The organism is Streptomyces tanashiensis, from assembly GCF_014648895.1.
GTDB lineage: Bacteria > Actinomycetota > Actinomycetes > Streptomycetales > Streptomycetaceae > Streptomyces > Streptomyces tanashiensis.
This window is the reverse complement of sequence record NZ_BMRZ01000004.1, coordinates 168586-283928: the sequence shown is the minus strand read 5'-3', so window position 1 is coordinate 283928 and position 115343 is coordinate 168586. Positions and strand designations below refer to the sequence as shown.

94 protein-coding genes and 2 pseudogenes (1 of these 96 running past the window's edge) are annotated in these 115343 nt (G+C 73.4%); 58 read left to right on the top strand and 38 right to left on the bottom strand.

From position 1 onward, the window contains the following. On the bottom strand, window positions 1-78 hold the beginning of the coding sequence (locus IE237_RS17000) for a BCCT family transporter (RefSeq protein ID WP_370468194.1). The gene continues 1659 nt to the left of window position 1, outside the view; only the first 78 of its 1737 coding nucleotides appear in the window; the start codon lies at window positions 76-78; the stop codon falls past the left edge of the window. A 156-nt stretch (window positions 79-234) separates the two neighbouring features. Continuing rightward, a complete protein-coding gene (locus IE237_RS16995) occupies window positions 235-1242 on the bottom strand; it encodes an aminoglycoside phosphotransferase family protein (RefSeq protein WP_189802802.1) in 1008 nt (335 codons plus the stop codon). 233 nt (window positions 1243-1475) lie between these two features. On the opposite strand from IE237_RS16995, the gene IE237_RS16990 reads away from it, so the two are divergent. Then, window positions 1476-2825, top strand: a complete 1350-nt coding sequence (locus tag IE237_RS16990; RefSeq protein ID WP_189802801.1) for an amidohydrolase family protein — start codon at window positions 1476-1478, stop codon at window positions 2823-2825. A gap of 137 nt (window positions 2826-2962) precedes the next feature. Here IE237_RS16990 and IE237_RS16985 read toward each other — a convergent pair whose 3' ends face one another. The 5 genes from IE237_RS16985 to IE237_RS16965 all read right to left on the bottom strand — a co-directional run bounded on the left by IE237_RS16985 (window position 2963) and on the right by IE237_RS16965 (window position 7932). After that, a complete protein-coding gene (locus tag IE237_RS16985; protein WP_189802800.1) occupies window positions 2963-3340 on the bottom strand; it encodes a VOC family protein in 378 nt (125 codons plus the stop codon). Between the two features lie 269 nt (window positions 3341-3609). Beyond that, complete coding sequence (locus IE237_RS16980; RefSeq protein ID WP_189802799.1) at window positions 3610-4287, bottom strand: hypothetical protein; 678 nt, start codon at window positions 4285-4287, stop codon at window positions 3610-3612. A gap of 88 nt (window positions 4288-4375) precedes the next feature. Then, entirely contained in the window at window positions 4376-5137 is a 762-nt protein-coding gene (locus IE237_RS16975; protein ID WP_189802798.1) for a TetR/AcrR family transcriptional regulator, read from the bottom strand. An 84-nt stretch (window positions 5138-5221) separates the two neighbouring features. Continuing rightward, on the bottom strand, window positions 5222-6811 hold the full coding sequence (locus IE237_RS16970; RefSeq protein WP_189802797.1) for an FAD-dependent oxidoreductase: 1590 nt from the start codon (window positions 6809-6811) through the stop codon (window positions 5222-5224). A gap of 80 nt (window positions 6812-6891) precedes the next feature. After that, window positions 6892-7932, bottom strand: coding sequence for an NAD(P)-dependent alcohol dehydrogenase (locus IE237_RS16965; protein WP_189802796.1), 1041 nt, complete (start codon window positions 7930-7932; stop codon window positions 6892-6894). A gap of 236 nt (window positions 7933-8168) precedes the next feature. Here IE237_RS16965 and IE237_RS16960 point away from each other — a divergent pair, with 236 nt between their 5' ends. Continuing rightward, window positions 8169-8888, top strand: a complete 720-nt coding sequence (locus tag IE237_RS16960) for a LamG domain-containing protein (RefSeq protein ID WP_370468193.1) — start codon at window positions 8169-8171, stop codon at window positions 8886-8888. Between the two features lie 14 nt (window positions 8889-8902). Here the strand turns inward: IE237_RS16960 and IE237_RS16955 are convergent, their stop codons facing one another. Together IE237_RS16955 and IE237_RS16950 are read right to left on the bottom strand one after the other, a co-directional pair. Further along, complete coding sequence (locus IE237_RS16955; protein ID WP_189802795.1) at window positions 8903-10063, bottom strand: aminotransferase class V-fold PLP-dependent enzyme; 1161 nt, start codon at window positions 10061-10063, stop codon at window positions 8903-8905. After that, entirely contained in the window at window positions 10060-12027 is a 1968-nt protein-coding gene (locus tag IE237_RS16950) for a carbohydrate-binding protein (RefSeq protein WP_189802794.1), read from the bottom strand. The genes IE237_RS16955 and IE237_RS16950 overlap by 4 nt, the downstream gene beginning before the upstream one ends. A gap of 185 nt (window positions 12028-12212) precedes the next feature. On the opposite strand from IE237_RS16950, the gene IE237_RS16945 reads away from it, so the two are divergent. The 9 genes from IE237_RS16945 to IE237_RS16905 all read left to right on the top strand — a co-directional run bounded on the left by IE237_RS16945 (window position 12213) and on the right by IE237_RS16905 (window position 22378). Continuing rightward, complete coding sequence (locus IE237_RS16945) at window positions 12213-13568, top strand: ABC transporter substrate-binding protein (RefSeq protein ID WP_189802793.1); 1356 nt, start codon at window positions 12213-12215, stop codon at window positions 13566-13568. After that, a complete protein-coding gene (locus tag IE237_RS16940; protein WP_189802792.1) occupies window positions 13565-14497 on the top strand; it encodes a carbohydrate ABC transporter permease in 933 nt (310 codons plus the stop codon). The genes IE237_RS16945 and IE237_RS16940 overlap by 4 nt, the downstream gene beginning before the upstream one ends. Then, window positions 14494-15321: a carbohydrate ABC transporter permease gene (locus IE237_RS16935; protein WP_229842722.1), complete on the top strand. Its 828-nt coding sequence runs from the start codon at window positions 14494-14496 to the stop codon at window positions 15319-15321. The genes IE237_RS16940 and IE237_RS16935 overlap by 4 nt, the downstream gene beginning before the upstream one ends. A gap of 8 nt (window positions 15322-15329) precedes the next feature. Continuing rightward, a complete protein-coding gene (locus IE237_RS16930; protein WP_229842721.1) occupies window positions 15330-17186 on the top strand; it encodes a glycoside hydrolase family 36 protein in 1857 nt (618 codons plus the stop codon). Continuing rightward, window positions 17183-18178: a LacI family DNA-binding transcriptional regulator gene (locus tag IE237_RS16925; protein WP_189802791.1), complete on the top strand. Its 996-nt coding sequence runs from the start codon at window positions 17183-17185 to the stop codon at window positions 18176-18178. The genes IE237_RS16930 and IE237_RS16925 overlap by 4 nt, the downstream gene beginning before the upstream one ends. Window positions 18179-18285: 107 nt before the next feature. Beyond that, window positions 18286-19017: a hypothetical protein gene (locus tag IE237_RS16920; RefSeq protein ID WP_189802790.1), complete on the top strand. Its 732-nt coding sequence runs from the start codon at window positions 18286-18288 to the stop codon at window positions 19015-19017. A 173-nt stretch (window positions 19018-19190) separates the two neighbouring features. After that, complete coding sequence (locus tag IE237_RS16915; RefSeq protein ID WP_189802789.1) at window positions 19191-20243, top strand: iron-siderophore ABC transporter substrate-binding protein; 1053 nt, start codon at window positions 19191-19193, stop codon at window positions 20241-20243. Between the two features lie 15 nt (window positions 20244-20258). Then, window positions 20259-21293 (top strand): FecCD family ABC transporter permease, encoded by a 1035-nt coding sequence (locus IE237_RS16910; protein WP_189802788.1) that lies wholly within the window; start codon window positions 20259-20261, stop codon window positions 21291-21293. Then, on the top strand, window positions 21290-22378 hold the full coding sequence (locus IE237_RS16905) for a FecCD family ABC transporter permease (protein ID WP_189802787.1): 1089 nt from the start codon (window positions 21290-21292) through the stop codon (window positions 22376-22378). The genes IE237_RS16910 and IE237_RS16905 overlap by 4 nt, the downstream gene beginning before the upstream one ends. A 78-nt stretch (window positions 22379-22456) precedes the next feature. Here the strand turns inward: IE237_RS16905 and IE237_RS16900 are convergent, their stop codons facing one another. Beyond that, window positions 22457-23029, bottom strand: coding sequence for a histidine phosphatase family protein (locus tag IE237_RS16900; RefSeq protein ID WP_189802786.1), 573 nt, complete (start codon window positions 23027-23029; stop codon window positions 22457-22459). Window positions 23030-23378: 349 nt separating this feature from the next. Here IE237_RS16900 and IE237_RS16895 point away from each other — a divergent pair, with 349 nt between their 5' ends. After that, a complete protein-coding gene (locus IE237_RS16895) occupies window positions 23379-23606 on the top strand; it encodes a CbtB domain-containing protein (RefSeq protein ID WP_189802785.1) in 228 nt (75 codons plus the stop codon). Between the two features lie 14 nt (window positions 23607-23620). Beyond that, entirely contained in the window at window positions 23621-24442 is an 822-nt protein-coding gene (locus IE237_RS16890) for a CbtA family protein (protein WP_189802784.1), read from the top strand. A gap of 113 nt (window positions 24443-24555) precedes the next feature. Here IE237_RS16890 and IE237_RS40780 read toward each other — a convergent pair whose 3' ends face one another. Further along, entirely contained in the window at window positions 24556-25440 is an 885-nt protein-coding gene (locus IE237_RS40780; RefSeq protein ID WP_229842720.1) for a hypothetical protein, read from the bottom strand. Window positions 25441-26732: 1292 nt separating this feature from the next. On the opposite strand from IE237_RS40780, the gene IE237_RS40775 reads away from it, so the two are divergent. The 3 genes from IE237_RS40775 (at window position 26733) to IE237_RS16880 (ending at window position 30536) form a co-directional block, all read left to right on the top strand. Next, entirely contained in the window at window positions 26733-27083 is a 351-nt protein-coding gene (locus IE237_RS40775; protein ID WP_229842719.1) for a hypothetical protein, read from the top strand. A 1365-nt stretch (window positions 27084-28448) separates the two neighbouring features. Further along, window positions 28449-29015, top strand: coding sequence for a hypothetical protein (locus tag IE237_RS40770; RefSeq protein WP_229842718.1), 567 nt, complete (start codon window positions 28449-28451; stop codon window positions 29013-29015). 495 nt (window positions 29016-29510) lie between these two features. After that, window positions 29511-30536: a LacI family DNA-binding transcriptional regulator gene (locus IE237_RS16880; RefSeq protein ID WP_189802783.1), complete on the top strand. Its 1026-nt coding sequence runs from the start codon at window positions 29511-29513 to the stop codon at window positions 30534-30536. Window positions 30537-30614: 78 nt separating this feature from the next. Here the strand turns inward: IE237_RS16880 and IE237_RS16875 are convergent, their stop codons facing one another. Next, window positions 30615-33386, bottom strand: coding sequence for a glycosyl hydrolase (locus IE237_RS16875; RefSeq protein WP_189802782.1), 2772 nt, complete (start codon window positions 33384-33386; stop codon window positions 30615-30617). A gap of 288 nt (window positions 33387-33674) precedes the next feature. Between IE237_RS16875 and IE237_RS16870 the strand changes: the two genes are divergently transcribed. The 5 genes from IE237_RS16870 (at window position 33675) to IE237_RS16850 (ending at window position 39175) form a co-directional block, all read left to right on the top strand. Continuing rightward, window positions 33675-34979, top strand: coding sequence for an ABC transporter substrate-binding protein (locus IE237_RS16870; RefSeq protein ID WP_189802781.1), 1305 nt, complete (start codon window positions 33675-33677; stop codon window positions 34977-34979). A 118-nt stretch (window positions 34980-35097) separates the two neighbouring features. Beyond that, a complete protein-coding gene (locus IE237_RS16865) occupies window positions 35098-36060 on the top strand; it encodes a carbohydrate ABC transporter permease (protein ID WP_189802780.1) in 963 nt (320 codons plus the stop codon). Next, window positions 36057-36923, top strand: a complete 867-nt coding sequence (locus IE237_RS16860; RefSeq protein ID WP_189802779.1) for a carbohydrate ABC transporter permease — start codon at window positions 36057-36059, stop codon at window positions 36921-36923. Before IE237_RS16865 ends, IE237_RS16860 begins: the two co-directional genes overlap by 4 nt. A 55-nt stretch (window positions 36924-36978) precedes the next feature. Continuing rightward, window positions 36979-38382, top strand: a complete 1404-nt coding sequence (locus tag IE237_RS16855) for a GH1 family beta-glucosidase (protein WP_189802778.1) — start codon at window positions 36979-36981, stop codon at window positions 38380-38382. 127 nt (window positions 38383-38509) lie between these two features. After that, the gene (locus IE237_RS16850) at window positions 38510-39175 is read left to right on the top strand and encodes a GOLPH3/VPS74 family protein (RefSeq protein WP_189802777.1); all 666 of its coding nucleotides are present in this window, start codon (window positions 38510-38512) and stop codon (window positions 39173-39175) included. A gap of 34 nt (window positions 39176-39209) precedes the next feature. Here the strand turns inward: IE237_RS16850 and IE237_RS16845 are convergent, their stop codons facing one another. After that, complete coding sequence (locus IE237_RS16845) at window positions 39210-40628, bottom strand: polysaccharide lyase 6 family protein (protein ID WP_189802776.1); 1419 nt, start codon at window positions 40626-40628, stop codon at window positions 39210-39212. Window positions 40629-41171: 543 nt separating this feature from the next. On the opposite strand from IE237_RS16845, the gene IE237_RS16840 reads away from it, so the two are divergent. Both IE237_RS16840 and IE237_RS16835 read left to right on the top strand, forming a co-directional pair. After that, window positions 41172-44933: an Ig-like domain-containing protein gene (locus IE237_RS16840; protein WP_189802775.1), complete on the top strand. Its 3762-nt coding sequence runs from the start codon at window positions 41172-41174 to the stop codon at window positions 44931-44933. 55 nt (window positions 44934-44988) lie between these two features. After that, entirely contained in the window at window positions 44989-46332 is a 1344-nt protein-coding gene (locus IE237_RS16835; RefSeq protein WP_189802774.1) for a hypothetical protein, read from the top strand. Between the two features lie 78 nt (window positions 46333-46410). Here the strand turns inward: IE237_RS16835 and IE237_RS16830 are convergent, their stop codons facing one another. Continuing rightward, window positions 46411-47349 carry a DUF4232 domain-containing protein gene (locus tag IE237_RS16830; protein WP_189802773.1) on the bottom strand — a complete coding sequence of 313 codons (939 nt, stop codon included), beginning with the start codon at window positions 47347-47349 and terminating at the stop codon, window positions 46411-46413. A 107-nt stretch (window positions 47350-47456) separates the two neighbouring features. Here IE237_RS16830 and IE237_RS16825 point away from each other — a divergent pair, with 107 nt between their 5' ends. After that, window positions 47457-47810: a VOC family protein gene (locus IE237_RS16825; RefSeq protein ID WP_189802772.1), complete on the top strand. Its 354-nt coding sequence runs from the start codon at window positions 47457-47459 to the stop codon at window positions 47808-47810. A 55-nt stretch (window positions 47811-47865) separates the two neighbouring features. On the opposite strand, the gene IE237_RS16820 is transcribed toward IE237_RS16825, so the two are convergent. Then, on the bottom strand, window positions 47866-49257 hold the full coding sequence (locus IE237_RS16820; protein WP_189802771.1) for an NAD(P)/FAD-dependent oxidoreductase: 1392 nt from the start codon (window positions 49255-49257) through the stop codon (window positions 47866-47868). A 149-nt stretch (window positions 49258-49406) separates the two neighbouring features. Further along, window positions 49407-50264 (bottom strand): PaaX family transcriptional regulator, encoded by an 858-nt coding sequence (locus IE237_RS16815; protein WP_189802770.1) that lies wholly within the window; start codon window positions 50262-50264, stop codon window positions 49407-49409. 156 nt (window positions 50265-50420) lie between these two features. Between IE237_RS16815 and IE237_RS16810 the strand changes: the two genes are divergently transcribed. The 4 genes from IE237_RS16810 to IE237_RS16795 are packed head-to-tail and all read left to right on the top strand — an operon-like array spanning window position 50421 to window position 54252. Further along, window positions 50421-51332 (top strand): SDR family NAD(P)-dependent oxidoreductase, encoded by a 912-nt coding sequence (locus IE237_RS16810; RefSeq protein ID WP_189802769.1) that lies wholly within the window; start codon window positions 50421-50423, stop codon window positions 51330-51332. 53 nt (window positions 51333-51385) lie between these two features. Next, a complete protein-coding gene (locus IE237_RS16805) occupies window positions 51386-52225 on the top strand; it encodes an amidohydrolase family protein (protein WP_189802977.1) in 840 nt (279 codons plus the stop codon). Between the two features lie 10 nt (window positions 52226-52235). Further along, entirely contained in the window at window positions 52236-53753 is a 1518-nt protein-coding gene (locus IE237_RS16800) for an acyl-CoA synthetase (RefSeq protein WP_189802768.1), read from the top strand. 43 nt (window positions 53754-53796) lie between these two features. Then, the gene (locus tag IE237_RS16795; protein WP_189802767.1) at window positions 53797-54252 is read left to right on the top strand and encodes a MaoC family dehydratase; all 456 of its coding nucleotides are present in this window, start codon (window positions 53797-53799) and stop codon (window positions 54250-54252) included. Window positions 54253-54320: 68 nt separating this feature from the next. On the opposite strand, the gene IE237_RS16790 is transcribed toward IE237_RS16795, so the two are convergent. The 7 genes from IE237_RS16790 to IE237_RS16760 form a co-directional block, all read right to left on the bottom strand. Beyond that, window positions 54321-55502 carry a 4-hydroxybenzoate 3-monooxygenase gene (locus IE237_RS16790; RefSeq protein WP_189802766.1) on the bottom strand — a complete coding sequence of 394 codons (1182 nt, stop codon included), beginning with the start codon at window positions 55500-55502 and terminating at the stop codon, window positions 54321-54323. A gap of 27 nt (window positions 55503-55529) precedes the next feature. Continuing rightward, on the bottom strand, window positions 55530-56720 hold the full coding sequence (gene pcaDC / locus IE237_RS16785; RefSeq protein WP_229842737.1) for a bifunctional 3-oxoadipate enol-lactonase/4-carboxymuconolactone decarboxylase PcaDC: 1191 nt from the start codon (window positions 56718-56720) through the stop codon (window positions 55530-55532). 374 nt (window positions 56721-57094) lie between these two features. Next, window positions 57095-58438 (bottom strand): 3-carboxy-cis,cis-muconate cycloisomerase, encoded by a 1344-nt coding sequence (gene pcaB / locus IE237_RS16780; protein WP_268253704.1) that lies wholly within the window; start codon window positions 58436-58438, stop codon window positions 57095-57097. Window positions 58439-58532: 94 nt separating this feature from the next. After that, complete coding sequence (pcaG, locus tag IE237_RS16775) at window positions 58533-59108, bottom strand: protocatechuate 3,4-dioxygenase subunit alpha (protein WP_189802764.1); 576 nt, start codon at window positions 59106-59108, stop codon at window positions 58533-58535. After that, entirely contained in the window at window positions 59105-59857 is a 753-nt protein-coding gene (pcaH, locus tag IE237_RS16770; RefSeq protein ID WP_189802763.1) for a protocatechuate 3,4-dioxygenase subunit beta, read from the bottom strand. The genes pcaG and pcaH overlap by 4 nt, the downstream gene beginning before the upstream one ends. After that, window positions 59854-60495 carry a CoA transferase subunit B gene (locus tag IE237_RS16765; protein WP_189802762.1) on the bottom strand — a complete coding sequence of 214 codons (642 nt, stop codon included), beginning with the start codon at window positions 60493-60495 and terminating at the stop codon, window positions 59854-59856. Before IE237_RS16765 ends, pcaH begins: the two co-directional genes overlap by 4 nt. Then, on the bottom strand, window positions 60492-61250 hold the full coding sequence (locus IE237_RS16760; protein ID WP_189802761.1) for a CoA transferase subunit A: 759 nt from the start codon (window positions 61248-61250) through the stop codon (window positions 60492-60494). Before IE237_RS16760 ends, IE237_RS16765 begins: the two co-directional genes overlap by 4 nt. A gap of 180 nt (window positions 61251-61430) precedes the next feature. Here IE237_RS16760 and IE237_RS16755 point away from each other — a divergent pair, with 180 nt between their 5' ends. Continuing rightward, window positions 61431-63101, top strand: coding sequence for an IclR family transcriptional regulator domain-containing protein (locus IE237_RS16755; protein ID WP_189802760.1), 1671 nt, complete (start codon window positions 61431-61433; stop codon window positions 63099-63101). A gap of 119 nt (window positions 63102-63220) precedes the next feature. On the opposite strand, the gene IE237_RS16750 is transcribed toward IE237_RS16755, so the two are convergent. Continuing rightward, a complete protein-coding gene (locus tag IE237_RS16750) occupies window positions 63221-63562 on the bottom strand; it encodes an SCO4225 family membrane protein (protein WP_189802759.1) in 342 nt (113 codons plus the stop codon). Window positions 63563-63739: 177 nt separating this feature from the next. Then, entirely contained in the window at window positions 63740-64450 is a 711-nt protein-coding gene (locus IE237_RS16745) for a TetR/AcrR family transcriptional regulator (protein WP_189802758.1), read from the bottom strand. Between the two features lie 92 nt (window positions 64451-64542). Here IE237_RS16745 and IE237_RS16740 point away from each other — a divergent pair, with 92 nt between their 5' ends. Then, window positions 64543-66177 carry an amidohydrolase gene (locus IE237_RS16740; RefSeq protein WP_189802757.1) on the top strand — a complete coding sequence of 545 codons (1635 nt, stop codon included), beginning with the start codon at window positions 64543-64545 and terminating at the stop codon, window positions 66175-66177. A gap of 6 nt (window positions 66178-66183) precedes the next feature. Here the strand turns inward: IE237_RS16740 and IE237_RS16735 are convergent, their stop codons facing one another. Beyond that, window positions 66184-67245 carry a LacI family DNA-binding transcriptional regulator gene (locus tag IE237_RS16735; RefSeq protein WP_189802756.1) on the bottom strand — a complete coding sequence of 354 codons (1062 nt, stop codon included), beginning with the start codon at window positions 67243-67245 and terminating at the stop codon, window positions 66184-66186. Between the two features lie 129 nt (window positions 67246-67374). Here IE237_RS16735 and IE237_RS16730 point away from each other — a divergent pair, with 129 nt between their 5' ends. The 5 genes from IE237_RS16730 to IE237_RS16710 are packed head-to-tail and all read left to right on the top strand — an operon-like array spanning window position 67375 to window position 72623. Next, complete coding sequence (locus IE237_RS16730) at window positions 67375-69012, top strand: ABC transporter substrate-binding protein (RefSeq protein ID WP_189802755.1); 1638 nt, start codon at window positions 67375-67377, stop codon at window positions 69010-69012. Beyond that, window positions 69009-69962: an ABC transporter permease gene (locus IE237_RS16725; protein ID WP_189802754.1), complete on the top strand. Its 954-nt coding sequence runs from the start codon at window positions 69009-69011 to the stop codon at window positions 69960-69962. The genes IE237_RS16730 and IE237_RS16725 overlap by 4 nt, the downstream gene beginning before the upstream one ends. Beyond that, window positions 69959-70828, top strand: a complete 870-nt coding sequence (locus IE237_RS16720) for an ABC transporter permease (RefSeq protein ID WP_189802753.1) — start codon at window positions 69959-69961, stop codon at window positions 70826-70828. Before IE237_RS16725 ends, IE237_RS16720 begins: the two co-directional genes overlap by 4 nt. Window positions 70829-70833: 5 nt before the next feature. After that, a complete protein-coding gene (locus IE237_RS16715; RefSeq protein WP_189802752.1) occupies window positions 70834-71835 on the top strand; it encodes an ABC transporter ATP-binding protein in 1002 nt (333 codons plus the stop codon). Then, window positions 71832-72623 (top strand): ABC transporter ATP-binding protein, encoded by a 792-nt coding sequence (locus IE237_RS16710; protein WP_229842715.1) that lies wholly within the window; start codon window positions 71832-71834, stop codon window positions 72621-72623. The genes IE237_RS16715 and IE237_RS16710 overlap by 4 nt, the downstream gene beginning before the upstream one ends. Before the next feature lie 290 nt (window positions 72624-72913). Here IE237_RS16710 and IE237_RS16705 read toward each other — a convergent pair whose 3' ends face one another. Continuing rightward, the gene (locus IE237_RS16705) at window positions 72914-74413 is read right to left on the bottom strand and encodes an alpha/beta hydrolase (protein ID WP_189802751.1); all 1500 of its coding nucleotides are present in this window, start codon (window positions 74411-74413) and stop codon (window positions 72914-72916) included. 167 nt (window positions 74414-74580) lie between these two features. Between IE237_RS16705 and IE237_RS16700 the strand changes: the two genes are divergently transcribed. The 7 genes from IE237_RS16700 (at window position 74581) to IE237_RS16670 (ending at window position 82454) form a co-directional block, all read left to right on the top strand. Then, on the top strand, window positions 74581-75513 hold the full coding sequence (locus IE237_RS16700) for a MerR family transcriptional regulator (RefSeq protein ID WP_189802750.1): 933 nt from the start codon (window positions 74581-74583) through the stop codon (window positions 75511-75513). A gap of 167 nt (window positions 75514-75680) precedes the next feature. Beyond that, window positions 75681-76448, top strand: coding sequence for a GntR family transcriptional regulator (locus IE237_RS16695; RefSeq protein WP_189802749.1), 768 nt, complete (start codon window positions 75681-75683; stop codon window positions 76446-76448). 42 nt (window positions 76449-76490) lie between these two features. Next, window positions 76491-76718, top strand: a complete 228-nt coding sequence (locus tag IE237_RS16690) for a 4Fe-4S dicluster domain-containing protein (RefSeq protein ID WP_041132702.1) — start codon at window positions 76491-76493, stop codon at window positions 76716-76718. A 14-nt stretch (window positions 76719-76732) separates the two neighbouring features. Beyond that, entirely contained in the window at window positions 76733-78076 is a 1344-nt protein-coding gene (locus IE237_RS16685; RefSeq protein ID WP_189802748.1) for an ABC transporter substrate-binding protein, read from the top strand. Beyond that, entirely contained in the window at window positions 78073-78945 is an 873-nt protein-coding gene (locus IE237_RS16680) for an ABC transporter permease (protein WP_189802747.1), read from the top strand. The genes IE237_RS16685 and IE237_RS16680 overlap by 4 nt, the downstream gene beginning before the upstream one ends. Beyond that, window positions 78942-79700, top strand: coding sequence for an ABC transporter ATP-binding protein (locus tag IE237_RS16675; RefSeq protein ID WP_189802746.1), 759 nt, complete (start codon window positions 78942-78944; stop codon window positions 79698-79700). Before IE237_RS16680 ends, IE237_RS16675 begins: the two co-directional genes overlap by 4 nt. A 21-nt stretch (window positions 79701-79721) precedes the next feature. Next, window positions 79722-82454, top strand: a complete 2733-nt coding sequence (locus tag IE237_RS16670) for a fumarate reductase/succinate dehydrogenase flavoprotein subunit (protein WP_370468191.1) — start codon at window positions 79722-79724, stop codon at window positions 82452-82454. Here IE237_RS16670 and IE237_RS16665 read toward each other — a convergent pair. Further along, window positions 82430-83047 (bottom strand): GNAT family N-acetyltransferase, encoded by a 618-nt coding sequence (locus IE237_RS16665; RefSeq protein ID WP_189802745.1) that lies wholly within the window; start codon window positions 83045-83047, stop codon window positions 82430-82432. The two genes, IE237_RS16670 and IE237_RS16665, sit on opposite strands and share 25 nt — an antisense overlap. A 135-nt stretch (window positions 83048-83182) precedes the next feature. Here IE237_RS16665 and IE237_RS16660 point away from each other — a divergent pair, with 135 nt between their 5' ends. Continuing rightward, window positions 83183-84004: a VOC family protein gene (locus tag IE237_RS16660; RefSeq protein WP_370468190.1), complete on the top strand. Its 822-nt coding sequence runs from the start codon at window positions 83183-83185 to the stop codon at window positions 84002-84004. A 128-nt stretch (window positions 84005-84132) separates the two neighbouring features. Next, window positions 84133-85089 carry an SMP-30/gluconolactonase/LRE family protein gene (locus IE237_RS16655; protein ID WP_189802744.1) on the top strand — a complete coding sequence of 319 codons (957 nt, stop codon included), beginning with the start codon at window positions 84133-84135 and terminating at the stop codon, window positions 85087-85089. An 18-nt stretch (window positions 85090-85107) separates the two neighbouring features. Here the strand turns inward: IE237_RS16655 and IE237_RS16650 are convergent, their stop codons facing one another. Next, window positions 85108-86292, bottom strand: coding sequence for an amidohydrolase (locus IE237_RS16650; RefSeq protein WP_189802743.1), 1185 nt, complete (start codon window positions 86290-86292; stop codon window positions 85108-85110). Then, a complete protein-coding gene (locus tag IE237_RS16645) occupies window positions 86289-87734 on the bottom strand; it encodes an MFS transporter (protein WP_189802742.1) in 1446 nt (481 codons plus the stop codon). The genes IE237_RS16650 and IE237_RS16645 overlap by 4 nt, the downstream gene beginning before the upstream one ends. A 240-nt stretch (window positions 87735-87974) precedes the next feature. On the opposite strand from IE237_RS16645, the gene IE237_RS16640 reads away from it, so the two are divergent. Beyond that, window positions 87975-89114, top strand: coding sequence for an Lrp/AsnC family transcriptional regulator (locus IE237_RS16640; protein ID WP_189802741.1), 1140 nt, complete (start codon window positions 87975-87977; stop codon window positions 89112-89114). Window positions 89115-89399: 285 nt separating this feature from the next. Here IE237_RS16640 and IE237_RS16635 read toward each other — a convergent pair whose 3' ends face one another. Next, window positions 89400-90869, bottom strand: a complete 1470-nt coding sequence (locus tag IE237_RS16635) for an MFS transporter (RefSeq protein WP_189802740.1) — start codon at window positions 90867-90869, stop codon at window positions 89400-89402. 121 nt (window positions 90870-90990) lie between these two features. Between IE237_RS16635 and IE237_RS16630 the strand changes: the two genes are divergently transcribed. Then, window positions 90991-91446, top strand: coding sequence for a MarR family winged helix-turn-helix transcriptional regulator (locus tag IE237_RS16630; RefSeq protein WP_189802739.1), 456 nt, complete (start codon window positions 90991-90993; stop codon window positions 91444-91446). Between the two features lie 18 nt (window positions 91447-91464). Here IE237_RS16630 and IE237_RS16625 read toward each other — a convergent pair whose 3' ends face one another. After that, window positions 91465-91833: a YrdB family protein gene (locus IE237_RS16625; protein WP_189802738.1), complete on the bottom strand. Its 369-nt coding sequence runs from the start codon at window positions 91831-91833 to the stop codon at window positions 91465-91467. Window positions 91834-92045: 212 nt separating this feature from the next. Here IE237_RS16625 and IE237_RS16620 point away from each other — a divergent pair, with 212 nt between their 5' ends. The 4 genes from IE237_RS16620 to IE237_RS16605 all read left to right on the top strand — a co-directional run bounded on the left by IE237_RS16620 (window position 92046) and on the right by IE237_RS16605 (window position 99840). Continuing rightward, window positions 92046-95024 (top strand): carbohydrate binding domain-containing protein, encoded by a 2979-nt coding sequence (locus IE237_RS16620; protein WP_189802737.1) that lies wholly within the window; start codon window positions 92046-92048, stop codon window positions 95022-95024. A 236-nt stretch (window positions 95025-95260) separates the two neighbouring features. Continuing rightward, a complete protein-coding gene (locus IE237_RS16615) occupies window positions 95261-97027 on the top strand; it encodes a S8 family serine peptidase (RefSeq protein WP_189802736.1) in 1767 nt (588 codons plus the stop codon). A gap of 211 nt (window positions 97028-97238) precedes the next feature. Then, complete coding sequence (locus IE237_RS16610; RefSeq protein ID WP_189802735.1) at window positions 97239-98141, top strand: AurF N-oxygenase family protein; 903 nt, start codon at window positions 97239-97241, stop codon at window positions 98139-98141. A 37-nt stretch (window positions 98142-98178) separates the two neighbouring features. Beyond that, the gene (locus IE237_RS16605; RefSeq protein WP_189802734.1) at window positions 98179-99840 is read left to right on the top strand and encodes an FAD-dependent oxidoreductase; all 1662 of its coding nucleotides are present in this window, start codon (window positions 98179-98181) and stop codon (window positions 99838-99840) included. Window positions 99841-99936: 96 nt separating this feature from the next. Here IE237_RS16605 and IE237_RS16600 read toward each other — a convergent pair whose 3' ends face one another. Beyond that, window positions 99937-100515: a Type-2Aa cytolytic delta-endotoxin gene (locus tag IE237_RS16600; RefSeq protein ID WP_189802733.1), complete on the bottom strand. Its 579-nt coding sequence runs from the start codon at window positions 100513-100515 to the stop codon at window positions 99937-99939. A gap of 89 nt (window positions 100516-100604) precedes the next feature. Then, window positions 100605-101411 (bottom strand): LysR family substrate-binding domain-containing protein, encoded by an 807-nt coding sequence (locus tag IE237_RS16595; protein WP_189802732.1) that lies wholly within the window; start codon window positions 101409-101411, stop codon window positions 100605-100607. 64 nt (window positions 101412-101475) lie between these two features. Here IE237_RS16595 and IE237_RS16590 point away from each other — a divergent pair, with 64 nt between their 5' ends. The 4 genes from IE237_RS16590 (at window position 101476) to IE237_RS16575 (ending at window position 104594) form a co-directional block, all read left to right on the top strand. Beyond that, window positions 101476-101874, top strand: coding sequence for a DUF5997 family protein (locus IE237_RS16590; protein WP_189802731.1), 399 nt, complete (start codon window positions 101476-101478; stop codon window positions 101872-101874). A 107-nt stretch (window positions 101875-101981) separates the two neighbouring features. Further along, window positions 101982-102932 carry a universal stress protein gene (locus tag IE237_RS16585; RefSeq protein ID WP_189802730.1) on the top strand — a complete coding sequence of 317 codons (951 nt, stop codon included), beginning with the start codon at window positions 101982-101984 and terminating at the stop codon, window positions 102930-102932. Window positions 102933-103193: 261 nt separating this feature from the next. Beyond that, window positions 103194-103694: a nucleotide triphosphate diphosphatase NUDT15 gene (locus tag IE237_RS16580; RefSeq protein WP_189802729.1), complete on the top strand. Its 501-nt coding sequence runs from the start codon at window positions 103194-103196 to the stop codon at window positions 103692-103694. A 99-nt stretch (window positions 103695-103793) separates the two neighbouring features. After that, window positions 103794-104594, top strand: coding sequence for a VOC family protein (locus IE237_RS16575; RefSeq protein WP_189802728.1), 801 nt, complete (start codon window positions 103794-103796; stop codon window positions 104592-104594). Between the two features lie 46 nt (window positions 104595-104640). Here IE237_RS16575 and IE237_RS16570 read toward each other — a convergent pair. After that, window positions 104641-105732: pseudogene (locus tag IE237_RS16570) on the bottom strand (hypothetical protein); the annotation flags it as partial. Between IE237_RS16570 and IE237_RS16565 the strand changes: the two are divergent. Together IE237_RS16565 and IE237_RS16560 are read left to right on the top strand one after the other, a co-directional pair. After that, window positions 105725-105874: pseudogene (locus tag IE237_RS16565) on the top strand (CorA family divalent cation transporter); the annotation flags it as partial. The pseudogenes IE237_RS16570 and IE237_RS16565 sit on opposite strands and share 8 nt — an antisense overlap. Window positions 105875-106573: 699 nt before the next feature. Further along, window positions 106574-107410: a hypothetical protein gene (locus IE237_RS16560; RefSeq protein ID WP_189802725.1), complete on the top strand. Its 837-nt coding sequence runs from the start codon at window positions 106574-106576 to the stop codon at window positions 107408-107410. Window positions 107411-107991: 581 nt separating this feature from the next. On the opposite strand, the gene IE237_RS16555 is transcribed toward IE237_RS16560, so the two are convergent. Then, a complete protein-coding gene (locus IE237_RS16555) occupies window positions 107992-110163 on the bottom strand; it encodes a M4 family metallopeptidase (RefSeq protein ID WP_189802724.1) in 2172 nt (723 codons plus the stop codon). A gap of 196 nt (window positions 110164-110359) precedes the next feature. Between IE237_RS16555 and IE237_RS41515 the strand changes: the two genes are divergently transcribed. Beyond that, window positions 110360-113062: a helix-turn-helix transcriptional regulator gene (locus IE237_RS41515; protein WP_308433084.1), complete on the top strand. Its 2703-nt coding sequence runs from the start codon at window positions 110360-110362 to the stop codon at window positions 113060-113062. A gap of 321 nt (window positions 113063-113383) precedes the next feature. Here the strand turns inward: IE237_RS41515 and IE237_RS16545 are convergent, their stop codons facing one another. After that, window positions 113384-113695: an Lrp/AsnC family transcriptional regulator gene (locus tag IE237_RS16545; RefSeq protein WP_189802722.1), complete on the bottom strand. Its 312-nt coding sequence runs from the start codon at window positions 113693-113695 to the stop codon at window positions 113384-113386. A 459-nt stretch (window positions 113696-114154) separates the two neighbouring features. Here IE237_RS16545 and IE237_RS41615 point away from each other — a divergent pair, with 459 nt between their 5' ends. Next, window positions 114155-114754 carry an erythromycin esterase family protein gene (locus tag IE237_RS41615; RefSeq protein ID WP_370468189.1) on the top strand — a complete coding sequence of 200 codons (600 nt, stop codon included), beginning with the start codon at window positions 114155-114157 and terminating at the stop codon, window positions 114752-114754. A 9-nt stretch (window positions 114755-114763) separates the two neighbouring features. On the opposite strand, the gene IE237_RS16530 is transcribed toward IE237_RS41615, so the two are convergent. Then, entirely contained in the window at window positions 114764-115219 is a 456-nt protein-coding gene (locus tag IE237_RS16530; RefSeq protein WP_189802997.1) for a hypothetical protein, read from the bottom strand. Between the last annotated feature and the right edge of the window lie 124 nt (window positions 115220-115343).

The window sequence follows — 115343 nt, the reverse complement described above, 5'->3', positions numbered from 1 at the left end:
CGTCACCGGCAGGCCTTCCCGGCCCGCCCGCTCGGCGCCCGCTCGACGGCCTTCCGGCCTCTGATCTTCCTGCGACACAGGCGGCACCTTTCACGGCATTACGGGACAAACAACACGATGTCTCCGTAAGGCAGTACCACAGGCAGGACCGAACTCGGCGGAGCGACGGCCGAGTCCCGCGCCTTCTCCGCCGCGTCCGCCCGCGCGCGCCGGTCCGCCGGACCCCGGCCGGGGTCAGAACACCGGTGAACCGGCGAAGAGTTCGTTCACCCAGAGGGCACTGGCCTCGGCGCAGCCCGTGGTCGGCGTTCCGGGGAAGAGCCGGAACCAGGAGACCGCCCGCCCCAGGGCGGCGAGCCGGGTGGCGAGGGCCGCGGCACGGCGCAGGTCCGGGAGGGACGGACCGAGGTCGGTCCAGGGGTCCAGATAGGCGTCGCGCAGCCGTTGCACATGCTCGGGTCCGTGCCGCTCCCGCACGGCGCGGGCGGGGACCAGCAGGCTGGTGAAGGGGTGGGCGACATTGGCGTCGCCCCAGTCGAAGAAGGTGAAACGGCCGGCGGCGGGGGCGAGGAGCTGGGCGTCGTGCAGGTCGCAGTGGTCGAGCGAGTCCGGGATGCCGTACGCGTCGAGCTCACCGCACCAGTCGAGCAGCCTGGGGCGCTGCGCCCGGAGGGCCCGGCGGGCGTCCGGGTCCAGGGTGCCGTTGCCCTCGACGAGTCCGTCGAAGATCTCCGGCAGCTGACGGGTGCGACCGCCGGGCACGCCGAGGTCCGCCATCCGGTCCGTGTACGGGGTCAGGTCCCGCTGCATCCGCGCGTACTGGCCGAGCGCCTCCGCCCAGGCCTCCGGACCGGCACGCCCGGCGTCGAGGACGTGCCGGAACAGGGGCCCGCCGTCGGGGAGAAGCGACCATCCGCGCCCGGCGTCGACCGCGAGCGGCGTCACGACGTGACCGGGCACCCACTCGGCGAGCGCGCCACCGAGGGCGGCCTCGAAGGCGGCGTCGGGGGCGCTCGCCTTGAACCAGACCGCGTCCCGCTCCCCCGCACCGGTCCGGAAGCGCACGAGGATCGACCAGGGCCGGACCCGGACCTCACGGGGCCCGGTCTCCTCCAGGCCGTGGCGGGCGAGCTCCCGCTCCGACCAGCCGAGGGCGGCCGTCCGCCAGGCCTCCTGCTCCCAGGGGGTGACCGCGTCCTCGAACTGCCCGCGGTCGACGGTCATGGATATCGCTTGTCCCATCGGCCGATTCCACCATCGGGCCGTGCCGGGTGCACGCGAATATCCGCGGGGTCGTGGAGGAAGGAGGACAGCACCGGAGATATTCGTATACCAAAACTGGAACCGAGGAAACCTCCAGGTGGAGTATTGAGCTGCATGCCACTCGACCTCGAAGTGTGCACCCTTGTCGACCTCCCGTCATTTGGTATACAAAACGGGGACCCGCCGCCGGTCCACTCCCCCAAGGAGCTCCCATGCGCCCCTCCCCGTCCACCCCCTCCGCCCTCTCCCGCCGCACCATGCTCGCCGGCGCCGCCGCCCTCGCCGGTGCCACCGCCACGGCGGCCGCGACGGCCGCCCCCGCCCAGGCGGCGGTCGCCCCGGCGGCGGCCGCCGACACCTCCGCCCGGGCCGGGCGTCGCGCGAAGACCGTCGTGTTCCGCAACGTGCGTCCGTTCGGCGCGGCGACGCCCACCGACCTCGTGGTCGTCGACGGCCGGATCTCGGACGGCCCCGCGCCGCACGGCGCGAAGGTCGTCGACGGCGGCGGCCGGATCGCCCTGCCGTCCCTCGTCGACGCGCACATCCACCCCGACAAGACCACCTGGGGCGGCTCCTGGGTGTCCCGGCGCCCGGCCTCCGCCATCGCCGACTACGTGGCGCAGGACGTGGAGCTGTTCCGCAGTCAGCGCCGCCCGGTCGTCGAGCGGGCCTACGGCCTGATGAGCCACGCCGTCGCCCGCGGCACGCGCGGCATGCGCGCCCACGCCGACGTGGCCCCGGCGTACGGCCTGGCCGGTGTGGAGGGCGTGGCGGAGGCCCGCGAGCGGCTGCGCCACGCCCTCGACGTCCAGATCGTGGCCTTCCCGCAGCACGGTGTCATCCGTACTCCCGGCACGGCGGCGCTCCTGGAGAAGGCGGCGCGCGAGGGCGTCATCGACATGATCGGCGGCATCGACCCGATCGGCTTCGACCAGGCGCTCGACGAGCAGCTCGACGTCGTCTTCGGCATCGCGGACCGGCACGGCGTCGGCGTGGACATCCACCTCCACGACCGCGGCGAGAAGGGCATGCTGGCGATGCGCGGCATCGTCGAGCGCACCCGCGCCCTCTCTCTCGCGGGCAAGGTGACCGTCAGCCACGTCTTCTGCCTGCCGGGCCTGACGGACCGTGAACTCGGTTCCATCGCGACCGACTTGGGAGAGCAGGACATCGCCCTCACGACCGTCGCGCCGTCCGACTCCCTGGTGCTGCCGATCGCCCGGCTGCGTGAGCACGGCGTCCGGGTCGGGCTGGGCTCCGACGGTGTGCGGGACTCCTGGAGCCCGTTCGGCGACGCCGACATGATGCACCGCGCGCACATCCTCGGCTGGGTGACGGACGTGCGTCTCGACGACGAGCTCAACGAGTGCTACCGGGTCGCGACCCACGGCGGCGCGGACGTCATGGGCCTCGCCCACGCCGACTTCAGGCCGGGCGCCCCCGCGGACTTCGTCCTGGTGCGCGGCGAGTGCCTGCCGCAGGTCGTCGTCGACATGCCGCGCCGGGACATGGTGGTCCACGGCGGTGTGGTCGTGGCCCGTGACGGGGAGTTCCTCGCCTGACACGCCTGATACGCCTGACACGGCCGACACGACTGAAGCGGCCGTGAGGCCGTGTCGATGTGAACGGCCCCGCGGCCGTGCCTCCGACGCCCTCGGAGGCACGGCCCGGGTCAGTCGCCGCGGATCACGCGCCCTGCCTACAGGTACGGGCGGGTGATCAGCTCGATCGCGTGACCGGAGGGGTCCTTGAAGTAGACCCCGCGACCGCCGTGTTCGGTGTTGGTCTCACCGGGGCGCCGCATCTGCGGGTCGGCCCAGTGCTCGACGCCGTCCTCGCACAGGCGCTGGTACGCCCGGTCGAACAGCTCGTCGTCGACCAGGAACGCGTAGTGCTGCATCTGGATGCTGTCCACCGGGGGTTCGGCGAACTGGAGCAGGACGCCGTCGGCGAGCTGGATGTTGAGGAAGGGACCCCAGGACGGCGCCTCGGGGATCTCCAGCAGCTCGCGGAAGAAGCGCGCTGACGCGTCGCGGTTCTTGGACGCGATGATGGTGTGGTTGAACGTGACTGCCATGTGGATGACCTCGCTGTTGATTCGACACGTGGGAAGGGACTCACAGTGCTTCCGCACTGGGGAGGTCCGCGTGCCGAACCGTCGGGGTGCGTGTCGCGCACCCGCCGAGCGATCAGTCGTCCACCGGATGGCCCGTCTGTGCGTGGCGAATCGCCGGTCCGGTGTTCATGACGGGGGACGCTACTTGATCAGCCCGCGCCAGGACAAGGCGGGGCGCCCGCTTTCGGACCGGAAATGACCGGAATCGTATGCCACGGGTCCGAAGCGGTTCAGCTCACGAACTCCCGGTCGCCGTACCGCACCCGTGCCTGGTCCCAGTCCGCGCCCAGGGAGGTGGTGAACCTCCGGGCCAGCGGCAGGTCGTCGACCGGGGCGACGAGGACGAGCCGGCCGTCCAGAGCGACGGAGCCGCCGCCCAGCTTGTCGCGGGCCTCCGGGTCCGCGACGAGTGCGTCGCGCACGTCGCTCACACGGACACCGGGAACCTCGATCTCGACCGCGTCCGTCTCCGGCGAGATGCGCGGCAGGCAGCGGAAGGTGAGCACCGCTTCCTGGCGGTACTGCTTGGCGATGACACCGGCGATGTGGTGGAGCCCGTCGCGGCCGACCCGCTCGACGTCGAACTCGCGGGACCTCTCGTACGTCGCCTGCTTCAGCTCCTCGGACCAGAAGACGCCGTCGAGCAGCTCCGAGGGACCCGGCCGCGCTCCGTGAGCGCGGATGATCCGCCGTACCTCGTGGCGGAATCGGGTGAGGCGGGTGTCGAGTCGGGGGTCCTCGGGGTCGGTGATGACCGCGGTGTTGTCGGTCGCGAAGATCTGCGCGGCCGGACAGTCCTGCGCGTCGGGGCTCGCGTAGGTGCTCGGTGCCCCGACGGCGCCGAGCAGCAGGGCGGCCACGACCGAGGCGAGAAGGCGGGCGCGGCGCCGGGTGGTGACGTTCTTCATGGCGTGATCAACGAGCCGTGGTGGGGATCGGCACGGCGCCGGGGCCTCGGCGCTCCGAGGGGCCCCCTCGGGACCGCGCGTCCGATGATCACGCGGGCGTGACGCCCGTGCCCCGGGCGGGGGCCGGCCCCCTGCCGGCCACCCCGGGGAGCCGGTCGAGGCCCAGGACGAGAAGGGTGAGACCGAAGGCGAACTCCTCGTCCGGGGACACGGAGGTGAGGGTCGCCGCGGTGCGGGACAGGGCGGGGTACGAGGCGGGGTCGAGCCCCCGGTAGAAGGCGGCGAGCTCCGCGCCGTTCTCGGGGGCGGCGCCCGGGCCGTGCTGCTGGGCGGTGAAGCCGATGACGTAGTGCGTGACGGCGGTGAAGGCCCGGGCGGCCAGGTCCGCGGGCAGGTCGTGGGCCAGGAGGGCGGCCAGGACGCGCTCGCGCTGGGCGAGTCCGTGGGGGCCGACCGGCACCTGGGCGATGAGCAGCGGCAGGGTGTGCGGGTGGCGCCGCAGGGTGTCGTGGAGCCGGTGGGCGGTGACGGTGAGGACGTCCCTCCAGTCGGCGGCGGCGTCGCCGAGGCCGTCGAGGTCGGCCTCGCCCAGGACGCGGTCGACGACGTACGCCAGGATCTCGTCCTTGCCGTCGAAGTGACGGTAGAGCGTGGCCGTACCGGAGTGCAGCGCCTCGGCCAGCATCCGCAGGGAGAACGCCTGGACTCCGTGCTCGTCGACCAGGCGCAGTGCGGTGGCGACGATCAGCGCGGTGTCGAGCGAGGGCCGGCCGCGCCGGGGTCCGGCCTGGGGCGCGGGGCGTGCGGCCCACCAGGCCGGGCTGCCGGGGGGTGGCGGGGTGGCGGCCATGGGGTCGGGCTCTCTCTCGCTGTGGCGCCTTGCGGCGGGTCGGTGGACACCGTACCCGCCGCAGCTGCCTGTCCCCGGACGGCGTCAGGCCGGGAACAGAGCCGGGTGAGCGCCGGGGTCGACGTGGGTGCCGTGGCCGATGTGGCCGATGTGGCCGTCCGGGCGGATGAGCAGGAGCGTGTCCTCGGTGATTCCGTACGCGCTGAGCAGGGCCTCTTCGCCGGGTGTACGGGGTGTGGTGTGCGGCAGCGCGATGTGGCGGCGCAGCGGGGCGCCGGTGGCGGGCCGGGGAAGGCGGCGCGCGGCGGCGGCGGCGCGGGCCCCGAAGGCGAGGGCGGTGAAGTGCGGGCCCCGGTAGAGGTCGAAGAGCCTGGCCGCCGTGGTGGTGGGCCGGGGCAGCGGGGCGTCGGGGGCCCTGTCTCCGCAGCGCAGGGTCGTGGTGCGGGGCGCGTCGGTGGGGGCGAGCGGGCCGCCGGAGTAGGAGATGTCCAGCTGGTGTTCGCCGGGGCCCCTGGTGAGGCGGCGGGGGCGGGTGCGGCGCAGTCCTTCGTAGAGTTCGGTGGAGCGGCCGAGGACCTGGGCGGCGACCGGCCGCCGCTCCTGCTCGTAGCTGTCCAGGAGTGCGGTGTCGGCGCCTGCGAGGACCTGCTGGAGTTTCCAGCCGAGGTTGTACGCGTCCTGGACACCGGTGTTGAGGCCCTGTGCTCCGGCGGGGGTGTGGACGTGGGCGGCGTCGCCGCACAGCAGGAGACGGCCGTTGCGGTAGCGCTCGGCGAGGCGGATGTTGGGGCGGAAGACCGAGGTCCAGCTGATGTCGCGGAGGGTGAGGGAGCGGCCGGCCCGGCGGCGGAGGAGTCCGGCGAGGCGGGTCTCGGTGAGGGTTTCGGCTTCGACGGGGTCGCCGGGCCGCGTTCTGATCATGATCTGGAAGCGGCCGTCGTCGCCGGGCAGCGGGCATGCCGCGACGCCGCGTCCGCCGGTGCGGGGCCAGATGTGCCAGTGGTCGCGGGAGAGGCCGTCGACGGCGGCGTCGACGAGGATCATCCGGTCGGTCTCGTCGGTGGTGCCTTCGAAGGCGATGCCCGCCGCCTTGCGGACGGTGCCGGTGCCGCCGTCGGCGCCGACGACGTACCGGGCCGTCAGGAGGCGGCCGTCGTCGAGGCGTACGGCGCAGGTCTCCTCGTCCTGGGTGATCTCCTCGGCCCTGACGCCGAACTCGACGTGCGCGCCGAGGCGTTCGACGGCGTCGTGGAGGAGGGTGGCGGTGGCGTACTGCGGGAGGAGCAGGACGTCGGGGTAGCGGGTGCCGGCGCTGTCCGGGGCGGTGGCGTGCATCCGCCAGGACATGGTGAAGGGGCCGAGGTGCAGGCCCATCGGCGGGTAGGCGCCGCCGGCCGCGAGGGCCGCGTCGGCCAGGCCGAAGTCGTCGAGGACTTCCAGCGTGCGCGGCTGGATGCCTTTGGCGCGCGAGCCCTCGAACCGCCGTTCCTCCCGCTCCACCAGCCGGACCGTGAGACCCCGTCGGGCCAGGTCGAGCGTGAGGGCGAGCCCCACGGGGCCCGCGCCGATGACGATGACGTCGAGTACCGCCGTATCCGTGCCGTCCGTGTCTGCCGCTCCTCGTCGATCCCGGGGACTCCGGTCGGACCCATTTAACGGATACAGCGTATCCATAAAGAGCCGCCACCTGTCCACCCTCGGAGCTCGCGGGCCGCCCGGCGGCCGCCGGAGGCCGCCGGGCAGGGTCTCGGGGGTCAGCCGTTCGGGAGGATGACCGCGCGGCCTTCGACACGCCCCTCGTACAGCCGTTCGTACGCCTCGGGCGCCTCTTCCAGGCCGTAGGTCTCGACGTGCACGTCGACCGCGCCGGTGCGGGCCAGGTCGAGCACCTCGATCAGCTCGGCGCGGGTGCCCCAGTACGGGGAGGCGACGGAGACCTCGTACGGCAGGACACCGAAGCCGACGGGCAGGGCGCCGCCGCCGAGACCGACGATGGTGACGTCGCCCTCCACCGCGGCCATCGCCCCGGCGGCCGTCACCGCGGGCTGGGCGCCGACGAAGTCGAGCACCACCTCCGCGCCGCGGCCGCCGGTCAGCGCGCGGACCGCCGGAGCGGCCGCCGCGTCGGACAGGACCGCGTCGTGCGCGCCGACGGCGCGGGCGAGGGCGAGCTTCTCCTCGGTGACGTCCAGGGCGACGACCCGGGCCGCCGTCATGGCGCGCAGCAGCTGGACGGCGACGTGGCCGAGCCCGCCCGTGCCGATGACGACGGCGGTGCTGCCGGGGACGAGCTTCGACAGGGAGCGCTTGATGGCGTGGTACGGGGTGAGGCCGGCGTCCGTGAGCGGTACGGCCCGCACCGGGTCGAGGTCACCGAGCGGCACCAGGTGGCGCGGACTGTCGACGATCATGTACTCGGCGATGGCGCCGGGTGCGCCGAGTCCCGGCGGCCTGATGCCGAGCTCCGCGGCCCGCAGACAGTAGTTCTCCTTGCCCTGGGCGCACATGAAGCAGGCGCCGCAGCCCCAGGGGCCGTACACGGCGACGGAGTCGCCGACGGCGAAGCCCTCGGCGCCCGGCCCGAGGGCGGCGACGGTGCCGACGCCCTCGTGGCCGAGGGTCAGGGGCAGCGGGAAGGGCAGTTGCCCGGCGGGCCAACTCATCACGGCGATGTCGGAGTGGCAGACGCCGGCGGCGGTCACCCGGAGGAGCACCTGGCCGGGCCCGGGTTCGGGGTCGGGAACGGTGACGACCTCGGGCGGGGCGCCGACGGTGCGGTATTGAAGTGCCTTCATGACGTTGTCCTTTCCTCCTGACCGGTTCCGGCGAACAGGGGGGTCGGCGACCGGGTGACAGGGACGGTGGACGACCCGGGGTCGCCCCACGCCTATACATGTACCGTACACCTATCGGCCTGGACGGGCGTGCGGTGACGAGTTCTCGCCAAAAGGCGACTTCCCCGCGCCGGACGGTGCAAAGTGGGGCGGATCGCCCGTGGGCCGACGGAGGTCCGCGCGAAAGGAGTGGTGCCGTGCTGTTCGACTTCTTCGACCGGTTCCGGCGGGGCGGCGGGGCCGGGGGGCGCGGTCCGGCGCCGACCCCGGCGAACCTCGTCCTCGACGCCGACTTCTCCTCCGCCGAGCAGTGGGTGGCGGGCCGTTCCTGGGCCTATCCCGACGGCGGACCGACGAATCAGGGCGACAACAAGCTCGACCACCTGGTGGAGGACCCCTCGTACAGCCGGACCGGGAGGTTCAGGGCCACCCGCAGGGCCGACGGGCTCTGGGACGCCGGGCTGCTCACGACGGAGGGCAGCGCGGAGGGGTTCCTGGTGCGGACGGGCGACGTCCTGGAGGCCCGGGTGCACCTGCCCGTGGAGACGGGCGCCTGGCCGGCGATCTGGACCTGGCTCGACGGCGGTCAGGAGATCGACGTCTTCGAGTACCACCCCGACAACCCGGACCTCCTGGAGCTGTCGAACCGGGTGCGGGGCCGGTACCTCTACTTCCGGGACCCGGCCGTCCGGCCCGGGGCCTGGGTCGACCTCCGGGTCGAGTTCGGCGCGCGCTCCGTGGTGTGGTGGGTCAACGGAGCGCGCGTCTTCGACGACCGCCGGGGTGTGGGGCGTTCCTGGCGGGCCCACCTCATCGTGAACCTCTCGGTCTGCGCGGGCCGGTACCACCCGGCACCGGACCCGGGCGCGAAGGAGATGTCGTACGAGGTGGCGCGGTTGCGCGTGTACCGGAACTGAGGGGCCTCCTCCCGTCAGGTGGCCGCGAGCAGCGCGCGCAGGTCGACGGCCAGGCGCTCGTACTCCTCGGCCCGGTTGTAGATCTGCCCCGAGATCCGGATGCCGCCGCCACCGGGCCAGGGCCAGATCAGGACCCGGCAGCCCAGCCGGGCGGCGATCTCCTCGCGCAGCGCCGCGGCCTCCCGCTGCGTGCGGGCGAGGCCCTCGGGCAGGCGCAGCGACCGCATGGCGAGGCCCTCGGTGTGCGGCAGCGGGGTCAGCCCGGTGACGTCCGCCAGCAACTCGGCTCCTCTGCGTACGAGTTCACTGTTGTGGGCGCGGACGTGTGCGGCACCGAGCCCGGCGATCAGGTCGAGGCCTTCGGGGGCGGCGAGCCAGCCGGTGTAGTCGGCGGTGGCCCGGTACTCGACCGCGCGCGGGAAGCCCCGCTCGTCCTCCCACGAGGGCACGGGCGGGGACACCCGGGCCCGGTGGGCGGGGGCCACCGCCAGGACGGCGGTGCCCGGCGGGGCGTACGCCCATTTGTGCAGGTTGCCGAACCAGAAGTCGGGGCGGCCCGCGAGCGGTTCGGCGAGCATGCCGGGAGCGTGGGCGCCGTCGACCACGGTGGTGACCCCGCGCTCACGGAGCTCGGCGAGCAGCCGGGGTCCGGCGACGGTCCGGGCGGTGGGCGAGCTGATGTGGTCGAGGAGCGCCACCTTGGTGCGGGGGGTGAGCCCGGCGATCACCGCCTCCCGCACCGCGTCCTCGTCCGGCAGGTCGGGGTCGAGGGCGACGGTGACCGTCCGGGCACGGCGGGCGGCCGCCGCGACGACCGTGCCGTAGCCGTGGTCGGTGACCAGGATCTCGTCGCCGTCGTCCAGGCGCAGGGCGTCGAGGGCGAGTCCGGCGGCCTCGGTGGCGTTGGTGACGAAGGCGATCCCCTCGGGGTCGGCGCCCAGGTGGGCGGCGACGCGCCCGCGGGCCGCGGCGACGCGGTCGGGGACGCCGAGGAAGAAGGCGTCCGGGTCGGCCGCCGCCTCGGCCGCGAGATCCCGGTGGACGCGGGCGACCGGGGTCGGCACGGCACCGAAGGAGCCGTGGTTGAGGTGGGCGATCTCGGGGGTGAGCCGGAACAGCTCCGGCCCGCCGGGAAAGCCGCCCGGCGTGCCCGGCCCGCCTCCCCGCGCCCTCATCGGACCTCGACGGTGACGGTCCGGCCCGGGGCGACCCGGGTGCGGACGACCGTGTAGGTCACTCCGTCGACGACCTCGGTACGGGCCGGGCGGCGCACTCCGTCGACGGCGACGGCGGCGTGGGCGCCCGGGAAGCGCGCCTCCCAGGTGTAGGCGCGGGTGCCGGTGGTGTGGGTGAGGGTCGAGCGGCGGTCCGCGTCGTGCCGCAGGGTGAAGGCGGAGTCCCCGATGCGCAGGTCCTCGACGCTCAGCCAGTCCATGCCGGAGGGCAGGCGCGGCTGGGTGGTGAGGGCGCGGGCGGGAGCGTTCGGGGTGACGCCCATGAGCCCCTGGACGGTCTGGGCGACGAGGGTGAAGGAGACCTCGGGGTAGTCGCCGTTGGTGCCCTGGCGGGAGTTGACGTGCTGGACGTCCTTCTGGGCGTAGACGTGGCGCATCCACTTCCAGGCGGTGTCGGCCCGGTTGCCGGTGAGGAAGGTGTCCGGGAGGTAGGTCAGGGCCTCGATGTTGTCGGGGCGTCCGGCGCCTTCGGCCTGGGCGTCGATGTAGTCGAGGTACGCCTCGCGGCGGGTGCCGGGGTCGATGATCCCCTTCATCGGCATGAACCAGCTGTTCTCCTTGCCCCAGCCGGTCAGGGGGCGCCCGTCGGTGGTGTAGCCGCGGACCATGTCGGCGCCCGAACCGGTGCCGCTCCAGGTCGAGTTGTAGTACGTCCTGAGGTCGCGGGCGCGGCGCTCGAAGCGGGCGGCCGTGGCGTGCTCGCCCTTGGCGCGGGCGAGGGCGGCCATGGCGCGGTAGGCCTGGTACTGGGAGCCGATGGCGTCGCCCGCCTCGGCGAGCGGTTCGTCGCTCTGCTCGTTGTAGCTGGCGGTGCCCTGGAAGATGCCGTGGCCGGTGCCTTCGGCGACCTTCACGGGGCCGTTGTCCTTCTGCCCGTCGTGGAGGGTGACGAACTCGTCGGTGGTGTGCCGGTAGAACTCCCACAGGGCGGGGTCGTCGAGGTAGGCGGGGTCGCCGCTCCAGCGGTACGCCTCCTCCGCCTTCTGGACCAGCTCGAAGGGGGCGGGCACCTCGCGGACGAAGAGGCTCGGACTCCGGTAGTCGATGGAGAGGGGGGTGCGGTTGTCGAAGTTGAGGGCCCAGACCGGGTAGTAGGCGTGCTCGGCGGTGGCGGAGGCCGCGAAGGCGCGCAGCATCTCCCTGTTCTCGGTGTGCAGGCCGAGGACTCCGGCGCCGGCGAGCTGGTGGGCCATGTCGCGGGAGTAGGAGCCGCTGCGGTTGGCGTAGCCGGCCCAGTAGGAGGGGGCGTAGACGCCGGTGCCCGTGCCGCCGGTCTGGCGCTCGTCCGCGTTCAGGGGACCCTGGGTGCCGGGCAGGTGGACCCAGCTGTTGGCCTTGCCCTTGGCCCAGTCGAACATGGCGACGATCTCGGGATCGCTGGAGGAGATCCGGGGGTCGGCGGGGGCCGCCGGGGAGACCATGACGTCGTCGACGTTGATCCAGCCCTGGCCCGACGTGAACGCGAGCTCCAGACGGTCGCCCGGGGCGAGCGTGATCCTGCCGAGGGTGTGGCGGCGGTAGTTCGCGGCGGCGGGCAGGGCGCGTTCGGCGACGGCGGCGCCGTTGACGCGGAGGCTGTAGCGGCCGCCGGGGCCGCCGGTGGCGATCCAGGCGGAGACGAGATAGCTGCCGTGGCCGGTGGCCGTCACGGTCTGGGAGACCTTCATGCCGCTGCCGGCGTCGAGGTAGGCGAGCCGGCTCCCGGCGTGCGGGTTGTTGACCGCGACTCCCGTGCCGGCCGTGAACTCCCATCCCGTGCCGCCCTGTTCGAATCCGGGGTCGGTCACGGCGAGCGGCGCGGGGGCCGGGGCGGACGGCCTCACGGGGTCGGCGTGGGCCGTGGCGAGCGGAGCGAGGAACGCGAGGGCGGCGGCGAGCAGCAGCGTCGTACGAGTGCGCGTCATGGGTCTCTCCGGGTCAGGGGGATCGGTGCGGGGTCATCGGTTCGGGGTGATCGGTCGGCGCGCGGCACGCTAACAACCCGCCTGACGGCTTGCAAGAGATCCGGCAATCATCAACAGTCTGTCGAACTGAAAGTTTTCTGCGATGCATTGCAACTCGCATCGGTCCGCTTGTAACGTCCCGCCCCATGACAGACAGACAACCGGCACGGCGGCACATCCTCCGCATGGGAGGCGGCGCCCTCGGCGGCGCCCTGGCACTCGCCCTCACCGGCTGCTCCGGCAGCGGTGGCGGAACGGGCGGCGGCGCCGCCGGAGACCCGCGCAAGGGCAGCATCACGGTCTGGTCCTGGCAGGGCCCGGCCGCCGAACTCAAGGCCCTCATACCGGAGTTCAACAAGACCTATCCGGACATCCGGGTGACCGTCGAGGACATCGGCAACCCGGCGATCTGGGACAAGATCACGGCCGGTCTCGCCGCGGGCGGCCAGGGCCTCGCCGACGTCCTGCACATCGGCGTCGACTACCTGCCGGGGTACGTCGAGCACTTCCCCGGCGCCTTCGCCGACCTCGCCCCGCTCGGCGCGACCGCGCACAAGGACGCCTTCGCGCCCGGCCTCTGGGGCACCGTCTCTCCCGACGGCAAGAAGGTGAACGCGCTTCCCTGGGAAGCGAACTCGGCCGGCTTCTACTACCGGGCCGACCTCTTCGAGCGTGCCGGTGTCGACGTCGACGCCCTGCAGACCTGGGACGAGACCATCGAGGCGGGCAAGCGCCTCAAGGCGAAGACCGGCGTCCATCTCCTCGGCATCGACAAGCCGGCCTCCCAGCCCGACGCCGCCAACTTCTTCCAGATGCTGCTCCAGCTCCAGGGCGCCTTCTACTTCGACCTGGAGGGCCGCATCACCCTGGACTCCCCCGAGGCCGTCCGGGCCATGACGCTCATCAAGACGATGAACGACGCCGGCCTCGTCAGCGATCTCGCCGGCGGGTGGAACGCCCTGATGAGCTCCCTGAAGCGGGGCACCGCGGCCGTACTGCCCTGGCCGACCTGGTTCGGCGGGATCATCGAGGAGCAGGTGCCGGCCGAGGCCGGCAAGTGGAAGGTCCGGCTGCCCCCGGCCGTCCGCCGCGGCGGCCCCACCGCCGCCACGGTGAACTCCACCCACCTCGCCGTCGCGGGCAGCAGCAGGAACCAGGCCGCCGCCTGGTCCTTCGTCGAGTTCGCGCTCACCCGCCCCGCCTCCCAGGTGCGGATCTACCGGGGCAAGGGCATCGCGCCCGCCCTCCTCAAGGCGTACGAGGACCCCGTCTTCCACCAGCCGTCGGCCTTCTTCAGCGGGCAGCGCAAGGGCGAGGTCTTCCTCGACGCCCTCAAGGCCCCCAGCCCCGCCGTGAACTACACCTCCGACTACGCCCGCGCGCTGAAGCTCGTCACCGACGCCCAGTCCAAGGTGCTGCTGGGCGGCGCCGATCCGGCGAAGGTGCTGACCGAGGCGGCCCGGGAGCTGGCCCGCCAGACCGGCCGGAAGGCCGCCCGATGACGCAGGCCGCCGCCCCGGCGGCCGGCCGTTCCCTCCCGGCCGGCCCCGCACCCGCCGCCGGGCGCCCCCGGCGGCGGCGCGGCCGGGCCGCCCCGTACCTCTTCGTGCTGCCCGCGGTGCTGCTCTTCGCCGTGTTCAAGCTCTACCCCATCGGCTGGTCGTTCCTGCTCAGCCTGCACCGCACCGTCGGCGGCACCGAGACCTTCGTGGGCGCCGACAACTACGTCCGCCTGGCCGACGATCCGCTGTTCTGGACCGCGCTGCGCAACACCGGGGTGATCCTCGTCGTCCAGGTGCCGCTGATGCTGGCGCTCGCCACGGCGCTCGCGGTCGCGCTCGACTCCACGCTGCTGCGCGGCCGGCCGGTCTTCCGGCTCGGCTTCTTCCTGCCGATGGTCACCGGCCTCGTCGCGTACGGCATCGTCTTCTCCGTCCTGCTCAACAAGGACTACGGGCTCGTCAACTGGCTCCTCGGCCTGCTCGGCGCGGACCCGGTGCCCTGGCTGACCGACCCGCTGTGGGCGCGGATCTCCCTGGGCCTGGCGCTGACCTGGCACTACACCGGCTACAACGCCGTCATCCTGCTGGCCCGGCTGCAGACCGTGCCGCGCGAGCTCTACGACGCGGCCGCCGTCGACGGCGCCGGGGCCCTGGGCGCGTTCCGCCACGTCACCCTGCCGGGGCTGCGGCCCGCGCTGCTGCTCACCACCGTCCTGTCCACCATCGGCACGCTCCAGCTCTTCGACGAGCCGTTCGTCCTCACCGGCGGCGGCCCCGACAACGCGACCCTGACCATCGGCGTGTACCTCTACCAGAACGCCTTCAAGTACTTCGACTTCGGCTACGCCTCGGCCGTGGCGTACGCCCTCACCGTCCTCGTCGGACTGCTCGGCCTGATCCAGTTCCGCCTCCTCGGGGAGAAGACGTGACCACCCGCCACCCGGGCCGGAGCATCATGCTCACCTCCGGGCTCGCCCTCGCCCTGGCCGCCGTCGCGGTCCCCTTCTACTGGCTGGCCGTCGGCGCCACCCACAGCTCGCGGGAGCTCTTCGACAGTCCCCCGCCCCTGCTGCCCGGCGGGCACCTCGCGGAGAACCTCGCCACCCTCCAGGAGACGGCGGACTTCGGCCGGGTCGTCCTCAACTCCCTGGGCATCGCCCTCGTCTACACGCTCCTCGCCGGCACGGTGTGCACCCTCGCCGGATACGGCTTCGCCACCTACCGCTTCCGCGGCCGCGAGGCCCTGTTCGGGCTCCTCATGCTCGGCCTGGTCGTGCCCGCGCAGATCACCCTCGTGCCGCTCTTCAAGATGATGGCCGAGCTGCAGTGGCTCGACACCTACCAGGCGGTGATCGCCCCCAACCTGGCCCTGCCCTTCGGCATCTTCCTGATGCGCCAGTCGATGGCCGCGCTCCCCGCGGAACTCCTCGACTCGGGACGGATGGACGGCTGCGGCGAGTTCCGGCTCCTCTGGCGGGTCGCCCTGCCCCCGATGCGCCCGGCCCTCGCGGCGCTCGCCCTGTTCCTCTTCCTGTACCAGTGGAACGACTTCATCTGGCCGCTGATCGTGCTGCGCGACGACAGCACGTTCACCATCCCGGTGGCGCTGGCCTCCCTCCAGGGCCTGGACGAGACCGACTACGGCGCCATCCTCGCCGGCACCGCCGTCGCCGCCGTCCCCATGGCGGTGGTGTTCCTCGCCCTCCAGCGCCACTTCGTCTCCGGCCTCCTCGCGGGCGCGGTGAAGGAATGAACGACCCGATGAGTACACAGCAGACACAGCAGACACAGACCGCAGAGACGGCACAGACGGCACAGCAGATGCACCCGACACAGTCGACGGGCCACCCGTACCCGAACGACATCCCCGTGACCACCGCGCACGCCGCCCCGGCCCCCGCCGAGCCGCTCCTCGACGACGTGTCGATCGCCGTCCTGGCCCCGGGCCACCCCGGCGTGACCCCCCGGTGGGAACTGACCTCCCTCCCCGACGGGCTGCGGCAGCTCGCCGTCCACGCCGAGGGCGCCCCCGTCGAGATCCGGCTCTCGGTGCCGCTCGGCGACGCGGCGGGTTACTGGCACCCGCTGGGCGCCTGGCGGCGCACCCTGGTCGCCGACTGGGAGGGCCGCAGCCGTGTCAGCCTGGTCGACGGGGCGGCCGTCGGCTGTCTGTACGAGCACTCCGGCGCCACCCTCCTCACCTTCGCCGCCACCGACCCGGTCCCCGAGACCGACGTCCGCTTCGGGGTCTCGGAGGAGAACGACACCCACGTCGTCCATCTGAGCCTCCCCGCCTCCCCGGAGCCGCACCGGCTCCTGTTCGTGCCGCGCGCGCCGTCGGTCGCGGCCGCGCTCCGGCCGCTGCGCGCGTGGTTCGCCGCCGCCCGCCCCCCGATGCCCGTTCCGGACGCGGCCAGGCTGCCGGTGTACTCCACCTGGTACGCCTTCAACCAGGACGTCACCGCCGCCGCCGTCGAGGCGCAGGCGGGCCCCGCCGCCGAACTGGGCTGCGGCGCGCTGATCCTGGACGACGGCTGGCAGCGCCACGGCAACGGCCGGGGTTACGCCGGCTGCGGCGACTGGGAGCCGGACCCGGCCAAGTTCCCCGACCTGGCCGGGCACGTGGCACGGGTGCGTGAGCGGGGGCTGCGCTACCTGCTCTGGGTCGCGCCCCTCCTCCTCGGCCCGGAGGCCGACTGCCACGACCGCTGGGCCGCTTCGGCGCCGGCGCCGGCCACCGTGCCGGGCGCCCGGGTGCTCGACCCGCGCCTCCCCGAGGTCCGCCGGCACGTGATCGACCTGTGCGTCTCCCTGGTCCGCGACCACGGGCTCGACGGGCTCAAGCTGGACTTCCTCGACGAGGCCGCGGTGTACGCGGGCGACGGCGCGGGGGACGTGGGCCGGGCGATGACCGTGCTCCTCGCCGAGCTGCGCCGGGCCCTGGAGGCCGTGCGACCCGAGGTGCTGCTCGAACTGCGCCAGCCGTACACCGGTCCCGGCATGGCGCCCTTCGGGAACATGCTGCGCTCCTTCGACTGCCCGGCGGACGCGACCGCCAACCGGATCCAGACCCTCGACACCGCCCTGCTCGCCGTGGGCGGCGCCGTCCACTCCGACATGCTGATGTGGTCCCGCTCCGCACCGGTCGAGGCGGTGGCCCGGCAGCTGATCGGGGCGCTCCACGCGGTGCCGCAGCTCTCCGTACGCCTCGACGAGGCTCCGCCCGAGCACCTCGCGGCCGTACGGTTCTGGCTCGGCCGGTGGCTGCTCCACCGGGAGCTGCTCCTCGACGGGGCCGTGGAGCCGGGACGGCCGGACGAGCTGTACCCGGTGGTGGTCGCGGCCCGTGGCGACGAGTGCCTGATGAGTGTGCACGGCGACCGGGTCGCGGTGCTCGACTTCGCCGCGTTCCGCCGGTTCCACCTCGTCAACGGCTCCGGCCGGGACCGGCTGATGGTCGACGTGACCGGGGGCGGCGGGCGGGTGACCGCCCGGGTCCACGGGCCGGACGGCCGTATGATGGATGATCCGCCCGCGCACCTGCCGGAAGGGCCCCGCCCGCTGGCGGTGCCGCGCGGCGGCCTGGTTTCGCTCGTACTCACGGAAGGACCGCGATGAAGGTCGGCATCACCGACGTCGCAGCCCACGCACAGGTCAGCGAGGCCACCGTCAGCCGGGTGATCAACCGGCGGCAGGGGGTGTCGCGGAAGACCCGCGAGGCGGTCGAGCGGGCGATGGCCGAGCTCGGCTACGAGCGTCAGACGCAGGGCCAACTGGTCGCGGTCGTCACCGAGTTCGTGTCGAACCCCTTCTTCGCGGACGTCGCCGAGCGCATCGAGTCGGCGCTCGCCCCGCACGGCCTGAAGACGGTGCTGTGCCCCGTCTTCGCCGGCGGGGTGCAGGAGCTGGACTACCTCACCTCCCTCGTCGACAAGGGCATCGCGGCCGTCGTCTTCCTCTCCTCCTCCAACACCGTGGAGGGCGCGGACACCGACGGCTACGAGCTGCTGCGCCAGCGGCGTGTCCCGTACGTCGGGATCAACGGCGAGTTCGCCGACGGGGTGCCCGCCCCGGTCTTCTCCACCGACGACGCCCTCGCGGCCGAGCTGGCCGTGGACCACCTCCACCGGCTCGGGCACCGGCGCATCGGGATGGCCTCGGGCCCCTCGGGGAACCGGCCCGCCGACCGGCGGGTCCGCGGCTTCGTCGAGGCGATGGCCCGGCGCGGCATCGACGACGCGGAGGGCTGGGTGGTCCGCCAGTCGTACAGCGTGGAGGGCGGCCAGGCGGCGGCCGGGGCCCTGGTCGGGCTCGGCGCCACCGCGATCGTCGCGGCCAGCGACTTCATGGCGCTCGGCGCCGTCCGGGGCATCCGCCGGCAGGGCCTGTCGGTGCCGGACGACGTCTCGGTGGTCGGCTACGACGGCTCGTCCGTCACCGAGTTCACCGACCCGGCCCTCACCACGGTCCGTCAGCCCGCCGACCGGCTCGCGCTGGAGGTGGGCCGCAGCGTCCTGGCCCTGGTCGGCAACCGCGAGGTGCCCACGGGCGAGCTCCTGTTCGATCCGGAACTGGTCATCCGCGCCTCGACGGGCCCGGCCGCCCGGTAGGCGCGGCGGGTGTTGCGTAGGCTCGAACGGAGCGTTCCGCGTGGGGCCCGGTCCGGAGGACGGGCTCCCTCCCCGCACCGCGCCGTCCCTACGCCGAGGAGGACCCTGTGAGCACCGCCGGAGAAGGACGGCAGCAGCTGGACGAGACCAGCGTCCTCAACGCGAAGAGGACACTGCTGCAGCTGCTCGCCCGGGCGGGCGTCTGGTCCGGTGACGCCGAGGAGCTGATCGGTTTCGTCGAGGCGGGCGCGCTGGCCCTCGCGTACGAGGAGATCGGCGCGGCCGGGCGGAGCGCGCCCGGCGGGAAGGGCGAGCCGTACGCCTCCGGCTGGCTCGACGGGGCGCGGGCCGTCACCGACGAGCTGGGCGCCATCTCCGAGCGGGCGCTGAGGCACGCGGTCGCCTCGGACCCCTCGCTCGCCTCGCCGGACGAGCGTCCTCCTGTCGGGCGGACGGAGCTGGAGCGGACGAACGTGGCGGTCACCCCGCTCTACCTCTCCTTCACCGAGGTCTCCGATCTCGACCCCGAGGTCACCGAACAGGTACTCAGGGCCGTCCTCCGCACCATGAGCTCGCGTCAGCGGGCCGGGTACGCGGGGCGGCTCACGGCGTTCACCTCGGACCACCGGGCGCGGCTGGAGCGGCTGTACGCCGAGTACGGGCCGGGCAGCCCGATCGCCATCCATGGCCGGTATTCGCTCATCCACTCCCCCACCAGTGTCGCCGTCATGGAGCGGCTCGCCACGGCCCCGGCGGACCTGCACGAGGAGTGGGACGCCGCCGAACTGCCGCCGGCGTGGCTGGACGGCCTGACGACGGCGTGGGAGGCCTCGGGCTGAGCCCCGCTCGCCACATGGGGGCCGCCGGACGGCCCTGGTGCTCCAGGCCGGAAACGAATAGGTTAGGCTCACCTAACAAGCGCCTCGCAATGGCCGCTGCCTCGACATTCCCATGTCTGGAGGGGCGTCGGGCGGGGCGTCAGCACACCTCTGCCCGGAGACAAGGATCCGCCATGCCTTCTGTGTTCACCCCTCTTCGCCGCCGCGTCCTCGTGGCGGGTGCCGCCGCGGTCTCGCTCGGCCTCATGGTGACCGGGTGCGGATCGGACGACAAAAAGGACGACGCGAAGGACTCGGCGGCCAAGGCTCCGGCGGGGGCGTTCCCCGTCACCATCAAGAGCGCGCTCGGCGAGGCCGTCATCAAGGAGAAGCCGAAGCGCGTCGTCACCCTCGGCCAGGGTTCCGCCGAGACGGCCATCGCCCTCGGCAACGTCCCCGTCGGCATCGAGAGCTACCCCTGGGGCAGCGACAAGACCGGCTACCTGCCCTGGATCCACGACGCCGTGAAGAAGTCCGGCGCCACGCTGCCCAAGCAGTTCAACGGCGGCGAGGAGCTCGACATCGAGGCCATCACCGAGCTCGAGCCCGACGTCATCCTCGCCCCCTGGTCCGGCATCACGCAGAAGCAGTACGACCTCCTCAAGGAGATCGCGCCGACCGTCGCCTACCCGGACCAGGCGTGGAGCACCGACTGGGACCAGCAGATCGAGATCGTCTCCAAGGCGCTCGGCCGGCCGGAGAAGGCCAAGGAGCTCACCGCCAAGATCGACAAGCAGCTCGCCGACGCCGCCGCCACGCGCCCGAACTACAAGAACGTCACGTTCTCGTACATCTACAACACCGGCCCCGGCACCCTCGGCGTCTTCAAGCCCGAGGAGCAGCGCGTCGCGATGGTCTCCAAGCTGGGCCTCAAGGTCGACCCGGTCGTGAACACCTTCAAGGAGACCGAGGGCACCGACTCCGCCCTCATCGGCCTGGAGAACGCCAACAAGCTCTCCAAGAGCGACATCGCCTTCACCTTCTACATGGACGACAAGTCCCGCAAGGAGATCGAGGCGCAGCCGCTGTACGCGGCCATCCCCGCGGTCAAGAAGGGCGCGCTCGTCTACAGCAACGACCAGCCCTTCGTCACGGCCTCGTCGATGATCAACCCGCTGACGGTGCCGTACAGCATCGAGCGGTACCTCCCCATGATCGACAAGGCTGTCGCCAAGGCCGGGAAGTAGCAGCGGGTCCCGAGCGTGACCACTCTCTCCCGGATCGGGCAGGGCCCCGCCGTCGTACGGCGGGGCCCTGCCCGGCACTTCGCAGCCGCCGCCCTGTGCCTGATCCTGCTCGCCCTCGCGGTCCTCGCCAGCGTGATGTTCGGCAGCAAGCCGACGTCCGCGTCCGACGTCCTCCGGGTCGTCACCGGTGAAGCCGACGGCTACCTCCGCACCGTCGTCGAGAGCCGCTATCCACGCACCGCCCTCGGTCTGCTCGCGGGCCTGTGCCTCGGGGTCGCCGGCACGCTGATGCAGGGCATCACCCGCAATCCGCTCGCCGAGCCGGGACTTCTCGGCATCAACGCGGGCGCGTCCGCGGCCATCGTGGCCGCGACCGCGTTCCTCGGCGCCTCCGGACAGCGCGAGAACACCTGGTGGGCACTGGCCGGCGCCCTGGCGACCGGTGTGGTCGTCCACCTCATCGGCACGGCCGGCGGCGGCAGCGGACCGGTCCGGCTGGTGCTGGCCGGTGCGGTGCTCTCCGCCGTCCTCGCCGCGTTCATCCAGGCCGTCGCGCTGTCCCATCCTCAGGTCTTCGACACCTACCGCTACTGGGTGGTGGGCGCGCTCGGCGGGCGCGGCTTCGACGCCTTCTGGGCGGTCCTGCCCTTCGCCGCCGTCGGCTTCGTCCTCGCCGTGCTCCTCGCGCCGGGGCTCAACGCCATGGCCATGGGCGACGACAAGGCGGCCTCCCTCGGCATCAGTCCCGCGCGTGTGAAGGGCGCCGGCCTCCTCGCGGCGACGCTGCTCAGCGCCGCCGCGACGGCCGCCGTCGGCCCGATCGCCTTCGTCGGCCTCGCCGTCCCGCACCTCGTCCGGGCGCTGGTGGGCGCCGACTTCCGCCTGCAGATCCTCTTCACCTCGCTCGCGGGGCCCACGCTGCTGCTGTTCGCCGACGTCATCGGCCGCGTGCTGCTCCGCCCCCAGGAGCTCATGGTCGGCGTCGTCACCGCCTTCGTGGGCGCGCCCGCGCTGCTCTTCGCCGTCCGCCGCATGAGGGGAGCGTCATGACGACCGCCGAGCGGATCGACACCCCGGCCGTGACCGCGTCGCGGCCCCTCCGGCCCACGGGCCGGAGCCTCCTGCGGATCGGCCCCTGGGCCGCGATCCCCGTGCGGCGCCCGACCGTGGTCGCCGCCGCGGTGACGCTGCTGCTGCTCCTCGGGGCGGCCGTGGCGACCCTCTCCCTGGGCCGGCTCGGCATCCATCTGACGGACCTTCCGTCGGCGCTGATGGGCGAGGCCACCGGCAAGAACGCCTTCGTGCTGAACCGGCTGCGCGGCCCGCGGCTCGTCGTCGCCATCGGCACCGGCGCGGCCTTCGGCCTGTCCGGGGCCCTGTTCCAGGCGGTGACCCGCAACCCGCTGGGCAGTCCGGACGTGATCGGGCTCAGCGCGGGTTCCGGGGCGGGCGCGGCGGCCGCCGCGCTGTTCTTCCCGGACGTCGTCCCCGTACCCGTCGGCGCGCTGCTCGGCGGTGTGATCGCCATGGCGGTCGTCTACCTCTCGACGGGGACCGGGTTCCGCAATCCGGGACGTCTGGTCGTGTCCGGCATCGGCGTGACCGCGATGTCGACGGCCCTGACCCAGTACGTGGTCTACGCCGTCGAGCGGGACAAGGCGAGCGCGCTGACCGCGTACATCAACGGCAGCCTCTCCGCCCGCTCCTGGGACGACGCGACCACGATCTGGGTGGTGCTGCTCGTCTGTCTGCCGCTCGCCGCGCTCCTCGCGCGGCCCCTGAGCATCGGCGAGATGGGCGACGACCTGTCGACCGGCCTGGGCGCCCGCCCGGCCCGCACGGCGACCGCGGCGGTCACGCTGTCGATCGTGCTGTCCGCCGGCGCGGTCAGCGTCGCCGGGCCGATCGCCTTCGTCTCCCTGACGGCGCCGCAGATCGCCAAGCGCGTCACCCGCAGTGGCGGCCCGCACCTGGTCATGTCGACGTTCCTCGGCGCGCTGCTCCTGGTCCTCGCCGACCTGGCCGCCCAGCAGCTGCCGCTCTTCGACAACCTGCCGGTCGGCCTGTACACGATGGCCGTCGGAGGGGCGTACCTCGGCTACCTCCTGCTGCGGGAGTGGAAGCGACCGGCCTGATCCGTAGGTGTCGCTGGGTAGCGGGGACCGCTGTGCGGTCCCCCCTACCGCTGTCCGAGCGGCTGCCGCGCGGCCGCCTCACCCCTGTGCCAGCGGCTCTCCGCCTCGGAGGTTCCAGCGGCCGGCGCGACCGCTGAGGTGGACGGCGGTCAGCGGACGGACGTCCAGGCGCCAGGCCGTCGCGTCGGGCGCCCCGAGGGCGTGGACCATCGCGGCGCGGATCACGTCCGGTTCGGCGACGGCGGTGACGCGCCCGGAGTCGTCCCGGAGGCCGTCGAGCCAGACGCCGACGCGGACGCGCAGGTCGCGCAGGGACTCCCCGCCGTGCGGGGCCGCCGTCGGGTCGGACAGCCAGGCGGAGACCCCGTCCTGTTCGGCGGCGGCGACGGCCGCCAGGGTCTGTCCGCGCCAGCGGCCCATGGCGCAGCCGGAGAGTTCGTCCAGGGGCCGCGCCGCCAGGCCCAGGGCCTCCGCCGTGCGGCGACAGCGCCGGGAGGGCGAGGTGTACGCGTGCGGGGACGGGCCGACCGCGGACGCGACGGCCTCGGCGCGGGCGACGCCCGCCGGGTCGAGAGGACCGTCGTCGTCGAACCTCACCTCGCGCAGCGCCTCGTTCGGGGCGGGGGAGATCAGCGTCAACCGGACTGTCATCGGGGTCCTTTGCGGCGGCCGGACGGGAAGGTGATGTGCGCGGTGGGACACGGGCCCGGCGGGTGGGGCCGGGGGCGGCGTCGTGGCCGGAGCGACGGGCGGGACTCTACCCGGGGGCGTACGAAGGTGATCCAGGCCTCACGCCCTTGGCGGCCGTCCCCGCGCGCGGTACGGTCAGGCGACATTTGAAGAGCGTGACGACGGCGAGACGGAAGTCCGGTGAGAATCCGGCACGGTCGCGCCACTGTATGCCGAGGCGTCCCCCAGGGTGACGTCACGGCGAGTCAGACCCGTGGACCGTCGTCCTGCACCACCGTCTGGGACGCGAGTTCCCGCAGGAGGTTCCATCATGGCCGAGGCTGTCGTCTCCGCTGCCGCTTCCACCCCTTCCCTCGCCGTACCTGCCCCGCTGCCTGTGCGGGCCGTGCTGCCCTGGGCCTTCTTCGTCGGGCTCCTCGCGCTGATCGCGCTGTACTTCGTGGGCGCCGAGCAGGGCGCCACCTCCGTGTTCGCGGGCACCGACGTGCACGAGTGGGTGCACGACGGCCGCCACCTGCTCGGCTTCCCCTGCCACTGAGAGGCGACCCGCACATGCACGCCTCAACTGTCAGATCCCTGCTGGTCCGCGGCATGCTCGCGGGCCTGATCGCGGGGCTCTTCGCCTTCGCCGTGGCCTATGTGGTCGGTGAGCCGCCCGTGAACGGCTCGATCGCCGTGGAGGAGGCCCAGGCCGCCCAGGAGGCCCCGGCCGCCCACGCGGCGCACTCCGGCCACGGTGGCGACGCCGCCGCCGAACCCGCCGAGGAGGAGGGGATCAGCCGGTCCGCCCAGTCGACCTTCGGCCTCGCCACCGGCGTCCTCGTCTACGGGGTGGCGCTCGGCGGCATCGCGGCGCTGGCGTTCTCCTTCGCGCTGGGGCGCGTCGGCCGGTTCAGCCCCCGGGCGACGGCGGCGCTCACCGCCGCCGCGGCGTTCACCACGGTCTACCTGGTGCCGTTCCTCAAGTACCCGGCGACCCCGCCGGCCGTCGGCAACCCGGACACCATCGGGAAGCGCACCACCCTGTTCTTCCTGATGATCCTGCTCAGCGTGCTCCTCGGGGTCGCCGCCGTGATCGCCGGGCGCCGGCTCGCGCCGCGCCTGGGGAACTGGAACGCGACCCTGGCGGCCGGCGGCGGCTTCATCGTCGTGACGGCGATCGCCTTCGCCGTCCTGCCGGACAACACCGACGCCGTCGCGGCGGGCTTCCCCGCCGCGCTCCTCTGGGAGTTCAGGGTCGCCTCGCTGGCGGTCCAGGCGGTGATGTGGGCGGTGTTCGGGATCGTCTTCGGCGCCCTCGCGCAGAAGGCGCTGGCGGCCCGGACGGCCGCCACCGACACGAAGGTCCAGCTCGGCGCCCCCGCCGCCGGCTGACCGCCACACGTGCGACGACGGCGCCCCGCCCACCACCCGGTGGGCGGGGCGCCGTCTTCGGTGCCGCCGGAGAGGCCCCAAAGTCCTGTCCTTCGGATCAGACCGGACAGGCCCTAGCCGCGGCTCCGTTCCCAGGCCTCCTCGAACATCTCGTGGAGCGGTGCGGTCGGCAGCACCCGTACGAACGGGGAGCGGATCCACTTGTCCCACATGGGGCGAACCAGGTGGGTCGTCAGCTTCACGGTCTCCAGCGGCAGGTGCGGAGCCTTGAGTTCGGTCCAGCCGCCGGGCAGGAACAGGGTCCGGCCGGCCCGTGCCCGCTTGGCCTCCAGGACCGCGCCGGTGGCGAGGAGTTCCGCCCGGACCTCCGCGTGCCGCCTGGTCGACCAGCCGTTCCACCGCCGTACGTTCCGGTCGGTGGGCGCGGCGAGGGCCGCCAGCTGGAGGTACAGGGCCGCCGCGTCCCCGCCCACGCCGAGCGCCTCCGCCACCCGGGCGACGAGCTCCGGGCAGGACAGGCGCGGATCGGCCTCGTACCCGCCGGCCGGGACGGCTCCGGACAGGGCGCGGTTCATCATCCGCGCAAGCCCCCCGCCGGCGAGGAGCGGTGCCAGCCGGTCGAGGTCCTCGGCGAGGCCGGTCACCTCGCGGACCTCCCGCCACGTCCCGGGGTCGGTGACGGCCGCGGGGCGCAGGAAGGCGGTGCCGTAGGGGGCGCAGACCACGAGCGGTCCGGAGTCGTACGCGGTCACCGGATCGGCCGGGTTCTCCGGGTGCGGGGCCACCGGCAGCCGCCGGGGGCCGAACCGCTCGGCGATCCGCTCCGGCGTGTCGTCGACGCGGCTCTCGGAGAGTTCGAGCAGCAGCTCGGGGCGGTCCAGCTCGGCGCGCAGCCGCTCGTACAGGGTGGGCGCCCCGGCCAGGTCCGGATCGCCGACCGGCCGGTCCGTCCACGCCCACACGAGGGCGCTCGCGATGTCCGTCAGCGCGAGACCCACCGGGGTGCGGTGGTGCGGTTCGGGCCCGGCCGGCGGGACGGCCCTGACCGCCACTCCCCTGCCGGGCCGCCGCCAGCTCCCAGCCGGCGGCGGGCACCGTCGTGTCCTCGGCGGCGTCGTAGCCTCCGGCGAGGCGCCGGGCCCACACCTCGCCGAGGCCCAGGTCGGCCTCCAGGGCGTCGGCCGTCTCGTCGTCCACGGCGGGGAGTTCCCCGAGGAGCTCCCGCCACACTCCGGCCATCCGCTCCACGGCGGCGTCGACCCCGCCCGGCCGCCACAGCTCGGCGGGGTCGTCGGGCAGGGCGGCGGCCAGGACGGCCCTGCGGCCCGCGCCGCCGAGCCGGGTGCAGAGCTCCTCGTACGCCTCGGCCGTCAGCGGGGTCGCCTTGAAGGGGGCCTTGCGCACCAGGGCCCGGTGCTCCTCCCGGTCGGCCCGGCCGACGAGACCGGCGACGACCAGCCGGGCCACGGACCGTCGTACGCCCGTCAGTTCGGCGAAGCGGACGGCCGCCGACTCCGGCACCTGGACCGGCCCGTGGGCGTCGACGGCCGCCACGAGGGCGCGCAGCCGCCCGGCGTCGTCGCGCGCCACACGCACGTGCCGTACGTCGCGGGCCACGCCCGGGACCGGGTCGGCGTGCGGGTTCTCGGCGACGGGTGCCACGAACCAGCACTCCGCGCCGCCGTCCCGTACGCCGGCGGACGCGACGGACGGAACGTACGTACGCAGGAAGTCCACGAACCCGGGGCCGGACATCCGCCCCGCCCACCAGCGGCTGCCCGCGCGGGCGAACGGCTGGTCGGCCCAGGTGTCCAGGAGCGCGAGGAGAGCGGCCCGCTCCGGGTCCGGGGTCGGTGCCACCGCCGCCCGCCAGGCGACGGCGTCGATCGCGCCGAGGAGCTGGGACCAGTCGTGCGGCGGGGCGGGCGGCGAGAGCCGGCGCACCTCCTCGACGATCGTCCCGGCCAGGCAGGCGCCGTCGGCGGCCAGCGCGGTGAGCGTCGCCGGCAGGGCCACGTCGGGGGTCCGCCGCCACGGGTCGGCCTCACCGGTCTCGACGAGGCCGTGCAGTGCGGGAACGAGTGCGGTGTCCGGCGCGGACCGGCGGAGCCGCACGGGCGGCGCCTCGGCGAGGAGGGTGACGCGCCGGTGCAGGGCGCGGCGTCGCTCCTCGACCCGGGCGGCCCGCCCGGCCACCGCGACGACGGCCTCGGACAGGACGGGATCGGTGACGTCCGGCAGCTCCCGTGCCACGGCCGCCCGGAGTGCCGCCGTACCGTCGGACGCGGCCGTGAGGAGTGCGTCCGCCGTCTCCCGGCTGACGGCCCGCAGCGCCCGGGAGCCCGCCGCGTCCCGTGTCCGGAGCAGGTACCAGAAGGCCGGGGGCAGGGCCACGCCCGTGGACGGGGTGACGCTCCGGGCGCGCCGCACCCGGGCGTTCCGGGGGGTGCGGTATCCGTCCAGCTCCCACAGCAGGGTCCCGTCGGGGGTGTACGCGCGCACGCCCGTCCAGGTCTCGGCGTCGGCGAGGACCACGTCCTCCGCGGCGCCCTCCGGCGGCGCCCACAGCGCCCACGGCTTCTGCCCCGGCCGGTCGACGTCGAAGCGGGCCGTGCGGCCGTCGATGCTCCGGACGAGGTAGTGGCCGGGCGCGGGGTCGCGGTGCGGGGTGCGGAACAGCACCCGGGTCCCGACGAGACCGTCCCTGCTGCCGAGCGGGGAGTCGGTCAGGCCGGCGGGCAGCGGCGCGAGGTGGAGGGCCCCGGGGGCCAGGGCCATGCCCGCCTCGGACGGCTCCGCCGCCGGGTCGGTGCCCGCGGTGCGGCCCGGGAAGTCGGGCAGCCCGGCGCCGCCGATCGGCTCCCCGGTGACCGGGTCCGCCACCTCCCAAGGACGCCCGTCGTACACGCCGTTGGTCCAGATCCGGGAGCCGTCGCCGAGCTGGAGTTCGTACCCGTCGATGCCCTCCGTGCCGCCCGGCCGCAGGGCGCGCCTGCCGCCGTGCCGCCCTCCCCCGTCGGCGGTCTCGAACTGGAAACCGTAGGCCCCCTCCAGCACCCCGCCGAACGGCACGAGGCCGCCCTGCTCGTCCGGCGTGAACGACGCGTCGGGCCGGTCCGCCCAGAAGGCGGTGTCGCACAGGTGGGGGTTCTGCTTGACCGTCCAGCTGACGAGGAAGGAGCCGCCGACGTAGTGGACGGCGTGCATCGTCGTGTCCTCGGGCACGGTGAACCGGCAGGAGGCGCGGACCCCGTCGGGGTCGACGGCGACCGCCCGGTCGGTACCGAACACGGTCAGGACGGGCCAGGTGGAGGTCACGCCGACGACACCGGGCAGCCGGTCCACGGCACCGTCGCCGTCGTCCGGGTCGCCGTCCTCGTCGCCGTCGTCCTCGTCCGGGGCTCGGAGGTCGGCAGCGGCTGCCGCTGCGGCCGCCGCGAACTCCGCGTACACCGACTCCAGGGCGGGCCAGGCCAGTTCCTCCGGAAGGCCGGCGGCGAGCGAGCGGCGCAGTGCGCCCGCCGCGCTCGTCGCGCCGAGGGCGTCCGCGACCCCGCCGAGCGCGGTCACGGTCGGCCGGTCGAGAAGGGTCTCCAGCTCGGTGACGGACTCCTCGGCGCCCGCCATGCCGCCGCCCCCGACGGTGTCGACGAGCCTGCCGACCCGTCCGGCCACCTCCTGGGCGATGCCTTCGTTGCCCGGGAGCAGCGTCACCGCGGAGCCGGGCTGCCGCCCGCGCGCCATGGGCCAACTCGGCATCAGGTTCGCGTGCACGGTCCCCTCCAGACGGGGTCCGAACACGGGGTCGGCAGCCAGCGCGGCGAGATCACGCCGGGACTTCTCGCCCCAGAACCGCATCCGGATCTCGGGGCCCGGATCGGTGACCGCGGCCCCGGCCGCCAGGCAGGCGTCGAGGACGTCCGCGTCGAAGCCCTGGTAGTGGTGGCGGGTCGTGTGGAGCGTCACCGACGCGGACCCGGCCCGCAGGCGCGGACCCAGCCGGCCGATGAGAGCGAGGAATTCCTCCGGCAGCGGCTGGCGTCCCACGCCGCCGCCGGACTGCAGGGCGTACTGGTACATGCGGACGAAGGTGCCGAGCCACTGGTGCAGCCCGCCCTCCGGCACGACCCGTCCGTCCTCCATCGCGCCGGCCGCTCCGCAGCCGATCAGCATCCGCAGCCACGCGCCGCCGTCGGTGACCCCCTCGGGGAAGACCTCCAGGAGACCGGCCGCGACCGTGTCCGTCGGCGGATGGGCCGTCAGGATCGGCTCCGCCGCGCTCAGCAGGGCGTCCGGCACGGACTTCTTCCGGGTGACCGACAGGATCGCGCCGACGAGCCGGGCGACCTCCTCGTCCCCGAGACCGGCCTTCCTGGCGGATGCCCGTACCCGGCGCACCAGATCCGCCGGCAGGTCCGCGGGCGAGGCGGCCCAGGCGGTGAGGAAGGCCTCCAGGGCGGTGTGCGCCGCCCCGGGCTCCAGGGTCTCGGCGAGGAACCGCTGGTGTGCGCCGAACTCCTTGGCGGGCATCGCCCCGCCCTGGGCGAACAGCAGCCCGTTGGCCCGGCGGTAGGCGGGGTCCACCGGCAGCCCGTGCCGGTCCTCGGCCGCCCGCGCCGCCGCGTAGGCCCGCCCGCCCGGCCTGCTCCCGTACCCGATCAGCCGGTGCCCCACGGTGTCCCAGAACCAGGGCAGATGCTCCGGCGGCAGCTTCCGCGCCCGCCATGCCATGGCCTCGACGAACGCGCCGGGCTTCGTCCAGGACCGGCTGAGCTCGGGGCCCATGCTTTCGACCAGCGCCCGCGCGTCCTCGACCGCACCCGGGTCGTGGGCGGCGACCCAGTCGGCGTAGGTGGTCGACACGTGCGTACCGGCGGTGGGCAACAGGGCATCCAGCGAGACGATCATGACTGGGATCGTCGCACGCCCCACTGACAGACCCACTCCCTGGGAGCGCTCTCAGAGAGTGGGGGGTACAGATATCCTGGTCCGCGCAGGACCGCACACCACCCATCGGACACGCACACCGCACACCCCGTCCAGCCGACGCAGCCGAGGAGCGCCCGCCTTGCCCGAGCAGACCACGGGGCCCCGCCCCACGCTGGAAGCCGTCGCCGCCCGCGCCGGTGTCTCCCGCGCCACGGCCTCCCGGGTCGTCAACGGGGGTGCGGGCGTGCGCGCTCCGCTGGTGGAGAAGGTGCTCAGGGCCGTCGAGGAGCTCGGCTACGTGCCGAACCACGCCGCCCGCACCCTGGTCACCCGCCGCAACGGCGCGGTGGCCGTGATCATCGCGGAGCCCGAGTTCCGGATCTTCTCGGACCCGTTCTTCGAGCAGCAGGTGCGCGGGATCAGCCGGGAACTGACCGCCCACGACGCCCAGTTGGTCCTCCTGTGGGTGGAGGGGCCGGGGGACCACGAGCGGATCGCGCGCTATCTCGGCGGTGGACACGTCGACGGCGCGCTGGCGTTCTCGCTGCACAGTGACGACGCCCTGCCGACCGTGATCGAGCGGGCCCGGATACCGATGGTCTTCGGCGGGCGGCCCGCCCCCGGCACCGACCCGACCGTGCCCTTCGTCGACTGCGACAACCGCGGTGGCGCCCGGGAGGCGGTGCGGCATCTGGTCGGTCTCGGGCGGCGGAACATCGCGCACATCTCCGGGCCCGCCGACCAGACGTCCGCGATCGACCGGATCCACGGCTACCGGGACGTCCTGTTGGACGCCGATCCCGCGCTGCTCGGCCGGGGCGACTTCACGGAGGAGAGCGGGGCCCGTGCGATGGCGGAGCTCCTCGACCGGCGGCCGGACGTCGACGGCGTGTTCGTCGCCAACGACCTGATGGCGTCAGGGGCGTTGCGGACCCTGAGGGAGCGCGGGGTGCGGGTGCCGGAGGACGTGGCGGTCGTCGGTTTCGACGACATGGCCTCGGTGGTCGAGCGGACCGTCCCGGCCCTGACCACCGTGCACCAGGACATCGAGGGCATGGGCCGGCTGATGGTGAAGCTGCTCATGCGGCTCCTCGACGGGACCGGCGCCGAGATCCCGGCCTCCGTGATCACCCCGACCTCGCTGATCCGCCGCGCCTCGGCCTGACGGAGCGCGTCGCCGACGGGAAGCGGCGGGCCCGGGGTGACGCTCCCGGGCCCGCCGCCGTCTCGCGAGGGGGTCGGGTCAGCCGTACGGGATGACGAGGACGGAGCGGTCCGTGCCCGTCTGGAGCCGTGATTCGCCGTTCCCGATCGCGCTCCAGACCTCCAGCCGGACCGTACCGCCGCGCAGGTCGCCGAGCGTGCCGGTGGCGGACTTCAGCCCGCGCGCCTGGCTGTACTCCTCCCAGCCGGTGACCGGGTCCGTCGCGAAGTACTGGTAGGTCTCCGTCCGGTCGAAGGTGCCGTCACCGGTGAGGTCGTAGCTGACCCGGGCCTGCTGGCCGAGGCCGACCGCCGTGCCGGCGTCCACCTGGAGACGGAAGGCGGTCGAACCGCCGGGCCTGAGCGTGCCGTTGACGTTCCTGGCCTCGTAGACGAGCGGCCGGTTCGGGGTGCCGTCGTGGTTGGCGCCCTGCGCCGAGGCGACGGTGTCGCTGCCCGCCGTGGCTCCGGTGGCGGTGGTGAGGGTGCCGCCGGTGCGGAGCTGGAAGGTGTCGCCCGTGGACGGTTCGGGGTCCGGGTCGGTGCCGCCGCCCGTTCCGGTGCCGGTCGCGGTGGAACGGGCCGGGACCGTCAGGGACTTGCCGTCGGAGAAGGTGACCGTGCGGGCGGTCGCGCCGTGGTTGTGGGCCACGTACGTCCGGGTCGTCCCCTTGGTGAAGACGGCGGAGGTGGGGAGGGAGCCGGAGACCGTCGCGTCGGGCGCGCCGAGGGTGTCGAGCGCCGTGAGCCAGTGGTAGGTGTGGGCCTTCGACTCTCCGGCCTCCGGGGTGTAACCGGCGTTGCCCGCGTCCCACTTGGCCTTGGCGGTGCCCGGGTCGGCCAGGGACTGGAACTCCCACAGGATGTCGCGCCATTCGACGGCTGGACCGCCGTTCTCGCGTTCCATCTCGGCGATGTTGCGCCGGACGGCGTCCTTGTGTCCGCCGAGCTGGAGCGAACCGCCGGTCACGGGGAGGACGTTGATGCCGTGGATCTCCTCCGGGTTCGCGGTCCACCAGGTGGAGTAGGCGGCGCCGCTGCCCCACACCATGCCGGCGGTGTCGTGCTGGAAGGAGGCGGGGAAGACCTGCTGGTCGGCGTCGAACCAGTACTGGGCGATGGCCTCGCCCTCGGTCGTCAGCAGGTAGGTGCCGAGGTCGCGGAGCTGGGTGTCGCCGGTGGCCGAGCCCCAGAGGACGAGGGCGGCGCTGAGGTTGGTGGACTCGGAGGAGGATTCCTGGTTGTTGCCGGCGGCGAAGCCCTGGTGACCACTGGCCCAGCTGTGTCCGGCGTAGACGTCGAAACCGCGCAGGAAGGGGAAGGCGCCGTCGGTGCGGCTGGGGTTGGCGGTGTCCCTGACCAGGGTCTTGACCATGGAGCCCCACGCGGAGTCGGCCGCCCAGGCCGGGTCGTACTGGGCGACGATCGCGGCGGCGTAGACGTAGTAGCCGTAGTGGAAGTGGTGGTCGTTGAGTTCGGTGTCGCTGCCGTAGGAGGCGGGATAGCCGGTGAGGGTCTTCCAGGCCTGGTCGTACGAGAACTCGTTGGCGCCGCCCGCCGTGAACCAGTCCTGGAGACGGCCCTTGATCAGGCCGAGCAGCTTGTCGCGGGTCGCGCCCTCGCCGATCTGGTCCGCAAGCGGGACGAGCTGGGCGAGCTTGCCGAGGGCCTTGCCGGTCCAGTACGTGTCGACGGCGCCGGAGAAGGGGTCGGCGGAGTTCGCGACCTCGTTGAGGTGGCCGCGCAGCCGTGCGGGGTCCACACCGGCGCCCGGGAGGGCCGGCAGGGTGGCGGCGGCCCGCTGGGAGGTCGTGAAGGAGGCCGACTCGCGGACCTTCATGGTGCCGCGGGGCGAGACGTACGTGTACGGGGTGAGCGGGTCGGTGGTGTGCAGCCACTGGTGGCGGTAGAGGGCCTGGAGGGTGCCGCGTTCGGTGCCCTCCTTCGCCTCGGTGGTGAGGGTGTACGTGGCGCGGACGGTCCCCGCGTCGTAGCTCCAGTTCACGGTGGATCCGGTGACGAAGCTGTACGCGTACTTCCGGTAGGCCGCGAGGGCGCCGGTGTCGGGCAGGACGGCGACGGAGAAGTAGTCCTTGCCGGCGAGCCCGGCCGTGACGGTCGAGCCGGAGACGTTCCAGTCGGTGCCGGTGGGCGCGAAGAGGGCGTAGTGGTGGCCCGCGACGGTGATGCCGAGGACGTTGCCCTGGTCGGCGAAGACGGTGGGGGTCTCGGCGGTGGTGATCCGGGCGTCACCGCCGGTGCCCTTGGCGTACACGAAGGGCAGTCCGTGGCCGATGGTGGTGCGCAGGGTGCGGGCGCCGTCGGACCAGTAGGGGGTGACGGTCCAGTCGGACCAGGCGTCGGCCCTGGTGTCGGGCGAGTTCAGGCCGGTGAGTCCGAGGGTGAGGTCGCGCTTGTGGGCGAACTCGTACTGGCGCCCGTCGCCGACGACGGCGGGGCTGGTCGGGTAGCCGATCTCCAGTCCGCCGGCGACGGCCTGGTAGGTGAGCGGGTGGCCGTACATGGGGGTGGAGTACGGGTTGTCCCCGTACCGCTGGAAGGCGAGGGAGGACCACCAGTCGTTGGTGGGGACCGGCTTGCCCTGGGCGGCGGGGGTGACCTTGGGGGTGACGGGGGTGCCGGTGTTGGTGGTGGGGCCGGACGTACCGGCGGGGCGGGTGTCGGAGTAGCTTCCGGCGCCCACCGGCACGGTGGCCGCCGCCGCGGGGCCGGCGGCGGGGCCGACTCCCAGGGCGGTCAGGGCGGATACCAGGACCAGCACTGCGGCCGGCCTGCTGCGGGGGGTTGGCATGAACGAGCACCTCATGTCTTCGCGGCGGATGGGGGTGCACGGGACGGGGTTGCACGGGGATGAGGGGTGCACGGGGAGAGGCGGTGAGAGCGCTCTCAGACCGCCGGAAACGTAAAACCCATGCAACGACTGTGTCAATGCATTGAACACAAGAGGGAGTTGACCTCCACTCCCGCCCGATACGCCTTCGAGCCTTGACGGATACCCCTCTCCACGGGCACGCTCCCCCCGCAGGCTTGAGAGCGCTCTCAATCGCTCTCGCTCGTTCCGGAGCCAAGGAGGCTTCCCATGTCCATCGCCCGAGCCGCCAGGAGAACCGCCGCCCGCCTGGGGGCGGTCGTCCTCACCGGGGCACTGCTCGCCGCCTGCGGAAGTTCGACGGACGGCGCGTCCGAGGACGGCGCCGGGGGCGAGGTCACGATCACCGTGGACCTGTTCGGCTCCTTCGGATACAAGGAGGCCGGGCTCTACGCGGAGTACGAGAAGCTCCACCCCGGCGTCACCATCAAGCAGACGGACACCGAGGACGAGGCCGACTACTGGAAGTCCCTCCAGACGCGGCTCGCCGGCGGCGGGGGCCTCGCCGACGTGCAGGGCATCGAGGTCGGCCGGATCGCCTCCGTCACCCAGCAGCAGGCCGAACGGTTCGAGGACCTCAAGAAGTACGGGGCGGACAGCCTGGAGGACCAGTTCGCCCCGGCCAAGTGGGCCGCCGCCACCGGCAAGGGCGGCGAGGTCCTCGGCCTCGGCACGGACGTCGGCCCGGAGGCCCTGTGCTACCGCACGGACCTCTTCAAGCAGGCAGGACTGCCGACCGACCGCGAGGAACTCGCGAAGAAGTGGGCCACCTGGGACGGCTACCTGGAGCTCGGGAAGCAGTACAAGGCCAAGGCCCCCGGGAAGAGCGCGTGGATCGACAGCGTCGGCAGCCTCTACTCGATCATGATCGGGCAGGAGAAGGAGCGGTACTACGACGCCTCCGGGAAGCTGATCTGGGAGGACAACCCCGCCCTGCGCACCGCCTGGGACCACGCCGTCGAGGCCGCGCAGGGCGGCCTGAGCGCCAAGCTCGACCAGTGGTCCCCGCAGTGGAACCAGGCCTTCGCCGCCGGTTCCTTCGCCACGATCCCCTGCCCCGCGTGGATGCTCGGCTACATCAAGGGCCAGGCCGGTGAGGCCGGCAAGGGCAAGTGGGACGTCGCCACGCTCCCCGGCGGCGCCGGCAACTGGGGCGGCTCCTACCTCGCCGTGCCCCGCGCCGCGAAGCACAAGAAGGAGGCGTACGAGCTGATCAAGTGGCTCACCGCGCCCGAGCAGCAGACCCGGCTCTTCGAGAAGCAGGGCAACTTCCCCTCCGCCACGGGCGCGATCGAGAAGGTCGCCGGCGCGAAGGACGCGTTCTTCTCCGGCGCCCCGACCGGGAAGATCTTCGGCGACGCGGCGAAGGCGGCCCCGGTGCAGGTCCTCGGTGTGCACGACCAGAACATCGCCCAGCAGATCACCAACGCGCTGAGCGAGGTCGAACGCAAGGGCACCTCTCCCGAGAAGGCCTGGTCGAACGCCAGGAAGGGCGTCGAGAACACCATCGGCTGACGCGGGCCGCCGGGCGTCGCGCGCCCTCCCCCGCGCGATCGCCCGGCGCCGCCCCGACCGTCGTCCCGTCCCGTCCCGCCCCGTCTCCCGCCCCGATCCCTCACCGAAGGGCCGCACCGTGACCCTCACCGCACCCCAGGCACCGGCCCCGCCGCCCGCCGCCCCGCCGCCCCGGCCGGGCACCGCCCGGCGAGCCTGGCGGACGGTATCGCCGTACGCCTACCTCGCCCCGTTCTTCACCCTGTTCGCCGCCTTCGGCCTCTTCCCCCTGCTCTACACGGCCTTCGTCTCGCTGTACCGGGTGGAGCTCCAGAGCCCCGGCGACATGGAGTGGCGCGGCCTCGGCAACTACACCGCGCTCCTCGGTGACGAGTACTTCTGGGTCGCGCTGCGCAACACCTTCACCATCGGTGTCCTCTCCACCGTGCCGCAGCTGGTGATGGCCCTCGGGCTCGCGCACCTGCTGAACTACCGGATGCGCGGCCGCACCTTCCTCCGGACGGCGGTCCTGCTGCCGTACGCGACCTCGGTCGCCGCCGCCACCCTCGTCTTCGCCCAGCTCTTCGGCCGGGACTTCGGGCTGATCAACTACGGGCTCGGCCTCGTCGGCATCGACCCCGTCGACTGGCAGAACGACACCGTCGCCTCGCAGATCGCGGTCTCCACGGTCGTGATCTGGCGCTGGACCGGCTACAACGCGCTGATCTACCTGGCCGGCATGCAGTCCATCCCCGACGAGCTGTACGAGGCCGCCGCGATGGACGGCGCCTCGCGGTGGCGCCAGTTCTTCCACGTCACACTGCCGGGGCTGCGGCCCACCATCCTCTTCACCGTCATCGTCTCCACGATCGGCGCCACCCAGCTGTTCGGCGAGCCGCTGCTGCTCGAAGGGTCGATCTCGGGCGGCATCTCGCACCAGTACCAGACGCTCGGCCTCTACATGTACGAGCAGGGCTGGGGCTTCTTCCACCTGGGGCGGGCCGCGGCCATCGCCTGGGTGATGTTCCTGCTCATCGTGGTGCTCGTCGGGCTCAACGCCCTGATCGCGCGCCGTCGTTCCCGCAAGGAGGCCGGCCGATGACCGCGCTCGTCCGTCCGGCACGCCGCGGGCCCTCCCGGGCGGGGCGCACCCTGCACGCCGGGCCGCTCGCCTACGCGATCCTCGTCGTCGCCGTGCTGTTCTCCGCGTTCCCGTTCTACTGGACGGTCGTCGCCGCCAGCCGCTCCAACGCCGACCTCGCGAAGGTCCCGCCGGCCCTGCTGCCGGGCCCGCACCTGATGCGCAACTTCGAGGCCGTCCTCGAAGAGGCCGACATCGGCAAGGCGTTGCTGAACTCGCTCCTCGTCTCCGGGTCGATCACCCTCGGCACCGTCCTGTGCTGCACGCTCGCCGGTTTCGCCTTCGCGAAGCTGCGCTTCCGGGGCCGGGGCGCACTGCTCGCGGTCACGGTGGGCACCATGATGATCCCGCCGCAGCTGGGGGTGATCCCGCTGTTCATGCTGATCGCCGAGCTCGGCTGGGTGAACCAGCTCCAGTCGGTGATCCTGCCGGGCCTGGTGTCGGCGTTCGGCGTGTTCTTCATGCGGCAGTACCTGGTGCAGTCGCTGCCGGACGAGCTGATCGAGGCGGCCCGGGTCGACGGCGCGTCCACGGCCCGGATCTTCTGGTCGATCGTGGTGCCGATCGCCAGGCCCGGCATGGCCGTGCTCGGTCTGCTGACCTTCATGACCGCCTGGAACGACTTCTTCTGGCCCGTCGTCGCGCTCTCGTCCTCCGAGCCCACCGTGCAGGTCGCGCTGCGCCAGCTCGGCGGCGGCTACGTCCACGACCAGTCCGTCATCATGGCGGGCACCCTGCTGGGCACCCTGCCGGTGCTCCTCGTCTTCGGCCTCCTCGGCCGGCAGATCGTCGGCGGGATCATGCAGGGCGCGGTCAAGGGCTGACGCCCGCGCCCCTCCCGTCTCCTACCGCCCTCTCACTCCAGGGAGTTACCGTCCCATGACCGCGCTCGACGCCCGCTCCGACCTCACGACCGCCCTCCGGTTCCCCGCGGGGTTCCGCTGGGGCACGGCCACGGCCGCGTACCAGATCGAGGGGGCCGCCGCCGAGGACGGCCGCACCCCCTCCATCTGGGACACCTTCAGCCGTACGCCCGGCAAGGTGCGCAACGGCGACACCGGTGACATCGCCGCCGACCACTACCACCGGGTCGACGAGGACGTCGCCCTGATGCGGCGGCTCGGGGTGACCGACTACCGCTTCTCGGTCGCCTGGCCGCGGGTCCAGCCCACCGGTCGCGGTCCGGCCGTCCGCAAGGGCCTGGACTTCTACCGGCGGCTGTCCGACACCCTGCTCGACGCCGGAATCCGGCCGGTGGCGACGCTCTACCACTGGGACCTGCCGCAGGAGCTGGAGGACGCGGGCGGCTGGCCGCACCGGGAGACCGCGTACCGCTTCGCCGAGTACGCGGGCATCATGGCGGACGCCCTCGGCGACCGGGTCGCCACCTGGACGACACTCAACGAGCCCTGGTGCGCCGCCTTCCTCGGCTACGGCAACGGCGTGCACGCGCCGGGCCGGACCAGCGACCTCGCGGCGCTGCGCGCCGCACACCACCTGAATCTGGCGCACGGCCTCGCGGCGCGTGCGCTGCGCGGCGCGCTGCCCGGTTCGGCGGAGGTGTCCCTGACCCTCAACCTCCATGCCGTACGGGCGCTTTCGCAGGCGCCGGAGGATCTGGACGCGGCACGCCGGATCGACGCGGTCGGCAACCGGATCTTCCTCGACCCGGTCTTCCACGGCCGGCTCCCCGAGGACCTGGTCCGCGACACGGCGTCCGTCACGGACTGGTCCTTCGTCCAGGACGGCGACCTGGCGACGGCGGCCGCGCCGATCGACTCCCTGGGGATCAACTACTACTCGCCGGCGGTCGTCGCGGCGGGCGCCTCCGAGTCGCCGTCGCCGTGGGCGGGCGCCGAGCGGCACGTGCGGTTCGAGCCGGCGCCCGGGCCGCGCACGGCCATGGACTGGCCGGTGGACGCGGACGGGCTGCACGAGCTCCTGGTCCGGCTGCGGGACGAACTGCCGGGCGTACCGCTGGTGATCACCGAGAACGGTGCGGCGTACGACGACTACGCGGATCCGTCGGGGAACGTGAAGGACCCGGAGCGGGTGGCGTATCTGCACGCGCACCTGGCGGCGGTGCACCGGGCGCTCGCGGACGGCGCCGATGTGCGCGGCTACTTCCTCTGGTCGCTGCTCGACAACTTCGAGTGGGCGTACGGCTACAGCAAGCGGTTCGGCATCGTCCACGTGGACTTCGCGACGCAGCGCAGGACCCTGAAGGACAGTGCCCGCTGGTACGCGGAGGTCATCGCCCGGGGCGGCCTCGCGGAGGCCTGAGGGCACCCGCCCCTCTCCCGCCCGGGGAACCCGCCGTGGGTCCCTGATCGTCTTCCCTCCCGTAGGGGTGGCCCGGTGAGCAGGGAGAACGGCCGGGCGCCGGAAGCGGTGGAGAAGAGGAGTCGCGGTGGCGGTCACGCTCGCGGAGGAGATCATGCTGCTGTCGCTGGACGACGAGTCCGGGGCGGCGAAGGAACGGCAGTCCGCCGCGTGGGCCGTCGCCGGCGGCATCCTGCTGGACCTCGTCCTGGCCGGGCGCGTGGCCGTGGAGGAGGGGCGGCTGCGGGTGACGGACCCGACGCCGACCGAGACTCCGCTGCTCGACGGCCGGCTGCGGCAGCTCGCCGAGTGGGCGGGCCGCAGGAGCCGGGACCCCAAGGTCACCGAGTGGCTGACCAAGGACCACACGAAGGCCGTGAAGGCCACGGCCGAGAGCCTGTGCGCACGGGGCCTCGTGCGCGAGGAGCAGCGCAAGGTCCTGGGCGTCTTCCCCGTCACCCGCTACCCGGAGGCGGACGGCGCCGCCGAGCGGGAACTCCGGGACAGGCTGCGGGCGGTGGTCCTCGACGGCGCCGAGCCCGACGTCCGCACGGCGGGCCTCGTCGGCCTCGTCCACGGCGCGAAGCTCCACCGCCTCGCCTTCCCCGGCGTCCCGCACAAGGAGATCGCCGCGCGCCTGGACGAGATCGCCGCCGGCCAGTGGGCGGGAGAAGGCGTCCGCCGGGCCATCCGCGACATGCAGGCCGCCATGGTCGCGGTCACGACCGTCACGGTGCTGACGGCCACGAGCTGACCCCCACCCGGGCGCCGGGTGGGGGACGCGGCGGTCAGGACGCGTTCGGGCCCACGTCCGTGGGGGTCAGGGGGCGGCGGATCGGGGCCAGGGACGAGTACTCGTCGGCGCCGACGTCGCGAGCGGCGCCGCGGGCGTGGCCGTCGATGTCCTCCGGGACCGGCATGCCGGTGAGCGTGGCGGCGCCGATGGCGGGGCTGTCCGCCGCGAGGCGGAAGACGCCGTCCGTGGACTGCGTCAGGCGGGGGTCGACCCGGGTGTAGCCGGCGTTGGGGAGGGTGCCGTCGGAGGCGGCGCCCCAGAGGATGTTGCCCTGCCAGATGAAGCCGGTGGTCGCGCCCATCGCGACGAGGCTGCCGCTGTCCCCGACGAGGAGGTTGTCGGCGACGACCACGTCGCGCGGCTCGTGGGCGCGGGTCTCGCCCGAGAGGGAACTCTTGTTGGCGCGCAGGGTGTTGTGCACGATCACCGCGCGGTCGCAGGCGTCGTTGCCGCGCCGCTCCTCGGTGGTCTCGCCCGCGTGGTGGTCGCGCGTGGTGCCGCTGCCGATCACGAGGGCGCGGCCGGTGAGGCCGGCGAGGTGGTTGTTGACGACGAGGTGGTCGTTTCCGTAGAGGCGGATGCCCTCCTTGCCGCCGAGCAGCCAGTTGCCCTCGACGGTGGAACCGTTGCCGTGGCGCAGCACGATGCCGCCCTGGCTGTCGCGGATCGTGTTGAACCTGATGGTGTTGCCGGAGGACTTCACCGAGATGGCCTCGGGGTCGCCGTCGCACCGCTCGAACAGGTTGTACTCGACGATCGCGTCGGCGCTGGACAGTGCCCGGCTGCTGACGCCGAGCCGGATCGACTCGCCGCCGTTGGCGCCCGTGTAGGCGTGGCCGGAGAAGTGGTTCCTGAGGACGTGGAGGCGCTGGGCCACGGCGGTCGTGCCGGGGCCGTCGACGACGAGGAAGATGCCCTGCGTGGTCCGGTCGTGGAAGTGGTTCCGGTCGATCTTGGCGTCGTCGCCCTCCACGAGGACCCAGTCGAGGCCGTCCACGTCCGCGAACCGGATGTCGTTACGGGTCAGCCGGATGCCCGTGGTGCCGGCCGGGATCTCCAGGGTGCCGCTCTGCCGGAGCGCGAAGCCGCTGATGGTGACGGCGCTCGCACCGTCGAGGACGAAGCTGCGCGGACCGCGCAGGACGGCGCCGCCGCGGGTCTGCGAGACGATCGTGATGCCGCTGCGCCCCGAGACGTCGATGGCGCCCCCGGAGGGAACGGTGTACGTGCCGTCGGCGACGACGATCCGGTCGCCGGGGACCGCGCGGTCGATCGCGCTCTGCAGCGCGCTGAGCGAGGTGACCGGTGCCGGCTCGGCCGCCGCGGCGCCGGTGGCGAGCAGGGTGTCGAGCGGGACGGCGGCGGCCGCCGTACCGAGCAGCGAGCCCTTGAGGAAGGTACGTCGTCGCATGATGCCTCCTGGAGTGGGGGAAGTCGTCGTTCTGTCCGCGGTGACCGGGAAGCCGTGCGCGCGGGACGCCGAGGCGGCCCTGACCGGTCGGGGCCCGGTGCGGGCCCCCACGGCCCGCACCGGGTCCCGACCGGTCAGGGCCGGTTTCCGGACACCGCCTCCCCGGCGGCATCGGCATGTCCTGGCCGGTGCCGCCCCCTCGACGGCACCCGCCAGGACGACGGCCGCCACGGCGTCCGTCTCGGTCCCGCTCATTCCGGTCTGTTCCTCGGAACGCGTCGGCGGGCGCACGGGACGGATGGTCGCCCCTCCCCTGCCTGCCGACAGGCACCACTCTGCCCGGCGACGCTCACGTCTCACTCACGTTCCGCTAACGCGCGGGGAAGCGTGCGTCCGGCGCGGACGGCTCCCGGCCCGCCCTCCGATCGGGTGGACCCGAGGTACGGAACCGGCCACCGGGGCGTTCGCGTGAGACGGCCGGTTCACGATGAGGCCGGCGGAGCGCCCGGTCTTCGTCCTCGTGCGCCCACGTGAAGGGGAGAGATGGCCGGCCGACGCAGGGCGATCGCCCGACTCCTGACGACGTCCCTGGCGGCGGGCCTGCTGGGCGGGCCGGCCGCCGGGGCCGCCGTCCCCGCGACGCACGGGCCCGTGGCTCCCGGGGCCGCCGCCGTGGCCCCCGCCCTTCCCGGCGTCCCGGCCGCCGACCAGACGACGATCTCGCACGACACCCTGCGCACCGGCTGGGACCGCGACGAACCGGGGCTCGCCCCCGACCAGGTGTCCAGCTCGGACTTCGGGCTGCAGTTCTCCACCGCCGTCGACGGACAGGTCTACGCCCAGCCGCTGGTCGTGGGGCGCACCCTGGTCGCGGCCACCGAGAACAACAAGGCGTACGGGATCGACGCGGCCACCGGAGCCGTCGGCTGGACGAGGGACTTCGGCGCCCCCTGGCCCGCCTCCGCCATCGACTGCGGCGACCTGGTGCCGAACATCGGGGTCACCTCGACACCGGTGTACGACCCGGCGAGCGACGCCGTGTACCTCACGGCCAAGGTGAACGACGGGCCGGACGTCCAGCACCCCGGCTGGTACGTGCACGCGCTGGACCCGGTGACCGGCGCCGAGCGCGCGGGCTGGCCCGTGAAGGTGACGGGTGCGCCGGTGAACGACCCGGGCCGGGCGTTCAACCCGTACACGGCGGGTCAGCGGCCCGGGCTTCTGCTCATGGGCGGTTCGGTGTACGCGGCGTTCGCCTCGCACTGCGACCGGGGGCCGTACGTCGGCTACGTCCTGGGGGTGAACACCGCGACGCGGCGGACGACGCTGTGGGCCACCGAGGACTCCTCCGCCGACGGCATGGCGGGCGTGTGGATGAGCGGGGGCGGTCTGGTCTCCGACGGGCCCGGCCGGATCCTGCTGTCGACGGGCAACGGTGTCTCCCCCGCGCCGGGGCCCGGCAACCTGCCGCCGGGCCGGCTCGCGGAGTCGGTGGTCCGGCTCGGGGTGAACAGTGACGGCACGATGTCGGCGCAGGACTTCTTCAGCCCCTCCGACGCGCCGCTGCTCGACCAGAACGACACCGACCTCGGCTCGGGCGGCCCGGTGGCCCTCCCCGAGCCGGTCTTCGGCACCAGCCGGTATCCGCGGCTCCTCGTCCAGATCGGCAAGGACGGGCGGCTGTTCCTGCTGGACCGGGACGATCTCGGCGGGCGCAGCCAGGGCCCGGGCGGCACTGACAGGGTGCTCGGGACCTTCGGTCCGTACGAGGGCGTCTGGGGGCATCCCGCGGTGTACGGCGGGCAGGGCGGTTACGTGTACACCATCGGCAGCCGGGGGCCGCTGCGGGCGTTCGCGTACGGGCTCACCGGCTCGGGCCTGCCGGGGCTCACCAACACGGGCAGCAGCGCCGAACGGTTCGGCTACACGTCGGGGTCGCCGGTGGTGACGTCCACGGGGACCGATCCGGGTTCGGCGCTGGTGTGGGCCGTCGCCTCGGACGGGGCGAACGGCGCCGGGGGGCAGCTGCGCGCGTACGACGCGGTCCCGGTGAACGGGGCACTGCGGCTGCGCTGGTCGGCGCCGATCGGGGTGGCCTCGAAGTTCGCGGTGCCGGCCACCGACGGCGGCCGGATCTACGTGGGGACCCGGGACGGGCATGTGATGGCCTTCGGCCGCCCCGCCAACACGGCCCTGACGGGCGAGCCGGTGGACGCCGGCGAGGTCGCGGTCGGGGCGACGGGAACGGTGACGGCCACGGTCACGGCGACCCGGGACGTCACGATCACCGGGGTGAGCACACCGGCGGGAAGCGCCTTCTCGGCCGCCTCCGCGGGTCTGCCCCGTACCCTGCGGGCCGGTGAGACGCACACCGCCCAGGTGTCGTTCGCGCCGACCGTGCCCGGGCCGGACACCTCGGCCCTGACCTTCGCCACCGATCTGGGCGACAGCGCGCTCGGCCTCACCGGGTACGGGACCCGGCCGGGCCTCGTCGCGTCCCCGGCCGCACTCGACTTCGGCACGGTGGCCACGACGACGCGCAGGACGCTCGGCGTCACGTTCACGAACACGGGGACGGCGGACGAGACGATCACCTCGGTCTCCCCGCCCGGCAGCCCCTACACCGCGTCCGACCTCCCGGCGGCCGGCACGGTCGTCCCGCCGAGGCAGTCCGTCAACGTGCAGGTGGCGTACGTGCCGACGGTCGCCGGCCAGGACACCGGGACGCTCGCCGTCACCGCGACGAACGGCACGGTCTCCGTCGGCCTGGGCGGCACCGCCGTGACCGGCCGGGCGCAGCTCACCATCACGCCCACCTCGACCGACTTCGGGCAGGTGAGGGTCGGCGAGTCCGTGACGAAGACCTTCGACATCAGCAACACCGGCAACATCCCCCTCACGCTCACCAAGGCGAAGGCCCCGGCCGCTCCCTTCCACGTCACCGATCCGGTCAGCGAGGGCCAGGTCCTCGGCCCGGAGGACGTCGTCCACCAGGCCGTCACCTTCTCCCCCACCTCCCTCGGCAAGGCGACCGCCGCGTACGAGCTGACCTCCGACGACGGGAGCGGGCCGCACAACGAGACGCTGACCGGGTCCGGCATCGCCGGGACCACGGTCACCGTTCCCACCCCCGGAGCGGGCGGCTGGAAGCTGAACGGCTCCGCGCGGATCTCCGGCGACGACCTCCAACTGACCCAGGCGAGCGCCTCCCAGCGGGGTTCGGCGGTCTGGCCCGTGCCGGTGCTGACCGACGGGCTGAAGGCCTCGTTCACCACGGTGATCGGCGGCGGCACCGGTGCCGACGGCCTCACGTTCTCCCTGCTCGACCCGGCGAGGACCACACCGTCCGCGCTCGGAGGGGTCGGCGGCGGCCTCGGCTACGCCGGGCTCCCGGGCGTGGCCGTCGCCTTCGACACCTTCCGGAACCCGGGCGATCCGTCGGCCAACTTCGTCGGCATCGCCACCGGGGGCAGCGGCTCGGCCCTCGCCTACGCGTCGACGACGTCGAGCGTGCCCGCCCTGCGGTCGGGCACCCACACGGTGTCCGTCGCGGTCACCGGCAAGACCGTCACGGTCTCCCTGGACGGCGTCCAGCGGCTGCGGACCACGGTCGCCTCGCTCCCCCCGGCCGCCCTGCTCGCCTTCACCGGCGGCACGGGCAGCGTGACCGACATCCACGCCGTGCGCGGCGCGTCCATCACCGCGGCCTCGTACGCCCTGCCCCCGCCCGGCCCCAACGGCTGGACGTACAACGGCAGCGCGGCGCTGTCGGGCACCGACCTCGTCCTGACCCCGGCCCAGACGTACCTGAAGGGTTCCGCGATCCAGGCGACCGCCGTGCCCTCCGCCCGGCTGAAGGCCCGCTTCACCGCCACGCTCTCCGGCGGCACCGGCGCCGACGGGCTCGCGCTGCTGCTCCTCGACGCGACCCGCGCGACGCCGACCGCCCTCGGCGGCGGGGGCGGCGGCCTCGGCTTCAGCGGTATGACCGGGGTGGCGGTCACCCTGGACACGTACCGCAACCCCGGGGAGCCGTCGTCGAACTTCGTGGCCGTCGCCACCGGCAGCACGGGTGCCGCCCTCCGGTACGCGGCCACCTCGACGGCCGTGCCCGCGCTGCGGACGGGCAGCCATGCCGTCGACGTCGCCGTGACCGCCGCCGGCCGGCTCGTCGTCCTGGTCGACGGCGCCCAGGTCATCGACGTGGCGGTGACGCTCCCGAGGAACGTCCTGGTCGGATTCTCGGGCACCACCGGCGGTTTGACAGATCGTCATGTGGTCACGGGAGTACGGGTCGGGTACTGAGGTACTCTGCACGCCTTTCGGAGCACCTACCCGATCTCTTCGAATGAGGCGAGCGATGCAGATGACCGCATTGAGCCGGACCTACGTGGACGAGTGCCTGCGCGGGGACGGCGGGCTCGCGACGGCCGTCACGCGGGCCGAGCTGCCGCCGGCCTTCGAGGCGGCCTGGCGCTCGCACCTGCTCCCCCGGCCCTGGTTCGTCCGGGCATCGGAGACGGACGCGTTCGCTCGGGACCTGGAGGGGCTGTTCGACCTCCTCCTGTCGCTGCCGGAGCGGCTCTTCGACGGGGACGTCGAGCGGTACGCGGCCGAGATCGGGCTCGAACCGGCGCTGGTGGCGCTGCTGCGCCGGGCCGGGTCGGGCGTCCCCGCCAAGCTGGGCCGCGCCGACGCGTACCACGACGGCACGGCCTTCAAGCTCCTGGAGTTCAACCTCGGCAGCGAGGTCGGCGGCCTCGACATGGACGTGTTCGACCAGGCTCTGCTGCGCGTCCCCGAGTTCGCCGGCTTCGCGCGGGAGCACGGCCTCGGCCACGTGGACATCGCCGCGCGGATGGCCTCCGTCCTGCGCGACCGGGCCCGACCCGCGCTGTCCGGCGCGACGGAACCGGTGATCGGGCTGATCGAGGGGCGCGGCGGCATCGGCCCGTACGGACGGCTGATGCGCGCCACCCAGGAGGCGATGGCCGCGCAGGGCCTCGACCTGAGGATCGGCGAGATCGGCGACGTACGCGCGCGTGCCGACGGAAAACTCACCCTGGACGGCACCCCGCTCGACCTGGTGCTGCGGAACTTCGCGGCGAGCCAGCTGCTCGACGACCCGGACGGGCCGGAAGTGGCGGAACCGTTCTTCCGTGCCCACGCGGCGGGCAGGACCGTGCTGTTCACGTCCCTGGAGAGCGGTCTCTACTCGCACAAGAGCGCCCTCGCGCTCCTCTCCGACCCGCGCGGGCGCGACGCGTTCGACGCCGAGGAGCGGGCGCTGGTCGAGCGGGTCCTGCCGTGGAGCCGGGCGCTGCGCGCCTCCGGCCCGGCCGAGCTGATCGACCTCTGCCGGGAACGGCGGGAGCGGCTCATCCTCAAGCCCGGGGCCGGGTACGGCGGTCTGGACACGTTCGTCGGCTGGGAGTCCACCGACGCCGACTGGCACAAGGCCCTGGACCTCGCCGTGGAGCGCGGCGGCTACGTGGCGCAGGAGCGGGTCGTGCCGCACCCCGAGCCGGTGTACGACCCGGAGACCGGGACGGTGGACGACTGGATCGCGGCGCTGGGCTTCTTCCTGACCGACGACGGGTACGCCGGTGCGCACGCGCGGGTCAACCGTGCCGACGGCGGCGCGATCGTCGGGATGAGCAGCAACCCGGACACCCGCATGGTCGGGGTGTTCACGCACCCCTGAGGGTCGGCCCCTGAGGGTCGCCCCTTGAGGGTCGGCCCCCTGAGAGTCGGCCGCTCAGAGAGTCAGCCCCTCTGAAGGTCAGCCCCTCTCCTCCTTCTTCCAGGGGCCGACGCCCAGCCTGCCCGTCGTACCGAGGTCGAACTCGGGGATCACCGTCACCGGCGCGGCGCCGGGCTTCGCCCACACGCGCGCGTAGGGGGCGTTCACCGGGGCGCCGGCCTCGGTGGTGTTGCGCCAGACGAGTCCCGCGTACGCCCGCTCACCGGGCTTGAGCGCGAGCGGGCGTGCCGGGCCGTCGGCCCCGGTGCCCGTGGCGACGGCCTCACCGCCCCGGAGGACCGTCACGCCCTCGACGCGGTCGTGGTCCTCGTCCCGGAGCTCGACGCGGGGGTGGCCGTCGAGCCGGTACGTGGCGGTGCCGCAGTTCTCCAGGTGGAGGCCGACGACGCGCAGGCCCATGGCGGCATCGCCCTTGTCCGCGTACACGCGCACGCCCGAAGGCGGGCAGGCGCCGCCTTCGGAGGGCGCCTCCGTGGTGGGGACGCTCCGCACCTTCACGACCTTCGCGCGCGCGATCCCGGCGGAACCCGGGGGGAGGCCGCCCGCGGTGACGGTGCGTCGCACGCTCGCCCCGGGGGCGACGGCCGGGACCGTGTCCTCGGCACTCGTCATCGCCTCCCCGGCCTCCGAGAGGAACTGGAGGGTGACGGTGTAGGTGAAGGGCTCGGCCTCACGGCTGGTGAGGGAGTACGCGGCGCAGGGGCGGGGGCCGTCGCCGGTGACGCTCTCGGTGCCGGTCCCGGGACCGGTGCTCGCGGCGGGGCCGCCGGTCATGCCCGTCCCGATGAGCGTGACGCCGTCCTCGGCCGGTGACGCCGGGGCCTCCGGTCGCGCGCCGCACCCCGCGGTCGGGGTGGCACTGCCACCCCCCGCGGCTCCCTGGTGCTCGGTTCCGCAGGCCGTGAGGAGCAGGAGGCCGGCGAGGGCGGCGGGCAGCGTGTGACGGGTGCGGCGCATGGGAGTAGTTGATCAGGTCGCCTCCTCCCGCGAGCGAGGCGGGTGGGTGGAGCGGGCGTGGGTGTGGTGTCGGCCCGGCCCCGGGGTCGTCCTGGCAGGATGGCGCCATGGAACGAGTGCTTGGAATCGGCGGGTACTTCCTGCGGGCCGCCGACCCGGCGGCCCTGGGCGCGTGGTACCGCGACTGCCTGGGTCTGGACGCCGACGAGAACGGCCTGTGGCAGCAGGAGGCCGGACCGACGGTGTTCGCGGCCTTCGAGTCCGGGACCGACTACTTCGGGTCCCCGACGCAGCGGACCATGCTGAACTTCCGGGTCCGCGACCTGGACGCCATGCTCGCGCAGTTGCGCGCCAAGGGCGCGGACGTGGCCGGCGAGACACAGGACATGGCGGGTGTCGGCCGCTTCGGCTGGGTGACCGACCCGGAGGGCAACCGCGTCGAACTGTGGCAGCCGGCCTGACAGCACGGGCACCGACCCCGTCGAACCGGTCGGGGTGCGGCGTGCGCGGTGCGGGTCAGCTGTCGAAGCCGAGGCCGAAGCGGTCGAGGGTGCGCAGCCAGAGGTTGCGGTGTCCCTCGTTGCGGTCGGCGCGCGCCATCGACCACTTGGTGATGCCGATGCCGATCGAGCGGACGGGCTCGGGCGGGAAGGGCAGCGGCTTGCGGCGTACGAGTTCCAGCTCGGTGCGCTCGGTGTGCTCGCCCGCGAGCAGGTCGAGCATCACGTCGGCGCCGAACCGGGTGGCGCCGACGCCGAGGCCGGTGAATCCGGCGGCGTAGGCGACCTTGCCGCGGTGGCTCGTGTCGAAGAAGACGCAGAAGCGGGTGCTGGTGTCGATGGCTCCGCCCCAGGCGTGACTGAAGTGGACGCCTTCCAGCTGCGGGAACGTCGTGAAGAAATGCCTGGCGAGCGTCGCGTAGGTCTCGGGGCGGCGGTCGTGCTCGGCGCGGACCGGGCCACCGTGGTGAATGGCGTCGTAACCGCCCCACAGGATGCGGTTGTCGGCGGAGAGCCGGACGTAGTGGAACTGGTTGGCGCAGTCCGCGAAGCCCTGCCGGCGGGTCCAGCCGACGGAGGCGAGCTGCTCGTCGGTCAGCGGTTCGGTCATCAGCGCGTAGTCGTACACGGGGACGGTGTACGGGCGGTGGCGCCGGATCAGGGACGGGTAGGCGTTGGTGGCGAGCGCGACGCGGCGGGCGGTGATCCGGCCGTACGGCGTGCCGACGCTCACGACGGCGCCGCGTTCGTCGAGCGAGGTCGCGGGGGTGTGTTCGTGGATGCGGACACCGAGGTCGAGGCAGGCCCGCTTGAGGCCCCAGGCGAGCCGGGCCGGGTTGACCATGGCGACGTCGTCCCTGTTCCACACGCCGCCGAGGAAGGTCGGGGAGTCGATCTCGGCGCGGACCGCGTCGGCGTCGAGGAGGAGGGGGTTTCCTCCGTGGCGGGCGGCGGCTTCGGCCTCCTCCGCGAGGCCGGCGAGCTGGTAGGGCTCGGTGGCGACGACGAGGGAGCCGGTGCGCTCCCAGTCGCAGTCCATGCCGTAGCGCTCGACGGCGTCCTCGATGCCCTGGAGGTTCTCACGGCCGAGGCGTTCCAGGCGGCCGATCTCCTCGGGCCAGCGCTGGAGGCCGTTCGCGAGCCCGTGGGTGAGGCTGGCCTCGCAGAATCCGCCGTTGCGGCCGGAGGCGGCGCCGCCGGCCTCCTCGGCCTCGACGAGCACGACGTCGGCGGAGGGGTCGCGCTCCTTGGCGAGGAGGGCGGTCCACAGGCCGGTGTAGCCGCCGCCGACCACGAGGAGGTCACAGGTGGTGCCGCCGACGAGGGCGGGGGCGGGCCGCGGCCGGCGGGGGTCGTCGAGCCAGAACGGGGTGTGGTCGACGTCCCGGAGCGAGCTGAGGTGGTCCATGGGTGTCCTTCGGGGTCGCGGAGACACCCGGGCGCGGGGCGTCTCCGAAGTGCCGCCCATGAGACTCCGCCGCGCACGACAAGGTCAATGGTGTTGACGTAAGGGCGCGCGGGGCGTCCCCGTTCCGCGCCCCCGACCGGTTCCGCGGGTCAGGCCTCCGGGTCCCAGCGGTCGAGGATCTCCTCCCCGATCCGGCGGGCCCCCGGCTCGAAGCGGGCGGAGAGCTCGCGGAAGAGCGCCTCGGCGGCCTCGGCGGGCCAGTCGGCGGGCAGGTGCTCGGCGGGCAGGTGCGGATCCCGGCGGACCAGGTCGAGCCAGTCGGTGTGGAGCAGGAGCAGCCGGCCCAGGTCGTCGCGCGCCTCGCCGGGGGCGGCGCCGTCTCCCCAGCGGGCCAGGAAGGCGCGGTAGCCGTCGGCGATCGCGTCGACGTCGAAGGCGGTACGGAGCAGGGGGCCGGCCTCGGTGGGTGCGGCGGCCTCGCCGTGGAAGGCCCTGATACGGTCCCCGAGCCCGAGCTCGGCCGCCATGGGGGCGACGTCCACCCGCCCGGGGGCCACCCAGAGGCCGCTCTGCAGCGGGCCGAAGCCCGCCCACACGAGGCGGGAGCGCAGGTCGTGGCGTTCGCGGCGCCAGGACTCGGGCAGCGAGAAGCCGACCAGGGTCCAGGTGCCGTCCCAGGCGCGGTTGACGGCGCCGGTGCGGTGGATCCGCTCCTGGCCGTCGGCGAGGACCTCCGCGGCGCGGGGGGTGAGCGAGAAGTACATCCGGCGGCCTCGGCGGTGCCGTTCGAGGAGTCCGCGGCCGACCATGCGGGTCAGCGTCGAGCGGACGGCGTCCTCGCCGACGTCGACCCGGGCGAAGGCGTCGATCACGCTCGCCGAGGACAGGGCGGTTCCGGTGCCGAGGACGTGGATGCCGAAGAAGGTCAGCATCAGGGACTGGGGGCGGGGCGGAGAGCCGGGCTCGGCGGGGGGACCGGTCTCTGCGGTCGGGGCGGGCTGCGTCACGGGGACAGCGTAGGGCGGGTTCGCGGAACCGGCCCCCAACATTCGGCAATTCATTGACGGCCGACACAAGAATGCCTAACTTGATGGCTCGACGGTGCGTGACCGGTCGCGATTCCCCGCGCCCCGCACCGCGTTCACGGGAAAGGACCCCCGTTCATGACTCCAGTGGATCTCTCCGGCAAGGTCGCCGTCGTCACCGGCAGCGGCCGCGGACTCGGCCTCGCCTACGCCCGCTCGCTCGCCGCCGCCGGCGCCGCCGTGGTGGTCAACGACGTGGACACCGAAGCCGCCGTCGAGGCCGTTCGCCTCCTCACCGCCGACGGCGGCCGGGCCGTCGCCGAGGTGGTGCCGGTCGGCTCCGCCGAGGCCGCCGAAGCCCTCGTCGCCCGCGCCGTCGACACGTACGGCCGGCTCGACGTCATGGTCACCAACGCCGGCGTCCTGCGGGACCGGGTGCTGTGGAAGATGACGGACGAGGACTTCGACACGGTCGTCGAGGTGCACCTGCGCGGCACCTTCACCTGTGTCCGCGCCGCCGTCGAGCGGATGCGCGCCCAGGGCGAGGGCGGCCGGATCGTCGTCGCCGGCTCCCCCGCCGGCCAGCGCGGCAACTTCGGGCAGACCAACTACGCCGCGGCCAAGGCCGGGATCGCCGCCATGGTGCGCACCTGGGGCATGGAGCTGGCGAAGGCCGGCATCACCGCGAACGCCGTCGTCCCGGTCGCCGCGACCGCCATGACGAGGACGATCCCCGCCTTCGCCCCGCACGTCGAGGCCCTGGAGCGGGACGGCGTCGCCTTCCCGGACAGCCTGCGCAAGGGCGAGGGCTTCGGCACGCCCGAGGACGTCGCCGGCCTCGTGACCTTCCTCGCCTCGGACGCCGCCGCGGGCGTGACCGGCCAGTGCGTCGGCATCGGCGGCGACAGGCTCTCCCTGTGGTCGCATCCGCGGGAGGTGTCGGTCGCGTACGCCGACGGGGGCTGGAGCGCCGAGGCGATCGCGGCCGCCTGGCCGGTGACCGTCGGGCGCACCCCGGAGACCTTCGGCATCCCGGCGCCGCGGCTGTGAGCGGCGACGGTCCGGTGTCCCACCCGGACGTGGAGGCGCTCGTCGCCATCGACATGCACACCCACGCCGAGGTGTCGCAGAAGGGCGGCGCATCGCTCTCCGCCGAGCTCGACGCCGCCGCGGGCGCGTACTTCAAGGCGGAGCACCGCCACCCCACCCTGCCCGAGATCGCCACGTACTACCGCGAGCGGCAGATGGCCTGTGTGGTGTTCACGGTGGACGCGGAGTCGGCGACCGGCGTCCCGCCGGTGCCGAACGAGGAGATCGCCGAGGCCGCGCTGCGGAACCCGGACGTGATCATCCCGTTCGCCGGTGTCGATCCGTTCAAGGGAAAGGCGGCGGTCCGTCAGATCCGGCGGCTCGTCGACGAGTTCGGGGTCCGGGGCTTCAAGTTCCATCCGAACATCCAGGCCTTCCACCCCAACGACCGGATGGCGTACCCGCTGTACGAGGCGATCGAGGAGGCCGGTGCGATCGCGGTCTTCCACACCGGGCAGACCGGGATCGGCGCGGGCGCGCCCGGCGGCGGTGGCATCCGCCTGAAGTACTCCGACCCGATGGACGTGGACGACGTCGCCGCGGACTTCCCCGGCATGCGGATCGTCCTCGCCCACCCGTCCTTCCCCTGGCAGGACGAGGCCCTCGCGGTGGCCACCCACAAGCCGCAGGTGTACATCGACCTGTCGGGCTGGTCCCCGAAGTACTTTCCGCCGCAGCTCGTCCGGTACGCCAACAGCCTCCTCAAGGACAAGGTGCTGTTCGGCTCCGACTTCCCGCTGATCTCCCCGGACCGCTGGCTGGCCGACTTCGCGGAGCTCCCGATCAAGGACGAGGTCCGTCCGAAGATCCTCAAGGAGAACGCGGCCGCGCTGCTCGGTCTCACCCGAAGCTGAGGGGTACCCCATGCGCAACCAGGGCATCGGCTCCTGGCCCGCCCGCCGCGACCGCAGGTCGCCCCGGCGCACCGCCCTCCTGCACGAGGGCCGCCCGATCGACTACGCCGAACTCCACGGCCGCTGCACCCGGCTGGCCCACGCCCTGCGAGGCGCCGGGGTGGAGCGCGGGGACCGGGTGGCGTATCTCGGCCCCAATCACCCGGCGTTCCTGGAGACGCTCTTCGCGACCGGTCTGCTCGGGGCCGTGTTCGTCCCGCTCAACACCCGTCTCGCCGTACCGGAGTTGCTGCACCAGCTGGCCGACTCGGGCAGCGGAGTCCTGGTGCACGCCGGACAGCCGGCGGAGCGGGTCACGGAGCTCGCGGAAGGCGCCGCTCTCGCCACCCTCCTCGCCGTGGACGGCGGGCCGGGGGCTTCGTACGAGGAGCTGCTCGCGGCCGCTGCGACGGAGCCCGTCGACGAGGAGGTGGGGCCCGAGGACGTCTGCCTCATCATGTACACCTCGGGCACCACCGGCCGCTCCAAGGGCGCCGTCCTCACCCACGGCAACATCGTCTGGAACAGTCTTAACGTCCTCGTGGACACCGACCTCGCCGGCGACGAGGTGACCCTGGTCGCGGCACCGCTCTTCCACACGGCCGCGCTCAACATGAGCTGTCTGCCGACCCTGCTGAAGGGCGGCACGGTCCTCCTGGAGTCCTCCTTCGACCCGGACCGCGCCCTGCGGCTGATCGAACGGCACCGGGTGACCCGCATGTTCGGTGTGCCGACGATGTACGACGCGATGGCGGCGGCCCCCGGCTGGGCGGACACGGACCTCACCGGTCTGCGCACCCTGCTGTGCGGCGGCGCCCCGGTGCCGAGCCGCACCGTCCGCGCCTATCTCGACCGGGACCTCGCCTTCGTCCAGGGGTACGGCATGACGGAGACCGCGCCGGGCGCCCTGATCCTGGACCGGGCCGACGCGGTGAGCCGGGCCGGTTCGGCCGGCGTCCCGCACTTCTTCACCGACGTACGGGTGCTGCTGCCCTCCGGCGAGGAGGCGGCGCCCGGCGAGAAGGGCGAGGTCGTCGTCGCCGGCCCGAACGTCACCCCGGGCTACTGGAACCTGCCGGAAGCGACCGCCGCGGCCTTCCGCGACGGGAGCTTCCGGTCGGGCGACGTGGCCACCGTCGACGAGGACGGCTACGTGCGACTCGTCGACCGCCTCAAGGACATGATCATCTCGGGCGGCGAGAACATCTACCCCGCCGAGGTCGAGGACGCCCTGCTCGGGCACCCGGACGTCGCCGAGGCCGCCGTCATCGGCGTGCCCGACGCCCGCTGGGGCGAGGTGGGGCGCGCCGTCGTCGTCACCCGCGCGGGGGCGACCGTCACCGAAGGGGAGCTGATCGCCCACCTGGAGGGGCGGCTCGCCCGCTACAAGATCCCGCGGAGCGTCGTCCTCGCTCCCGCACTCCCCCGCAACGCCGCCGGAAAGCTGCTCAAGGCCCCGCTCCGCGCACGCTACGGCACCGAAGTCTGACATCCCCCCATCTTCTGTCGAGTACCTGTTGAGGAGTACCACCATGTCTCTCACCGTCCACGGCATCGACGAGATCAAGGCGCAGGCCGGGGCCGATCTCGGCCACAGCTCCTGGGTCGAGATCGCCCAGCCCCGCGTCGACACCTTCGCCGACGCCACCGACGACCACCAGTGGATCCACGTCGACGCCGAGCGCGCCGCCGAAGGCCCCTTCGGCGGCACCATCGCCCACGGCTATCTGACGCTCTCGCTGCTCATCCCGATGTGGAGCGAGCTGCTCCAGGTCGAGGGCGTGTCCATGGCCGTCAACTACGGCCTGAACAAAGTGCGTTTCCCCTCCCCCGTGCGCGTCGGCTCGAAGATCCGCGCGCACGGCCGTGTGGTGTCCGTGGAGGACGTCAAGGGCGGGGTCGAGGTCGTCGTGGACCTGACCGTGGAGATCGACGGTGTCGCCAAGCCGGCGTGCGTCGCCCAGGCGGTGTACCGCTTCTTCGCCTGACCCGTCGGTACGCGGAAGGGGGGCGGCTGCTTCGCGCAGCCGCCCCCCTTCCGTCTGTCGACGGTCCGTCAGTCCGTCCTGAACCCCACGTAGTTCTCGGCGAGCGAGGCCGATGCCGCCTCCGAACCCGCCAGGTACCGCAGGTGCGAGAGCCGCAGTGCACGGTCGAAGCCGGATTCGGCGGGGTCCGCGTGGAGCAGGGTGGTCATCGTGTACGAGAAGTGCTCGGCCCGCCAGATCCGGCGCAGCGCGGTCTCGGAGTAGGCGTCGATCGCCGTCTCGTCCCCCTGCGTGTGGTGCCGGGTGAGGGCCTGCGCGAGGAGGGTGACGTCGGCGACGGCGAGGTTGAGGCCCTTGGCGCCGGTGGGCGGCACGATGTGGGCGGCGTCGCCGGCGAGGAACAGACGGCCGTGGCGCAGGGGTTCGGCGACGAAGCTGCGCATCGGGGTGATGCTCTTCTCGGTGATCGGGCCGCGCCGCAGCGTCCAGTCGCCGTCGACGGCGAAGCGGGTGTCCAGCTCGTCCCAGATCCGCTCGTCGGGCCAGTTGTCGGTGGTGTCGTCCGGGTCCACCTGGAGGTAGAGGCGGCTGACCTGCGGCGAGCGCATGCTGTGCAGGGCGAAGCCGCGCTCGTGGTGGGCGTAGATCAGCTCGTCGCAGGAGGGCGGGACGTCGGCGAGGATGCCGAGCCACGAGAACGGGTAGGTGCGCTCGACGACCGTGAGCAGGTCCTCGGGGAGGGAGCGGCGGCCGATGCCGTGGAAGCCGTCGCAGGCGACGACGTACGCGCATTCCAGGGTCTCCTCCGCTCCCTCGTGGCGGTAGCGGACGGTGGGCCGGTCGGTGTCGGCACCGTCCACCGAGAGGGCCTCGGCCTCGAAGAGGACGGTTCCGCCGTCCTTCAGGCGCAGTTCGATGAGGTCCTTCACGACCTCCGTCTGGGCGTAGACCATGACCGAGCGGCCGCCGGTGAGGGACGGGAAGTCGATGCGGTGGGAGCGGCGGTCGAAGCGGAGCTCGATGCCGTGGTGCTCCAGGCCCTGGCGGTCCATCCGGGCACCGGCGCCGGAGGCGCGAAGCACGTCGACGGTGTCCTGTTCGAGGATGCCGGCGCGCTGGCGGCGCTCGACGTACTCCCGGTCGCGCCGTTCGAGGACGACGCTGTCGATGCCCTGCCGGTGGAGCAGGTGGGAGAGGAGGAGACCGGCGGGACCGGCTCCGATGATGCCGACGGTGGTGGTGCGGGGCATGGGTGACTCCAGGAGAGGTCGGAGGGTTCAGCTCGCCGCGTCTTCGGCGAGGACGCGCTGGGCCGTGGCGAAGGCGGCGTTGGCGGCGGGGACGCCGCAGTAGACGGCGGAGTGGAGCAGGACCTCCCCGATGTCCTCGGGGGTGAGTCCGTTGCGCAGCGCGGCCCGGACGTGCAGGGCGAGCTCCTCCAGATGGCCGTGGGCGACCAGCGCGGTGAGGGTGATGCAGCTGCGGGTGCGGCGGTCGAGTCCCGGGCGGGTCCAGATCTCACCCCAGGCGCAGCGGGTGATGTAGTCCTGGAAGTCGGCGGTCAGCGCCGTCGTCCGGGCGACCGCGCGGTCGACGTGCGCGTCGCCGAGGACCGCGCGGCGGACGGCCATCCCCTGGGCGTGCCGGCTGCCGTCGTCGGCGGGTGCGCCGAAGTGGCCGAGGAGTGCGGTGAGGACGGCCTGCGGGCGTTCGGCGGGGGCCAGGTGGGAGGCTCCGGCGAGCTCCAGGAGGCCCGCGTCGGGGATGGCGTCGGCCAGTTCGCGGGCGTGGGCGGGCGGGGTGGCCGGGTCGGCCCGGCCGGCGACGACCAGCGTCGGTGCGGTGATCCGGCCGAGGGCCTCGCGCAGGTCGTACGCGGCGAGGGCGTCGCAGCAGGCCGCGTAGCCGTCCGGGTCGGCGGCCCGCAGGTCGGCGAGGAGCCGGCCGGCGGTCCGGGTGGAGGCGAAGCCGGGGGTGAACCAGCGCGCGGCCGCCGTCTCCGCCAGGGGCGCGGTGCCCTCGGCGCGGACGAGTGCGGCGCGCTCGCGCCAGGCCGCGGGCTCGCCGAAGCGGGCCGAGGAGCAGACGACGGCGAGACCGGTGACCCGCTCGCGGTGGTGGACGGCGAGATGGGCGCCGACGGCGCCGCCGAGGGAGATTCCGGCATAGCCGAAGCGCTCGGCGCCGAGGTGGTCGGCGAGCGCGAGGACGAGGGCGGCGAGGTCGGCGACGGTGGTGGCCCCGGGGGCGGTGCCGGGCAGGACGGCGGCCGGAGTGCCGCCGTGCCCGGGGAGATCCCAGCGGACGACCCGGTGGTGCCGGGCGAGGGCGGCGGTCTGGGCGTCCCAGACGGCGAGCGAGGTCCCGAGGGAGGGCCCGAGGATCAGGACGGGGGCGTCGTCGGGGCCGTCGACGCGATGGTGGAGAACGGGCGCGCGGTGCCCTCCGGGGGTGGAGGGGACCGGGATGGCGGGCGCCGCGTCGGCGTCGGTCCCCACGGGGGTGCGGGGCGCCTCGGGGAGGTCGGTCCCCACGGAGGTGCCGGGCACCTGGGCGGCGTCAGTCCCCTCGGTGGGGCCGAGCCCCCGGGCCGCTTCCGGCGCCTGAGCGGGGCCGCCCGCAGCGCCGGTCCACGCGGTGGGATCGAGCGCTCGGGTCGCTACCGGCGCCTGAGCGGGGCCGTGTGCCTGGGCGGCGTCAGTCCCCTCGGTGGGGCCGAGCGCCCGGGCCGCTGCCGGTGCCTGAGCGGGGCCGCCCGCAGCGGCGGCAGCGGTCGGTCCGGGGGATCCCGGCGTCCTCGGGGTGGTCCGGGGCTGCGTCGTGGTCGGGCGCGGGGCGGGGGTCATGCGGGGCCTTCCGGGTCGGCGGAGGAGGTTCTCCGGAGTGCGCGGTCGACGAGTCGGGGGGCGGCGCCCGTCGCGGTCGCCGGGTCCGTGAGGGTCCTGAGGCGGTCCGCGGTGACCAGGCCGTCGAGTTCCGGTGCCCCGGCCAGGACGTCCGCCAGCCGGCGGCCTTCCGTCAGGGCGCGCCGGGCGGCCGTGTCGAGGAGTCGCCGGGCGTCGGTGCGGCCGAGGAGGCCGGCGAGCTCGGCCGCCAGGCGTTCGCTCGCGACCAGGCCCCCCGTCAGGTCCAGGTTCTCCCGCATGCGGCCGGGGAAGATCTGGAGGCCCTCGGCGAGCGCGGCCAGGTGGTGGGCGGCGCCCCCGGCGAGGCGGAGGAGTTCGCGCAGGGTCTGCCATTCGGCGTGCCAGGCACCGGCCGGTCGCTCGTCCTCGGCGGTGAGCGAGCCGAGGAGGACGGCGGCGAGCGCGGGCGCCTGCCGGGCGGCCGCGGCGACGAGGGTGGCGTGGACGGGGTTGTTCTTGTGGGGCATCGCGGAGGACCGGCCGCCCTCGCCCTCGGCGAGTTCCCCGGTCTCGGTGCGGCCGAGCAGCAGCACGTCGGCTGCCGGCTTGCCGAGCGCGGCCGTGGTGAAGGCGAGCGCGGTGCCGAGGTCGGCGACGGGGGTGCGCAGGGAGTGCCAGGGCAGGGCGGGGGCGGCGAGGCCGAGTTCCCGCGCGTACGCCTCGGCGAGGGCGGGCCCGCTGCCGGGCGCGCCGGACATCTGCTCGAACGCGGCCAGGGTGCCCGCCGCGCCGCCGAGTTGGGCCGGGAGCGTGAGGGCGGTGAGCCGGTCGGTCGCGTCGAGGACCAGGGCGCGCCAGCCGGCCGCCTTGAGTCCGAAGGTGGTGGGGACGGCGTGCTGGCTGAGGGTGCGCCCGGCCATGGGGGTGTCGCGGTGGGCGGCGGCGAGCCGCCCGAGAGTGGCTGCCGCGCGGTGCAGCGGGGCCGTGACGAGGGGCAGGGCGCGGGCCGCGACGAGCATCGCGGCCGTGTCCAGGATGTCCTGGCTGGTCGCGCCCCGGTGGACGTAGGGCGCGGCCTCCGGCGGCACGGCGGCGGTGAGGTCGGCGACGAGGGGGATGACGGGGTTGCCGCCGCTCCGGGCCCGGAGCGCGAGGGCGCGCGGGTCGTACAGCTCGGGGCGGGAGGCGGCCTCGGTGACGGCGGCGGCGGCCTCGGCGGGCGCGTGGCCGAGGGCGGCCTGGGCCCGGGTGAGGGCGGCTTCGGCGTCGAGCATCGCCCGGAGGAGGGCGCGGTCGCCGGTGGCGGCCTCGATGTCGGTGCCGGCGCGGACGGGGGCCAGGAGCCCGACGTCGTACGGTTCCTCCTCCTCGTACGACCGCGCCGGGCGTCCGGACGCGTACCGTTCACGCTCCTCGTACGGCTGCGGCGGGATGTCAGCGGAAGTCAAGGAACACCGTCTCCTCCGGGCCCTGGAGGCGGACGTCGAAGCGCAGCGTGCGGGGTCCGGTCCCGGTCGCGAGCAGGGTCGCGCGCCGCTCCGGCGGGAGCGAGGCGAGCAGCGGGTCCGTGTCGGCGGCCGGTCCGGGCAGGTAGACGCGGGTGAAGAGGTGGTGCAGCAGGCCGCGGGCGAAGACGCAGACGGAGAGGTACGGCGCTCCGGCGGGCGGCAGGGTGCGGACCGCCCACCGGCCGTCGGCGTCGGTGGCGACCCGGCCGAAGCCGGTGAAGGTGACGCCGTCGCGTCCGGCGTGGCCGCCGGTGACGGGGTCCTTGCGGAGGGAGCCGGGGGCGCCCGTCCGGTCGCCGTCGGGGCCGGGCTGCCATATCTCCAGGAGCGCGTCGGGGACGGGGGCGCCGGCCCCGTCGTACACGTGCCCGTGGACGGTGAGGGTGTCCGGGTGCCCGGCGGGGGCGATGTCGGGGCCGCCGGGGAAGGGCAGCGCGTATCCGTAGAAGGGGCCGACGGTCTGGGCGGGTGTCGGGGGCACGGGGGCGGGCTTGCTGCTCATCGGCCTTCCTCGATCCAGGTCGCGGCGGGTCCGTCGAGGACGATGTCCCAGCGGTAGCCGAGGGCGTGTTCGGGGGTGGTGAGGTCGTGGTCGTAGGCGGCGACGAGCCGGGCGCGGGCGGTGTCGTCGGTGACCGACTGGAGGATGGGGTCGTAGGCGAAGAGCGGGTCGCCGGGGAAGTACATCTGGGTGACGAGCCGCTGGGTGAAGGCGCTGCCGAAGAGGGAGAAGTGGATGTGCGCGGGGCGCCAGGCGTTGGTGTGGTTGCGCCAGGGGTAGGCGCCGGGGCGGATCGTGGTGAAGCGGTACGTTCCCCGGTCGTCCGTCAGGCAGCGGCCGGCGCCGGTGAAGTGGGGGTCGAGCGGGGCCGGGTGCTGGTCCAGCTGGTGGGCGTAGCGGCCGGCGGCGTTGGCCTGCCAGACCTCGACGAGCTGGCCGCGCACGGGGCGGCCGTCGCGGTCGAGGATCCGGCCGGTGACGGTCATCCGCTCGCCGAGGGGTTCACCCGTGCCTCCCCGGGTGAGGTCGGCGTCGAGCGCGGTGACGTCGGTGGCGCCGAAGACCGGTCCGGTGAGTTCGACGGCCTCGGGGTCGTGGACGGCGACCGGGGGCCGGTGCGGGTGGCGGAGGGCGCTGCTGCGGTAGGGCGGGTAGTCGCGGGCGGGGTGGTGCCGGGTCTCGCCGACGCGGCGGTACTCCTCGCTCAGGGCGTGGATCTCCCGCGAGATGTCCTGCTGGGTGGGGGTCATGACGCTGTGTCCGCCTTCACGGGAGCCGCCGTCAGGCGGGCGAGGTCCTCGGGGGTGACGCCGGGGGCCGTCTCGACGAGCCGGAGTCCGTCCTCGGTGACGTCGAGGACGCCGAGGTCGGTGATGATCCGGTCGACGCAGCCCCGGCCGGTGAGGGGCAGGGAGCACTCCTCGACGATCTTGGGGGTGCCGTCCTTGGCGGTGTGCTCCATGAGGACGACGACCCGGCGGGCTCCGTGGACGAGGTCCATGGCGCCGCCCATGCCCTTGACCATGCGGCCGGGGATCATCCAGTTGGCGAGGTCGCCGCGGGCGGAGACCTGCATGGCGCCGAGGATCGCGGTGTCGATGTGGCCGCCGCGGATCATGCCGAAGGAGAGCGCGGAGTCGAAGAACGCGGCGCCGGGCAGGACGGTGACCGTCTCCTTGCCCGCGTTGATCAGGTCGGGGTCGACCTCGTCCTCGTACGGGTAGGGGCCGACGCCGAGGAGTCCGTTCTCGGAGTGGAGGACGACGTCGACGCCTTCGGGGAGGAAGTTCGGTACGCGGGTGGGCAGCCCGATGCCGAGGTTGACGTACGAACCGTCCGTCAGCTCGTGGGCCGCGCGGGCCGCCATCTCGTCCCTGGTCCAGCTCATCGGGTGCGTACCGTCCTTCGTTCGATGCCCTTGTCGGCGGCCTGCGCGGGGGTGAGCGCCAGGACCCGCTGGACGAAGACGCCCGGCAGGTGGATTTGGTCGGGGTCGAGCTCGCCGGGGTCGACGAGCTCCTCGACCTCGGCGACCGTGATCCGGCCGGCCATGGCGGCGAGCGGGTTGAAGTTCCGGGCGGCGCGGGCGAAGACGAGGTTGCCGTGGCGGTCGCCGCGGGCCGCGCGGACCAGGGCGAAGTCGGTGGTGATGCCGTGTTCGAGGACGTACGGGCGTCCGCCGTACGCGCGGGTCTCCTTGGGCGGGGAGGCGACGGCGACGCTGCCGTCCTCCGCGTACCGCCAGGGCAGTCCGCCGTCGGCTGCCTGGGTGCCGACGCCGGCCGGGGTGAAGAAGGCGGGGATGCCGCAGCCGCCGGCGCGGAGCCGTTCGGCCAGGGTGCCCTGGGGGGTGAGCTCCAGTTCGAGTTCGCCGCCGAGGTAGCGGCGGGCGAACTCCTTGTTGTCGCCGATGTAGGAGCCGGTGACGCGGCTGATCCGGCCGGCCGCGAGCAGGATGCCCAGGCCGCCGCCGTCGACGCCGCAGTTGTTGGAGACGACGGAGAGGTCTCCGGGGCCGTGGGCGTGCAGGGCGCGGATGAGCACGTCCGGTACGCCGCTCAGCCCGAAGCCTCCGACGGCGAGTGAGGCGCCGTCCTCGATGTCCGCCACCGCTTCGGCGGCACTGGCGACCACTTTGTCCATGTAACGACCCGTTTCACTCGGGATTGACGCTGCGGGTGTTCGCCTGCTGAACTTCAGTTCAGAATTTTGGCGGGGGTGAGTGTCCATCCGCGCCACGGGCCGTGTCAACGGCGCGGGTACGGTTTCCCCGCGCCACCGACACGGCCGGCCAGCCCACCACCGCACCGAGGAGTCCGGACGATGCCGCAGCCCCCCGAGGCCCCGGACGCACCCGAGGAGCTGGTCGGACCGCTCGCGCGCGGGCTCGACGTGCTCCGCGTCATGGCCGCGGGACCCGAGGTCCGCCACCGGCCCGGCGACCTCGCCCGGACGACCGGACTCGCCCGCTCCACGGTCGACCGGGTCGCGACGACGCTCGTACGGCTCGGCATCCTCAGGACCGAGGGCCGCGACCTGCTGCTCGCGCCGGGAGCCGCCGGGCTCGGCAACGCCTACCTGGCCTCCTGCGGGCTGCCCGAGCTCCTCGGGCCGCACGCCGTCGTCCTCGCCGACGCGCTGGACGAGTCGGTGTCCGTGGCCGTCCCCGACGGCGACGGCGTCCGCTTCCTCGCCCAGGCCACCCGCCGCCGGGCGATGGCGATCTCCTTCCGGACCGGGGACCTCCTGCCGGCCGAACGGTGCGCTCCCGGCGCGCTGTTCGCCGCGGGGTGGGACACGGCCGACGTCGAACGATGGCGGGCCCGGCGCGCGAAGGACCCGCTGGACACCGGCTTCCCCTCCGTACCGCCCCGGCCGGCGGCGCCCTCTTCCGAGGAGGCCGAGACCGCGTTCCTCGACCGGGTGCGCGAGGCCCGCGAGACCGGGTTCGCGGTGGACGACCAGCTGATCGAGCCGGGGCTGCTCGCCGTCGCCCTCCCCGTACGGGGACCGGACGGCGCGGTGGTCTGCGCGGTCAGCGTCGTCAGCCACACCAGCCGGCACAGCGCCGCGTCCCTCACGGAACAGGCCCTGCCGCCGCTCCGCCGCGCGGTCACCGCGATGGAGCGGGCCCTGGCGGAGCCGGAACCGGTGGAAGCCGCACCGGCCGGACCGGCCCCCGCCCCCGGGAGCGAGCTCAAGGAGGAGCTCGGCTCGGGGTTCCTCCAGTCGCTCGCGCGCGGACTCGACGTGCTGCGCGCCTTCGGTTCCGCACGGGGGCCGGCCCGGCTCTCCGAGCTCGCCCGGCTGACCGGTCTGCCCCGTGCGACCGCCCGCCGGTCACTGATCACCCTGCGCCATCTGGGGTACGTACGGGAGGAGCCCGACGGGTTCCTCGTACTCCCCCGGGTCCTGGAGCTCGGCTACGCCCGCCTCTCCGGCCTGAGCCTGCCGGAGATCGCCACCCCGCACCTCGTCGCCCTCGTGCTGCGCGTCCACGAGTCCGCCTCCGTCGCGGTGCTCGACGGGGACGACATCCGGTACGTCGCGCGGGTCGCCGGCACCCGCATCATGCACATCGACATCACGGTGGGCACCCGGCTCCCCGCGTACGCGACCTCCATGGGCCGCGTCCTGCTCGGAGCCCTGCCCGGGGCGGAACGCGCCGCGCGGCTCGGCCGGATCACGCCGGAGGCGCTCACCCCGCACACCGTGACGACCCACGAGGGGCTCGACGAGGCCGTGGCGAGGACCGCCGCGCGCGGCTACGGGTGGGTGGAACAGGAACTGGAGGAGGGGCTCCGCTCGCTCGCGGTGGCGGTCACGGACGGCACGGGCCGGGTGGTCGCCGCGGTCAACGTGGCGCTGCACGCGGGCCGGGCCACGCCGGAGGAGAGCCTGGCGGCCCTGCTGCCGCCGCTGCGCGAGACGGCGGCGCAGATCAGCGCGGACCTGTCCGCGGTGGGCCGCTTCTCCCGAGTGCCCTCCGTCTGACGGGCCCTCCGTCGTGGGCATGCGTTCCGCCGGGGCGATGGGGGTCCCCCTGCTCGAGCGAAGCCGAGAGCTCGGGGGGCACGACGGACGGCGCCTCCCCGGAGTCAGGGGCACCCTTTTCACGCGGTGGTGCGGGCCCGCCGCGTCCGGTTTCCTCGGACGGCCCGGTAGGCCAGGCCGAGGAGGAAGGCGTGGAGCAGCGCGGAGAGGGCCGGCACCGCGTAGACGTACGCCATCGCCGGGCCCGAGTCGCCGTCCCCGAAGTCGGGGAGGAGCATGAACAGGAGCATGCTCGTGGGCTCGGTGATCAGGAACAGCCAGACGGGCTCGAAGCCGGATCGCTCGATCGCCGGGGTGAACACCATCGGGAGCGCCGCCACGACCACCAGGCCGAGGTAGACCAGCGAGACGGGGTTGGCGAACGTGAGCCGGACGAGTGTGCGCAGGCGGCTGTCTCGCATGATCGATTCCTCCTGGGGCGGATCGGTTCCGCCGTGTCGACGAGGGTTCCATCGTGCGGCGGGGCGACCCCCGACACCTGAGTAGCGCTACTCAACTCACCCTGAGTGCCTGCGCGTTGCGGACCCCGGCAGGCGGGGACACCGCAGCGCGGGGCGCCCGCCGGCAACGGCGCGGTGTCAGGTCGCGGGTGGCGGGGGGCGGAGCGCCGCCACCGCCGCCAGCATCAGTTCGAGGGCGAACGGGTACCCGCTGTCGCGCATGTCGGCGGCCAGCAGGGGAAAGGTCGCGGCGATGTGCGGGTGGGTGTCGGACGACAGCCGGCCGTAGACCGCGTGCCAGACCTCCGCCTCCTTCTCCTGGGCGGCCGGCGGCAGGGCGAGCGCCGCGGCGTCCTGGGCCGCGAAGGCGAGGGCCTGGTCGACGAAGGCGTGGTAGATGCGGACGGCGAGGGCGTCCGGGAAGCCGGCGGACCGCAGGACGCCGAGGATCCGCTCGACGGCCCGGGTCTCGTACGGCCGCCCGGTGGTGCGGTGGGCCGCGAGGGCCGCCGCCTGCGGGTAGGCCTGGTAGCAGCCGTGGATGCGCAGCCCCAGGTCGCGGAGGTCCGCGCGCCAGTCGCCGGTGGCCTTCCAGCCCTCCTGCGCGCGGCCGATCATCTCGTCGGCGACGGCGAGGAGCAGGGCGTCCGTGTTCCGGAAGTAGCGGTAGAGGGCCGTGGGGTCGGCGCCGAGCGCGGCGCCCAGCCGCCGTACCGAGAGGGCTTCCGCGCCGTGCTGCGCGATCAGGCGCAGCGCGGTCTCGACGATGAGCCGCTCCGAGAGGACGGCGCCCTGCTTGGTGGGGCGGCGCCGCTGCCGGCTGCCTTCAGGGACCACACGTTCGGACATGGCCGGAACCTTACGTCAACGCCATTGACGTGTAAACGGCCCGCCCGCTTGCATGGCGCCCACCAACCGACACCACTTGTTCTGGAGCGCCCATGGCCACGGCCGATCTGGTCTTCACCCGCGGTCCCGTCTTCACGGCGGACCCGGCCCGCACCCGGGCGACCTCGCTCGCCGTCGTCGGCGAGCGGATCGCGGCCGTCGGCCACGACGAGGTGCGGGACCTCATCGGGCCCGGCACGGAGGTCGTGGACCTGACGGGGAAGCTGCTCCTTCCCGGGTTCCAGGACGCCCACATCCACGCGGTCTCGGGCGGCAAGGAGCTGGCCGAGTGCGATCTGACGGGCACGGTCGGCGTCCCGGACTACCTGCAGCGGATCCGGGAGTACGCGGACGCCCACCCGGAGCACACCTGGATCACCGGCGGCGGCTGGTCGATGGAGAGCTTCGAGGGCGGCATGCCCACCCGGCAGCTGCTCGACTCCGTCGTCCCCGACCGGCCGGTGCTGCTGTCGAACCGGGACCACCACGGCGCCTGGGCCAACTCCCGTGCGCTGGAGCTCGCCGGGCTCACCGCCGACAGCCCCGATCCGGCCGACGGCCGGATCGAGCGGGAGGCGGACGGGTCCCCCAGCGGAATGCTCCAGGAGGGCGCGATCGGTCTCGTCGCCCGGCTGGTTCCGCCGACCACCGCCGCGGACCGGCTCGCCGGTCTGCTGAGGGCCCAGAAGCTGCTGCACTCGCTGGGCATCACCGCCTGGCAGGACGCGCTGCTCGGTTCCTTCGGCGGGATGGCCGACCCCTCGGAGTCGTATCTGACGGCGGCGGGCGACGGTTCGCTGACCGCCCGGGTGACCGGGGCGCTGTGGTGGGACCGGGAGCGGGGAGCCGAGCAGATCCCCGAACTGGTGGCCCGGCGGGAGAAGTGCACCTCCGGCCGGTTCCGCGCCGGCTCGGTGAAGATCATGCAGGACGGCATCGCGGAGAACTTCACCGCCGCCATGACCACCCCGTACCTGGACGGCTGCGGCTGCGCCACCGGCAACAGCGGGCTGAGCTTCGTCGACCCGGAGGCGCTGCGCGGATACGTGACGGAGCTCGACGCCCTCGACTTCCAGGTCCACTTCCACGCCCTGGGCGACCGGGCCGTCCGGGAGGCCCTGGACGCGCTGGAGGCCGCGATCGCCGCCAACGGGCGCCGGGGCAACCGTCACCACCTGGCCCACCTCCAGGTCGTCCACCCCGACGACCTGGCCCGCTTCGCCGCGCTCGGCGCCATCGCGAACATCCAGCCGCTCTGGGCCGCGCACGAGCCGCAGATGGACGAGCTGACCATTCCGTTCCTCGGACCGGAGCGCGCCGCGTGGCAGTACCCGTTCGGCGATCTGGTCCGTGCCGGGGCCACCCTCGCCGCCGGCAGCGACTGGCCGGTCAGCAGCCCGGACCCGATCGCGGGCATCCACGTCGCCGTCAACCGCCGCGACCCCGAGGCCACCGACGACCGGGTCTTCTACGCCGAGCAGCGCCTCGACCTCACCACGGCGCTCGCCGCCTACACGGCGGGCACCGCGCACGTGAACGGTCTCGACGACACCGGCAGCCTGCGCCCCGGCCACCTCGCCGACCTGGTCGTCCTGGACCGCGACATCCTCACCGGCCCGCCGGAGGAGATCGCCGAGGCCCGGGTGGAGCGGACGTACGTCGGCGGGCAGCTGGTGCACGGGGCCTGACCGGCGCTACGCAGGAGGCCGCCTCACCGAAGAGGCCCGCACGTCGAGACGCGTCGGTACGAGTGTCCCGGCGGGCTCCCGGCGGCCGTGCTCCAGGACCTCGACGAGGTGCTCGACGCCGGCCTCCGCGACCGCCTCGGGCCGCAGGCTCAGCGTGGTCACCGGCGGCTCGGTGTGCAGGGCCGTGGCGTCCTCGCTGACCAGGACGACCAGCAGGTCGTCCGGGACCTCGTACCCGAGGCGGCGCGCCGCCTCCAGGACGAGGGGCGGGCTCGCCTCGGCCACGACGAGGAGGGCGTCCGGGCGGTCCCGGCCTTCCGGGGTCAGGGCGGTCTCGACGCCGCGCACCACCGGTCCGTTGCCGGGTTCCCCGACGCGTACCACCCGTTCCGGCAGGTCGTGGGCGGCGCACCACTCCCGGTGGGCGGCGAACACCTCGGTGTGGAAGCGGGTGGTGCTGTCCGGGACCACGAGGACGGGCCTGCGGGCCCCGTGCTCCCGCAGGTGGTCGAGGGCCTCGCGGACGGCGCCGCCCGCGTCGACGTCCACCCAGTAGGCCCCGGGCAGTCCCTCGACGGAACGGTCCGTGAAGACGGGGACGCCGGCGGCGAGGAGGCCTTCGACGACCGGGTCGTCGGCGACGGGGTCGGCGACGACCACGGCGTCGAGGGACAGGTCGGCCCACTCGCTCTGCAGGGAGCCGGCGGGCAGCAGCACCACGGCGTAGCCGCGGCGCAGGGCGGTGGCCGCGGTGGCGCCGGTCAGCCGGGCGAAGTACGGCGACTCGAGAAAGGTGGTCCAGGGAGTGGCGGCGAACTCGCCGACCACGTATCCGATCAGCCGGGCCCGTCCCGCGCGCAGATGGCGCGCGGTGGCGTTGGGCCGGTAGCCCATTCTGCGCGCGGTCTCACGGGCCTTCTCCCGCACCTCGGGGGAGAGCCTGCCGGTGCCGTTGAGCGCCGCCGAGACGGTCGTCTTGGACAGGCCCGCCTCGCGGGCCACGTCGACGAGGCGGACGCGCGGAAGGGGCGGCGAGGGCTGTCCGCCGTGCCGTGAAGCTTCGGTCATGGGGTGATGCTGCCACCCTCGTGAGCTCTGCAAAACCGTTCCCGCAAAGTCTTGTGCGGGAACGTTCCCGCACCAATACTCGCTCCATCCCCCCGAGCCCGTCACTACACCCGTAAAGGGGTGGGTCCCATGCGCATGCCCAGAGCCATCGCGCTTCTCGCCTGTACCGCCGCACTCGCGGCCACCACCGGCGCCTGTTCCGGCGCCACCAAGCCGCCCGCGGCCGGCGGCGGCACGAACTTCAAGGTCAGCCCGACCTCACCGCCCGCGCAGGGCCCGCTGGACTCCTTCACCTGGTCGCTGTACGCCGAGCCGTACACGCTCGACTACGCCCTCGCGTACGACTACCCGCCGAACACCGTCCTCGCCAACGTGTGCGAGCAGCTGCTGCGGGTCACCCCCGACATGAAGATCGTGCCCGGTCTCGCCGTGAAGTGGTCGCAGCCCGACCCGCGCACCCTCGTCTACACCCTGCGCCCCGGGGTGAAGTTCCACGACGGCACCACCATGACCGCCGACGACGTGGTCGCCTCGCTCAAGCGCCAGATGGACCCGAAGACCGGCTCCCCCTGGGGCTCCTCCTTCAAGACCGTCGACTCCATCGAGAAGTCCGGCCCCCTGGAGGTGACGATCCGCCTCGGCAAGGCCGACGTCCTCTTCCACGAGCTGATGGCCGCCTCCCCCGGCACCGTCGTCAGCGCGGCCTCGCTGACGAAGGAGGGCAAGGACTACGGCACCCCGAAGGGCCGGCTGAACTGCACCGGCCCGTACGCCCTCGACTCCTGGGCCCAGGGCGACAGCATCACCCTCAAGAAGCACACCGGCTACTGGGACAAGACGCTCGCCCCCAAGTCCGAGAAGGTGAAGTTCACCTTCGTCGAGGACGCCGCGGCCCGCTCCAACGCGCTCCTCTCCGGCGCCGCCGACGGCGGCTACCTGGTCCCGTCGTCCTCCTTCGCCCAGCTGCGCTCCAGCGGCAAGGGCACGCTCCTCTTCGGCCCCAACACGGCCGCCGCCGACCTCGCGGTCCTCGACTTCCACGGACCGCTCGGCAACCTCAAGGTCCGCCAGGCCCTGTCGATGGCCCTCGACCGGAAGAACATCATCAAGGCCGCGGCCGGCGGCGTCGGCGTCCCCGCCAAGGCCCCCGCCGCGCGCGGAGCCTGGGCGCTGGCCCCGGAGAAGACCGCGGAGCTCTTCGACACGCAGCCCGAGCCGGTGTACGACGTCGCGGCCGCGAAGAAGCTCGTCCAGGAGGCCCACGCGACCGGCCGGACGATCACCATCGTCACCAGCTCGCTCGCACCGGAGATCAGCGTGGTCGCCAACGCCGTCCAGGACGCCGGCCGCCGGATCGGGCTCGACGTCAAGCTGAAGCCCGTCTCCCCCGACGCGTACAGCAGCATCTTCGTCGACCCGGACGCCCGCGAGGGCCTCGACCTGGTCATCACCAACGGCTACGACAACACGCCCGACCCGCTGGAGTTCTACCAGTACCTGCGCACCGGCGACTTCGGGAACTACGGCCGCTGGTCCAACGCCGAGTACGACGTCGCCTTCGACCGGGCCAACTCCGAGCCCGATCCCGCCAAGCGCGCCGAACTCACCGCGAAGCTCCAGAAGATCGCGATGGACGAGCTGCCGATCATCCCCGTGTACGAGGCGCCCTACTCGGTCTTCCTCGGCAAGCGGATCACCGGCGCCCCCACCGGCATCTCCCAGCTCTACTTCCCGTGGGCCGCGACGATCGGGGCCTCCCAGCGATGACGCGCTATCTCGTCGGACGGCTCCTCGGCCTGGCGGCGGTGCTGTTCGTGACCTCCCTCGTGGTCTTCGGCTCCGTCCATCTGGCCCCCGGCGACCCGGTGTCGTTCCTCCTGCACGGCCGCCCCGCGACCCCCGCGGCCGTGGCGGCCCTGCGGGCGGAGCACCACCTCGACGACCCGCTGGTCACGCAGTACGCGAAGTGGCTCGGCGGCGTCCTGAGCGGCGACTTCGGCCGCTCGGCCCAGTACCACCAGGACGTGGCCGCCCTCATCGGCTCCCGGCTGCCCGGCACCGCCCTGCTCGTCGGCTACGCCGCGGTGCTCGTCGCGGTCCTCGGGGTCGCGGCCGGCATCCTCGGCGCGCTGCGCCCCGGCCTTCCGGACCGGGTGGTGCTCATCGGCACCGGAGTCGCCACCGCCACGCCCTCGTTCGTGACGGCCATCGCGCTCGTCTCGCTCTTCTCCGTCCAGCTCGGCTGGTTCCCGGGACCGGGCGGCGGCACCCCGGCGGGCCTCTCCGACCGGCTCCACCAGCTGACCCTGCCGGCCTTCGCCCTGGCGCTGTCCTTCGCGGGACTCCTCGCCCGGGTGACCCGCTCGGCCATGCTCGACGAACTGGGGCGCGAGCACGTCGAGGTGGCGCGGGCCCGGGGCGTCGCCGGCCGGTCCGTGGTCCGCCGCCACGTGCTGCGCAACGCGCTCGGTCCCGTCGTCACCGTCGGCGGCACCATGCTCGCGGGCCTCCTCATCTCCACCTCGATCGTCGAGACCGCCTTCGACGTCCCGGGGCTCGGCTCGCTGCTCGTGCAGTCGGTCACCGCGAAGGACTTCGCCGTCGTGCAGGCGATCACCCTGCTCAGCGTGGCGGCCTTCGTCCTCGTCAACCTCGTCGTCGACCTCCTCGCCCCGCTCATCGACCCCCGTCTCTCCCTCGGGGAAGGCTCCTCATGACCTCCACCACCTCCGCGCCGCCGTACCGCAGGCCGGGGCTGCGCGTCCTGCGCCTCTTCGGCCAGGGACCGCTCTTCGCGGTCTCGGTCGCGGTGCTCGCCCTGCTCGTCCTGGTCGCCCTGCTGGCGCCCGTCCTCGCCCCGTACGACCCCGAGGCGCTCGACCTGTCGGCGAGTCTCGTCGGCACCACCGGCGACCATCTGCTCGGCACGGACCAGTCGGGCCGGGACATCCTGTCCCGGCTGCTCCACGGCGCCCGCACCGGGCTCCTCGGGCCGCTGCTCGTCGTCGGCGTCTCCACCCTGCTCGGCACCCTGCTCGGTGTGGTGGCGGCCTGGCGCGGCGGCTGGGTGGACACGATGCTCTCCCGTTCCATGGACCTCGTCTTCGCGATCCCGGGCCTGCTGCTCGCGATCCTGCTCGTGTCGGTCGTCGGCTCGGGTCTGACGGCGCCCGTGATCGCCATGTCGGTCGCCTACACCCCGTACGTGGGCCGGCTCGTCCGGGGCATCGCCCGCCAGGAGAAGGCCCGGCCGTACATCGAGGCCTACCGGGTGCAGGGCTGGTCCGGCTGGACGGTCTGCGTGCGCCATCTGCTGCCCAACATCGCGCCGACGGTCTTCGCGCAGTCCGCGATGAACTTCGGGTACGCCCTGATGGACCTGGCGGCGCTGTCCTTCCTCGGCTTCGGGGTGCAGCCGCCGGCCGCCGACTGGGGCGCCATGATCAACGAGGGGCAGGCGGCCGTCCTGCAGGGGGCGATGCTGCCGGCCCTCGCGCCCTCCGCGTGCATCGTGCTCGCCGTGGTGGCGTTCGGCATCGTCGGCGAGGGACTCGCCGACCGGATCGCGAAGCGGGAACGGTGAACACGATGAGTACGGTGCCGGGAGCACGCCTTCCGAAGACCGCGCCGGTCCTGGAGATCGAGGGCCTCGGCGTCCGCCTGGCCGGTGACCGGGCCGCCCGCCCGATCCTGGACGGGGTGAGCCTGACCGTGCGGCCCGGGGAGACGGTGGGCCTGGTCGGCGAGTCCGGCTCCGGCAAGTCCGTGGCCTGCCGCAGCGTCCTCGGGCTGCTGCCCGCGGGTGCACGCACCGAGGGAGAGGTCCGGGTCGCCGGGCGCGACGTCCTCGCGATGAACCGCGCCGAGCTGACCGGGCTGCGCGCCCGGCAGGTGTCGATGGTCTTCCAGGACCCGCGCGCCTCCGTCAACCCGCTGCGGCGGGTGGGCGACTTCCTCACCGAGGGGCTGCGCGCGGCCGGGACGCCCGCCGCCCAGGCGACCGCCCGCGCCGAGGAACTCCTCGACGCGGTCGGCATCCGCGACCCGCGCGGCGCCCTGCGCCGCCATCCGCACCAGTTCTCCGGCGGCATGCTCCAGCGGGTCGTCATCGCGGCGGCCCTGGCGAGCGAGCCGGACCTCCTGGTCGCCGACGAGCCGACGACCGCGCTCGACGTCACCACCCAGGCGGAGGTCATCTCCCTGCTGGCCCGGCTGCGGGCCGAACGGGGCACGGGCATGCTGTTCGTCACCCACGACCTCGAACTGGCCGCGGCCATCTGCGACCGGGTGTACGTCATGTACGCGGGCCGGATCGTGGAGACCCGGTCCACGGACGACCTGTTCGACCGGCCCCGGCACCCCTACACGGCGGGCCTGCTCGCGTGCACGCCGCGCATCGAACCCGGCGCGCCGGCCCCCCGGCCCATCCCGGGCCGACCCGTCTCCCTCGCGGAGGCGCCGCCCGGCTGCTCCTTCGCCGCGCGCTGCGCCCACGCGCTGCCGCGCTGCGCCGAGGAGAAGCCCGCGCTCGCCCGCCACGGAGAGGGGCTCGCCGCCTGCCACCGTGCCGAAGAAGGGATCACCCTGTGACCGTCGCACCCGAGGAAGGCCTGGTCGTCGAGGGCCTGCGCAAGCGGTACGGGGACCACACCGCGGTGGACGGCGTGTCCTTCGCGCTGGCGCCCGGATCCTCCCTCGCCCTCGTCGGGGAGTCCGGCAGCGGCAAGACGACCACGGTCCGGATGCTCGTCGGTCTGGAGCGCCCGGACGGCGGCACGGTCCGCCTCGACGGCCGGGACCGCTCCACGCGGCCCCGGGGCCGGGCCGAACGGCTCGCCAGGGCCCGGGAGATCCAGATGGTCTTCCAGGACCCGTATCTGTCGCTCGACCCCCGGGTGACCGTCTCGGGCTGCCTCGACGAGGTCCTGCGGCTCCACACCGGCCTCGACCAGGGCGCTCGCCGGACCCGGGTCGCCGAGCTCCTCGACCAGGTCGGTCTCGGCGCGCGCGAGGCCTCGGCCCTCCCCCGGGGCCTCTCCGGCGGGCAGCGCCAGCGCGTGGCGATCGCCCGGGCCCTCGCCGTGGAGCCCCGGGTCCTCGTCCTCGACGAGGCGGTCGCCGCGCTCGACGTGTCGATCCAGGCCCAGATCCTCGAACTGCTCGCCACGATCCGCCGCGAGTCGGGCATCGGCTACCTCTTCGTCACCCACGACCTCGCGGTGGTCCGGCACATCGCGGACGAGGTCCTGGTGCTGAAATCCGGCCAGGTCGTGGAGACGGGCCCGACCGCGCGGGTCCTGGAAGCACCGGAACACCCCTACACCCGGCTCCTCCTGGATTCCGTGCCCCGACGCGGTCGGCGCCCGGCCGACCGGTGAGCCGGGGGGGTGGTGACGGGCTCGTCACGAGTCGGGCCCGCCACCACCGCCGTACCGTCTCGGGATGGCCGGTGATCCATCCCACTGCTCGGCATTCCGACGCTGGAGGAGAACGGCAGGACCGGCTGCGCGACTGGGACCGCACCCCCGGCCTCGGCGCCGGAACGGTCGCCGACGTGAACGAGCCCGCGCGGCGTCGCCGAGCGGCGCGCTTCTCGTAGTCGGGGCCGTACGGCCCGGGGCGGGGCGCGCCGCCCTCCCCGGGCCACGCGGCGGACCCTCCCGGCGGTTCAGGCCTCAAGCCGGGCGAGGACCGCGCGCATCGTCCGTTCCACGACCGCCCGGGACTCGTCGGTGGGATCGACGAGTTCGAAGCTGTGGTGGGCGAGCGGCGCGTCCACGACCTCGACGTCGGCCCCGCGTTCCTTCGCGGCCGTCAGGAACGCCTCGACGGTCGCCGTGAAGACCGGGTGCTCCTGGCCGGCGCGGGTCAGGACGACCGGCGGCCCGTCCGCCGTGCCCACGGTGGCGACGGGGCGGAAGCGGGCCTCCACCGACTCCCAGCCGGGCAGCGGCGCCAGGGCGGGATAGTTCGCCGCGACGCAGCGCAGCCACGGCGGGGGCGCGGCGAGCCAGTCCGCCGCCAGGAGCCCGCCGGTGGAGAAGAACCAGAGGGCGATCCGGTCCCCGTCGACGCGCGGATCGGCGCGGACCAGCTCGACGGCCTCGGCGATGTCAGCGGCGGCGCGGGCGTAGTCGGCGAGGCCGTGGAGCCGGTGGTCCACGGTGACTCCGACGACGCCCATGCCCGCCGCGTAGCGGCCGTATCCCAGGAAGAACGGCATGTCCCGTGGGGTGGGCGTCCGGTCGGGCTCGATCGGGCCGCCGTGGACGAAGACCACCGCGGGCCGGGGTCCGTCGGCGTCCGGGAGGTGGAGGTCGACCCGTCCGACGCGGTCGCGCGGCCGCTCGGGCACGTCGATGAGGAAGGGCAGGAGGTGGGACGGCTGCTCGTGCGCGTGCTCGGGCGCGGTCACCCGGTGGCCCTCGCCGGCGGCCGCGCGGAGCAGCACCTCGGCCAGTTCCCCGGGTGCGGAGAGCATCGGCCAGTGTCCGGTGGCGAGTTCGAAGAAGCGGAACCGGTCCTCGGTGAGCACCCGGAACTGGGGCGGGCCCGACGCCACGGCCATCTCGACCATGGCGATGCTCTGCCCGTTGGCGGCGCACAGGATCCCGGTGAGGGACAGGGCGGACACGGCGCCGGTCAGGCGGAGCGGTTCGGTGAGCGTGCCGGCCGGCTGGGGCGCGGCCTCGTGCTCCAGCCGGGCGAGGGCCTCGGCGGGGATCCCCTCGACGCTGCCCCACCGCGACCAGGTGCCCGGCGCGGGCGGCGGGACCCATGCGTCGGGTCGCGCGGCGAGCGCCTCGCGGACCTCCGGATCGGGTACGGCGCGGACGGCCGTCCCGCCGTCCTCCGGAGGTCCCGTGTCGACGGAGACGATCCGCGCGACGCGTCCGGCCCTCCGGTCGGCGGCGCCGAACAGCGGGTACAGGCCGTATCCGTGCCCGACGAGGACCACCTCGGTCGCCGTGATCCCGTCGAGGACGTCGACCAGGTCCTCGATGTGGGTCTCCAGGCCGGTCCCGGGCCCGGCCTCGGCGCGGCGGTCCCCCATCCCGGTCAGGGTCACCGGGTACGCCTCCGCGCCCGCGGCGCGCAGCCGGGCGGCGGTCTCCTCCCACACCCAGCCACCGGTGAAGGTGTCCGACACCAGCACGAACGCTGTCATGACCGTCTCCTCGTCACTTCTGGGGGATGTCCCGCGGTCACGCTAGGAACTCCCCCTGCGGGAGATTCAAGGACCGTGTCGAAGCGGCCCGGCCGGACGTCAGAATGGGTGGGTCCGACGGCGATCGGACCCGGTGAGAACGCGAAGAGCGGAAAGAGGTTCACCTCGTGGTGTCCGACGGGCTGTGGAGCATCGGGGAGCTGGCCGCGCGGGCGGGGGTGACCGTCAAGACCGTGCGGTTCTACTCCGATCGCGGTCTGCTGCCCGAGGCGGGCCGCAGCTCCGGTGGGCATCGCCGGTACGGGGCCGAGGCTCTCGACCGGCTGCGGTTCATCCGGTCCCTGCGCTCCCTCGATCTGCCGGTGCCCGAGGTGGAGCGGGTGCTGGAGAGCGACGGGGCCGACGACACGCTGGAGGAGGCCGTCGCCGGGCAGTTGCGGGACGTGGGCTCCCAACTGGTCGCGCTGCGCTGGAAGGAGGCCTCGCTGAAGCTGCTCCGGGACTGCGCCGCCGGGGAGCGCGCGGAGCGGCTGCGTCTGCTCGGTGCGCTGCCCGCCCCTCCCGACACGGACGCCCTGGCCCGGTTCTGGCGGCGCGCTCTGCCGGCGCGGCTGCCGCGGCCGGTGGTGTCCATGGTCCTCGACGCGGTGGTGCCGCGGCCTCCGGACGAGCCGGACCCCGACCAGGTGCTGGCCTTCGCCCGGCTGCACGCGCTGGTCACCGACCCGCGCCTCGAACGGCCGGGGTTCCGTCCCTCGCCCCCGCTCCCGGACGGCGAGTACCGTCCGGCCCTGCTGTACGAGGGACTCGCCGAGGCCTACGGGCTGGCCTCGGCCGCGGTGCGGGCGGGGCGGGCGCCGCAGGACGGCGGGGCCCTGGACTGTTTCGTCTCCGCCTACGCCCACGCGCGCGGAGAGCCGGACACGCCGGCCTTCCGCCGCCGGCTCGTCGCTCTGCTCGCCCTGGACGACAGCCCCGTGCTCCCCCGGTACTGGAAGCTCGCCGCGGGCCTGTTCGCCCCGGACGAGCCGGTCCTCGGCCTCCTGCACCATCACCTCTCGGTGGCCCTCCGGACCGAGGTGCACGGCCCGGCCGCCTGACGTCTCCCACATGGTGGGCGGCCCGCCGTCCACCTGCTGGGCGCCGGGGTGGCGGATCTCGCCGCCGCCCGGACGTCGCCGCAGGTCAGAGGCGTACGGAGGGTGTGTCAGGTGGCGCAATACTGCGGCAACACCACCGGGGCCCGTCCGCCGCTACGTTCCGTGCCATGCCCGCCGAATCCGCTCCCGCCGCCCGTCCCGTCGCCGCCGCCCGCCGCCGGCGGCTGCGCTCGGACCGGGCGCGGCAGCTCGCCGATCTGCTGCGCCACCAGATCCTGGCGGGTGGCTTCCCCGGCGGGGTCCTCCCCTTGGAGGACGTCATCGCGGCCGACTACCGGGCCAGCCGCAACACCGTCCGCCAGGCCCTGGACCTGCTGCGCGGCGAGCAGTTGGTCGACCGGCAGCCGGGGGTCGGGACGGTGGTGGTCTGCGAGAAGTACCCGCACGGCCTGGACCGGCTCCAGGGGCTCGCCGAGACCCTGCACGAGCACGGCAGGGTCACCAACGAGGTCCGGACGATGGGCCCGGTCGGCGCCCCCGGTCCGGTGGCCCACCGTCTCGGCCTGCCCGAGCACACGGACGTGCTCTGCATCGAGCGGTTGCGGCGCCTGAACGGGCTGCCGCTCTCACTGGACCTGTCGTACCTCCCGATGGACATCGGGGGTGAGCTCCTCGGCTGCGACCTGGAGAACACGGATGTGTTCCGGCTCCTGGAGCAGCTGACCGGCGGTCCGCTCGGGCACGCCGAGATCACCCTGGAGGCCGTCAACGCCGACGCGCACTCCGCCGCCGTCCTCCAGGCGCCGCGCGGCGCCGCCGTCCTGATGCTGGAGCGGCTGACCTGTCTGCCCGACGGGCGGCCGGTGGACCTGGAGTTCATCCGGTTCCGCGGCGACCGCATCACCATGAGCGGCGTGCTCCGCCGCTCCCTCTGACCCCGTCGGCTCCCCCGTACACCCCCTTTCCTGGAGACAGCCATGCCTGTGGTCCCCCAGCGCGGCGACGTGCCCGTGACCGTCGACGAGTCGAAGTGCATCGACGGCTGCACGCTCTGCGTCGACATGTGTCCGCTCGACTCGCTCGCGATCCGCGAGGAGGACGGCAAGGCCTACATGCACGTGGACGAGTGCTGGTACTGCGGCCCGTGCGCCGCCCGCTGTCCCACCGGCGCGGTGACCGTCAACATGCCCTACCTGCTCCGGTGAAAGGCCGAACTCCCATGCAGTCGCACAGACTCGCCCTGACCCTCCCCCTCGCCCTGCTGCTTCCGCTCGCCACCGCCTGCGGGAGTGACGGGGCGGGCGGCTCCACCGACGGGAAGACGGTCACGGTGACCGTCGGCTACCAGTCGAAGACCATCAACACCGTCACCGCCGGCACCCTGCTGCGCTCCCTCGGCTACTTCGAGGAGGAGCTCGCGCAGCGCGGCGGGAAGGACGGTGTCACCTACAAGGTCGTGTGGCAGGACTACGCGACCGGCGCACCGATCACCGCGCAGATGACCGCGGGGAAGATCGACATCGGTTCGATGGGCGACTTCCCGCTGCTCATCAACGCGGCGCGCGGCAAGCAGCTCAAGGAGCCGACGCGGCTGGTCGCGGTGACCGGGTACAACCTGCGCGGCGGCCTCAACACCGTCGTCACCGCGCCCGGTTCACCGCTGCGGACGCTGAAGGACCTCAAGGGCCGAAAGGTGTCCACGAGCGTCGGCTCGGCCGCCGACGGCACGCTCGTCCGGGCCCTGCGGCGAGCCGGACTGGACCCCGCGAAGGACGTCCGGAAGGTCAACCAGCAGCCGAGCGTGGGTGCTTCGGCGCTGGCGGCGGGCACAGCCGACGCGCTCTCCCAATTCGTCGCCTGGCCCGGTCTGCTCGCCTTCCAGGGCCGGGCGACCGCGCTGTACGACGGCGCCGAGCTGAACCTGCCGACCTTCCACGGGGTCACCGTCCGCGAGCGGTTCGCGAAGGAACGCCCGGAGGTCCTCGACGCGTTCCTGCGCGCGCAGCGGCGGGCCACGGACGAGCTGCGCACGCGGCCGGTGGCCTCGGCCGAGTCGGTGGCGAAGGAGACCGGACTGCCCGCCGAGGTGGTCTACCTCTACAACGGCGCCCAGGGCATCGCCACCTTCGACCCGGAGCTCCGCGCCGAGCTGGTCGCCGCGCTCAAGGAGGACGTGCCGGTCCTGAAGGAGGCGGGCCTGGTGAAGGACGTCGACGTGGACGCCTTCGTCGACGCGGCTCCGCTGCGGCGGGCGGTGCCGGGCGCCGCGTACCCGAGGGCGGGCGCCGCCAGGTCCGAGCTCTGGCTGAAGGGGCAGGACGCGACCCGTGCCTTCGACAGCCCGAAGGCCCTCCTCAAGGCGGTCAAGGGGGCCGCGGTCCGGGCCGCGTACGTGCCGGACGCGGTGACCGGGACGCTCTGGTTCGCGGACCGCGCCGTCTGGGTCGAGGACGCCGGCGAGTGGCGCGCCTTCGTGACCCGGGAGGGCGCGGAGCGGTACGTCTCCGGGCACGCCGGCTCCCGGATCCTTGCGTACGCGGACGCCGTGAGGCTGGTCTCGTGAGCCTCGGCCGCCGCCTGGTCCGGGTGGCCTCTCCGCTCGCGGCGCTCGGCGTCTGGCAGCTGCTGACGTCCCTGGACGTCAACCTGTGGCTGCGGTTCGAGCAGTTCCCCACGGTCGTCGAGGTGGCCTCCGCCCTCGCCGACCGGATCGGCACCGAGGCGTACTGGCAGGACCTCGGCCACAGTCTGCGCCGGATCGCGCTGGGCTTCCTCCTCGCGGCCGTCCTCGGGGTGGCCGCCGGGACGGCCGTGGCCCGGTCCCGGTGGGCCGCCGACGTCCTGGGCCCGCTGGTGGAGGTCGTGCGGCCGATCCCCGCCATCGCCCTGGTGCCGGTCGCGATCCTGCTGCTCCCCACCAACGAGCAGGGGATCGTCTTCATCACCTGCGCCGCCGCCCTCTTCCCCGTCCTCGTGTCCACCCGGCACGCGGTGCGGGCGCTGGACCCGGCGTGGGAGGAGGCCGTGCTCACCCTGGGCGGTGGCCGGGCCCGGGTGCTGTTCTCGGTGGTCCTCCCGGGCTCCCTGCCGGGCATCTTCGGCGGCCTGTCGGTGGGCATCGGCGTCGCCTGGATCTGTGTGATCTCGGCCGAGATGATCTCCGGCGAGTACGGGGTGGGCTACCGCACCTGGCAGGACTACACGGTCGTCGACTACCCGGGGGTCTTCGTCGGCATGGCCACCATCGGCGTCCTGGGCCGGCTCACCTCCACCGCGGTCGAGGCGCTCGGGCGCCGGGTCACCGCCTGGCTGCCGCGCCCCGCCGAGCGCGGCACGGACGTCCCCTCCCGCGCACCGGGCTCCCCCGCGGACGCCGCCCCCACCCGTACCGCCGTCGTCGTCCCCGTACCCGAGAAGGAGCCGGTGCCATGAGCGCTGCCGTGAGCCCGCCGACCGCCGCCCCGCCGACCGGCGCGGAACTCGCCCTGCACGGCGCCCGGCTCGGCCACCCGGACGGCGCCGCCGTCTCCGGGCCCGTCGCGCTGCGAATCGCGCCCGGTGAACTCCTGACCGTGGTCGGCCCCTCCGGCTGCGGGAAGACGACCCTGCTCCGGACGCTCGCCGGGCTGCTGCCCCCGCTGGAGGGGCGGGTCACCCAGGACGGGGAGCCGGTCCGGCGGCCCGGCGCCGACCGGGCGCTCGTCTTCCAGCACGACGCCCTGCTGCCCTGGCGGTCGGTCCGCGCCAATGTGGAACTGCCGCTCGCGATCCGCCGCGTCCCCCGCGCCGTGCGGCGCGCCACGGCGGAGGAGTGGCTGGAGCGGGTCGGGCTCGCCGGGCACGCCCACAAGCTGCCGGGCCGGCTGTCCGGCGGGCAGCGGCAGCGCGTCCAGCTGGCCCGCGCGCTCGCCGGACGGCCCCGGGCGGTCCTGATGGACGAGCCGTTCGGCGCGCTCGACGCGACCACCCGCGCCGGGATGCAGGACCTGCTCGTCGAGATCCTGCGCGGCACCGGCGCGACCGTCGTCTTCGTCACGCACGACGTGGACGAGGCCCTCCATCTCGGCGACCGGGTCGCCCTGTTCGCGTCCGGCGAGGTCCTGGACGTGCCGCACCCGCGCGCGCGGGACGCCCGGCACCTCCCGGCGACGGAGGCGCTGCGCCGCCACGTCCTCGACTCCCTCTGAAAGCCCTCCGAAAGGCACCCTGTGGACACCCCCCTGACCGTCCCCGACCTCTCCGCGGCGACCGAGCTCTCCTGCGATGTGCTCGTCATCGGCGGCGGCACCGCCGGCACGATGGCGGCGCTGACCGCCGCCGAGCGCGGGGCGGACGTCCTGCTCCTGGAGAAGGCGCACGTCCGCCACTCCGGCGCCCTGGCCATGGGCATGGACGGCGTCAACAACGCGGTGGTGCCCGGCCGGGCCGAGCCCGACGACTACGTCGCCGAGATCACCCGCGCGAACGACGGCCTCGTCGACCAGTCCACCGTCCGGCAGACGGCGACCCGCGGCTTCGCGATGGTCCGGCGCCTGGAGTCGTACGGGGTGAAGTTCGAGAAGGACGAGCACGGGGAGTACGCGGTCCGGCAGGTGCACCGCTCCGGCTCCTACGTGCTGCCGATGCCCGAGGGCAAGGACGTGAAGAAGGTCCTCTACCGGCAGCTGCGGCGGCGCGAGATGAGGGAGCGGATCCGGATCGAGAACCGGGTCATGCCGGTCCGGGTGCTCACCCACCCGGACGACGGCCGGGCCGTCGGCGCGGCCGGGTTCCACACCCGCACCGGGGAGTTCGTCGTCGTCCGCGCGGGGGCCGTCGTCCTCGCCACCGGCCCCTGCGGTCGGCTCGGCCTGCCCGCCTCCGGCTACCTCTACGGGACGTACGAGAACCCGACGAACGCCGGCGACGGCTACGCGATGGCGTACCACGCGGGCGCGGCGCTCACCGGCATCGAGTGCTTCCAGATCAACCCCCTCATCAAGGACTACAACGGACCGGCCTGCGCCTACGTCGCCAACCCCTTCGGCGGGTACCAGGTGAACCGGCACGGCGAGCGGTTCGTCGAGTCCGACTACTGGTCGGGGCAGATGATGGCCGAGTTCGCGGCCGAACTCGCCTCGGACCGGGGCCCGGTGTACCTGAAGCTGAGCCATCTCCCCGAGGAGACGATCGGCGCCGTCGAGTCGATCCTGCACACCACCGAGCGGCCCACCCGCGGCACGTTCCACGAGAACCGGGGGCACGACTACCGGACCCACGACATCGAGATGCACATCTCGGAGATCGGCCTGTGCGGGGGCCATTCGGCCTCCGGGGTACGGGTCGACGACCACGCCCGCACGACCGTGCCCCGGCTGTACGCGGCCGGCGACCTGGCCTCCGTACCGCACAACTACATGATCGGGGCCTTCGTCTTCGGCGACCTGGCCGGCGAGGACGCGTCACAGTACCGGGCGTACGACGGCGTGCTGGACCAGGAGCAGATCGCCGCCGCGCACGAGCTCGTCTACCGGCCGCTGCGGAACCCGGACGGTCCGCCGCAGCCCCAGGTCGAGTACAAGCTGCGCCGGTTCGTCAACGACTACGTGGCCCCGCCGAAGACGGGCGCGAAACTCTCCCTGGCCGTGGAGGCGTTCGACCGGATGTCGGCGGAGATCGCCGGGATGGGGGCGCGCACGGCCCACGAACTGATGCGGTGCGCGGAGGTGTCGTTCATCCGGGACTGCGCCGAGATGGCGGCGCGGGCCTCGCTCGCCCGGACGGAGTCGCGCTGGGGCCTCTACCACGAGCGGCTCGACCACCCCGAGCGGGACGACACGGGCTGGCTGCACCATCTGGACCTGCGCAAGTCTCCGTCCGGGGCGATGGAGTTCACGGCGCGGCCGGTCGAACCGTACCTCGTGCCGGTGCCGGAGTTCGCCCCGCCCGGCGGCCCCGAGCGGCACCTGGGCGAGGTGGCGCTCGTGCCGGTGGCCACGGCCGGAGCGCGGGACGCGGCCCCGGCGGCCGTGGTTCCCCGTCCGGCCGCCTCCGGCTCGCCCGCCGGGGTCCCCGCGCCCACCGGACCCCACCCCCGGCTGCTCCGGCTGCTCGCGCTCGTCGAGGACTCCCCCGACCTGGAGGCCCTCGGCCCCTACCTGGACGACGCCGATCCGTCCGTGCGGGCCGCCGCCGTCACCGCGCTCGGGGAGACCGCGCCCGCCGGCGTCGGTCCCGTGCTCGCCGCACGGCTGCGAGACGGAGCGGCGCCGGTCCGGGCCGCCGCCGCGGCCGCCCTGCGGGAGCTCGTCGAGGTCCTCCCCGCCGAACCCGCGCTCGGGGAAGGGCTCCGGGAGGCCCTCGGCGTGCCCGATCCGGCCGTGCGCGCCGCCGCGCTCGACGTCCTGCGGGCCCTGCGCCTCGGGGACGCCCCGCTCTACGCGGGAGCGCTCGGCGACGCCGCCGTGGAGGTGCGCGTCCAGGCCGTACGGGCCCTGGTCTCGGTGGACGCGGTCACCGAGCTCGGGCGGGCCGCCGCCGACCCGGCACGCGAGGTCCGGGTCGCGGTGGCCCGTGGACTCGCGGCCGTACGGGCTCCCGCGCCGGAGCCGCTGGCGCCGCTGCTCGACGACCCCGACCCCCTGGTGAGGGGCGCGGCCCTGGCCGCGCTCGCGGGCACCGGCTGCCCTCCGTCGTACGCGGCGGGGGCGGGCGCGGCGCTCGGCGACGGCGCCTGGCAGGTGCGGTCCGGGGCGGCCACCGCGCTCCGGGCGGCCCCGCCGGGCCTCGCGGTCCCCGCGCTGGCGGGGGCGCTCGCCGATCCGAACGCGGACGTGCGCAAGGCCGCCGTCCTGTCGCTCCTGGCCCACCGGGCCGAACCGGCCGCACGCGCCGCGCTCGCCGGGGCGGCCGACGACCCGGACGCCGACGTCCGGGCCTACGCCTCCCGCGCGGGTCGCTGACCCGCTGCCGTGTGCAGGTGCTGGGCACGCGGCCGGGCGGGCGAGGCGGGGAGGGTCCCGCTGAGGGCGAAGCCGCCGGCGAGGGCGGTCCGGCACGACCCCTCGTTCCCGACGGCGTGCACGAGCTCCAGGGTGCGCCCGACGAACGGGCTGTCGGGGCCCGCCGCCCATCCGGCGGCGAGGACCAGGGCCCGGGACGCGATCCGGCGCCCGCGCGCCTCGGGGGCGGTCCAGTAGCCGGCCCGTACGGGTGCGGCGGGGGTGGCGGGGGACGGCTGCGCCCCCGGCTCGGTGCCCGCGCTCGGCTCCGTGGCCGTGAGGGCGACGTGGCCGACGGGGGCCTGGAGAGCGGGGAGGTCCTCGACGACGGCGAACGCCGCCCTCGTGCCGGCCGCCCATCCCCGGTGCTGGGCGTCGACCCAGGCGCGGGCCTGCTCGGTGGTGTCCAGGTGGGTGGCGAGCCAGGCCCGCAGCTGCGGGTCCCGGTGGTGGCGCACGAGCGCTGCCGCGTCCTCGTGGGTCCACGGGCGGAGCAGCAGCGGGGCGGTCCCGTCGGCCGGGGTCTCGCGGAGGGTGATGTGCGGGCGGTGCATCTCCGGACGGTATCGCGCCCTTCGGCGGGGCCGGGCGGGTGGTTGTCGGCGGCACGTGGGTGAGTGCGCGCTTGCGGTGCGGCGGGGCGGGGAAGGGGCGCACGGACTCAGGGGACTCAGGACGACGACGAGGAGGTGGTGCCGGTGTCGGGGCCGACGACCGGGGACGCGATGGGAGCGCCGTGCTGGCTGAATCTGTCCGCACGCGATCTGGAGGCGGCGAGGCGCTTCTACGGGGCGGTGCTCGGGTGGACCTTCCGGCGGGGCGCCCTCGGCGACGCGTACGTGGTGGGTGAGCGGGACGGGGTGCCGGTGGCCGGGATCGCGGGGGTGGCCGCGGAGATGGCTGTGCCCGTGGCCTGGACGGTGTTCTTCGCCGTGGACGACGCCGACGCGGCGGTGGCGCGGATCCGGGAGCGTGGCGGCACGGTCGGCGTGGGGCCGCTGGCCTACCCGCCGCGGGGCCGGGCGGCGCTCGCGACGGATCTGGAGGGCGCGTTGTTCGGTGTGTGGGAGGGGCGTCTGGTCTCGCGCTGGCACGTCGGCGAGCGGCAGGCCCCGGCCTGGCTGGAGCTGCACACCCGCAACGCCTTCGACGCGGCCGTGTTCTACGGCGGGGTGCTCCGCTGGGCGGACGGGAGCCCGGGCGCCAGCGAGGTGTCGTACGAGCACGACCGGGTGGTGCTGCGGCGGGACGGCGAGGCCGTCGCCCGGCTCGACAGCGGTCCGGTGGAATCCGCCTCGCCCAGTCCCCAGTCGCGGCCCCGCTGGCTGGTCCGGTTCCGGGTGCGCGATCTCGCGGCGGCGCGGGCGGCGGTCGTGGCGAACGGCGGTTCCGTGGTGCCGGGCGGCGAGTGGGCCGGGGTGCGGCCCTCGGGCGGCGAGGACGAGCGGCGGGTGGTGGTCCGGGACCCGGAAGGGGCGCTGTTCACCGTGGAGGAGGAGGACGAGGGGTGACCCGGCGCATGTGATCCACGGCTCCCTGTTCGGCGACTTCTTGTGTGGACCATAGATGATCCTGCATTCTTCATCTCACGCAGGATCAGGTTCGGCATACGTGCTGACTGTCGGAAGGGAAGGGCCCCATGAGCGGCGAGCGCCCCGAGCTGTACGAGATGTTCGACGAGCGGTTCCGCACGGGACGGTGCATGAACGGCGACGACGCGCTGGAGGTCCTGTACACGGGCTGCCGCTGGGCCGAGGGGCCGATCTATCTGCCCGCCTGGCGGCAGCTGGTCTGGAGCGACATCCCGAACGACCGGATGCTGCGCTGGGACGAGGAGACGGGCGCCGTCGGCGTCTTCCGCCGCTCCGCCGGGCACACCAACGGCAACACCCTCGACCGCGAGGGCCGGCTGATCTCCTGCGAGCAGGGCAACCGGCGCGTGACCCGCACCGAACACGACGGAACGCTCACCGTGCTCGCGGACCGGTGGCAGGGCAGGCGCCTGAACAGTCCGAACGACGCGGCGGTGAGGTCCGACGGCTCGATCTGGTTCTCCGACCCGGACTTCGGCATCACGAGCGACTACGAGGGGTACCGCGCGGAGAGCGAGATCGGCGCGAACAACGTCTACCGGATCGATCCGGACAGCGGCGAAGTGCGGCTGGTGGCCGACGGGTTCGCCGCGCCGAACGGTCTCGTCTTCTCCCCTGACGAGAGCAGGCTGTTCGTCTCCGACACCCGCGCGGGCCTGATCCGGGTCTTCGACGTGCGCGAGGACGGCACGCTCTCCGACGGCAAGGTCTTCGCCGACGCCTCGGCCCGCGAGAACGCCCGCTTCGACAATCTCCGCTTCGACGCCGACGGCCGCCTCTGGGCCGCCGCGATGAACGACGGGGTGCACTGCTACGACCCCGACGGCACCCTGATCGGGCGACTCAACGTCCCGGAGGCGGTCGCCAACATCTCCTGGGGCGGGGCCAAGCGCAACCGCCTCTTCATCGCCGCCGAGACCAGCCTCTACTCGGTGGTCATGGCCGTCACGGGTACCCACCCGGCCGGCCCCGGCCGCCGGCCCTGGCTGGACGCGGCGGCCTGAGGCACGGCCCTCCGGCGGTCAGTTCGCGGCGGCGCGGGCGGCGACGCGGGCGAGCAGCCGCTCGCGCTGGGCCGGGTCGGCCGCCAGGTCGATCGCCGTCCACGCCATCGCCAGGCCCCCGTCGAGGACGGCACGGTCGGCGGCGGCCGTGGTGCCGTACCGGGTGAAGTCCGGGTGGTGCATGATCGTGTCGCCGCAGTCGTACCCGATGGACGGATGGATCGTCGGGACGACGTGCGAGACGTTGCCCATGTCGGTCGAACCGCCGCGCAGACCGGGGTCGTCGGGAAGGACGGTGCGGCCGAGGGCCTCGGCGGCGGCCTGGTAGCTCCGGCCCATCGCGAGATCCTGGCGGAGGTCGGCGTAGTCGTTGCCGACGGTCTCCAGGAGGAGGTCGGCGCCGGTGGCGAGGGCTCCGGCCTCGAAGCAGGCCCGCACCCGCGCCTGGAGCTCGGCGAGTTCCTCGCTGGTGCCGGCACGGACGTCGTACGTCGCGGTGGCGCGGTCCGGGATGACGTTCGCCGCGTCGCCGGCCGAGGTGACCACTCCGGAGACGACGGCGCCGGGGATCATCTGCTGGCGGTGGGCGGCGATCGCGACCTGGGCGATCATCATCGCGTCGGCGGCGTTCACGCCCCGGTGCGGCATCGCGGCGGCGTGCGCGGGGACCCCGGAGTACGCGACGGAGAGGCTGCTGATGGCGAGGGTGGTGAGGCCCACGGCGTCCTGGGGTGCGGCGTGCACCATCATGGCGGCCGCCACGTCGTCGAAGGCCCCGGCGCGGAGCATGTCGACCTTGCCGCCGCCCGACTCCTCGGCGGGGGTGCCGAGCAGCGCGACGGTGAGGCCGAGGTCGTCGGCGAGGGGCGCCAGGGCCAGGGCGGCGGCCACGGAGGCCGAGCCGTTGACGTTGTGACCGCAGGCGTGACCGATCCCCGGGAGCGCGTCGTACTCCGCGCAGATCGCGACGACCAGGTCGCCGGTGCCGGCGGTGGCCCGGAAGGCGGTGGGCAGCCCGTACGCCTCGCGGGTCACGTCGAAGCCGGCGCGCTCGACGAGGTCGGTGATGCGGCGGGCCGCGCGGTGCTCCTCGTAGGCGAGTTCGGGGTCGGCGTGCAGGGCGTGGCTGAGCCCGATGACCGCGTCCCGATGGCGGGTCAGGGCGGCCCGGCTGTGGTCGCGGGCGGCGGTGATCGTCGTCATCGGAGGTCCTTGGACGGGGTGCGGTAGAGGAGGGAGGCGGCGCCGCCGGCGATCGAGATCACCGCGCACAGCACCCAGGAGGTGGTGTAGGCGCCGAGGTCCGGCAGGGTGTGGCCGGCGGGGGTGTGCCCGGCGAAGACGGTGAGGACCGCGGCGGCGCCGAGCGAGCCGCCGACGTTGATGATCAGCTCGTTGATGCCGGAGCCGACGGAGGTCCGGTCGTGCGGGACAGACTCGACGGCGAGCGTGCGCGTGGAGTGCTGGAGGAAGCCGTTGCCGAGTCCGGCGAGCGCCGTGCCGAGGAGGAAGAGCGGCGCCGAGGAGTGCGTGGCGAGGACGAAGCCGTACCCGACGGCCATGAGGGCGGAGCCGGTGACGAGGGTGAGCCGGTCGGTGACGCGGGCGGCGACGGCGGGGGCGGCGAGCGCGCCGAGGGCCATCGCGAGGAGGTTGGGGAGCAGCCCCAGGCCGATCGCGACGGGCCCGTAGCCGAAGCCGTACCCGGTCTCTGCGGGGCTCGTGCCGAGGAAGACGGAGTGGGCGACCTGAAGGCCCAGCATGCAGAAGCTGAAGGCGAGCGTCACGACGGAGACGACGACCACGTTGCGCCGGGCGAACATCCGGACGTCGATCATGGGCTCGGCGGTGCGGAGCTCCACGAGCACCCACAGGGCGGTGACGAGCACGCCGCCGACCAGGGTGACGAGGGTGCGGGCGGAGGTCCACTCCCAGCCGGGGGTGCCGCCGAGACCGAGGGCGAGCATCAGGGCGACGAGACCGACGGAGAGCAGGACCGCACCGGCCCAGTCCACGGAGCCGCCGGGGCGGTCCTCGGACTCGGGGAGCAGGGGCCAGGTCAGGGCCAGCGCGACGCTCACGCCGATGGCGGGCACCCAGAGGGCGGCGGTGGGGCTGTCGACGGTCGCGGCGACGACGCCGCTGGACAGCAGGCCGAGGGTGAGGCCCCCGATGAGCGCGGCGACCATGCGGCTGATGCCGCGGCGGCTCTCGGCGTCGCCGCCGTCGGGGCGGTTGCGGAGGATGCCGACGAGGAGCGGGAAGAAGCCCGCGATGGCGCCCTGGAGGATCTGGCCGGCGAGCAGCACCGGGAAGGAGCGGCTCAGCCCGACGAGGACGGAGCCTGCGATGACGATCGCGAGGTTCCAGCGGAGCAGGCGGCGGTGGCCGTAGAGGTCGCCCATGCGGGAGAGGACCGGCGTGAACGCGACGCTCGCGAGCAGGTTCGCGATGCTGATCCAGTTCAGGTCGGCGGCGGTGACCTGCAAGGTGTCCGTGAGGCCCTTGAGCAGCGGGGAGAGGAAGCCCTGGGTGATGCCGCTGGAGAGCTCGACGAGCACGACCGAGGCGATGACCGCGCCGGCGGGCACGGGGCGTACGGCTCTTCTTCGTACGGGGGCGGTGCGGGTACCGGCGTCCGTCATACGTACTACCTCTTCGGGAGGGCCGCGTGGGCTCGATGGGGAAAGGGGGCCGCCCGGCGGGTGGGGCACGGGGGCGGAAGATGCACCACAATGTGGCGAGCGAACCGCACTTCGGGCAAGAGTTGACCGTGAAGACGGCCGATTGCGGCAACGGGTGGGGTGTCCACGGCGGATTCGGGCACGAGGGGATCGCGCGAGGCGCCATCGGGCGGGCACGCGGCCGGCGGGAGAGGAGGCGGAATGACGACGGAAGGGGCGACGCGGCACGGAGGCGGTGCCGGTGCCGGTGCCGGCATCGCGGCCGGCGGTTCCGGTGTCTCGACGGGTGCCGGCATCGCGGCCGGCGGCGGTTCCGGTGTCGCGGCGGGTGGCGGTGTCGCCGGTGCACGGAGCGAGGGTGCCGGTGGTGCCGCGCCCGGCGGCGGCCTGGACGCGCTGGACCACGGGATCCTGAAGGTCCTGCACCGCGACCCCCGCGCACCGTTCGCCGAGGTCGCCGCGGCCGTCGGGGCGCACGAGCGGACCGTCGCGCGGCGCCTGGAGCGGATGACCGCGGACGGGCGGGTCGCGTTCGTGGCGGCGCTCATCCCCGAGTACCAGTACGAGGGGGTGACGGCGGAGATCGCCGTACGGTGTGCGCCGGGCCGCGTCCACGAGGTGGCGCTGACCCTCGCCGCCCTGGACGAGACGCGGTCCGTGGAGATCGCCACCGGGGCCCTCGACGTGTTCGTCGAGCTCCAGGCGGCCGGTCACGACGCGCTGCTCACCCTCGTGGACACGGTCATCGGCCGGCTCGACGGGGTCGTGGACATCCACTCGGCGGTGGTGCTCCGGCTGCTGCTCACGGCCAGCGACTGGGCACCGTACGACGACGAGCCCACGGACGTGCGGCGGCGCGCCATCGAGGGCACGGCGCTCCCGGAGCCGCCGGTCGTGGACGAGCTCGACCGGCGGCTCGTCGAGCTGCTCCGGCGCGACGCCCGTATGTCGACAACCCGGCTCGCCCGGGAGCTGAGCGTCGGCGAGACGACGGCGCGGCGGCGCCTGGCCCGGCTGACGGCCTCGCACGTGCTGCACCTGCGGCTGCACGCCGACCCGGCGGTTCTGGGGTATCCGGTGGAGGCGCGGTTCCGGCTCGGGGTGCCGCACCGGGAGCTCGATCCCGCGATCCGGCTGCTCGCGCGGGAACCGGCCCTGCGCCATCTGGTGGTCACGAGCGGCGGGACGAGCCTGCTCGGGTACTCCAGCCACCGCGACACCCGGGACTTCCAGGAGTTCACGGCGCGGGTCTTCGCCCGTCTGGAGGGCGTGACGTCGACGGAGACGGCGCTGCTGATGCGCACCTACAAGAGGGCGGGGTTCGCGGCGGTCCACGGCTGAGGGCCGGATGCCGGAGGGCCCCGGACGCCGGTGCCCCCGGCCACCCGTGCCGCCCCACGGACGCCGGAGCCGCCCCCGGCCGCCGGTGCCCCCCGGACAGCCGAGGCCCCGGACACCCGAGGCCCCGGACACCCGAGAGGGCCCCGCCGACCGCGTCTCCGTGGCCGGCGGGGCCCTCCGGGGTCCGGCCGCGCGCCTCTGCGGTCCGCGCGCCGGACGGGGTGGCGCCACCACGGGACCGTCCCCACGTACCCCGCGGCGGCGCGACCCGGTCGTCGCCCGCCGTCAGGCGGTGGTGGCCCGCGGGGTCGCGCGCGGGCCGGTCCCCGGCTCGGCGCCCGGGGCGTCGCCGGAGGCCGCGGTCGCGGCCTTGGCGGGGATCAGCGCGGCGACGACGGCGGCCACGAGGCCGACACCGCAGCCGATGAGCATCGCGACGCGGAAGCCGTCCTCGGAGGGCAGCGCGTGGCCGCCGAGGGTGGTGGTCATCTGGGCGAGGACGACGCCGATGACGGCGGCCGAGACCGAGGTGCCGATGGAGCGCATCAGGGTGTTGAAGCTGTTGGCCGAGGCGGTCTCCTCCTGCGGCACCGCGCCCATGATGAGGGCCGGCATGGCCCCGTAGGCGAGTCCGACGCCTGTGTTGCAGATGAGGGTCACGGTGAGCAGGCCCCAGGTGGAGCCCATGAGGGCGAGGGAGGAGCCGTACCCGACGGAGATGACGAGGGCGCCGACGGAGAGCGTGACCTTGGGGCCGCGGGCGGCCGAGAGCTTGGCGCCGAGGGGCGCCAGGATCATCATCATCAGGCCCGCAGGGGCCATCCAGAGGCCCATGGCCATCATCGACTGGCCGAGGCCGTACCCGGTCGCCTCGGGCAGCTGGAAGAGCTGCGGGACGACCAGGGACTGCGCGTACATGGCGAAGCCGACCAGGACCGAGGCCGCGTTGGTCATCAGGACGACCGGGCGGGCGGTGACGCGCAGGTCGACGAGCGGGTCGGGGGTGCGCAGCTCCCAGGCGCCCCAGCCGAGCAGGACGACGGCCGCGACGGCGAAGAGGCCGAGGGTGGTGCCGCTGCCCCAGCCCCAGGTGGCGCCCTTGGACACGGCGAGGAGCAGGGCGACGAGTCCGACGCCGAGGCCGAGGGCGCCCGGCATGTCGAAGCGGCCGGGGGCGGCGGCACGCCGTCCGTCGGGGACGACGCGCCAGATCAGGACGCCGACCAGCAGGCTGAGTCCGGCGGCGACCCAGAAGAGCACGCGCCAGCTGGCGTTCTCGGCGACGGCGGCGGAGAAGGGCAGGCCGAGGGCGCCGCCGACGCCCATGGAGGCGCTCATGAGGGCGATGGAGCCGCCGAGCTTCTCGGGCGGCAGGATGTCGCGGAGCAGGCTGATGCCGAGGGGTACGACGCCCATGCCGAGGCCCTGGAGTCCGCGTCCGACGATCATCGGGACGACGGAGGAGGCGAGCGCGCAGACGATCGAGCCGGCGACGAGCGGGATCACGGAGACGAGCAGCACGCGCCGCTTGCCGAGGGTGTCGCCGAGCCGGCCCGCCACGGGGGTGGCGACGGCTCCGGCCAGCAGGGTGGCGGTGATCACCCAGGAGGCGTCGGAGGCGGTGGTGCCGAGCAGTTTCGGGAGGTCGCCGATGAGCGGCACCACCAGGGTCTGCATGAGTGCGGCCACGATGCCGGCCATGGCGAGGACGCCGACGACGCCGCCGGGGCGGGCGTCGGGCTTGGAGCCGTCCACGGGTTCTCCCTCGGTACTTTCTTCGGTTTTCCGGAGCAGTCTTATGCATCATGCACATCAATTGCAGCATGCACAAGTTATGCAGGATGCACATAGTCACAGGACAGGAGAGAATGCCCTCATGGACAAGCCCACCCACCTGGTCGAGTTCGAGAGCATGCTGCTCGGGCGGCACGCCCACCTGTACGGGCCCCGCGCCCGGGCGGCCGGCGGCCAGCTCGACCGCAGCGCCTACGTCCTCCTCACCCGCATCCGGATGCACGGGCCGATGTCCATCGGGCAGCTCAGCGAGGCCTTCGGCCTCGACGCCTCCACCCTCAACCGGCAGACCGCCGCGATGCTGCGCGCCGGGGTCGTGGAGCGCATCCCGGATCCGGACGGCGGCATCGCCCGCAAGTTCCGCATCACGGAGGAGGGCGAGAGCCGCCTGGAGACCGACCGCGCCTCGAACATCGAGGGCCTGGAGCGGGTGATGGAGGAGTGGTCACCCGAGGACGTGTCCCGCTTCGCCGCCTACCTCGAACGCTTCAACCGCGACATCGAGCGGCTCGAAGGCCGCCCCTGGCCGCGGCCTTAGGGCTCGCCCTGGCCCACCTCACGCGCCGCGACGCATCGCGGCGCGCCGGTCCGCCGTCGCCAGGGCGGTGTTGGCGAGCGCCACGGCGGCGAAGGAGACGGCCCACACCGGCCGGTCGAGGGCGTGGAGCGCGACCGCCGCCGCGCCGAACACCAGGGCCTTCACGAGCAGAACGCCCGCGAGCGGCACAGGGAACCGCGCCCTGGGCGCGGCGAACAGACCCCACACGACAGCCGCGAGGCCGGGTGCCGCGATCGCGAGCAGCAGGCGGAGCGCCGTGTTCTCCGCGCTCTCCCACCCCCACCAGGCCAGTACGGCCAGGGCGGCGAGCTCCAGCAGGAACGCCAGCCCCTCGTTGAACACGTGCAGCGGAGCGGGCAGCTTCACCGGGGAACCTCTCGACGTCGATCACGCGCGCGGACGGCCCGAGCGTAGACGCCGTGCGCCGCTTCCGTCAGAAGTCTTTACCTCCGGGTGCGGCGGCGGTAACTTCCGCCCGACGCAAGACGTTTCAGAAACTTTCCGACTGCGTTTCCAACGATGCCGATCCCCGTCCCTCACCGGCCCGTTCGGAGACGCGCCTCCGCCTGGAGCTTCAGATGAGCCGCACTCCCCTCCTCCGGCCCGGACGCCCGGTGGCCGTCCTGGCCGTGGCCGCCGGCCTGTTCGGCCTGCTCGCCGCGCCACCCGACGACCCCTCACCCCGGACCACCCCGGCCGCGGCCGTCGCGGAGAACACCGCGACGGTCTTCTACTGGACGAAGACGAAGAACTGGGCCGCCCACAACCTGCATTACGCCCCCGACGGCGGCTCCTGGACCACGGTGCCCGGCGTCGCGATGGAGCCCGCCTGCACCGACTGGGTCAAGAGGACCGTGAGCCTCGGCACGGCCGCGGGCCTCCAGGCCACCTTCAACGACGGCAGCGGCACCTGGGACAACAACGGCGGCAGGAACTACGCCCTGGGCACCGGGAACATCACGGTCAAGGACGGGGTCGTCGCCCACTCCGACCCCTGCGCGGGCACCACGCCCGCCCCCGCCGCCGAGGCGACCGTCTACTACTCCACCGAGGCGCTCGGCTGGTCCACCGCCAACATCCACTACCAGCCCGCGGGCGGAGCCTGGACCGCCGTCCCGGGCGTCGGCATGCAGGCCGCCTGCGCCGGCTGGTGGAAGCGGGAGATCGACCTCGGTACGGCCGCCTCCCTCAAGGCCGCGTTCAACAACGGCAACGGGACCTGGGACAACAACGGCGGCTCCGACTACACGATCGGTACGGGCGTCTCCACCGTCCGGAACCGGGTGGTGACGGCGAACGCCGCCGATCCGTGCGCCGCGACCCCGCCCGACACGCAGGCACCCACCGCCCCGGGCGGGGTGACCGCCACCGCCGACGGCGTCTCGGTCCTGTTGAGCTGGGACCCGGCCACCGACGACCGGGGCGTGACGAAGTACCAGGTCACACGGACCGGCGGCAGCGGCGGCAGCGTGGTGACCGACGTCGGCTCCACGGTGTTCTCCGACACGAACCTGGCCGAACGGACCGCGTACACCTACACGGTGAAGGCCGTGGACGCCGCGGGGAACGTCTCCGCCGCCTCGGCCCCCGCGACCGCCACCACCGGCGACAGGCCGGCCACGCCCGCGACCGGCAGGCCGCTCGGCACCGATCCGCGCAAGGACCCGATCTACTTCGTCCTCACCGCCCGCTTCAACGACGGCGACCCGTCGAACGACCGGGGCGGCAGCCAGCACGTCAAGTCCGGCAACGCGGCCGACGACGACCCCATGTTCCGCGGCGACTTCAAGGGCCTCATCCAGAAGCTGGACTACGTCAAGGGCCTCGGGTTCTCGGCGATCTGGGTGACCCCGGTGGTCCTCAACCGGTCCGACTACGACTACCACGGGTACCACGGCTACGACTTCTACAAGGTCGACCCGCGCCTGGAGTCCGCCGGCGCCTCCTACCAGGACCTGATCGACGCCGCCCACGCCAAGGGCATGAAGATCTACCAGGACGTCGTCTACAACCACTCCTCCCGCTGGGGCGCGAAGGGTCTCTTCGTCCCGACCGTGTACGGCGTGCGGGACAGCCAGTGGAGCTGGTACTACGACGAGAAGCAGCCCGGCTTCGAGTACGACGGCCTGACCGTCGACGCGAAGACCGGCAAGTCGTACTACAACGGCGACCTGTGGTCGACGGCCGAGCCCACCGGCAACACCTGCGTCAACTGGGGCAAGCCCACGGGCGGCAAGAGCGCCGAGGGCTACACGGTCTACAACTGCCAGTGGCCGAGCCCCACGTCGGGGATGTTCCCGAAGGCGCTCTACCACCAGTGCTGGATCGGCAACTGGGAGGGCGAGGACTCCCGTTCCTGCTGGCTGCACGAGGACCTGGCCGATTTCAACACCGAGAACCCCGCCGTCCAGAACTACCTGATCGGCGCCTACGACAAGTACATCGACATGGGCGTCGACGGATTCCGCGTCGACACGGCCGTGCACATCCCGCGCACCACCTGGAACCGCCGCTTCCTGCCCGCCGTCCAGGAGCGGGTCACCCAGCGCCACGGCGCCGAGGCCGCGAAGAACTTCTTCGTCTTCGGCGAGGTCGCCGCCTTCGTCAACGACAAGTGGAACCGCGGCTCGGTGAACCACTCGGCGCAGTTCTACACCTGGAAGGAGCGCAAGGAGTACGACGCCGACGACACGAAGGCCGCTCTGGAGATGTACGACTACGAGCAGCAGCAGGGCACCGGCAACCAGCCCACCTCCACCAACGCGTTCCTGAACGGGAACAGCTACCACACCCCCGACCACAGCCGCTTCTCCGGCATGAACGTCATCGACATGCGCATGCACATGAACTTCGGTGACGCCCAGAACGCCTTCTCCAACGGCAAGGACTCCGACGACAGTTACAACGACGCCACCTACAACGTCGTCTACGTCGACAGCCACGACTACGGACCCAACAAGTCGAGCGAGCGGTACGCGGGCGGCACGGACGCCTGGGCCGAGAACATGTCCCTGATGTGGACCTTCCGCGGCATCCCGACGCTGTACTACGGCTCGGAGATCGAGTTCCAGAAGGGGAAGAAGATCGACTGCGGGCCGAGCTGCCCGCTGGCGACCACGGGCCGCGCCTACTTCGGCGACCACGTCGCGGGCTCCGTCACGGCCTCCGACTTCTCCCAGGTCTCCTCGGCCTCGGGGGCGGTCGCCACGACGCTCCAGCAGCCCCTGGTCCGGCACGTGCAGCGGCTGAACCAGATCCGCCGGGCGATCCCCGCGCTGCAGACCGGCCAGTACTCGACCGAGGGCGTCTCGGGCGGGATGGCGTTCAAGCGCCGCTACACCAGCGGCTCGACGGACAGCTTCGCGCTCGTCACGGTCTCGGGCGGCGCCTCCTTCACGGGCATCCCGAACGGCACGTACACGGACGCCGTCTCCGGCGACGTCCGCACCGTCACCGACGGCACCCTCTCGGTCGCCGCACCCGGCAAGGGCAATCTGCGGGTGTACGTCCTGAACGGTCCCGGCCGGATCGGCACGGCCGGTCCGTACCTGAAGTAGCGGACCCGGCAGGACCCGGCGGGGCCGACGAGGGGGTGGAAGAGCGAAATCCACCCCCTCGTCGCCATGTTCAAGTCAAGATTTTGTTACGCGAACGGGCTTGTCGGACAGAATGCTTCCTTCCGCCCCGCCCATCTGGGATCTTGCGTCCACCCCACACATCACAGGGCCCGGCCGGCGCCACCCGCGCCACCGGGTCATCGGAGGACGCATTGTTTTCCCACATATCCGGCCGCATGAGACTCGCGGCGACCGCCCTCGGTGCGAGCCTGGCGCTCGCCGGCCCGGTCTCCCTCGCCCAGGCCGCCCCGCTCGACAACGAGCCGCTCTCGGCGTTCACCGCGACCGCTCCCTCGGTCGCCGCGGCGCCCGCCGCCTGGGCCGCGGGCACCCGCGCCTACCTGGTCATCACGACCCCGGGCGACACCACGGCCGTCCGCACCGCCGTCGCGAACAACGGCGGTTCGGTCTTCGCCTCGTACGACGCGATCGGCGTGATCGTCGCGCACTCGACCTCCGCCTCCTTCGCCGCCACGATGCGCGGCGTCTCCGGCGTCCAGAAGGTCGGCGCGACCCGTACCTCCGACGTCCCCGCCGACGCCTACAACCCGGCGCTCCCGGCCAACCCGGCACAGTCCGCGGCGCCCGCGACGGAGCCCGTCCGCTCGGACATGACGCAGATCAAGGCCGACCAGGCCTGGGCCGTCAACCCGGGCTCCGCCTCGGTCAAGGTCGGCATCCTGGACACGGGCGTGGACGACCAGCACCAGGACCTGGCGCCGAACTTCAACGCCGCCGACTCGGTCTCCTGCGCGTACGGCAAGACCGACACCCGCGCCGGGGCCTGGCGCGACGTCGACCAGCACGGCACGCACGTCGCCGGCACGGTCGCGGCCGCCAAGAACGGCAAGGGCGCCATCGGCGTCGCGCCCGGCGTGAAGATCTCCTCGGTGCGCATCGCCGAGCCCGGCAGCACCCTGTTCTTCGCGGAGAACACCATCTGCGGCCTCGTGTGGGCCGGTGACCACGGCTTCAAGGTCACCAACAACAGCTACTACACGGACCCGTGGCAGTTCAACTGCCCGAACAACCTCGACCAGGCGGCCATCCTGGAGGGCGTGGGACGCGCCCAGGCGTACGCCGAGGGCAAGGGCTCGCTCCAGGTCGCGGCGGCCGGCAACTCCAACGTCGACCTGGCCAACAAGACCACCGACACGTCGAGCCCCAACGACTCGACGCCGGTGACCCGCACCATCACCAACGACTGCCTCGACATCCCGGCCGAGCTGCCGGGCGTGGTCACGGTCGCCGCCAACGGCACCAGCGGCACCTCCAAGGCCTCGTTCTCCAACTTCGGCCGTGACGTCATCGAGGTCTCGGCCCCCGGCGAGTCCGTGTACAGCACCGTCCCCGGCGGCAAGTACTCCTCGCTGAGCGGCACCTCGATGGCCTCCCCGCACGTCGCGGGCGTGGCCGCGCTGCTCGCCAGCGCCAACCCGTCGTACACCCCGGCGGACATCCGGGCGAAGCTCGGCGAGCAGGCGACCGACCTGGCCTGCCCCTCGGACGCCCGCTGCACCGGCACCACGGCGAAGAACAGCTTCTTCGGCGAGGGCCGCGTCGACGCCCTGAAGGCCGTCGGCGGCTCCACCCCGCCGCCCGGGGCGTACTTCGAGAACCTCGCGGACGTCGCGATCGCGGACAACGCCACGGTCGAGAGCTCGATCACGGTCAGCGGCGTGACGGGCAACGCGCCGGCCACCCTCAGGGTGGGCGTCGACATCAAGCACACCTACATCGGTGACCTGAAGGTCGACCTGGTGGCTCCGGACGGCACCGTGTACACGCTGCACAACCGGACCGGCAGCGGCACGGACAACATCGCCCAGACGTACACGGTCAACGCCTCGTCGGAGGTCGCGAACGGCGTCTGGAAGCTCCGCGTGAACGACAACGCGAGCCAGGACACGGGCAAGATCGACGCCTGGAACCTGACCTTCTAACAGTTACCGCCCGAGAGCGACCCCTTCGCGGGGCCGGAGCCGCCATGGCTCCGGCCCCGTTCGCGTACCCGGGGCGACGCCGGCCGAAGAAAGTCCGTACCGAGGGGTAGGCCTCCCCGGGGCCCTTGCTATACGTTCCGTCTAACAAGCTTGCTAGACGCGATGTCTAACAAGCGTCCGAGCCGCTCGCGCGACCCCGAGGAGCCGCACCATGGCCAGCAGCACCGTCCGCCCGGACCACGAAGACGACGACGTCGCCGCGCGCCTGCTCCTGTCGGCCGCGAAGCTCTCCTACGACCCCGCCACCGAGGTCGACTGGGACACCCCGCTCGACAAGGACTTCCACGGCCAGAGCCCGGAGTGGAACAGCCTCTACGGGACCGCCTACTGGAACGAGATGACCGAGGAACAGCGCAAGGAGCTGACCCGTCAGGAGTCGGCCTCGGTCGCCAGCACCGGCATCTGGTTCGAGATGATCCTCCAGCAGATGGTGCTCCGCGACATCTACCTCATGGACCACACCGACCCCCGGTTCCAGTGGGCCCTCACCGAGATCGCCGACGAGTGCCGGCACTCGATCATGTTCGCCCGGGGCTCCCAGAAGCTCGGCGCGCCCGCCTACAAGCCCAAGCGGGCGGTGCTGGAGCTCGGACGCTTCATGAAGACCGTCGGCTTCGGCGAGGCCGCGTACGCCGGGATCCTCGTCGCCGAGGAAGTCCTCGACGTCATGCAGCGCGACTGGATGCGCGACGAGCGGGTCGTCCCCTTCGTCCGCACCATCAACAACATCCATGTCGTCGAGGAGTCCCGGCACATGAAGTTCGCCCGGGACGAGACGCGCCGCCACCTCGCCCGCGCGAGCCGGGCGCGCCGCCACTTCCAGGCGCTCGTCGTCGCCATCGCCGCGTACTACATCATCACCAGCCTGGTGAACCCGGAGGTGTACGTCCGGGCCGGGCTCGACCCCGAGCGCGCCCGCCGCGAGGCCGCGGCCAACGAGCACTACAAGGCACGGCTCCGGGCCAGCTGCGCCGGACTGATGGAGTTCCTCGCCGACGTCGGGATGCTGACCCGCCCCGCGCTCTTCTTCTACCAGCGCGCGCACCTCGTCTGACCCGTCCCCGTCCCCGGATCCGAGCTGAGCCGACGCCATGACCTACGCCATCACCCAGACCTGCTGCAACGACGCCACGTGCGTCGCCGTCTGCCCGGTCAACTGCATCCACCCCACGCCCGACGAGCCGGACTTCGGCACCACGGAGATGCTGTACATCGACCCCAGGTCCTGCATCGACTGCGGCGCCTGCGCCGACGCCTGCCCGGTCGACGCGATCTTCCCCGTCGACCGGCTCACCGCACGGCTGCGGGAGTACGAGGGGATCAACGCCGCCTACTACGCCGACCGCGAGCCGGCTCCGGTCCTCGCCTCGCCCACCTTCCACCCCTGGGGCGAACCCGCCTTCACCCGCTCCCTCCCCTCCGACTTCGCCGCGATCCGCGTCGCGGTCGTCGGCACGGGACCGGCCGGCATGTACGCCGCCGAGGACCTCCTCCTGCACACCAATGCCGAGGTGACCCTGATCGACCGGCTCCCCGTCGCCGGCGGTCTCGTCCGGTACGGCGTGGCCCCGGACCACCCGGCGACCAAGGGAGCCGGGGAGACCTTCGCCCGCTTCCACGCCCACCCCCGGGTCCGCATGCGGCTCGGTGTCGAGATCGGCACGGACGTCACCCCCGAGGAACTCGCCGCGCACCACGACGCGGTGATCTACGCGGTGGGCGCGCCCTCCGACCGGCGCCTCGGCATCCCCGGCGAGGACCTGCCGGGCAGCGTCTCGGCGACCTCCGTCGTCTCCTGGTACAACGCGCATCCCGAGACCGGCCCGGACGCGGTCCGGCCCTCCGCCGAGCGGGTCGTCGTGGTCGGCAACGGCAACGTGGCGCTCGACGTCGCCCGCGTCCTCGTCACGGACACCGACACCCTCGCCCGCACGGACATCGCCGACCACGCCCTCGCCGCCCTGCGCGACGCGCGGGTCCGCGAGGTGGTGCTCCTCGGCCGCCGGGGTCCCGAGCACGCCGCGTACACCACCTCCGAACTGCTCGCCCTGAAGCACCTGCCCGGCGTCGACCTCGTCGTCGACGACCGCGACCCGCGCACCGGCGCGGCGATCGACGCCGCCGGGCCCGGGACGAAGGCCGGACTCCTGCACGGCGTGGCGCGGGAGACGGTGGACTGGACGCGGACCCCCGCGCCGGACCGGCGCCGGATCGTGCTGCGCTTCCACTCCGCCCCGGTCGAGGCCCTCGGCGACGGCGCCGTGCGGGCGGTCCGGGTGACGGAGGACGGGACAGCGTCCGGTACGGAGATCGGGGCGGGACTCCTCGTCCGCGCCATCGGCTACCGCGGTGTGCCGCTCGCGGGGCTGCCGTTCGACGAGGCGACCGGGACGGTGCCGCACGAGGCCGGCCGGGTGGCGGGGCTGCCGGGCAGCTATGTCGTCGGCTGGATCAAGCGCGGGCCCTCCGGGGGCATCGGCGCCAACCGGGCCTGCGCGGAGGAGACGGTCGGGACGCTGCTCGCGGACGCGGTCGCGGGGGCGCTGCCGCAACCGACGGGCACCTCCCACGCGTTCCGCCGGCTCGCACGGAGCCGCAGCGGACGGGGGCTCGTCGACGCGCGCGGTCTCGCCTCCATCGACCGGGCCGAGCGGGCGCGGGGCCGGGACGCGGGGCGTCCCCGGGTCAAGCTCGCCACGGTGCCGGAGCTCGTCGCGGCGGCTCGGGGCGGCAGGCTGCGCCTGCGGGACTGAGCGGTCGCGCGCTCCTCGGATCCGGCCCGGGACGGCGGGCCGGTAGGGAGCCGGTACGGGTCGACCGTCAGGGTCGGCCGTACGGCGGGAAGCGGGTCAGACGGAGACGCTCAGGGCCTGTCGGACCACGATCGCGTTGAGCCGCACCGTGAAGGGCACGATGTCGGTCAGGTCGAGCGCCAGCACCTCGGCCTTCGGCAGCTCGACGGTCACGTCGACGCAGAACGCCAGGGCGTACATGTGGTCCCCCGTCTCCTCGTCCTGGAGGGCGAAGAAGAGGTCCCGGTAGAAGCGGGTGCGGTCCCCGGACTCCTCGTAGAAGGAGAGTCCTGGCTGCCCCTCCTGCGCGGCGAGCCCGGTGAAGGCCTGGACGAGCTCCCGCTCGACCGTGGCCCAGAATCCGGCCTCCGCGCACTCCGGCGGCAGGGCCTGGCGGACGGCCTCCTTGAGGGAGAGGACCATGACGAGGACGGGGGCGTGTTCCTGGAGCCCCCAGCCCCGGACCATCCTCACGACATCGCTGTCCGGGACGGCCGAGGCCGCCCGGTGGATCGCCTCGAAGTCGAAGTTGACGGTCGCCGGGGCGATCGCCTCCTGGAACACCCGGTCGATGGACCGGGCCTGCGCGAGGTGGTCCGGTCCCACCTCGACGACGGTCCTGAAACTGGCGGCCAAAGCTCCTCCTGCGTGATCTCGGTGATCAGGAGGGGTCAGTATGCCGAGCCGCCGGGGGCCGGGCGCCGGGCGTCCGCCGTGCGGACGGCTCAGCCCCGGCCGCGGCGCGGCTTCCCGCTCCGGCCGGAGCCTCCGCCGCCCTTGCGGGACGCCGGGGGACGGCCGGAGGTGCGGGAGCCGGCGGCCGGCTTCCCGGAGCGCGCCGGCTTCGCGGGCCGCTGCTCCCTGGGCTGCTTCTGGCCCTTCTTCTCCTCGGCCCGGCGGCCCCGGGTGCTGTTCACGGTGCGGCCGCGCACGATGCCGATGAACTCCTCCACCAGGTCGGGCGCCTCGTCCGCGGCCGGCCACGACAGGGCCACCCGCGACTGCGGGACGCCGACGAGGGTCCGGTAGGTGAGGTCCTTGCGGTGGTGCAGACGGGCCAGCGACTGGGGGACGGCGAGGACGCCGACGCCCGCGGCGACCAGCTCGATCGCGTCGGCCGTCGTCTCGGGGCGCTCCATCGCCGGGCGGCCCGGCGGCCGCTCCCAGCCGAGGGTGTCGTCGAGCGGGTGCAGGACGAGCTCCTCGGCGAGGTCCTCGGCCGACACCTCCTCCACCGCCGCGAACAGATGGTCCTTGGGGATGACGACGACGGTCGTCTCCGTGTAGAGCGGGATCGCGCTGAGGTCGTCCCGGTCGACGGGCAGCCGCACGAGACCCGCGTCCACGACGCCCTCCCGGAGCGCGCCGAAGGCCTCGGCCGGTGTCACGGCGTGCAGCGTCAGGGGCACGTCGGGCAGGCGCTCGTTCCAGATCCGCACCCACTTCGCGGGGGTCGCCCCCGGCACGTAGGCGAGCCGGAAGGAGGAGGGGGAAGTGGGGGTATCCGCGGGGGAAGCGTCCGAGCCTGTCACCCCGCCAGGTTACCGGTAGCCGACATGGTCGGAGCTCGCCCGCATGCTCGATACCCTTGACACCATGACGTCGCACCAGAACACCCAGACCATGAAGCCCGCGACCGCGGCGAAGAAGCTGGGTGTGTACCTCGAGGCCACCCCCGCAGAGTTCCAGGAGGGTGTCGTCTCGCGCGCCGAGCTGACCGAGCTCCAGGCCAACCCGCCCGCCTGGCTCCAGGAGCTGCGCGAGAAGGGTCCGCACCCCCGCCCGGTCGTCGCCAACAAGCTCGGCGTCTCCATCGCCGGTCTCGCGCGCGGCGGGATCACCGAGCCGCTCACCACCGAGCAGATCGACGCGATCAAGCAGGAGCTCCCCGAGTGGCTGAAGAAGGAGCGCGCCACCCAGTCCGAGGTCCGCAAGGAGACCGTCCGCATCAAGGAGCGCGACGCCGAGCGGGCGCGCCGCCAGCCGGGCGCCTGATCCTCTCCCGTCACGCCGGTCCGGTCCGAGACGCTTCGGACCGGACCGGCGTGGCGTTTCCCGGGTGACCGGCGTGGCGTCCGCCCCAGCGCGGGAGTCATTCCCCCATGAGTGACACCAGCACCGCGTACGAGCCGGCGGTCGTCGTCGGCGTGGACGGGTCCGAGCACAGTCTCCGGGCCCTGGAGTGGGCGCTGAGCGCCGCGGAGGGCCTGGGCGCGCCGCTGGTGGTGGCCCATGTGCGCTCCGAGGCCCTGCAGCTCGGCGCCGCCCGTATCGCTTCCCTGGGTACGGAGCCGGAGCTGCCCGACACGGTCGCGCGGGCCGTGCGGACGGTGGTCGAGGAGCGCGGGCACCGGGTGCCGGTGCGGTACGACTCGCTGGACGGCTCCGTCACGGACGCCCTGCCGGCGGCGGCGCGGGGGGCGCGGCTCCTGGTGACCGGTTCCCGGGGGCGCGGCGGCTTCGCGAGCCTGCTCCTGGGCTCGACGAGCCGGACTCTGGCCATGACGGCGCCCTGCCCGCTGGTCGTCGTGCCGCACGAGGCGCGCGCGGCGGCGCTGGAGGCCGGTGCGGAGGCGGGCCGGGTGCTGCTCGGGCTGCACCCGGAGGAGACCTCGGACGAGGCGGTGGGCTTCGCCTTCGAGGTGGCTCACCACCGGGGCGTACCGCTGGAGGCGGTGACCGCGCTCCGGCTGCCGCCGCCGCAGACCCCGCTCCTGGTGGCGCCTTCGCCCGCGCTCCAGGTGCCGCCGCCTCTGCCCCTCGGGGACGAGGCGGAGGATCTCGTGAAGGAGGCGGGGCTGGAGCAGGAGGAGCGGCTGCGGCCCTTCGCGGCGCGCTGGCCGGGGGTGGAGCTGGTGCCGGTGGTGGCGCCGGGGGACGCGGCGGGCCGGCTCGTGGAGGGGTCGCGGGACGCGGGTCTGGTGGTCGTGGGGCGGCATCACCGGCACCGCTTCGGCTCGCTGCTCATCGGTTCCGTCGCCCACGCGGTGCTGCATCACGCGCACTGTCCGGTGGCGGTGGTGCCGCCCGCCCCCGCGGAGCCCCGGACATGACAGTCCCCGGCGGTCCGGGTCGGTTCGCGCGGTCGTCGGCCGTCGCCGACGGCTCCGTGCCCGACCGGCCCCGCCGGGGGCCTGGCCAGAGCCGAGATCAGGGTCACGCGGGCCTTCGGACGTCTCCGTCGGCGGGTGCGGCTCTCTTCCGGTTGTCCGGTGTAAGAACGAGTTTCCTCCCTTTTTCACACGTTTCAAGAGGTTTCTTATTTTTTGTTACGTTCCGGAGTGCGTGTCGGTGGTGGCTGGTAGACAGGGCGCATGACGACCGCAGATCACGCCGCCACCGCCCGCCGCAACATCGAGCCGCCGTCCGCCGGGGCCTCGCTCGGCGCCGGGGTCGTGGTCACCGACGAGGCCGGCCGGGTGCTCCTGGGACTGGACCGCTCCGGAGTGTGGGAGCTGCCGGGCGGCAAGGTCGAGCCGGGCGAGTCGATCGAGGAGGCGGCGGTGCGCGAGCTGGCCGAGGAGACGACGCTCGTCGCGGACGCCGCCGACGTGGAGGTCCTCGGGCTGCTCCTGGACACGGTCACCTCGGCGCGGCTGACGCGGATGACCGCGGCCACGGCCGTGCGCGGCTTCCGGGGCGTGCCCGCCGTGGCCGAGCCGGACAAGATCGAGCGCTGGGAGTGGACGGACCCGGACGACCTGCCGGAGGCCCTGTTCCTGCCGTCGGCGCAGGTGCTGCGGATGTGGCGGCCCGGGCTCCCGATCCCCGACGGGCCGTTCCACCGCTATGCCCTGGGCCGGCTGTCCGGCTGAGCCCGGGAGCACCGGTGCGTCACCGAGCGCACCCCGTCGAGCGTGACTAGCGTGGCCCACAGGAACACGTCATCGAAATCGGAAGTGGGAGTCACCGTCATGGCCGCACGACCTGAAGGCACGCCGGTCTGGACCGACGCGATGTTCACCGACGTCGAGGGCGCCAAGACGTTCTACGGCGATGTCCTCGGCTGGGACTTCGGCGAGTCCTCGTCGGAGTACGGCAACTACACGCAGGCGTACCGGCAGAAGAAGGCGGTCGCGGCCGTCGTCCCGCCGATGCCGGGACAGGACGGGGAGCCGAAGTCGGCCTGGTGTCTGTACCTCGCGTCACCGGACGTCGCGGCGACGGCGGAGAAGATCCGGCGTGCGGGCGGCACCGTCCTCATGGAGCCGATGCAGGTCGGCGCCTTCGGCTCGATGTGCATCGCGCAGGATCCCTCGGGCGTCGTGTTCGGCGTCTGGCAGGGCGGCGAGCACGAGGGCTTCGAGCTGGAGGGCGAGCCCGGCTCGTACGCCTGGGCCGAGGTCTTCACCCGGAAGCCGGCCGAGGCCGACGCCTTCTTCACCGAGGTCTTCGGCTACGGCTCGCAGAAGATGAAGGACGAGCACATGGACTACCGGGTCTTCGACCTCGGTGGCCCGCAGCCGGTGCTCGGACGGATGGTGATGTCGGACGAGGACTTCCCGGCGGAGATCCCCTCGTACATCCAGATCTACTTCGCCGTCGACAACTGCGACAAGGCCGTCGAGCGGGCCGAAGCCCTCGGCGGGCAGAAGGTGTTCGGGCCGATGGACAGCCCGTTCGGCCGGTTCGCTGCGATCGTGGACCCGCAGGGTGCCGCCTTCGCGGTGATCGACATGAAGACCACCGTCGGGGACATGCCCGAGTTCGAGTAGCCGGAGTGGAGCGGCGCGGCGCCACGGGGCGCCGCGCCGTCGTGCGTCAGGCCTGGTCGCGGACGGCGACGATGCCGTTGAAGACCCCCACGTACGCGGTGCCGTCGGGGCCGATCGTGATGGGCGCCCAGTTGTTGTCGTAGGACAGACCGGTGCCGGTGAAGCGGGAGAAGGCGCGCTTGCCGGTGCGGAAGTCGACGGCCGTCAGGTACCAGGCGTCGATGCCCCAGGAGCTGGGGCGCTTCTCGTAGAAGTAGAGAAGGCCGTTGGCGGTGGAGAGCTTCGGGACCGTGGAGGGCGAGCGGACGTCGCTCTCCCAGACCGTGTCGCAGCCGCTGCCGTCGGCGCGGACGTCGATCCGGGTCGCACCGCCGACGACGCTGCGGCCGAGAAGGAGCGTGCCCGGGTTCTCGTAACCGTAGTTGTTCTCGACGACGAGGCTGTTGCCCCAGCTGATCAGGGAGTTGTCGGTGGTGGAGGCGCCCGCGCCGAAGACCGGCACCTTGCAGACGAGCCGCTCGGCGGCGGGCACTCCGGCACCGCGGCGGTAGACCAGGACGTTCATGCGGTCGTCGGCGTTGTCGGTGATGGCGACGTACTGGTCCTCGGTGCCGAACAGGTCAGGGGTGGTGCCCGAACCCTGGTTCACCGAGCCGGGCTTGGTGCCGGTCCCCCGGTCGTACGTCTCGCGCCACTGGACACGGGGGACGCCGTCGGCGTCGGCACGGAAGCTGTACAGGGCGTGGTCGGTGACGACGGAGACGCCGTCCTCGGCGACGGAGAAGGAGTTCTGGATCTCCTCGCCGTCGAGCCGGATCACCCGCAGGGCGCCCGTCGCGGGGTCGACGGTGCCGACCCGTCCGAGGCGGGTCACCCACCAGACGCGGCCGTCCCAGTCCGGCATGACGGAGGTGACGGGGTCGCAGACGCCGCTGGGGAAGAGGTTGGTCCAGCTGACGCAGTCGTGCGGGACGAGGGAGGTGAGGTCCCAGTCGTTCTCGACGACGAACTCCCAGGCGCCGTCGACCTTCTGGCGGTGGGCGATGCGCAGGACGTGCTGGCGGGAGTCGGCGAGGACGACCCGGTCCCGGTCGTCGAGGTAGAAGTAGGCGCCGCCGGAGGTGTCCTTGAAGATCTCATCGTGGGCGGCGAATCCCTTTGCTCCCACACTGGTGGGAACTATTTATGGCATGAGCTTCGACTCCCTGCCGGAGCTGCGCTGGGGCTTCGGGTACCCCTTCACCATCGACTTAATGGGGGTGGTATGCGGCAGTTTGTAAGTGATTTTCAAGCAGAGAGGCCGGCTGTAGCGAGCACCTGTCTCAAACACGCGCCGCGCACTGTTTGTGCATACATCGCCGCGCAAACCGCCCATAGGGGGCGCTAGGGAGAAGTGATGCGGGTGATCTCCTCGCCCTCCGTTCCGCAGGCCCTCTGAGCTGGCCTTTCGGGGATCCGGAAGCGCTGGGGAGGATCTGGGGAGAACGGAGCCGTCAGCAGCACCTCGCACCTACGCCATCAAGCCCGTTCGCCGGACGGTTCGCCGCCCTCTGGACGGCTCGTCGCCGTCGCGGCAAATCACCATGAGTGACAGCGGGCCGGGCCGGTGAGGGGGCCGATCTCAGCAGGCGACCCTGGAGAGGAATTTGCGCCGGCAGGTGGCGCGGATCCTGCAGCTGGAGTCCTGGGACCCACCCGCCGTCGGGAACTGTGGTTCAGCCGAGTCGACCAGGCGGGCGGGCACCCCTCCACGATCCGCCGCCGGATCCCCGACCTGATCCGCCCCCGCGGCCAAACCCAGCACCCCCGGGCCCGAAGCCGGCGGACGCTTGCGGACGAGGTGCCGGGGATCTCGGTGATCGGGAGGTCGTACTCCGGCGCTCCGAACTCCGCGACGGCCGGCGCCCAGCCGGAACTCCCCTCGCGAGTCTGCAACCGGCTGAGGACGAGGAATCTGAAGACATCACGGAAGGCTCGGCATGACCCCGCACTGCCCTCTCGGCATCCTGGACGCCAACACCCTGGAGGAACTGGCCCGCGTCATCTGCGGCGACGAACACCTCTACTACCGCAAGGGTTACGAGATCGCCCGGTTCCTGGAACACGCCGGCTGGCAGCGCGTGCCGGAGTACGACGGCGAGTACCGCAGGGAGTGGGCCCTCGCACGGCTGTGCATCCGTACCTCCGTCACCCGTTTCCGCAACGCGGTCGAGGCCGCCGACGGCCTCGTCGACGCCGACGGCAAGGTGCGTGCCGACCAGAGCGATCTGTCCTCGCACTGCACCTGGGACGAGAAACCCCAACGGGCCAAGTGCGAGGTCCTCGAACAGCTCGGTCGCGGCTGGCACCAGATCGAGGACTTCTACTCGCACTCCAACTGGACGGACCGGGCCGCCCCCGGCCCGATCGGGCTCGAAAACCCACCCGGGCTGGGGCGCACCGAGGTCGCGCCGTTCCTCGACATGGGCCGCTACAGCGGCATGAAGGACGCCGACTGGACCCGGGACGCGCGCACCCTCATCCCCGTCGGCCTCACCACGGGCTGCTACACCGACGTCGATTCCACCGGTGTCAAACCCGCCGACTGCGACGGCCGCGTCTCCCACAACCGCGCGCTGAACAAGGACACCGCCGCATCAGCCCGTTCTAAGCCGGACGACAACTTCCGGCACGCCACGGCCGGAGCCACCGCCGAGATCACGCGCCAGTGGAACGATTTCAAGGCCGACCTGCTCAAGACGTACCCCGATCACGGGCGCGGCGCACAGATGATCTGCGCTCTCGTCCACGACGACCCTGCCGGCGCCTGCCCTTGACGGGGGCAGAGGGAACGGCCGGACGCCGCAGTGGCAGTGAGCCCAGGGCCGGTAGGAGGCCTGACCTCCTCCAGCAAGGGCAAGCAGGGCCTGTACCGGGATTGAGCGCCGCGGCCCCATTGCGAGCCACCGGACTGAGTGCGAGGGGAAGGCTGAGCGCGGCAAGGGCGGTGGTGAGCAAGGCTGCGAGGGCGGCTCGCCGGTTGCGCGACTTCTTCGCGGCAGGAGTGGCACGGACGCTCCTCATGGATTTCCACGCACGCCGGAGAGACGAGCGTGGATGCTCGCCCGCGGCGTGCGCTGGGGGCGGGAGTCTCCGAACCGCCTGGCGCCAGGGGTGACTGACGGGTGATCCGGGACGAGTGGACGTGATTTCTTCCCTGTATGAGGTGGTTTGACCTGCCGCGAAGACATTCGCGATCATATCTGTCATGTACGCGATAGAAGGGTGATCGGTGGTTGAACACACCGGAAAACCCGCGGAGTGGGAACCGGGCCGCCCCGTGCATGCGGTGGCTCCCGCGGCCGGAGCACCCGAGGGGGGCTTCGGCCGCGGGAGCACGGGTGGTGAGCGGGACCGGTCAGCCGATGGCGATGCCGTCGAGCAGGAAGATGGTCGACAGGTAGGTGTCTTCGGTACCGGCGAACTCCAGCTTCACCGTCTGCCCCTTGTAGGCGGACAGGTCGACGGTCTGCTGGACGTATCCGGAGCTCGCGTTGGCGTTGGAGTAGGTGGCCAGCGTGGTGCCGTTGACCTTGGCCTTGAGGGTGTCGTAGGCGGTGGAGCCGGACTCCTGGGTCGTGACCTTCAGCCAGAAGGTGAGCTTCGGGGTGCCGGTGGAGGGCACCGCGATGTTCGACTGGGACAGGGACTCGACGGCGTCAGCGCCGTAGCCCATCATCCAGGCGTACCAGGACCCGTCACGCGCGGCCTGCAGGGACGAGTTGGTGATGATGTCGTCGCTCTGGGTCCAGCCGCTGGTGCCCTGCTCGAAGCCGCCGTTGGCCAGTGCGTTCCCGCTGGGGGGCGTGGTCGGCGAGGGCGTGGGGGTGGACGGCGAGGGGGTGGGGGTGCCCGTGCCGGGGTCGGGCAGTGCGGTGCCGACGCTGACGGCGGCCCACGCCTTGGAGACGAGGTAGCGCTCCTGGGAGTTGGTGCCGTACAGGTCGGCGGCGGCCTGCAGGGTGGCGGTGCGGGCGCCGGCGTGGTTGGTGGTGGAGGTCATGTAGGTGGACAGCGCCCGGTACCAGACCGCGGCGGCCTTGTCCTTGCCGATGCCCGTGAAGGTGTCGTTGTTGCAGGTGGTGCCGTTGTGCGAGCGTCCGCCGATGGTCTTCGCCCCGGTGCCCTCGGCGGCCAGGTAGAAGAAGTGGTTGCCGATGCCGGAGGAGAGGTGCACGTCCACCGAGCCGGCGCTGGAGTTCCAGCAGGACAGCGATCTGCCGTCGGCGGCCGGGTTGTCCATCCGGCGCATGTAGCCGCCCGACATGTTGAGCTTCTCGCCGATGTAGTAGTCGCCCGGGTCGCCGGTGTTGTCGGCGGAGAACTCGACCATGGTGCCGAAGATGTCGCTGGTGGCCTCGTTGAGGCCGCCGGACTCGCCGGAGTAGTTGAGGTCGGCGGTGGCGGCGGTGACGCCGTGGCTCATCTCGTGGCCGGCCACGTCCAGCGCGGTGACCGGGGTGTTGCTGTTCTGCGAGGAGCCGTCGCCGAAGTACATGCAGAAGCAGTCGTCGTCGTAGAAGGCGTTGAGCAGCCCGGTGTCGACGTGCACGTAGGCGGGGGCGCCTCGGCCGTCGTTGCGGATGCCGGAGCGGTTGAAGGAGTTCTTGTAGTAGTCCCAGGTCTTCGCCAGGCCGTAGGAGGCGTCCACCGCGGCGCTCTCGCGGCTGGACGTGGTGCCGTTGCCCCAGGAGTTGGTTGTCTTGGAGAAGGCCCGGGCGTTCTGCCTGGGGTTCGATTGCGGGCTGTTGTACGAGTCATAGACGATCGTGCCGCCGTGCGCGGCGTCGGTCAGGGTGTAGCCGCTGCCGGACTGGGTGGTCTCGATGGAGACCTGGCCGGCGGTGACGCCGTTGCCGGTGCCCGTGATGCTCTGGTGCAGCTCGTACTGGTCCAGCGCCGCGCCGCTGGACGCGTCGACGATCACCGCCTGCCGCGAGGCCGGGCCGGTCTCGCCCTCGCCGGTGACGGTCGAGCGGTAGGCGAGGACGGGGATCTTGCCGACCGCGTACACCACCAGGGTGCTGTCCTTGCTTCCGGCCTTCGCGTGCTTCACGTGCTTGGCGTGCTTCACGGCCTTGGCCGAGGCGTCGGCCGCCGTCAGCTTCGGGGTGGTGCCGGCGATCCGGATCGCGCCCTGGTGCGCCAGGTCCGAGCCGGTGATCGTGCCGTCTTCGGTGAGGTGCACCACCAGGTCGCCGCCGATGACGGACAGGCCTCTGTAGGTGCGGTCGTAGCGCACGTGCCGGGTGCCGTCGGCGTCGATCAGCACGTCCTTGGCCACCAGGCGCTCGTCGGGGCCCAGGCCGAGCTCGCGGGCGGTTGCGGCCGCGTTCCGGTCGGCCGTGCGTATCGCCACGCCGCGCGCGTCGGCCGTCATCGCCTGGAACCCGGCGCCGGGGCGGGCGGCGGAGTTACCGGCGGCAGCGGTGGGCTGGGGGGCCGCGCTGGACTGGGTGGCCACCATGGTCACGGAGCCCAGGGCGAGGGCTGCCGCGACACCGGCTGCCAGGGCGTTCTTGCGGTTCATCGCAATCCTTCCGCCGGGCCTTGTCGGGGATGTGCCGCAGAACGTCATCTACGGTGCGGGGGGCGTTCGGCAGCGGTTGGCCCGGCTGTGGCCATGAGGCTAGGGACGCGGGAGGCAGCCGACATCGGGGCAACCCCTTGATCTGGACGGGGAGGCCCGGCGGGCGCACCATGGCCCGATGCCAGACTCTGCGTGGATGAACGCGTCCCACGAGGCCGGTCCCGTGCTGCCGGTGGTGCCGGAAGACGTGCACGGCACCCGCCGGGTGGTCCTGTTCGGGCCGCCCGGAAGCGGCAAGACCACCGCGGCCGGGGCCTTGGGGCGACGGCTGGGCCTGCCCGTCCTACGGCTGGCCCCGCGTCCGCAGGACGCCCAGGTTTCCTGTGCCGGGCTGCTCGAACTCGCGCTGGCCCTCCAAGCACTGCCCGCCGCACGGGAGCTGACGGCGGGACTCGACGAGGCCACCGACCAGCCGGGCCCCCCGGACGGTGCCGGTTCGGCCCTGCGGCTGCGCCGGCAGACCGCCGCTCTGCTGCGGGACGCACCACCCATGACACTGGTCGTGGACAACGCCCAGTGGCTGGACCCGGCCAGCGCGGCCGTCCTGGGCTGGGCACTCCGCCTGACCCCGGACCTTCCCGTCATCGCGGCCGAGCGCACCTGGCGCCCGGAGACCGGAGGCCACTGGAGCGGGGAGGACGCGTACGCGGTGCGCATCCCGCCCCTGACTGCCTCTCAGGTCGCGACGCTGCTGTCCCCGTACCGGCTCGCCCCCCGAGAGGTCACGCGCATCCACACCCACAGCGGAGGCAACCCGGCCCTGGCCCTGGCACTGGCCGACGCCTCGCGCCCACTCCCAGACCGGGATGGTGGAAGCGAGTCAGCCCTGCCGCCGACGGCCCGCCGACTGGTGGGCGAATGGCTGGGCACCGTGTCGGAGGAGGTCAAGGAACTGCTGACGTTCGCCGCGCTCGACGACCGGCGCGACCTCGACCTGCTGAGCGCTCTCGCCGGCCCGGCAGCCGAAAGCCTCCTGGCCGAGGCCGAAGCGGCCGCACTCATCGACCTCCAACAGCCCGGCGGAACGGTGCGGTTCACCGCCTCCGCGATCGGCACCGAACTCGTGGCCCGGCAGCCGGGGCACGCGCGCAGGCTCCTGCACGCCCGCCTGGCCGAGGCCAGCCGCGACAGCGTCCGCCGCGACCGGCACACCGCGCTGGCGGCCGATGCCGACGACCCGCGGTCGGCCCGCCACGCCGCCCGCGCCGCCGCACGCGCCCGGCAGCGCGGCGACCACGCGCTCGCGGCAGAGCTCTCCCTCCTCGCCGCCCAGCGCACCCCGCACGACAACGGCGACCTGCTCATCGAACGGGCCCTGACCGCCGTACGCGACGCCTCCCACTACGGCGACCTCCCCCGCGGCCGGGCCGCCGCCGGCCTCATCCTGGGCCACGACACCACCCCGGCCCAGCGCGTCGACGCCCTCGTCGCCCTGATCGACGCGAGCGGCCGGCACCTGCACAGCGCGGACGAACTGTTCGCCGACGCACTCCACGCGGCGGCCGGACGACCCGACCTCACCGCGCAGATCCTCATCCGCCAATCCATCTGGGCCAACGTCAACGAGGGCAACCCCCACCAGGCGTGCGCCCTGGCCGGCCGGGCCACCGCCCTCGCCGAGACCGCCGGCGACACCACCACCACCGTCATGGCCCTCACGATGCAGGCCCGCCTCCAACGCGTCCTCGGCCACCCCGACGCCGCGACCACGCTCGCCCGCGCCCTGTCCCTGCCACGCGCCGCCTCCATCCCGGTCAACGGCACACCCCAGCACCTCGCCGCCCGGCACGCCCTCTTCGACGACCGCCCCGAGGAGGCCCGCACCGCGCTGCTCCCCCTGCTCGTCGAAGCCGAGCGGACGGGAGACGCCGAGGCGACCGTGGACATCTTGCGCAGTCTCGCCGAGGCCGACCTCCGCGCCGGACGGTGCGCCAGGGCACTCGATCACGCCCACCGCGCCCAGGCACTGACCGACGTAACCGCCCTGTCACCCTCACCGGCCTGCTACACCTCCGCCCTCGTCGAGGGCACCGCCGGGCGCACCGACCTCGCCCTCCTCCACGCACGCCGCGGAGTCGACACCGCCCGACAGGAGGACAACAAGGTCTTCCTCTCCCGCAACCTCTACGCCCTCGGCCACCTCCTCCTGACCACCGGCCGCCCCAAGGAAGCCCTGGAAGCCCTGGTGGAGGTCCGCACTCTGGAGGAACTCCAGCAGGTCCACGACCCCTCTGTCCTGCGCTGGCATCCCGAACTCGCCGAGACCCTCGTCGCCCTCGGCCACCTCGACCGGGCACAGAGCCTGCTGGACGACACCCGCCGCACCGCGGTCGACCTCGGCAGGCACACGGTCCTCCCCCCGCTCGAACGCGCCCAGGCGCTCCTGGACGCCGCCCGCGGCGACTACGACACCGCGGCCCGGCGCCTCACCGACGCGGCCGAGCATCTCCGCCCCCTCCCCCTCGAACGCGGCAGGACCCTGCTCGCACTCAGCCACACCGAACGACGCGGACGCCGACGCGCCAGCGCCCGCACCGCCGCGCAGAGCGCCGCCGACCTCTTCGCCGCCCACCAGGCATATCCCTGGGCCGAAACCGCCGCGCACACCCTCAGACGGCTGGAAGCCGCCCCCACGGACGACAACGCCCACCCCCGCCTCACCTCCGCCGAACAACGCTGCGCCGAGCTCGCCGCCGCCGGAACGAGCAACCGCGACATCGCCACCACCCTCACCGTCAGCGTCAAAACGGTCGAAGCGACCCTCACCCGCGTCTACCGGAAACTCGGCCTGCACTCACGCGTCCAACTCGCGCACACCGTCACACCAGCACACGAGTGACCCGCCCGGACGGCTCCAGGAGCCGCCGGGTTCGGTCGCGTACCGGGCGAAGACGTCTGGCCTGCACCACGGATCGTCAGAACCCTTGCCCACCAATCCATGACTGCACGTTTCGGGGGCTCGGAACTGCTGACGGCCCGCAGCGACAGTTCCGAGGTTTGCCATGGACCCGTCGGTCAGCGGATCCCTGTTGCCGTCTCTCCGAAAGACCCGCCCGGACGACCTTCCATCACCGGGCCCGAAGCGGGTCCGGAACCCTGTTCGACCGAACAAGCCCGCCGCCGACAGGCGGATGGCCTCCGAGCCTCGGGCGTGATGCCGTTACGGGGTGACGGCTTGCCCGGTCGCCCGCGTCCAGGTGTTCATGATGATGAAGGTCTTGGTGCCCTCCACCTTGCCGGTCCGGCGTACGGCGTTGATCACCTGCTGAAGGTGCTTCACGTCCCGGACCCGGAGCTTGAGCAGGGCGTCGGAGGTGCCGGCGATGCTGTGGCTCTCCTCGATCTCCGGGATGCTCTCGGAGATGCCCTGGCTCTCGTCGCTGTCGGTCGCGCCGAGCAGGCGGATCTCGATGAACGCCTGAAGCATGCCCGCCCGGCTGTCCTCGATGACCGCGGTGTAGCCGCGGATCACACCCGCCCTCTCGTTGCGCTCTATGCGGCGCGCGCACGGAGCCGCTGAGAGTCCCACAGCACGTGCGATCCGACACGGGCGCTCGCCCGTCCTTGCGGAGGACGTTCAGTATGTGACGGTCGATCATGTCCACGGCCAACTCCCCGAACCGTGCGCGCCACGCATGAGTCACGCGCCGAAGGCTCCACTGCTCCGTACAGATCGAGTGCATCACGCTCGACATGTGCGTGATGATGCCCGGCCCCTCGCCTGGGGAACGTCGTCCTGCCATCGTCATGGTGTCCGGGTGATCCCCGGCAGGCGGCTCGCACCGGCCAACCCCACCCCTACGGCGCGGACTCCGACCAGGTGACAGGTGCGCGGGTATCCCCAGCACCCCGCGGCCGGCCCCACATCCTGGGGCCGGCCGGGTACCGAACCAGGGGCTCGCACGAGTTCTTCACCGTCAAGCGCCGCATCTTGCGGTACCCGGTCGAGGAGAAGGACTTCCGGGCCTTCGCCCTCGAAGCCCCGTGGAGCACCGGACTTGGGCTCGATGCCTACCTCGTGGGCGGTGAGGGCGACTTGAACCAGATCATGGACGAGGAGTTCCAGGGCACCTATCGGTGGTGGAACAACGCCGAGTACCGCGATCTGCTCCGGTGGAGACGCTCGTACAACGTCAAGCACCCCCACGACCCGGTCCGCTTCGTCGGCGACGACGGTGGGTTCGCCGGCGCGGAGCTGTACGACAGGGTGAGCGCCTACGCGGCCACGGCCCGCCCCGGCCTCACCCCGCAGCTCGCCGAGCTGGACCGGGGCCTACGGCGGCGACAAGGGCTACGACTGCCCTCACCTGCGGCGCTGGCTCCGTTCCCGGGCATCGCACCACGGATCGCCCGCCGGGGCATCGAGACCTCCGGGCGGCTCGGCCGTCACCGATGGGTCATCGAGCGGACCATGTCCTGGCTCGCCGGTTGCCGTCGGCTCCACCGACGCTACGAACGCAAGCCAGAACACTTCCTCGCTTTCACGGCCATCGCCACCAGCCTCATCCACTACCGACGACTCACCGGGTAGGGCGCTGCCTCAAAGACCTCTGGGCTCATACGTCGCCGACATCACTGCCGCAGTCGATGCGAGGATCACAATGCCAAGGATGCTGTAGAGCCAGGTGGCCGAGAGGCGGTCCAAGGTGATTTTGCTCCCGGGGGTCTGCAGCTGGGCGAAGTAGTGCCGATGCATCCGACGCCGGATCGGGAGCAGGGCGATCGGCATGGATCCGGCCGCAGCGCTGTACAGGAACAGAATGACTGGCGCCGGCTCCGGCCGGATCAGCGCCGTCAGGCCGGCCATGGCGCAGAGGACGGGGACCCCGAGGCAGGCACCCCACTTGCCGATCCTCCTGTTCCGCTCGACTGCGGCTCGGACCGCTTCTGGCACCTCGTCGGGCTCGGGCGGCAGCACCACGAACGTGATCACGGCCGCCACGGTCGCCCCAGCCGCGATCCACCACCAGGCCTGATCCGGAACCGAGAACAGCATCGTCCGTACCTCTTCCTTCCCCCGCCTCAGGCTGAACGACAACAGCATCCTCGTTTGTCGAACACCGCACACTTCCCGTACCCGGCAACCTTCAGCCCGGCCCCCTGCACGGCTCAGCTCGCTC

Coding starts and splice junctions, on each gene's coding strand:
- IE237_RS16995 (WP_189802802.1), bottom strand. CDS start 1,242: ATGGGACAAGCGATATCCATGACCGTCGACCGCGGGCAGTTCGAGGAC.
- IE237_RS16990 (WP_189802801.1), top strand. CDS start 1,476: ATGCGCCCCTCCCCGTCCACCCCCTCCGCCCTCTCCCGCCGCACCATG.
- IE237_RS16985 (WP_189802800.1), bottom strand. CDS start 3,340: ATGGCAGTCACGTTCAACCACACCATCATCGCGTCCAAGAACCGCGAC.
- IE237_RS16980 (WP_189802799.1), bottom strand. CDS start 4,287: ATGAAGAACGTCACCACCCGGCGCCGCGCCCGCCTTCTCGCCTCGGTC.
- IE237_RS16975 (WP_189802798.1), bottom strand. CDS start 5,137: ATGGCCGCCACCCCGCCACCCCCCGGCAGCCCGGCCTGGTGGGCCGCA.
- IE237_RS16970 (WP_189802797.1), bottom strand. CDS start 6,811: ATGGATACGCTGTATCCGTTAAATGGGTCCGACCGGAGTCCCCGGGAT.
- IE237_RS16965 (WP_189802796.1), bottom strand. CDS start 7,932: ATGAAGGCACTTCAATACCGCACCGTCGGCGCCCCGCCCGAGGTCGTC.
- IE237_RS16955 (WP_189802795.1), bottom strand. CDS start 10,063: ATGAGGGCGCGGGGAGGCGGGCCGGGCACGCCGGGCGGCTTTCCCGGC.
- IE237_RS16950 (WP_189802794.1), bottom strand. CDS start 12,027: ATGACGCGCACTCGTACGACGCTGCTGCTCGCCGCCGCCCTCGCGTTC.
- IE237_RS16945 (WP_189802793.1), top strand. CDS start 12,213: ATGACAGACAGACAACCGGCACGGCGGCACATCCTCCGCATGGGAGGC.
- IE237_RS16940 (WP_189802792.1), top strand. CDS start 13,565: ATGACGCAGGCCGCCGCCCCGGCGGCCGGCCGTTCCCTCCCGGCCGGC.
- IE237_RS16930 (WP_229842721.1), top strand. CDS start 15,330: ATGAGTACACAGCAGACACAGCAGACACAGACCGCAGAGACGGCACAG.
- IE237_RS16925 (WP_189802791.1), top strand. CDS start 17,183: ATGAAGGTCGGCATCACCGACGTCGCAGCCCACGCACAGGTCAGCGAG.
- IE237_RS16915 (WP_189802789.1), top strand. CDS start 19,191: ATGCCTTCTGTGTTCACCCCTCTTCGCCGCCGCGTCCTCGTGGCGGGT.
- IE237_RS16905 (WP_189802787.1), top strand. CDS start 21,290: ATGACGACCGCCGAGCGGATCGACACCCCGGCCGTGACCGCGTCGCGG.
- IE237_RS16900 (WP_189802786.1), bottom strand. CDS start 23,029: ATGACAGTCCGGTTGACGCTGATCTCCCCCGCCCCGAACGAGGCGCTG.
- IE237_RS16895 (WP_189802785.1), top strand. CDS start 23,379: ATGGCCGAGGCTGTCGTCTCCGCTGCCGCTTCCACCCCTTCCCTCGCC.
- IE237_RS16890 (WP_189802784.1), top strand. CDS start 23,621: ATGCACGCCTCAACTGTCAGATCCCTGCTGGTCCGCGGCATGCTCGCG.
- IE237_RS40770 (WP_229842718.1), top strand. CDS start 28,449: ATGAGAGCGAGGAATTCCTCCGGCAGCGGCTGGCGTCCCACGCCGCCG.
- IE237_RS16875 (WP_189802782.1), bottom strand. CDS start 33,386: ATGCCAACCCCCCGCAGCAGGCCGGCCGCAGTGCTGGTCCTGGTATCC.
- IE237_RS16870 (WP_189802781.1), top strand. CDS start 33,675: ATGTCCATCGCCCGAGCCGCCAGGAGAACCGCCGCCCGCCTGGGGGCG.
- IE237_RS16860 (WP_189802779.1), top strand. CDS start 36,057: ATGACCGCGCTCGTCCGTCCGGCACGCCGCGGGCCCTCCCGGGCGGGG.
- IE237_RS16855 (WP_189802778.1), top strand. CDS start 36,979: ATGACCGCGCTCGACGCCCGCTCCGACCTCACGACCGCCCTCCGGTTC.
- IE237_RS16845 (WP_189802776.1), bottom strand. CDS start 40,628: ATGCGACGACGTACCTTCCTCAAGGGCTCGCTGCTCGGTACGGCGGCC.
- IE237_RS16840 (WP_189802775.1), top strand. CDS start 41,172: ATGGCCGGCCGACGCAGGGCGATCGCCCGACTCCTGACGACGTCCCTG.
- IE237_RS16835 (WP_189802774.1), top strand. CDS start 44,989: ATGCAGATGACCGCATTGAGCCGGACCTACGTGGACGAGTGCCTGCGC.
- IE237_RS16830 (WP_189802773.1), bottom strand. CDS start 47,349: ATGCGCCGCACCCGTCACACGCTGCCCGCCGCCCTCGCCGGCCTCCTG.
- IE237_RS16825 (WP_189802772.1), top strand. CDS start 47,457: ATGGAACGAGTGCTTGGAATCGGCGGGTACTTCCTGCGGGCCGCCGAC.
- IE237_RS16820 (WP_189802771.1), bottom strand. CDS start 49,257: ATGGACCACCTCAGCTCGCTCCGGGACGTCGACCACACCCCGTTCTGG.
- IE237_RS16810 (WP_189802769.1), top strand. CDS start 50,421: ATGACTCCAGTGGATCTCTCCGGCAAGGTCGCCGTCGTCACCGGCAGC.
- IE237_RS16805 (WP_189802977.1), top strand. CDS start 51,386: ATGCACACCCACGCCGAGGTGTCGCAGAAGGGCGGCGCATCGCTCTCC.
- IE237_RS16800 (WP_189802768.1), top strand. CDS start 52,236: ATGCGCAACCAGGGCATCGGCTCCTGGCCCGCCCGCCGCGACCGCAGG.
- IE237_RS16795 (WP_189802767.1), top strand. CDS start 53,797: ATGTCTCTCACCGTCCACGGCATCGACGAGATCAAGGCGCAGGCCGGG.
- IE237_RS16790 (WP_189802766.1), bottom strand. CDS start 55,502: ATGCCCCGCACCACCACCGTCGGCATCATCGGAGCCGGTCCCGCCGGT.
- pcaG (WP_189802764.1), bottom strand. CDS start 59,108: ATGAGCAGCAAGCCCGCCCCCGTGCCCCCGACACCCGCCCAGACCGTC.
- pcaH (WP_189802763.1), bottom strand. CDS start 59,857: ATGACCCCCACCCAGCAGGACATCTCGCGGGAGATCCACGCCCTGAGC.
- IE237_RS16765 (WP_189802762.1), bottom strand. CDS start 60,495: ATGAGCTGGACCAGGGACGAGATGGCGGCCCGCGCGGCCCACGAGCTG.
- IE237_RS16760 (WP_189802761.1), bottom strand. CDS start 61,250: ATGGACAAAGTGGTCGCCAGTGCCGCCGAAGCGGTGGCGGACATCGAG.
- IE237_RS16755 (WP_189802760.1), top strand. CDS start 61,431: ATGCCGCAGCCCCCCGAGGCCCCGGACGCACCCGAGGAGCTGGTCGGA.
- IE237_RS16750 (WP_189802759.1), bottom strand. CDS start 63,562: ATGCGAGACAGCCGCCTGCGCACACTCGTCCGGCTCACGTTCGCCAAC.
- IE237_RS16745 (WP_189802758.1), bottom strand. CDS start 64,450: ATGTCCGAACGTGTGGTCCCTGAAGGCAGCCGGCAGCGGCGCCGCCCC.
- IE237_RS16740 (WP_189802757.1), top strand. CDS start 64,543: ATGGCCACGGCCGATCTGGTCTTCACCCGCGGTCCCGTCTTCACGGCG.
- IE237_RS16735 (WP_189802756.1), bottom strand. CDS start 67,245: ATGACCGAAGCTTCACGGCACGGCGGACAGCCCTCGCCGCCCCTTCCG.
- IE237_RS16730 (WP_189802755.1), top strand. CDS start 67,375: ATGCGCATGCCCAGAGCCATCGCGCTTCTCGCCTGTACCGCCGCACTC.
- IE237_RS16725 (WP_189802754.1), top strand. CDS start 69,009: ATGACGCGCTATCTCGTCGGACGGCTCCTCGGCCTGGCGGCGGTGCTG.
- IE237_RS16720 (WP_189802753.1), top strand. CDS start 69,959: ATGACCTCCACCACCTCCGCGCCGCCGTACCGCAGGCCGGGGCTGCGC.
- IE237_RS16715 (WP_189802752.1), top strand. CDS start 70,834: ATGAGTACGGTGCCGGGAGCACGCCTTCCGAAGACCGCGCCGGTCCTG.
- IE237_RS16705 (WP_189802751.1), bottom strand. CDS start 74,413: ATGACAGCGTTCGTGCTGGTGTCGGACACCTTCACCGGTGGCTGGGTG.
- IE237_RS16695 (WP_189802749.1), top strand. CDS start 75,681: ATGCCCGCCGAATCCGCTCCCGCCGCCCGTCCCGTCGCCGCCGCCCGC.
- IE237_RS16690 (WP_041132702.1), top strand. CDS start 76,491: ATGCCTGTGGTCCCCCAGCGCGGCGACGTGCCCGTGACCGTCGACGAG.
- IE237_RS16685 (WP_189802748.1), top strand. CDS start 76,733: ATGCAGTCGCACAGACTCGCCCTGACCCTCCCCCTCGCCCTGCTGCTT.
- IE237_RS16675 (WP_189802746.1), top strand. CDS start 78,942: ATGAGCGCTGCCGTGAGCCCGCCGACCGCCGCCCCGCCGACCGGCGCG.
- IE237_RS16665 (WP_189802745.1), bottom strand. CDS start 83,047: ATGCACCGCCCGCACATCACCCTCCGCGAGACCCCGGCCGACGGGACC.
- IE237_RS16655 (WP_189802744.1), top strand. CDS start 84,133: ATGAGCGGCGAGCGCCCCGAGCTGTACGAGATGTTCGACGAGCGGTTC.
- IE237_RS16650 (WP_189802743.1), bottom strand. CDS start 86,292: ATGACGACGATCACCGCCGCCCGCGACCACAGCCGGGCCGCCCTGACC.
- IE237_RS16645 (WP_189802742.1), bottom strand. CDS start 87,734: ATGACGGACGCCGGTACCCGCACCGCCCCCGTACGAAGAAGAGCCGTA.
- IE237_RS16640 (WP_189802741.1), top strand. CDS start 87,975: ATGACGACGGAAGGGGCGACGCGGCACGGAGGCGGTGCCGGTGCCGGT.
- IE237_RS16630 (WP_189802739.1), top strand. CDS start 90,991: ATGGACAAGCCCACCCACCTGGTCGAGTTCGAGAGCATGCTGCTCGGG.
- IE237_RS16620 (WP_189802737.1), top strand. CDS start 92,046: ATGAGCCGCACTCCCCTCCTCCGGCCCGGACGCCCGGTGGCCGTCCTG.
- IE237_RS16615 (WP_189802736.1), top strand. CDS start 95,261: ATGAGACTCGCGGCGACCGCCCTCGGTGCGAGCCTGGCGCTCGCCGGC.
- IE237_RS16610 (WP_189802735.1), top strand. CDS start 97,239: ATGGCCAGCAGCACCGTCCGCCCGGACCACGAAGACGACGACGTCGCC.
- IE237_RS16605 (WP_189802734.1), top strand. CDS start 98,179: ATGACCTACGCCATCACCCAGACCTGCTGCAACGACGCCACGTGCGTC.
- IE237_RS16590 (WP_189802731.1), top strand. CDS start 101,476: ATGACGTCGCACCAGAACACCCAGACCATGAAGCCCGCGACCGCGGCG.
- IE237_RS16585 (WP_189802730.1), top strand. CDS start 101,982: ATGAGTGACACCAGCACCGCGTACGAGCCGGCGGTCGTCGTCGGCGTG.
- IE237_RS16580 (WP_189802729.1), top strand. CDS start 103,194: ATGACGACCGCAGATCACGCCGCCACCGCCCGCCGCAACATCGAGCCG.
- IE237_RS16575 (WP_189802728.1), top strand. CDS start 103,794: ATGGCCGCACGACCTGAAGGCACGCCGGTCTGGACCGACGCGATGTTC.
- IE237_RS16560 (WP_189802725.1), top strand. CDS start 106,574: ATGACCCCGCACTGCCCTCTCGGCATCCTGGACGCCAACACCCTGGAG.
- IE237_RS16555 (WP_189802724.1), bottom strand. CDS start 110,163: ATGAACCGCAAGAACGCCCTGGCAGCCGGTGTCGCGGCAGCCCTCGCC.
- IE237_RS41515 (WP_308433084.1), top strand. CDS start 110,360: ATGAACGCGTCCCACGAGGCCGGTCCCGTGCTGCCGGTGGTGCCGGAA.
- IE237_RS16530 (WP_189802997.1), bottom strand. CDS start 115,219: ATGCTGTTCTCGGTTCCGGATCAGGCCTGGTGGTGGATCGCGGCTGGG.